This is a genomic window from Ruegeria pomeroyi DSS-3, from assembly GCF_000011965.2.
Taxonomy (GTDB): domain Bacteria; phylum Pseudomonadota; class Alphaproteobacteria; order Rhodobacterales; family Rhodobacteraceae; genus Ruegeria_B; species Ruegeria_B pomeroyi.
The window spans coordinates 1,953,872-2,067,237 of sequence record NC_003911.12; the positions used below are offsets into that span (position 1 = coordinate 1,953,872).

Annotated in this window: 105 protein-coding genes, 1 tRNA gene and 1 other RNA gene (2 of these 107 running past the window's edge); 51 read left to right on the forward strand and 56 right to left on the reverse strand. The window is 64.1% G+C overall.

The window, feature by feature from the left end:
• The 6 genes in view from SPO_RS09335 to SPO_RS09360 are tightly spaced (at most 56 nt apart) and all read right to left on the reverse strand, a layout consistent with a single transcriptional unit that may run on beyond the window.
• Positions 1-517 carry the 5' portion of an ABC transporter ATP-binding protein gene (locus SPO_RS09335; protein ID WP_011047568.1) on the reverse strand. The gene continues 485 nt to the left of window position 1, outside the view, so only the first 517 of its 1,002 coding nucleotides appear in the window; it begins with the start codon at positions 515-517; its stop codon lies off the left edge, out of view.
• 1 nt (position 518) lies between these two features.
• Complete coding sequence (locus SPO_RS09340; protein ID WP_011047569.1) at positions 519-1,547, reverse strand: Gfo/Idh/MocA family protein; 1,029 nt, start codon at positions 1,545-1,547, stop codon at positions 519-521.
• Complete coding sequence (locus SPO_RS09345) at positions 1,544-2,383, reverse strand: carbohydrate ABC transporter permease (RefSeq protein WP_011047570.1); 840 nt, start codon at positions 2,381-2,383, stop codon at positions 1,544-1,546. Before SPO_RS09345 ends, SPO_RS09340 begins: the two co-directional genes overlap by 4 nt.
• Before the next feature lie 12 nt (positions 2,384-2,395).
• Positions 2,396-3,310: a carbohydrate ABC transporter permease gene (locus tag SPO_RS09350; protein WP_011047571.1), complete on the reverse strand. Its 915-nt coding sequence runs from the start codon at positions 3,308-3,310 to the stop codon at positions 2,396-2,398.
• 56 nt (positions 3,311-3,366) lie between these two features.
• Positions 3,367-4,617, reverse strand: a complete 1,251-nt coding sequence (locus SPO_RS09355) for an ABC transporter substrate-binding protein (RefSeq protein WP_011047572.1) — start codon at positions 4,615-4,617, stop codon at positions 3,367-3,369.
• A complete protein-coding gene (locus SPO_RS09360; RefSeq protein WP_011047573.1) occupies positions 4,614-5,522 on the reverse strand; it encodes an N-acetylmuramic acid 6-phosphate etherase in 909 nt (302 codons plus the stop codon). Before SPO_RS09360 ends, SPO_RS09355 begins: the two co-directional genes overlap by 4 nt.
• Before the next feature lie 159 nt (positions 5,523-5,681).
• On the opposite strand from SPO_RS09360, the gene SPO_RS09365 reads away from it, so the two are divergent.
• Genes SPO_RS09365 through nagA form a run of 4 tightly spaced genes read left to right on the forward strand, consistent with a single transcriptional unit; the run spans position 5,682 to position 9,527 of the window.
• Positions 5,682-6,572, forward strand: coding sequence for a BadF/BadG/BcrA/BcrD ATPase family protein (locus SPO_RS09365; protein WP_011047574.1), 891 nt, complete (start codon positions 5,682-5,684; stop codon positions 6,570-6,572).
• Positions 6,569-7,345 carry a GntR family transcriptional regulator gene (locus SPO_RS09370; protein ID WP_011047575.1) on the forward strand — a complete coding sequence of 259 codons (777 nt, stop codon included), beginning with the start codon at positions 6,569-6,571 and terminating at the stop codon, positions 7,343-7,345. Before SPO_RS09365 ends, SPO_RS09370 begins: the two co-directional genes overlap by 4 nt.
• An 8-nt stretch (positions 7,346-7,353) precedes the next feature.
• Positions 7,354-8,385 carry an SIS domain-containing protein gene (locus SPO_RS09375; protein ID WP_011047576.1) on the forward strand — a complete coding sequence of 344 codons (1,032 nt, stop codon included), beginning with the start codon at positions 7,354-7,356 and terminating at the stop codon, positions 8,383-8,385.
• Positions 8,382-9,527: an N-acetylglucosamine-6-phosphate deacetylase gene (nagA, locus tag SPO_RS09380; protein WP_011047577.1), complete on the forward strand. Its 1,146-nt coding sequence runs from the start codon at positions 8,382-8,384 to the stop codon at positions 9,525-9,527. The genes SPO_RS09375 and nagA overlap by 4 nt, the downstream gene beginning before the upstream one ends.
• A gap of 174 nt (positions 9,528-9,701) precedes the next feature.
• Here nagA and SPO_RS09385 read toward each other — a convergent pair whose 3' ends face one another.
• The 9 genes from SPO_RS09385 to SPO_RS09425 form a co-directional block, all read right to left on the reverse strand.
• Positions 9,702-11,804 (reverse strand): molybdopterin oxidoreductase family protein, encoded by a 2,103-nt coding sequence (locus SPO_RS09385; protein WP_011047578.1) that lies wholly within the window; start codon positions 11,802-11,804, stop codon positions 9,702-9,704.
• Positions 11,805-11,876: 72 nt separating this feature from the next.
• Positions 11,877-13,037, reverse strand: coding sequence for an ABC transporter substrate-binding protein (locus tag SPO_RS09390; RefSeq protein ID WP_011047579.1), 1,161 nt, complete (start codon positions 13,035-13,037; stop codon positions 11,877-11,879).
• A gap of 29 nt (positions 13,038-13,066) precedes the next feature.
• Positions 13,067-14,953, reverse strand: a complete 1,887-nt coding sequence (locus tag SPO_RS09395) for an AMP-dependent synthetase/ligase (RefSeq protein ID WP_011047580.1) — start codon at positions 14,951-14,953, stop codon at positions 13,067-13,069.
• A 17-nt stretch (positions 14,954-14,970) separates the two neighbouring features.
• Positions 14,971-15,744, reverse strand: coding sequence for an ABC transporter ATP-binding protein (locus SPO_RS09400; RefSeq protein WP_011047581.1), 774 nt, complete (start codon positions 15,742-15,744; stop codon positions 14,971-14,973).
• Positions 15,741-16,505 (reverse strand): ABC transporter ATP-binding protein, encoded by a 765-nt coding sequence (locus SPO_RS09405; RefSeq protein ID WP_011047582.1) that lies wholly within the window; start codon positions 16,503-16,505, stop codon positions 15,741-15,743. Before SPO_RS09405 ends, SPO_RS09400 begins: the two co-directional genes overlap by 4 nt.
• Positions 16,502-17,599 carry a branched-chain amino acid ABC transporter permease gene (locus tag SPO_RS09410; RefSeq protein ID WP_011047583.1) on the reverse strand — a complete coding sequence of 366 codons (1,098 nt, stop codon included), beginning with the start codon at positions 17,597-17,599 and terminating at the stop codon, positions 16,502-16,504. Before SPO_RS09410 ends, SPO_RS09405 begins: the two co-directional genes overlap by 4 nt.
• A gap of 4 nt (positions 17,600-17,603) precedes the next feature.
• Complete coding sequence (locus tag SPO_RS09415; protein ID WP_011047584.1) at positions 17,604-18,479, reverse strand: branched-chain amino acid ABC transporter permease; 876 nt, start codon at positions 18,477-18,479, stop codon at positions 17,604-17,606.
• Between the two features lie 78 nt (positions 18,480-18,557).
• Positions 18,558-19,586 carry a zinc-binding dehydrogenase gene (locus SPO_RS09420; RefSeq protein WP_011047585.1) on the reverse strand — a complete coding sequence of 343 codons (1,029 nt, stop codon included), beginning with the start codon at positions 19,584-19,586 and terminating at the stop codon, positions 18,558-18,560.
• A gap of 18 nt (positions 19,587-19,604) precedes the next feature.
• Positions 19,605-20,246: a TetR/AcrR family transcriptional regulator gene (locus tag SPO_RS09425; RefSeq protein ID WP_011047586.1), complete on the reverse strand. Its 642-nt coding sequence runs from the start codon at positions 20,244-20,246 to the stop codon at positions 19,605-19,607.
• Between the two features lie 242 nt (positions 20,247-20,488).
• On the opposite strand from SPO_RS09425, the gene SPO_RS23160 reads away from it, so the two are divergent.
• The gene (locus tag SPO_RS23160; protein ID WP_202807079.1) at positions 20,489-20,920 is read left to right on the forward strand and encodes a hypothetical protein; all 432 of its coding nucleotides are present in this window, start codon (positions 20,489-20,491) and stop codon (positions 20,918-20,920) included.
• Positions 20,921-20,994: 74 nt separating this feature from the next.
• Here the strand turns inward: SPO_RS23160 and SPO_RS22195 are convergent, their stop codons facing one another.
• Positions 20,995-21,678 carry a hypothetical protein gene (locus SPO_RS22195; RefSeq protein ID WP_011047588.1) on the reverse strand — a complete coding sequence of 228 codons (684 nt, stop codon included), beginning with the start codon at positions 21,676-21,678 and terminating at the stop codon, positions 20,995-20,997.
• Between the two features lie 406 nt (positions 21,679-22,084).
• Between SPO_RS22195 and SPO_RS09440 the strand changes: the two genes are divergently transcribed.
• Positions 22,085-22,939: a YihY/virulence factor BrkB family protein gene (locus SPO_RS09440; protein ID WP_011047589.1), complete on the forward strand. Its 855-nt coding sequence runs from the start codon at positions 22,085-22,087 to the stop codon at positions 22,937-22,939.
• A 355-nt stretch (positions 22,940-23,294) separates the two neighbouring features.
• On the opposite strand, the gene SPO_RS09445 is transcribed toward SPO_RS09440, so the two are convergent.
• Together SPO_RS09445 and SPO_RS09450 are read right to left on the reverse strand one after the other, a co-directional pair.
• On the reverse strand, positions 23,295-23,996 hold the full coding sequence (locus SPO_RS09445; RefSeq protein ID WP_011047591.1) for an RlmE family RNA methyltransferase: 702 nt from the start codon (positions 23,994-23,996) through the stop codon (positions 23,295-23,297).
• Between the two features lie 120 nt (positions 23,997-24,116).
• Complete coding sequence (locus tag SPO_RS09450) at positions 24,117-25,229, reverse strand: Ppx/GppA phosphatase family protein (protein WP_011047592.1); 1,113 nt, start codon at positions 25,227-25,229, stop codon at positions 24,117-24,119.
• Positions 25,230-25,411: 182 nt separating this feature from the next.
• Here SPO_RS09450 and SPO_RS09455 point away from each other — a divergent pair, with 182 nt between their 5' ends.
• The 4 genes from SPO_RS09455 to SPO_RS09470 all read left to right on the forward strand — a co-directional run bounded on the left by SPO_RS09455 (position 25,412) and on the right by SPO_RS09470 (position 29,872).
• Positions 25,412-27,295: a PhoX family protein gene (locus SPO_RS09455; protein WP_011047593.1), complete on the forward strand. Its 1,884-nt coding sequence runs from the start codon at positions 25,412-25,414 to the stop codon at positions 27,293-27,295.
• A gap of 252 nt (positions 27,296-27,547) precedes the next feature.
• On the forward strand, positions 27,548-27,844 hold the full coding sequence (locus tag SPO_RS09460; RefSeq protein ID WP_011047594.1) for a virulence factor: 297 nt from the start codon (positions 27,548-27,550) through the stop codon (positions 27,842-27,844).
• Positions 27,845-27,870: 26 nt separating this feature from the next.
• Positions 27,871-28,800: a methylenetetrahydrofolate reductase gene (locus tag SPO_RS09465; protein WP_011047595.1), complete on the forward strand. Its 930-nt coding sequence runs from the start codon at positions 27,871-27,873 to the stop codon at positions 28,798-28,800.
• 10 nt (positions 28,801-28,810) lie between these two features.
• Positions 28,811-29,872 (forward strand): methyltetrahydrofolate cobalamin methyltransferase, encoded by a 1,062-nt coding sequence (locus SPO_RS09470; protein WP_011047596.1) that lies wholly within the window; start codon positions 28,811-28,813, stop codon positions 29,870-29,872.
• A 118-nt stretch (positions 29,873-29,990) separates the two neighbouring features.
• Here SPO_RS09470 and SPO_RS09475 read toward each other — a convergent pair whose 3' ends face one another.
• A complete protein-coding gene (locus SPO_RS09475) occupies positions 29,991-30,230 on the reverse strand; it encodes a hypothetical protein (protein ID WP_011047597.1) in 240 nt (79 codons plus the stop codon).
• Positions 30,231-30,362: 132 nt separating this feature from the next.
• Positions 30,363-32,384, reverse strand: coding sequence for a transketolase (gene tkt, locus SPO_RS09480; RefSeq protein WP_011047598.1), 2,022 nt, complete (start codon positions 32,382-32,384; stop codon positions 30,363-30,365).
• A 267-nt stretch (positions 32,385-32,651) separates the two neighbouring features.
• Between tkt and SPO_RS09485 the strand changes: the two genes are divergently transcribed.
• Entirely contained in the window at positions 32,652-33,533 is an 882-nt protein-coding gene (locus SPO_RS09485; protein ID WP_011047599.1) for a hypothetical protein, read from the forward strand.
• Entirely contained in the window at positions 33,533-33,928 is a 396-nt protein-coding gene (locus SPO_RS09490) for a cell division protein ZapA (protein WP_011047600.1), read from the forward strand. The genes SPO_RS09485 and SPO_RS09490 overlap by 1 nt, the downstream gene beginning before the upstream one ends.
• Positions 33,929-34,059: 131 nt before the next feature.
• Here SPO_RS09490 and grxD read toward each other — a convergent pair whose 3' ends face one another.
• The 5 genes from grxD to SPO_RS09515 all read right to left on the reverse strand — a co-directional run bounded on the left by grxD (position 34,060) and on the right by SPO_RS09515 (position 40,586).
• On the reverse strand, positions 34,060-34,422 hold the full coding sequence (grxD, locus tag SPO_RS09495) for a Grx4 family monothiol glutaredoxin (RefSeq protein ID WP_011047601.1): 363 nt from the start codon (positions 34,420-34,422) through the stop codon (positions 34,060-34,062).
• A gap of 66 nt (positions 34,423-34,488) precedes the next feature.
• Positions 34,489-34,725 (reverse strand): BolA/IbaG family iron-sulfur metabolism protein, encoded by a 237-nt coding sequence (locus tag SPO_RS09500; protein WP_011047602.1) that lies wholly within the window; start codon positions 34,723-34,725, stop codon positions 34,489-34,491.
• A 124-nt stretch (positions 34,726-34,849) separates the two neighbouring features.
• Entirely contained in the window at positions 34,850-37,009 is a 2,160-nt protein-coding gene (purL, locus tag SPO_RS09505; protein WP_011047603.1) for a phosphoribosylformylglycinamidine synthase subunit PurL, read from the reverse strand.
• 133 nt (positions 37,010-37,142) lie between these two features.
• A complete protein-coding gene (locus SPO_RS09510; protein ID WP_051420347.1) occupies positions 37,143-39,404 on the reverse strand; it encodes a mechanosensitive ion channel family protein in 2,262 nt (753 codons plus the stop codon).
• Positions 39,405-39,680: 276 nt separating this feature from the next.
• Positions 39,681-40,586 (reverse strand): LysR family transcriptional regulator, encoded by a 906-nt coding sequence (locus SPO_RS09515; protein WP_044028211.1) that lies wholly within the window; start codon positions 40,584-40,586, stop codon positions 39,681-39,683.
• Positions 40,587-40,757: 171 nt separating this feature from the next.
• Between SPO_RS09515 and SPO_RS09520 the strand changes: the two genes are divergently transcribed.
• The 11 genes from SPO_RS09520 (at position 40,758) to SPO_RS09570 (ending at position 53,795) form a co-directional block, all read left to right on the forward strand.
• Positions 40,758-44,177 (forward strand): indolepyruvate ferredoxin oxidoreductase family protein, encoded by a 3,420-nt coding sequence (locus tag SPO_RS09520; protein WP_011047606.1) that lies wholly within the window; start codon positions 40,758-40,760, stop codon positions 44,175-44,177.
• Positions 44,178-44,257: 80 nt separating this feature from the next.
• On the forward strand, positions 44,258-45,136 hold the full coding sequence (locus tag SPO_RS09525) for a lysophospholipid acyltransferase family protein (RefSeq protein WP_011047607.1): 879 nt from the start codon (positions 44,258-44,260) through the stop codon (positions 45,134-45,136).
• Between the two features lie 8 nt (positions 45,137-45,144).
• Complete coding sequence (murI, locus tag SPO_RS09530) at positions 45,145-45,954, forward strand: glutamate racemase (RefSeq protein WP_011047608.1); 810 nt, start codon at positions 45,145-45,147, stop codon at positions 45,952-45,954.
• Between the two features lie 90 nt (positions 45,955-46,044).
• A complete protein-coding gene (gene argC / locus SPO_RS09535; RefSeq protein ID WP_011047609.1) occupies positions 46,045-47,073 on the forward strand; it encodes an N-acetyl-gamma-glutamyl-phosphate reductase in 1,029 nt (342 codons plus the stop codon).
• A 7-nt stretch (positions 47,074-47,080) separates the two neighbouring features.
• Positions 47,081-47,524 carry a cytochrome c maturation protein CcmE gene (gene ccmE, locus SPO_RS09540; RefSeq protein ID WP_011047610.1) on the forward strand — a complete coding sequence of 148 codons (444 nt, stop codon included), beginning with the start codon at positions 47,081-47,083 and terminating at the stop codon, positions 47,522-47,524.
• A 145-nt stretch (positions 47,525-47,669) separates the two neighbouring features.
• On the forward strand, positions 47,670-48,281 hold the full coding sequence (locus SPO_RS09545; RefSeq protein ID WP_011047611.1) for a holin-associated N-acetylmuramidase: 612 nt from the start codon (positions 47,670-47,672) through the stop codon (positions 48,279-48,281).
• Positions 48,272-48,850, forward strand: coding sequence for a holin family protein (locus SPO_RS09550; RefSeq protein ID WP_193385778.1), 579 nt, complete (start codon positions 48,272-48,274; stop codon positions 48,848-48,850). Before SPO_RS09545 ends, SPO_RS09550 begins: the two co-directional genes overlap by 10 nt.
• 75 nt (positions 48,851-48,925) lie before the next feature.
• On the forward strand, positions 48,926-50,890 hold the full coding sequence (locus tag SPO_RS09555; protein WP_011047613.1) for a heme lyase CcmF/NrfE family subunit: 1,965 nt from the start codon (positions 48,926-48,928) through the stop codon (positions 50,888-50,890).
• Positions 50,887-51,339 carry a cytochrome c-type biogenesis protein gene (locus SPO_RS09560; protein ID WP_011047614.1) on the forward strand — a complete coding sequence of 151 codons (453 nt, stop codon included), beginning with the start codon at positions 50,887-50,889 and terminating at the stop codon, positions 51,337-51,339. The genes SPO_RS09555 and SPO_RS09560 overlap by 4 nt, the downstream gene beginning before the upstream one ends.
• Before the next feature lie 76 nt (positions 51,340-51,415).
• Positions 51,416-52,192 carry an enoyl-CoA hydratase-related protein gene (locus tag SPO_RS09565; protein ID WP_011047615.1) on the forward strand — a complete coding sequence of 259 codons (777 nt, stop codon included), beginning with the start codon at positions 51,416-51,418 and terminating at the stop codon, positions 52,190-52,192.
• Positions 52,193-52,241: 49 nt separating this feature from the next.
• Complete coding sequence (locus SPO_RS09570; protein WP_011047616.1) at positions 52,242-53,795, forward strand: trypsin-like peptidase domain-containing protein; 1,554 nt, start codon at positions 52,242-52,244, stop codon at positions 53,793-53,795.
• Between the two features lie 9 nt (positions 53,796-53,804).
• Here the strand turns inward: SPO_RS09570 and bmt are convergent, their stop codons facing one another.
• The 3 genes from bmt to SPO_RS09585 all read right to left on the reverse strand — a co-directional run bounded on the left by bmt (position 53,805) and on the right by SPO_RS09585 (position 57,179).
• Positions 53,805-54,824, reverse strand: coding sequence for a betaine--homocysteine S-methyltransferase (bmt, locus tag SPO_RS09575; protein WP_011047617.1), 1,020 nt, complete (start codon positions 54,822-54,824; stop codon positions 53,805-53,807).
• A gap of 60 nt (positions 54,825-54,884) precedes the next feature.
• On the reverse strand, positions 54,885-56,741 hold the full coding sequence (locus SPO_RS09580; RefSeq protein WP_044028214.1) for a phosphatidylglycerol lysyltransferase domain-containing protein: 1,857 nt from the start codon (positions 56,739-56,741) through the stop codon (positions 54,885-54,887).
• A 120-nt stretch (positions 56,742-56,861) separates the two neighbouring features.
• Positions 56,862-57,179 carry a DUF1476 domain-containing protein gene (locus SPO_RS09585; protein WP_011047619.1) on the reverse strand — a complete coding sequence of 106 codons (318 nt, stop codon included), beginning with the start codon at positions 57,177-57,179 and terminating at the stop codon, positions 56,862-56,864.
• Between the two features lie 159 nt (positions 57,180-57,338).
• Between SPO_RS09585 and purC the strand changes: the two genes are divergently transcribed.
• The 7 genes from purC to SPO_RS09620 all read left to right on the forward strand — a co-directional run bounded on the left by purC (position 57,339) and on the right by SPO_RS09620 (position 66,933).
• On the forward strand, positions 57,339-58,094 hold the full coding sequence (purC, locus tag SPO_RS09590; protein ID WP_011047620.1) for a phosphoribosylaminoimidazolesuccinocarboxamide synthase: 756 nt from the start codon (positions 57,339-57,341) through the stop codon (positions 58,092-58,094).
• Between the two features lie 186 nt (positions 58,095-58,280).
• The gene (purS, locus tag SPO_RS09595) at positions 58,281-58,511 is read left to right on the forward strand and encodes a phosphoribosylformylglycinamidine synthase subunit PurS (protein ID WP_011047621.1); all 231 of its coding nucleotides are present in this window, start codon (positions 58,281-58,283) and stop codon (positions 58,509-58,511) included.
• A gap of 3 nt (positions 58,512-58,514) precedes the next feature.
• The gene (locus tag SPO_RS09600) at positions 58,515-59,558 is read left to right on the forward strand and encodes a zinc-dependent alcohol dehydrogenase family protein (RefSeq protein WP_011047622.1); all 1,044 of its coding nucleotides are present in this window, start codon (positions 58,515-58,517) and stop codon (positions 59,556-59,558) included.
• Between the two features lie 12 nt (positions 59,559-59,570).
• Positions 59,571-60,239 carry a phosphoribosylformylglycinamidine synthase subunit PurQ gene (purQ, locus tag SPO_RS09605; protein WP_011047623.1) on the forward strand — a complete coding sequence of 223 codons (669 nt, stop codon included), beginning with the start codon at positions 59,571-59,573 and terminating at the stop codon, positions 60,237-60,239.
• Positions 60,240-60,275: 36 nt separating this feature from the next.
• On the forward strand, positions 60,276-62,045 hold the full coding sequence (locus tag SPO_RS09610; RefSeq protein ID WP_011047624.1) for a sensor histidine kinase: 1,770 nt from the start codon (positions 60,276-60,278) through the stop codon (positions 62,043-62,045).
• 14 nt (positions 62,046-62,059) lie between these two features.
• On the forward strand, positions 62,060-63,394 hold the full coding sequence (locus SPO_RS09615) for a sigma-54-dependent transcriptional regulator (protein WP_011047625.1): 1,335 nt from the start codon (positions 62,060-62,062) through the stop codon (positions 63,392-63,394).
• A gap of 557 nt (positions 63,395-63,951) precedes the next feature.
• Positions 63,952-66,933: an Rne/Rng family ribonuclease gene (locus SPO_RS09620; RefSeq protein ID WP_011047626.1), complete on the forward strand. Its 2,982-nt coding sequence runs from the start codon at positions 63,952-63,954 to the stop codon at positions 66,931-66,933.
• A gap of 32 nt (positions 66,934-66,965) precedes the next feature.
• Here SPO_RS09620 and SPO_RS09625 read toward each other — a convergent pair whose 3' ends face one another.
• Positions 66,966-67,199 carry a sulfurtransferase TusA family protein gene (locus SPO_RS09625; protein ID WP_011047627.1) on the reverse strand — a complete coding sequence of 78 codons (234 nt, stop codon included), beginning with the start codon at positions 67,197-67,199 and terminating at the stop codon, positions 66,966-66,968.
• 125 nt (positions 67,200-67,324) lie between these two features.
• Here SPO_RS09625 and SPO_RS09630 point away from each other — a divergent pair, with 125 nt between their 5' ends.
• From SPO_RS09630 to SPO_RS09645, 4 genes are all read left to right on the forward strand, one after another.
• Positions 67,325-68,077 (forward strand): cytochrome c biogenesis CcdA family protein, encoded by a 753-nt coding sequence (locus SPO_RS09630; protein ID WP_011047628.1) that lies wholly within the window; start codon positions 67,325-67,327, stop codon positions 68,075-68,077.
• A 155-nt stretch (positions 68,078-68,232) separates the two neighbouring features.
• On the forward strand, positions 68,233-69,465 hold the full coding sequence (locus SPO_RS09635) for a hypothetical protein (RefSeq protein WP_011047629.1): 1,233 nt from the start codon (positions 68,233-68,235) through the stop codon (positions 69,463-69,465).
• Positions 69,462-70,814, forward strand: a complete 1,353-nt coding sequence (locus tag SPO_RS09640; RefSeq protein WP_011047630.1) for a cytochrome P450 — start codon at positions 69,462-69,464, stop codon at positions 70,812-70,814. The genes SPO_RS09635 and SPO_RS09640 overlap by 4 nt, the downstream gene beginning before the upstream one ends.
• A gap of 68 nt (positions 70,815-70,882) precedes the next feature.
• Positions 70,883-71,764, forward strand: a complete 882-nt coding sequence (locus SPO_RS09645; RefSeq protein ID WP_011047631.1) for a fructose bisphosphate aldolase — start codon at positions 70,883-70,885, stop codon at positions 71,762-71,764.
• 45 nt (positions 71,765-71,809) lie between these two features.
• On the opposite strand, the gene SPO_RS09650 is transcribed toward SPO_RS09645, so the two are convergent.
• From SPO_RS09650 to fumC, 6 genes are all read right to left on the reverse strand, one after another.
• A complete protein-coding gene (locus SPO_RS09650; RefSeq protein ID WP_011047632.1) occupies positions 71,810-72,418 on the reverse strand; it encodes a DNA-3-methyladenine glycosylase I in 609 nt (202 codons plus the stop codon).
• Complete coding sequence (locus tag SPO_RS09655; protein WP_011047633.1) at positions 72,415-72,714, reverse strand: YciI family protein; 300 nt, start codon at positions 72,712-72,714, stop codon at positions 72,415-72,417. Before SPO_RS09655 ends, SPO_RS09650 begins: the two co-directional genes overlap by 4 nt.
• A 12-nt stretch (positions 72,715-72,726) precedes the next feature.
• On the reverse strand, positions 72,727-73,302 hold the full coding sequence (locus tag SPO_RS09660; RefSeq protein ID WP_011047634.1) for a TetR/AcrR family transcriptional regulator: 576 nt from the start codon (positions 73,300-73,302) through the stop codon (positions 72,727-72,729).
• A 65-nt stretch (positions 73,303-73,367) separates the two neighbouring features.
• A complete protein-coding gene (locus SPO_RS09665) occupies positions 73,368-73,589 on the reverse strand; it encodes a ribbon-helix-helix domain-containing protein (protein ID WP_011047635.1) in 222 nt (73 codons plus the stop codon).
• Positions 73,586-73,762 (reverse strand): DUF4169 family protein, encoded by a 177-nt coding sequence (locus SPO_RS09670; protein ID WP_011047636.1) that lies wholly within the window; start codon positions 73,760-73,762, stop codon positions 73,586-73,588. The genes SPO_RS09665 and SPO_RS09670 overlap by 4 nt, the downstream gene beginning before the upstream one ends.
• A complete protein-coding gene (gene fumC, locus SPO_RS09675) occupies positions 73,762-75,156 on the reverse strand; it encodes a class II fumarate hydratase (RefSeq protein ID WP_030003209.1) in 1,395 nt (464 codons plus the stop codon). The genes SPO_RS09670 and fumC overlap by 1 nt, the downstream gene beginning before the upstream one ends.
• A gap of 167 nt (positions 75,157-75,323) precedes the next feature.
• On the opposite strand from fumC, the gene SPO_RS09680 reads away from it, so the two are divergent.
• On the forward strand, positions 75,324-75,875 hold the full coding sequence (locus SPO_RS09680; RefSeq protein WP_011047638.1) for a hypothetical protein: 552 nt from the start codon (positions 75,324-75,326) through the stop codon (positions 75,873-75,875).
• A 69-nt stretch (positions 75,876-75,944) separates the two neighbouring features.
• Here the strand turns inward: SPO_RS09680 and SPO_RS09685 are convergent, their stop codons facing one another.
• The 6 genes from SPO_RS09685 to SPO_RS09705 form a co-directional block, all read right to left on the reverse strand.
• Positions 75,945-76,400 (reverse strand): SspB family protein, encoded by a 456-nt coding sequence (locus SPO_RS09685; protein WP_011047639.1) that lies wholly within the window; start codon positions 76,398-76,400, stop codon positions 75,945-75,947.
• A gap of 80 nt (positions 76,401-76,480) precedes the next feature.
• Positions 76,481-77,851, reverse strand: a complete 1,371-nt coding sequence (gene chrA / locus SPO_RS09690; RefSeq protein ID WP_011047640.1) for a chromate efflux transporter — start codon at positions 77,849-77,851, stop codon at positions 76,481-76,483.
• A gap of 42 nt (positions 77,852-77,893) precedes the next feature.
• Entirely contained in the window at positions 77,894-78,325 is a 432-nt protein-coding gene (locus SPO_RS09695; RefSeq protein ID WP_044029205.1) for an ester cyclase, read from the reverse strand.
• A 102-nt stretch (positions 78,326-78,427) separates the two neighbouring features.
• Positions 78,428-78,776, reverse strand: a transfer-messenger RNA (tmRNA) gene (ssrA, locus tag SPO_RS22505).
• A gap of 115 nt (positions 78,777-78,891) precedes the next feature.
• Positions 78,892-79,122: a hypothetical protein gene (locus SPO_RS09700; protein WP_044028217.1), complete on the reverse strand. Its 231-nt coding sequence runs from the start codon at positions 79,120-79,122 to the stop codon at positions 78,892-78,894.
• A 34-nt stretch (positions 79,123-79,156) separates the two neighbouring features.
• Positions 79,157-79,888, reverse strand: coding sequence for a FadR/GntR family transcriptional regulator (locus SPO_RS09705; protein WP_011047643.1), 732 nt, complete (start codon positions 79,886-79,888; stop codon positions 79,157-79,159).
• 222 nt (positions 79,889-80,110) lie between these two features.
• Here SPO_RS09705 and SPO_RS09710 point away from each other — a divergent pair, with 222 nt between their 5' ends.
• Both SPO_RS09710 and acuI read left to right on the forward strand, forming a co-directional pair.
• Positions 80,111-81,205, forward strand: a complete 1,095-nt coding sequence (locus SPO_RS09710) for a dimethylsulfoniopropionate demethylase (protein ID WP_011047644.1) — start codon at positions 80,111-80,113, stop codon at positions 81,203-81,205.
• Between the two features lie 77 nt (positions 81,206-81,282).
• On the forward strand, positions 81,283-82,275 hold the full coding sequence (gene acuI, locus SPO_RS09715) for an acryloyl-CoA reductase (protein ID WP_011047645.1): 993 nt from the start codon (positions 81,283-81,285) through the stop codon (positions 82,273-82,275).
• Positions 82,276-82,327: 52 nt separating this feature from the next.
• Here the strand turns inward: acuI and SPO_RS09720 are convergent, their stop codons facing one another.
• On the reverse strand, positions 82,328-82,711 hold the full coding sequence (locus SPO_RS09720; RefSeq protein ID WP_011047646.1) for a VOC family protein: 384 nt from the start codon (positions 82,709-82,711) through the stop codon (positions 82,328-82,330).
• A 139-nt stretch (positions 82,712-82,850) separates the two neighbouring features.
• Between SPO_RS09720 and SPO_RS09725 the strand changes: the two genes are divergently transcribed.
• The 9 genes from SPO_RS09725 to SPO_RS09765 all read left to right on the forward strand — a co-directional run bounded on the left by SPO_RS09725 (position 82,851) and on the right by SPO_RS09765 (position 92,835).
• Positions 82,851-84,074: an aminotransferase class V-fold PLP-dependent enzyme gene (locus SPO_RS09725; protein WP_011047647.1), complete on the forward strand. Its 1,224-nt coding sequence runs from the start codon at positions 82,851-82,853 to the stop codon at positions 84,072-84,074.
• 49 nt (positions 84,075-84,123) lie between these two features.
• A complete protein-coding gene (locus tag SPO_RS09730) occupies positions 84,124-85,569 on the forward strand; it encodes a cryptochrome/photolyase family protein (protein WP_011047648.1) in 1,446 nt (481 codons plus the stop codon).
• A 49-nt stretch (positions 85,570-85,618) separates the two neighbouring features.
• Positions 85,619-86,833, forward strand: a complete 1,215-nt coding sequence (locus SPO_RS09735) for an SAM-dependent methyltransferase (RefSeq protein ID WP_011047649.1) — start codon at positions 85,619-85,621, stop codon at positions 86,831-86,833.
• A gap of 11 nt (positions 86,834-86,844) precedes the next feature.
• Positions 86,845-87,285: a TrgA family protein gene (locus SPO_RS09740; RefSeq protein ID WP_011047650.1), complete on the forward strand. Its 441-nt coding sequence runs from the start codon at positions 86,845-86,847 to the stop codon at positions 87,283-87,285.
• Positions 87,286-87,315: 30 nt separating this feature from the next.
• Positions 87,316-88,431, forward strand: a complete 1,116-nt coding sequence (locus tag SPO_RS09745) for an NUDIX domain-containing protein (RefSeq protein WP_030003210.1) — start codon at positions 87,316-87,318, stop codon at positions 88,429-88,431.
• An 84-nt stretch (positions 88,432-88,515) separates the two neighbouring features.
• Entirely contained in the window at positions 88,516-89,550 is a 1,035-nt protein-coding gene (locus SPO_RS09750) for a cysteine synthase A (RefSeq protein WP_011047652.1), read from the forward strand.
• A 1-nt stretch (position 89,551) separates the two neighbouring features.
• Complete coding sequence (locus tag SPO_RS09755; RefSeq protein ID WP_044028222.1) at positions 89,552-91,963, forward strand: DUF3772 domain-containing protein; 2,412 nt, start codon at positions 89,552-89,554, stop codon at positions 91,961-91,963.
• Positions 91,953-92,675, forward strand: coding sequence for an alanyl-tRNA editing protein (locus tag SPO_RS09760; RefSeq protein WP_011047654.1), 723 nt, complete (start codon positions 91,953-91,955; stop codon positions 92,673-92,675). The genes SPO_RS09755 and SPO_RS09760 overlap by 11 nt, the downstream gene beginning before the upstream one ends.
• 70 nt (positions 92,676-92,745) lie before the next feature.
• Positions 92,746-92,835, forward strand: a tRNA-Ser gene (locus SPO_RS09765).
• A 193-nt stretch (positions 92,836-93,028) separates the two neighbouring features.
• Here SPO_RS09765 and SPO_RS23085 read toward each other — a convergent pair.
• The 9 genes from SPO_RS23085 to SPO_RS09790 all read right to left on the reverse strand — a co-directional run bounded on the left by SPO_RS23085 (position 93,029) and on the right by SPO_RS09790 (position 102,088).
• Positions 93,029-93,166, reverse strand: a complete 138-nt coding sequence (locus tag SPO_RS23085; RefSeq protein ID WP_158454168.1) for a hypothetical protein — start codon at positions 93,164-93,166, stop codon at positions 93,029-93,031.
• Positions 93,167-93,209: 43 nt separating this feature from the next.
• The gene (locus SPO_RS09770) at positions 93,210-94,085 is read right to left on the reverse strand and encodes a hypothetical protein (protein WP_011047655.1); all 876 of its coding nucleotides are present in this window, start codon (positions 94,083-94,085) and stop codon (positions 93,210-93,212) included.
• Positions 94,082-96,979, reverse strand: coding sequence for a class I SAM-dependent DNA methyltransferase (locus SPO_RS09775; protein ID WP_011047656.1), 2,898 nt, complete (start codon positions 96,977-96,979; stop codon positions 94,082-94,084). The genes SPO_RS09770 and SPO_RS09775 overlap by 4 nt, the downstream gene beginning before the upstream one ends.
• Before the next feature lie 85 nt (positions 96,980-97,064).
• Positions 97,065-97,706: a hypothetical protein gene (locus SPO_RS09780; protein ID WP_044028224.1), complete on the reverse strand. Its 642-nt coding sequence runs from the start codon at positions 97,704-97,706 to the stop codon at positions 97,065-97,067.
• Positions 97,707-98,631: 925 nt separating this feature from the next.
• Positions 98,632-98,919 (reverse strand): winged helix domain-containing protein, encoded by a 288-nt coding sequence (locus SPO_RS22870; RefSeq protein ID WP_144083990.1) that lies wholly within the window; start codon positions 98,917-98,919, stop codon positions 98,632-98,634.
• 97 nt (positions 98,920-99,016) lie between these two features.
• Positions 99,017-99,208 (reverse strand): helix-turn-helix transcriptional regulator, encoded by a 192-nt coding sequence (locus SPO_RS22515; RefSeq protein WP_011047657.1) that lies wholly within the window; start codon positions 99,206-99,208, stop codon positions 99,017-99,019.
• Positions 99,209-99,304: 96 nt separating this feature from the next.
• Entirely contained in the window at positions 99,305-99,964 is a 660-nt protein-coding gene (locus SPO_RS22875) for a hypothetical protein (protein WP_144083991.1), read from the reverse strand.
• Positions 99,964-101,184 carry a tyrosine-type recombinase/integrase gene (locus tag SPO_RS09785; protein ID WP_011047658.1) on the reverse strand — a complete coding sequence of 407 codons (1,221 nt, stop codon included), beginning with the start codon at positions 101,182-101,184 and terminating at the stop codon, positions 99,964-99,966. The genes SPO_RS22875 and SPO_RS09785 overlap by 1 nt, the downstream gene beginning before the upstream one ends.
• A gap of 334 nt (positions 101,185-101,518) precedes the next feature.
• Entirely contained in the window at positions 101,519-102,088 is a 570-nt protein-coding gene (locus tag SPO_RS09790) for a YcbK family protein (protein WP_044028226.1), read from the reverse strand.
• Between the two features lie 354 nt (positions 102,089-102,442).
• On the opposite strand from SPO_RS09790, the gene SPO_RS09795 reads away from it, so the two are divergent.
• From SPO_RS09795 to SPO_RS09810, 4 genes are read left to right on the forward strand one after another with little or no spacing between them, the layout of a single operon-like run.
• On the forward strand, positions 102,443-104,056 hold the full coding sequence (locus SPO_RS09795; RefSeq protein ID WP_011047660.1) for a L,D-transpeptidase family protein: 1,614 nt from the start codon (positions 102,443-102,445) through the stop codon (positions 104,054-104,056).
• Positions 104,057-104,090: 34 nt separating this feature from the next.
• Complete coding sequence (gene lpxD / locus SPO_RS09800) at positions 104,091-105,182, forward strand: UDP-3-O-(3-hydroxymyristoyl)glucosamine N-acyltransferase (RefSeq protein WP_011047661.1); 1,092 nt, start codon at positions 104,091-104,093, stop codon at positions 105,180-105,182.
• A 31-nt stretch (positions 105,183-105,213) separates the two neighbouring features.
• Positions 105,214-105,471 (forward strand): acyl carrier protein, encoded by a 258-nt coding sequence (locus SPO_RS09805; protein ID WP_011047662.1) that lies wholly within the window; start codon positions 105,214-105,216, stop codon positions 105,469-105,471.
• Between the two features lie 8 nt (positions 105,472-105,479).
• On the forward strand, positions 105,480-106,688 hold the full coding sequence (locus SPO_RS09810; protein ID WP_011047663.1) for a beta-ketoacyl-[acyl-carrier-protein] synthase family protein: 1,209 nt from the start codon (positions 105,480-105,482) through the stop codon (positions 106,686-106,688).
• A gap of 78 nt (positions 106,689-106,766) precedes the next feature.
• Here the strand turns inward: SPO_RS09810 and SPO_RS09815 are convergent, their stop codons facing one another.
• On the reverse strand, positions 106,767-107,396 hold the full coding sequence (locus SPO_RS09815; RefSeq protein ID WP_044028228.1) for an invasion associated locus B family protein: 630 nt from the start codon (positions 107,394-107,396) through the stop codon (positions 106,767-106,769).
• A gap of 439 nt (positions 107,397-107,835) precedes the next feature.
• Here SPO_RS09815 and SPO_RS09820 point away from each other — a divergent pair, with 439 nt between their 5' ends.
• Positions 107,836-109,389 (forward strand): helicase HerA-like domain-containing protein, encoded by a 1,554-nt coding sequence (locus SPO_RS09820; RefSeq protein ID WP_011047665.1) that lies wholly within the window; start codon positions 107,836-107,838, stop codon positions 109,387-109,389.
• A 138-nt stretch (positions 109,390-109,527) separates the two neighbouring features.
• Here SPO_RS09820 and SPO_RS09825 read toward each other — a convergent pair whose 3' ends face one another.
• The 4 genes in view from SPO_RS09825 to SPO_RS09840 are tightly spaced (at most 3 nt apart) and all read right to left on the reverse strand, a layout consistent with a single transcriptional unit that may run on beyond the window.
• The gene (locus SPO_RS09825; RefSeq protein ID WP_011047666.1) at positions 109,528-110,832 is read right to left on the reverse strand and encodes a branched-chain amino acid ABC transporter permease; all 1,305 of its coding nucleotides are present in this window, start codon (positions 110,830-110,832) and stop codon (positions 109,528-109,530) included.
• Positions 110,829-111,839: a branched-chain amino acid ABC transporter permease gene (locus SPO_RS09830; RefSeq protein WP_011047667.1), complete on the reverse strand. Its 1,011-nt coding sequence runs from the start codon at positions 111,837-111,839 to the stop codon at positions 110,829-110,831. Before SPO_RS09830 ends, SPO_RS09825 begins: the two co-directional genes overlap by 4 nt.
• A 3-nt stretch (positions 111,840-111,842) precedes the next feature.
• Positions 111,843-112,673 (reverse strand): ABC transporter ATP-binding protein, encoded by an 831-nt coding sequence (locus SPO_RS09835; protein ID WP_011047668.1) that lies wholly within the window; start codon positions 112,671-112,673, stop codon positions 111,843-111,845.
• Positions 112,670-113,366: the 3' portion of an ABC transporter ATP-binding protein gene (locus SPO_RS09840; RefSeq protein ID WP_044029208.1), read on the reverse strand. Its footprint extends 92 nt past the window's final position; 697 of the gene's 789 nt are visible here — the last part of the coding sequence; its start codon lies off the right edge, out of view — the gene reads right to left on this strand; the stop codon is at positions 112,670-112,672. Before SPO_RS09840 ends, SPO_RS09835 begins: the two co-directional genes overlap by 4 nt.

A 113,366-nucleotide genomic window follows, 5' to 3' on the forward strand; every position in this document is an offset into this window, starting at 1 on the left:
GGGTGTTCATGCGCAGGGCGGCGTCCAGGTTCGACAGCGGTTCGTCGAACAGGAACAGCTTGGGCTTGCGCACGATGGCGCGGCCGATGGCGACACGCTGGCGCTGGCCGCCCGACAGCTCGGACGGGCGGCGCGCCAGATAGGCCTCCAGCGACAGCATCCGCGCAGCCTCGGCAATCCTGCGCTCGATCTCGTCCTTTGGATGGCCCGCCTGCTTCAGGCCCAGCGCCATGTTGCCGTACACGGTCAGGTGCGGATAGAGCGCATAGGACTGGAACACCATGGCAATGCCGCGCTTGGCCGGGGGCACGGCGTTGACCACCTGGCCCCCGATGTCGATGCTGCCCGAGGTCGCCTCCTCCAGCCCCGCGATCACCCGCAGCAGGGTGGACTTGCCACAGCCCGAGGGGCCGACAAAGACGACGAACTCGCTGTCATCGACGGTCAGGTCGATATTCTTGAGAACATCGACCGGGCCAAAGGATTTGCACACATTGCTCAGGGTCAGGGCGGTCATGTCAGTCCTCTCTCAAATCCACGGGGGCGCCGGTGCGGATGCTGTGATCGGCGGCCAGGCAGATGCGCAGCGATTGCACCGCATCGCTCATATGTCGGGTCAGGTCGATATCCTCGGCGATGGCGCGCAGCATATAGGCCTGTTCGGTATCGCACAGCTCTTGGTGGCCGGGTTCGCCCACCAGCTCGATCAGGGTGTCGTTGCCGGGGCGGTGCACCAGCAACCCGCCCACGCGGGTATGGCCGTCGACATCGTCCGAGGCGCCCTTGTTGCCGTCGGTGATCGACACTGCGCCATTGGGGCTGATGATATCCTTCACGAAAAAGGCGGTTTCCGACATCATCGGGCCCCAGCCCGCCTCGTACCAGCCGACCGAGCCATCGGCGAACACCACCTGGAACTGGCCGTAGTTGTACATGTCGGGCGCGATCTCGTCGCTGAGGCGCAGGCCGATGCCGTTGACCCGCACAGGGGCTGCATCGGTGATCTGGCACATCACGTCGACGTAATGCACGCCGCAATCGACGATCGGGCTGGTGGTCTGCATCAGCGCCTTGTGGGTCTCCCACGTGGGGCCGTCGGATTGCTGGTTCAGGTTCAGGCGGAACACATACGGCCCGCCCAGCGCGCGCGCCTCGGCGATCAGACGCTGCCAGCTGGGGTGGTGGCGCAGGATATAGCCCACCACCAGTTTGCGCCCGGTCCTGGTCGCGCAGTCCACCACGCGGCGCGCATCGGCCACGGTGGTGGCCAGCGGCTTTTCGACAAAGACATGCGCGCCCGCCTCCATCGCCGCGCAGGCGAAATCGGCGTGACTGTCGGAATAGGTGGCAATCACCGCCAGATCGGGCCGGGTTTCAGCCAGTGCCGCGTGGAAATCGGCAAACACCGGATAGGCCTGCAGATCTGGATGATCGGTCATGCCCGAACGGTTCACGAGGCCCACGATCCGCGCCTGTGGGTGGTGGTGATGGGCCAGCGCGTGGCTGAGGCCCATATTGCCAAGACCGGCGATCAGGACACGGGTCATTTCACCGCTCCGCTGGTGATGCCGCGGATCAATTGCCGCGAGAAGATGACATAAAGGACCATGACCGGCAGGATCGCCATGCTGAGCGCCGACAGAACCGCATTCCAGTCGGTGACGAACTGGCCGATGAAGACCTGGCTACCCAGCGTCAGGGTCTTGGTTTCCTCGGCCGGGGCCAGGATCAGCGGGAACCACAGATCGTTCCAGATCGGGATCATGTTGAACACCGCCACCGTCGCCATGGCAGGGCGTACCAACGGCAGCACCAGGCGAAAGAAGATGGTGTATTCGCTCAGCCCGTCGATCCGGCCCGCGTTCTTGAGATCGTCGCTGACCTGACGCATGAATTCGCTGAGGATGAACACGGCCAGCGGCAGGCCCTGGGCGGTATAGACCAGGATCAGCGCCCAGAGCGTGTTGACCAGCCCGCTGGCCACCATCAGTTCCAGAATGGCAACGGTGCCGATCCGGATCGGGATCATGATCCCAAGCGCCAGATAGAGGCCCATCAGCGTATTGCCCCGGAACCGGTATTCGCTGAGCGCAAAGGCCGCCATCGCCCCGAACAGCAGCACAAAGAACAGCGAGGCCACGGTCACGATCATCGAGTTCTGGAAATAGAGGAAGAAATCCCCCTGTTTCATCACCGTCTGATAGCCGATCATCGAGAAACTGTCGGCATCGGGCAGGGCCAGCGGCTCGCGAAAGATCGCCTTGCGGGTCTTGAAGCTGTTGATCAGGATCACAAAGACCGGGAACAGCGCGATGCAGGTATAGACGATCAGCGCCCCATGCATGGCAAGGGTATTGGCGGGGTTGCGGCGGGCCTTGTTCATCTCGCTCTCCCCTCAGAACTGATAGCGGCGGATCCGCGTCTGGATCGCAAAGAGGTAGACACAGACCCCCAGCAGGATGATCGCGAACATCGCGGTGGCAATCGCCGAGCCCATATGCGGATCGCCCAGTTGCAGCTGGAAGCCGAAGAAGGTGCGATACATGAAGGTGCCCAGGATATCGGTGGCGAAATTCGGCCCCGCCAGCGCGCCCTGTGCCGCATAGATCAGGTCGAAGGCGTTGAAATTGCCCACAAATGTCAGGATCGAGATGATCCCGATCGAGGGCAGGATCAGCGGCAGCTTGATCTTCCAGAAGGCGGCCATGCCGGTCAGCCCTTCGACCTCGGCGGCCTCGAGGATCTCTTCGGGGATCGACAACAGCGCGGCATAGATCAGCATCATCGGGATGCCCACGAACTGCCAGACCGAGATCAGCGCCAGCGTGGTCAGCGCGTATTCCTCCTTGCCCAGCCAGGGAGCGAACAGCGCTTTCAGCCCCACCGCGTCCAGCAGATCGGGGGCGATGCCCCAGATCGGGCTGAGGATCAGTTTCCAGGCAAAACCCACGATGACAAAGCTGAGGATGGTCGGAATGAAGATGGCCGAACGGTAAAAGGCGGCAAAACGCAGGCGCGGATGGCTGAGGATCGCGGCCAGCGCGATGCCGATCGGGTTCTGCACCAGCATATGGACGAAGAAGAACCAGAAATTGTTGCCCAGCGCGTTCCAGAATGCGCCCGACCAGTTCGGATCGCCAAACAGGCGGCGAAAGTTGTCGAGCCCGACAAACACCCGAACCTGATCGGCCTCGCTGTAAAGGGCGAGCCGCAAGGTATTGAAAAGAGGGAAGATCATGATCGCGGTATAGACCAGCACAGCAGGTGCCAGAAAGACCACGACATGCCATTTGATGCGACCTGCGCCCATGGTGTGCCTCGTCCGGCCAGGGCCGGCTCCGACAGGCGGAGCCGGCGGATTTCAGGTTACTTCTGCGGGTCGTACCAGCTGGCCAGACCGTCCTGCAGCCGCTTGCCCGCATCCTCGGGGCTTTCGGCGCCCTTGATCACCTGAACCGAGGCGTTCCAGGTCTCGTTCTCCAGGTTCGGCGTGCCGCGCGACAGGATCTGATAGGTCGAACGGATGGTCGAGCCGCATTCGCCGCGCCAGCTGACGAATTCCTGTGCCAGCGGGTCCTGCATGGGGACATCGAAACTCGACAGCGAGAAGAAGCCGGGCAGGGCGTTGGCATAGATATTGGCGAACTCTTCCGAGCCGACCCAGTTGAGGAAGGTCCGCGCGGCCTCGGCATTGGGCGAGGCGGCGTTCAGGCCGATGGCGATATCGGTATGGTCCGAGATATAGCATTTGTCGCCCGCGTTCTGCACTGGCGGCTTGAAGGCGCCCATCTCGAAATCGGCCTGCGCGTTGAAACCGGTGATCTCCCAGCTGCCGGCGGGATAGATTGCGGCCCGGCCCAGGGTGAACAGGTTCTGGCTGTCGGGATAGGTCTGCGCCTCGTACCCGTCGCCCAGATAGCTGCCCCATCTGGCCAGCGCGCGATAGGGCGCGACCCAGGCCTCGTCGGTCAGCTTCTGCGCACCGCTCAACAGCGCCAGGCGGCCTTCCTCGCCCTTCCAGTAGTTCGGGCCGATGTTGTTATACCCCATGGTGGCGGCTTCCCACTGGTCGTTGGTGCCCATCGCCATCGGGATATAGCTGCCGTCCTCCTTGATCTTCTCCAGCACGTCAAAGAACTCGGCTTCGGTCTCGGGCACGCTCAGCCCCAGCTCGGCAAAGGCGTCCTTGTTGTAGATGAAGCCATGGATGACCGAGGCCATCGGCACGCAGAAGGTGGCGGCGCCGTCATCGGTCTGCCAGGCGGATTTCGCCACGTCCGAGAAATTGGCCATGCCGTCCAGATCGCTCAGATCGGCCAGATGGCCGTTCTGATAAAGGCCCAGCGAGGTGTCGAAGGGGCGGCAGGTGATCAGGTCTCCGGCCGATCCCGCGTCAAGCTTGGCGTTCAGCACGGCGTTGTATTCCGCCGGGGCCGAGGGGGTGAATTTGACCTTGATGCCGGGGTTGCTGGCCTCGAAGGCGGGAATGATCTGATCCTGCCACAGGGTCAGGTCGTCGTTGCGCCAGCTTTCGATGGTCAGCGTGGTTTCCGCCCAGGCCGCGCCGCCAAGCGTGGTCGTGGCCAGAAGTATTGCGCTCAATGCTTTGGTTTTCATGTGTTTTCTCTCCCTTGGTCTGTATCTTTTTGCAGGTCTGCCAGTGCCGGGCGCAAATGGCCGCCGGTCTGGTTCAGCAGTTCGGTTGCCCGCGCCAGGCTGCCGGCGCCGGCGGCGATCAGCGCCGCTTCCTTGACCCGGCCATGGGCCATGTCGAGCGCGCGCCGGGCCGAAGCGCCGGGCACGATGCGGGTGACGATCGCCTGCGCGCGCTGGCGCAGCTTTTCGTTGTCGGCGATCAGGTTGACCATCATGCCGTCATGCACATGGCCAAGCCGGATCGCCATCAGCGTCGAGATCATGTTCAGCGCTGCCTTTTGCGCCGTGGCCGCGCCCAGCCGGGTCGAGCCGGCAATCACCTCGGGCGGGGTGGGCAGGTGGATGGCGCAATCGGCCAGCCCAAACAGCGGCACTTCGGCATTGTTGGCAATCGCCACGATCCGCGCGCCGCGCGCATGGGCGGTCCGCGTGAAGGAGGTCGGATAAGGCGTTGTTCCACTGGCAGAAAGCGCGATGACGACGTCCCCCGCGTTGACCTTGAGGGCGGCCTGTTCCCCCTCTTGCGCGTCATCTTCGGTATGGCCGGGCATGGCCGTGTTGGTGGGAACGCCTCCGGCCATGTGGATATGGATGCGCTCGGGCGCGATGCCGAACGTACCGGGCAGTTCCACCCCGTCCGCCAGCGCCATCAGACCCGAAGAGCCGGCGGCCGCATAATGGAGGCTGCCGCCGCTGCGCAGGCCATGCGCCACGATCTCGGCGGCGGCCTCGATCTGGGGCAGGCAGGCGTTGAGCGCGTCCAGGGCGGCCTGTTGGCCGTGCAGCAACAGAGCGAGAATCTCGGGGCCGGGGCGGGCATCCAGGCCCCGTGCCTCGTCTCTTACTCTCTCAGTTTGCGGCAGCATCTGATTCCCCTTTGGTTGAGATATCTAATACCTATTTAATACCTTTTGTCTACCACCTTCCGTAATTCTGGTTCTAACGGGTTGGATGTGGGCAGATTTTGATGATTTTCCTGCACAAAGGTCTTTATTGGTTTGCAAAGGTATTATAAAGGTATTGGCATGCGTGAGTCTCGTGTTCCATATCTGATTGCGGTCGATGGAGGGGGAACCTCCTGCCGGTTCGCCTTGCAGGCGGGCACCACCCGGCATGAGCTGCGCCTGGGCAGTGCCAATGTCTTTTCCAATCGCGCCGGGGCCTTGAGAACCTTGACCGAGGGGTTGACGCGGCTGGTTGCACAGGCCGGGCTGCCGCCCGATGCGCTGGCCGATATTCCGGTCTTTGCCGGTCTTGCGGGCGTGATCGACGAGGTTGCGGCGAAAGAGGTCGCCGCTGCCCTGCCGCTGCGCCGGGTCGAGGTGGCCGATGACCGTCTGCCCGCCGTGGTGGGGGCGCTTGGGGCGCGGACCGGGTGCCTGATCGGGGTCGGTACCGGCTCTTTCCTGGGGCGTCAGGATGCGCAGGGTATTCGCCTGATCGGCGGCCATGGCTGGTCGCTGGGCGATGAGGCCTCGGGTTGCTGGCTGGGCATGGCGCTGTTGCGTCGCTGTCTCTGGGCACAGGACGGGCTGGAACCGGAGACACCGCTGGTTGCGACCGTAGGTGGCAGGATCGGTGTGGGCTCCAGCGCCATTGTCCGCTTTTCGGCGCAGGCGAGCCCGTCGGATTACGCCGCGCTGGCGCCACTGGTGTTTCAGGCCGCGGATGCGGGCGACCCGTTGGGCCGGGCGCTGATGCAGGCGGGGGCGGATTATCTGGCGCGTGGGTTGCGGGCGCTCGGCTGGCAGCCGGGCGAGGCGATCTGTGCCCTGGGCGGCGTGGCCGGGCGCTATGCGTCGTTTTTGCCGGCAGAAATGACCGATGCCCTTGCAAAGCCTGAGGGATCGGCATTGGAGGGCGGGCTGGTTCTGGCCCGGCGCCTGGCCGAACGCAACGCAAGGGGAGTGGTATGAGCAGCGACGCCATCGAGACCATCGAGACCTATCTGCGCCCCGGCGCCTGGGTCGAGGACGCGGCGGGCCCGCTTTACGTGCGGCTGCGCAAGCGGATCGAACAGGGTATCGACAGCGGCCTGTTGGCCAAAAGCGCGCCTTTGCCCGCCGAGCGCGAAATCGCCAGCCTGACCGGCCTGTCGCGTGTCACCGTGCGCCGGGCAATGCAGGAACTGGTCGATCGCGGCATCATCGTTCAGCGCCAGGGATCGGGCAGTTTCGTCGCCGATGCCGCCCCCCGGGTCGAACAGTCGCTGTCGCATCTGACCTCGTTCACCGAGGATATGGAGCGGCGCGGCCTCAATGTCACCAGCGAATGGCTGACGCGCGGCGTGTTCATCCCCTCGCCTGAAGAGGTGATGGCGCTGGCGCTCAGCTCGGGCGAGCAGGTGGCGCGGGTCGCGCGCCTGCGCCGCGCCGAGGGGCGACCCATGGCGATCGAACGCGCCTCGCTGCCCACCGATATCCTGCCTGACCCGGAACTGGTGTCCTCGTCGCTTTATGCAGTGCTAGAACGCGACGGCAACCGCCCGGTGCGCGCGCTGCAGCGGATCTCGGCGGTCAATCTGGGTGCCGAGGATGCGGCCTTGCTAGGGGTCGAACCGGGCACCGCCGGGCTGCGCATCATCCGCACCTCGTACCTGCCGAACCGGCGGGTCATCGAATACACCCGCTCTCTTTACCGCGCGGACGCCTACGATTTCGTGGCCGAACTGCGCCTTGGCAACAGCTAGGACTGATCATGACCCAGCATATCACGCGCATGCGGCGCGAGATCGACGAAATCCCCGAGGCGGTGCAGCGCCTGCTGGATCACGGGGCGCAGGATGTGGCCCGAGTGGCCGCCGTGCTGCGTCTGCGCGACCCATCGTTCGTCGCCACGGTGGCGCGTGGATCGTCCGATCATGTCTGCACCTATCTGTCCTATGCCGCAGAGCTGTTGCTGGGCCTGCCGGTCGCCTCGCTCGGGCCTTCGGTGGCCTCGGTCTATGATGCGCGGCTCAGGCTTGACCGGGCGCTGTGTCTGGCGGTGTCGCAATCGGGAAAGAGCCCCGATATCGTCGCCATGACCCGCAATGCCGGGCGCGATGGGGCGCTGTGCGTGGCGCTGACCAACGATGCCGCCTCGCCCCTGGCCGGGGTCAGCGCCCATACGATCGACATCCATGCCGGGCCTGAGCTGAGCGTGGCGGCAACCAAGACCTTTGTCACCTCGGCGGTCGCCGGGCTGATGCTGCTGGCCGACTGGGCCGAGGATGACGGGCTGCGCGCCGCGCTTGGCAACCTGCCCGAGACGCTGGCGGCGGCCAGCCGGATCGATTGGCCCGAAATGCGTGTCGCCATCGGGGCGCGGCCTTCGCTCTTTACGCTGGGACGGGGCACCTCGCTGGCGGTGTCCAACGAGGCGGCGCTGAAGTTCAAGGAGACCTGTCAGCTGCATGCCGAGAGCTATTCCTCGGCCGAGGTGCTGCATGGGCCGGTCTCGATTGTCGAAGAGGGCTTTCCGGTGCTGGGCTTTGCCGCGGGGGATGCCGCCGAGGCGCCGCTGGCCGAGATTGCCGATCAGATCGCGGCCAAGGGCGCCACTGTTTTTGCCACCACGGGGCGCGTGACCCGCGCCCGCGTGCTGGAGCATGTGCGCAGCGGTCATGCGCTGACCGATCCGCTGAGCCTGATCGTGTCCTTCTATTCCATGGTCGAGGCCTTTGCCTCGGAACGCGGTATCGACCCGGACGCGCCGCGCCATCTCAACAAGGTGACGGAGACGGTATGACGCTTGCCCTGTCCGGTGCCCGCATCCTGACGCCTGAAGGCGCGGTCGAGGGGCATGCGCTGCTGATCGAGGCTGGTCGTATTCAGGGGATCGCGCCCCTGGGCGAGATCCCGGCCAAGGCCCGGCATCTGCGGTTGCAGGGGGGCTGGCTGGCACCCGGTTTTGTCGATCTGCAGGTGAATGGCGGCGGCGGGGTGATGCTGAACAACGCGCCCAGACTCGACAGCCTGCGCAAGATGTCGGAGGCCCATGCAAGGATCGGAGCGACCACCATCCTGCCAACGCTGATCACCGATGCGCCCGAGGTGGTGGCTGCGGCGATTTCGGCGGTCGAGGCAGCGATTTCCTCTGGCGTGCCGGGCATTGCGGGCCTGCATCTGGAGGGGCCGCATCTGGCGCCCTCTCGCAAGGGCGCCCATGATCCGGCGCTGATCCGCCCAATGGATGACGAGGATCTGGCCACACTGCTGGAAGCGGCGCGCCGCCTGCCGCTGCTCAAGGTCACGCTGGCCACTGAAAGTGCTACGCCCGAGCAGATCCGGGCGCTGAGTGGGGCCGGGGTGCTGGTCTCGCTGGGGCACACGGATGCCAGTTTCGCGGATTGCCGTGCTGCCGCCGAGGCCGGGGCGGCCTGTGTCACCCATCTGTTCAACGCGCAAAGCCAGATGGGTAATCGCGAGCCGGGCGTGGTCGGGGCGGCGCTGGCGCTGGGGACCTTGTCGGCGGGGATCATCGCCGATGGCATCCATGTGCACCCCGTCTCGCTGCGCAATGCGATCCGTGCCAAGACCGGGCCGGGTCGGGTGTTTCTGGTCAGCGATTCGATGGCGACCGCCGGATCCGATATCGCCGCCTTTACGCTCAACGGGCGCGAAATCCGGCGCAGCGGCGACCGGCTGACATTGGCTGACGGCACGCTGGCGGGGGCACATCTGGAACTGGCGCAGGCGCTGTGCAATGTGGTGGAGATGGCCGGGCTGGATGTGGGCGAGGCGGTGAGCATGGCCACGCGCTATCCCGCCGATCTGATCGGGCGGTCCGATCTGGGCCGGATCGCCATCGGTGCGCGGGCCGATCTGGTGCATCTGGACGAGGACCTGTGTCTGCGCCGGGTGTGGCGGGACGGTCTGGACCTCGAGTGAAGCTTTCCGACGAACGGGGCGCTCCCGCCCGTCGTTGATGTTTTCTTGCGAAAACACCGCCTCCCGTTGGGCCGGGCGCCGCGCGATGCGCGGCGCGGGGGCGCTGCCCCCGGGTAACAAAATTCGTCGAATTTTGTTACCGCCCCCGGAGTATCCTGGGCGACATGAAGCGCTTCAGGCCGGGTGCAGCGAGACGGGCAGGCCGTTGAAGGCGGCATTGCCGCTGAGCGGGTCGGTGCGGCTGTCATCGGTCAGGTCGTTGATCGACACCGTCTCGGTTCGGGTTGCGGCGGTGAGCCGGCCCTGTTTCTGACCCCAGCCCTGCGGCATCGACAGGACGCCCGGCGCCATCGCATCGGTGATCTCGACCGGAAGCGTTACCGTGCCGGCGGCGCTGGTGACCCGAGCCGGATCGCCCTCGCCAAGACCGAGGCGGGCGGCGTCGGCCGGGTTCACCTCGAGCGTGCAGCGGTTGCGGCCCTTGACCAGACGCGGGCTGTTCTGGGTCCAGCTGTTATGGCTGCGCGCCTGGCGCCGGCCGATCAGGGTAAAGGGTCGCGCGGGATCATGCCTGTCGCCGCTGGCCAGAAGGCGCGGCAGGTCGTCCAGAAACGCCTGCGGCGCCAGATCGAGCCGCCCATCAGGCGTTTCCAGCCGCTCCGCCAGGTTGGGCACAAGGGCCCCGAGATCAAGCGGACGGCCCGTCTGTTGCAGCCCCGCGAGCGAGACGCTCTCGCCATGGAACCCCTGCGCCAGCAGCACCGCCAGCACCTGATCAGGCGTTGGGCCGATCTGGTTGGCGCCGGTCAGTTTTGCGGTCAACCGGGCGATTACCTCCCATTCGGGCGGGTTGTCTTGCGGCGGTGCAAAGATCGGGGGCGCATACCCCACCGTGTTGCGCACCGCGAATGTGTGGAACACCATGTCATAGACCGTCTCTTCGAGCGCCACGGTGCCGGGCAGGATCAGGTCGGCGTGCCGGGTGGTGTCGTTCACATGAATGTCGAGCGACATCATGAAATCGAGCCCCTGAAGCGCGCGTTCAATGCGCCGCCCATTCGGCGCGGTCAGCACCGGATTGCCCGCCACGGTGACCAGCGCGCGGATCTGGCCGGGGCCTGGCGTCTCGATTTCTTCGGCAAGCACCGAGACCGGAAATTCACCATTATAAAGCGGCTGGTTCGACACCCGCGAGCGCCGCTCGGGATAGCTGCGTGCCTTGCCCCTGCGCGAGGTCATGCCGACATAGTCCACCGCTGGGGTGGTGAACATGGCGCCGCCCTCGCGGTCGAAATTGCCGGTCACGATGTTGAGCGCGTTGGTGGCCCATTGGCAGAGCGTGCCAAAACTTTGCGTCGAGGCACCCATGCGGGCGTAGCAGGCGGCGCGGGGGGCGGCGGCGAAATCGCGGGCCAGCTGGCGGATGCTGTGAGCGCCGATCCCGGTGGCCTGGGCGGCGCGCTCGGGCGTAAAGGGGGCGACAGCGGCGTTCAGCCGGTCCAGCCCGTCGATCAGTGGTTCCAAGTGGCGCAGACGGGCAGGGCCGTCCGACAGGATGACATACAGCATCGCCATCAGCAGCCAGGCGTCGCTCTCGGGGCGGATGAAGTGATGCTCGCCCGCGCGTTCGGCGGTCTCGGTCCGGCGCGGATCGATCACCACCACCCGGCCGCCGCGCGCCTTGATCGCGTCGATGCGGCGGCCATAGCCCGGCGCCGTCATCATCGAGCCGTTCGAAACCACCGGATTGCCACCGATGATCAGCAGGAAATCGGTGCGGTCGATATCGGGGATCGGCATCAGCATCGGGTGGCCCAGCATGTGGATCGAGGCCACGTGATGGGGGATCTGATCGGCCGTGGCCGAGCTGTAACGATTGCTGGTGCCGATGGCCTTGACCAATGCCGGCAGGTTCAGAAGGTTGGCGAATTTATGCGCGTTGGGATTGCCCAGATAGACCCCCACCGCGTCGCGGTCATGGGCGGCCTGCACGGCGCGGATGCGCTCGGCGGCATGGTCAAACGCCGCCTCCCAGCTGATTTCCTCGAAATCGGTGCCGCGTTTCAGCAAGGGTCTGGTCACCCGGTCGGGGTCGGTGCGGAAATCCTGCAAGGCGACCGCCTTGGGGCAGATATGGCCGCGCGACAGCGGATCGTCGGGATCGGGGCGGATCGACAGCACGTCCTGGCCGTCATGGGTGATGATCAGGCCGCACATGGCCTCGCATATGTTGCAGCTGCGGTGCTGGATATGGGGCTGGGCGCTGGGGGCTGACATGGGCATCACCGATCTGGGGGCTGGACGGAAAACGGGCGCCCGAAACCTTCGGACGCCCGCGATTTTCAGGTCTTATTCCTCGTGGACCTTGGCCCAGCCGCCATTCTCGACCTTGAGAACATAGACCGAGTCCGCGCCCTGGTGATCGTCGGGACCATAGTTGATGTGGTTGCCGACCAGATCATCCTGATAATCGAGCGATTCCATCGCGGCGATGAAGCTTTCATGGGTCAGGTCGCGACCTGCGGCCTCGAGCGCCATGACCATCTGCTGGGCAGCTGCATAGCCGAGCATGGCAAAGCCCTGCGGGTCTTCACCGGTTGCGGCCTTGTACTCCTCGATGAAGGCCTTGGGGGCGGGTTCGTCAGCGCGCGCCCACAGGTCCTGCCAGCTGGCTGCCGCATAGAACCCTTCGGTCACGCCACCGGGAACCTGAGCCACCACGGTCAGGAAGCTGGCCGAGGTGCCCATGAATTGCATGTCGGTCAGGCCCATCTTCTTGGCGGTGCCGACGATGGTGATCGCCTGGCGCACACCCAGCGCGATGGTCACGATCTCGCAGCCCGATTCCTTGAGCTTGCTCAGCGAGCCCACGAAATCGGTCTCGTCCGGCTTGTGGGTGGTTTCGGCGACAAACGCGGCGCCTGCTTCTTCGGCGCCGGCCTTGGTGCCTTCGAGGATCTCCTTGCCGAAATCGGTGGGCAGATACATCGAGCAGACATTCTTGGCACCATATTCGGCCACCAGGTATTTCACACCGACGACGCTCTGGTCAAAATAGCTCGAGAACGAGGTGAACTTGTTCTGCATCGGATCCTGGATCATCTGACGCGCCGCCGACAACGGGGCGATGTTCGGTATGCCCAACGGATCGATCAGCTTGAACCCGGCCAGGTTCATCGGCGTGCCCAGGTTCTGCATCATCGCGAATACCTTGTCGCGGTTCAGCAGCTTGTTGAAGCCCTGCATCGCGCGCGGCATCTGATAGCCGTGATCCTCGACCACATAGCGGATCTTACGCCCATGCACGCCACCTGCTGCGTTGACCTTGTCGAAATAGACATTGGCGCCCTTGGTGGCGGGCACACCGACCGCGGCGAAGATGCCGCTGAGGTCGTTGACCGCGCCGATGACAACCTCGTCATCGGTCACACCCTGGGTTTCGGCGCTGGCCAGACCTGCTGCCGCGGTCAGCGCAGTGGCCGCCAGCAGACCCTTGATCATGTTCTTCATGTTATTCCTCCCTTTGGATGGCCCTGTTGTTATTTGTACATATCTTCGATGAGATGTGCGTGTTTCTTTTCGACGAAACTGCGTTTCAGTTTCATCGTCGCGGTCAACTCGTCGTCTTCGGCGGTCAGCAACACGTCGATCAGGCGGAAATCCTTGATCTGCTCGACCCGCGCGAATTCCTTGTTCACCTGGGCCACCTCGGCCGCGATCAGCTCGCGCACCTCCTTGGCGGCACAGAGCGAGGCGAAGTTCGAAAACGGCACCTTGCGGTCCTGCGCGAATTTCTCGACGTTTTCCTGATCGATCATGATCAGGCAGGTCAGGAACTTGCGCTTGTCGCCGACGATCACCGCGTCCGAGATGTAATGGCTGAACTTCAGACGGCTTTCGATCTCGGCCGGGGTGATGTTCTTGCCCCCGGCGGTGATGATGATGTCCTTGAGCCGCCCGGTGATGGTGACATAGCCATCATCGTCCATCCGCCCGATATCGCCGGTACGCAGCCAGCCGTCGTCGGTAAAGCTTTCGGCGGTCTTTTCGTTGTTGCGCCAGTAGCCCTTGAAGATGTTGAGCCCCCTGACCTGGATCTCGCCGCCCTCGGCGATGCGCACATCGATGCCGGGAACCACCCTGCCGATGGTGCCGATCCGGTTTTCCTCGGGCGTGTTGATAGTGGCGATCCCGGCGGTTTCGGTCATGCCGTAGCCTTCGACCAGCGGCACGCCGATGGCCCAGTACCATTTCAGCAGCTCGGGCGAGATCGGCGCCGCCCCGGTGCCGCCCCGGCGCATCTTGTCCATGCCCAGCATCCGGCGCAGATTGCGCAGAACCAGCCGGTCCCACAGCCAGAAATTGGCGGCCACACCGGCGGGAACCGGTTTGTTTTCAACCAGGTATTGCGCGCGCTTCATGCCCGCGCGCAGCGCCATGCCAAAGGCCGCGCGCCCGCTGGGCGTGGCCTCTTGCGCCAGGATCAACACTTGGGAATAGATCTTCTCCCACACCCGCGGCACCGCGGTAAAGGTGGCGGGCGAGACCTCTTGCAGGTTGGCGAACACCGTTTCCGGGCTTTCGGCGAAATTCACCGTGCATTTGGAGGCGAGCGGGAAATAGATCGACACGTCGCGTTCCAGGATATGGCAGAGCGGCAGAAAGCAGAGCTGCTCGTCGGTCTCCTCGGTCGGCAGGCGATGGGCGCCCGCCTCGATCCCGGCCATGATGTTCTCATGGGTCAGCATCGCGCCCTTGGGCATGCCGGTGGTGCCCGAGGTATAGATCAGCAGCGCCACATCCTCGGGCCGGATCTGGGCGATCTCGGCCTCGAACGCGCCCGGCTCTTCCTTTTCCGCCTCGCGACCGATCTCATAAAGCCTGTCGATCATCATGCAGCGGGGATGGTTCAGGTCATGCAACCCCTCGTCTTCAAGGATGATGACGTTGAGCAGGCCGGGAACCTCGCCCTCGATCTGCAGGTACTTGTCCAGCTGTTCCTCGTTCTCGGCGATCAGGAAGCGGCTGTCGCTGTCGTTGATCAGGTATTTCAGCTGGTTGGCCGAGTCGGTTGTATAGACCCCCGAGGCAATGCCGCCGACCGCCTGGATGCCCATGTCGAACCAGGCCCATTCCTTGCGGTCCTCGCTGAGGATCGAGACGACCTCGCCGCGTTTCAGCCCCAGCTTGCGCAGGGCCAGGCCGATCCATTTGGCATGCTGCCAGTAGTCGGCCCAGGAATAGGCTTTCCAGATGCCCAGGTCCTTTTCGCGATGCGCGGTGCGGGTGCCCAGCTCGGCGCAGCGTTTCTGGAACAGGGCCGAGATCGTGGTGGTGCCGTCCACCAGAACCGGGCGCTGGCCCGGCGTGGCGTTGAACGTGACCCCGTTGATCACGGTCTGGGCGGGCAGGGTGCGTGTATCCATCTTGTCCACCTCCTTCGTTAGCGCCAGGTTTTCTTGCGTTTCCAGCGGCGGTTCTCCCGCGCGCCTTCCTCTTGCACACCCAGATAGAAGTTCTGGATGTCCTCGGACGCCATCAGCGACTGGGCCGAGCCATCCATGACGATGCGCCCGACCTCCATCACGTAACCATGATCGGCCAGCGCCAGCGCCGCGCTGGCATTCTGTTCGACCAGCATCATGGTCATGTTCTGCTCTTCGTTGAGCCGTTTGAGGATGGCAAAGATCTCTTGCACCAGCAGGGGCGACAGGCCGAGGCTGGGTTCGTCCAGCAGCATGATGCGCGGATTGGCCATCAGTCCACGACCGATTGCCAGCATCTGCTGCTGCCCGCCCGAGAGCGTGCCCGCCTCCTGGTTGCGGCGCTCTTTCAGGATCGGGAAATAGGTGAACACCAGATCCCGGTCACGCTCGATCTGCGCCTTGTCGGTGGCGGTATAGGCGCCCAGGCTCAGGTTCTCGTCCACCGTCAGCAGCGGGAACACCTCGCGCCCCTCGGGCACATGCACGATGCCTTTCTGGACCACCTTGTGCGGCTCCGATCCCTGGATCTCCTCGCCGTCGAAGGTGATGGTGCCCTTTTCGGGATCCATCACGCCCGAGATGGTCTTCATCAGCGTGGTCTTGCCGGCGCCATTGGCGCCCAGGATCGAGACGATCTGGCCCGGGCGCACCTCGAGCGAGACCCCCCGGATGGCCATGATCGGGCCGTAAAAGCTTTCGATATTGCGGATTTTCAGAATGGGCTCGGTCATGCGGCCTTCCCCAGATAGGCTTCGATCACGGCGGGGTCGGATTGCACCTGCGCCGGTGTGCCCAGCGCCAGTTTCGCCCCGTCGGCCATGGCCAGCACCCGGTCGCTCACGCCCGAGACCAGCCCCATGTCATGTTCCACCATCAGCACGGTAATCCCCATCTGGCGGCGGATATCGTCGATCCACCAGCGCATGTCGTTGGTTTCCTCGACCGAGAGGCCCGAGGCCGGTTCGTCCAGCAACAACAGCTTGGGGTCGGTGGCCAGCGCGCGGGCCACCTCGACCACCTTGCGCACGCCATAGGGCAGGCCGGCGATGTACTTGTCGCGATAGGCCTGGAGATCGAGGAAGTCGATGATCTCCTCGACCTTCTCGCGGTTCTCCATCTCTTGCCGCCGCGCCGAGGGGGTAAAGAAGATCTCCGAGAACAGGTTGGTGCGGCGATGCCGGTGGCGCCCCACCAGCAGGTTCTGCAACACGGTGGCATGCTCGAACAGTTCGATGTTCTGAAAGGTGCGCGCCACCCCATAGGCGGCCACACCCGAGGGCTTGACCTCCAAGAGGTTGTGCCCGTCGAACCGGATCTGGCCCGCATAAGGGTCGTAAAAGCGCGAGATCAGGTTGAACACCGTCGACTTGCCCGCCCCGTTGGGGCCGACGATGGCAAAGACCTCGCCCTCTTCGACGGAGAAGGACAGGTTGTCCACCGCCGTCAGCCCGCCGAATTTCAGGGTGACGTTTTCCAGCTCCAGCAGGCTCATCTCAGGCGCTCCGTCTTCAGATAGGATTTCTGCCGCTTGAACATGTCCTTGCGGTAGAAGGGGAACAGCTCGAAGAAGGTGCGGATCTTCAGCCATCGGCCATAGATGCCCATCGGCTCGAGCAGAATGAAGGCGATCAGGATCATGCCGAAGATCCCGAATTCCAGCCCCGGAATGGCCACGGTGCTGCCCCCGAATACGGCGCCCACGTATTCCTTGGCGATCGACAGGAACTGCGGCAGGAACCCGATCACGATGGCGCCGAAGAAGGCGCCGTGGATCGAGCCAAGCCCGCCGATCACGATCATCATCAACAGCTCGATCGAGATCACCACGCTGAAGGTCTCGTTGTTGAAGGCGCCGGCGAACAGGCCCATGAAGGCGCCCGCCCAGCCGGTGACCATGCACGACAGGCCGAACGAGATGGTCTTGGCGCGCGCGATATCGACACCCATCGCCTGGGCCGACACCTCGCTGTCGCGCACCGCGATGAAGCTGCGCCCAAGCGGCGAGCGCAGCAGGTTGATATAGCCCAGCGCCACGATCACCGTCACCGCCAGCACCAGCCAATAGAACAGCATCGGCGTGCCCCAGCGGTCGATGGTCAAGCCGAACAGGTCGATCCCGGCCACGTATTTGCCGCTGACGCCGCCGGTCCAGGGTTCGCTGAGCACGATGATGTCATCGACCAGGATCGACAGGGCCAGGGTGAAGATGGCCAGATAGATGCCATGCAGGCGCAGGGCGGGGATCGCCACCGTTGCGCCGATCAGCCCGGTGATCACACCGGCCAGCGGAAAGGCGATGATAAAGGGCACCCCTGCTTCCAGCAGGATGACATTGGCATAACAGCCAAAGGCCAGAAAGGCCGCGTGACCCAGGCTGGCCTGACCGGTATGGCCGGTCAGCACCATCAGGCCCATGCCCGCGATGGCCCAGATCAGTACATTGGTCAGCTCGCCCAGATAGAACGCGTCCAGCAGCCAGGGCGCGGCCACCACGATGGCCAGCAGGATCATGTAGAGGCCCAACTGATAGCCGTCCTTCCAGGGGCGGATATCCTGCATGTAGTCGGTTTTGAAAACGATGCGCATGACCTCAGACCTTCTTCACGCGGACCTGACTGAACAGGCCGTGGGGACGGAAGACCAGCACCGCCACAAGCAGCGCATAAGGCGCGATCTGGCTGTAACCGGCGGCGATATAGCGGCTGGCAAAGGGTTCGATGACCCCCACGATCAGGCCGCCCGCAAGCGCACCGGGCAGGCTGCCGAACCCGCCGATCACGGCGGCGGCAAAGGCCTTGATGCCCAAGAGGCCGGTCGAGGGATCGACCGAGCCCTTGGCGGCAAACAGGATGCCCGCGACCGCGGCCACCGCACCGGCCAGCGCCCAGATGAAGCCCTGCACCCGCTTGACCGGGATGCCCATGTAATAAGCGGCCAGCTGGTTCTGCGAGGCGCCCTGCATCGCCAGCCCCAGCTTGGTGCGGCTGAAGAAAAGGTAGAGCGACCCGGTCAGCGCCAGGGTGACGATGATCACCGCCACATCCTCGAGCCCCAGGACCAGACCGCCGAACGACAGCTCCTTGCCCGCCAGCGGGTTTTGCAGCGTCTGCGGCTCGTGGCCCCAGATAAGACCGGCGGCAAAGCGGATCACGAAACCCAGCGCGATGGTCAGGATCACAACCGCCGTCTGGCTTTCGCCGAACATGCGCCGGATCACCAGCCGGTCGAGCAGATAGCCCAGCCCCGCCATGATTCCGATCGAGATCGGCAACGCCAGCCAGAACGGCAAGCCCATGTATTCGGTATTGGTCAGCCCGATGGTGACAAACGCGCCCAGCATCATGAAATCGCCCTGCGCGAAGTTCACGGACTCGGTCGCCTTGTAGATCAGCACGAAGCCAAGCGCGATCAGGCCATAGACGCAGCCGTTCGCCAGCCCGCTGATCAGCAGCTGTACGTTATCCAAGTTTTCCTCCCTGCACCGGTTTTCCGGCGTCCTTTACGGCGCCCCGGCCCGCGCATCGGGCCGGGGGCTTGGCCCTCACTATGGCGTGATCATCACCTTTCCGTCAGTCTTTTTCAGAGCTTCGGCCAATCCTGACACAACGTCACGAAGTGGAAGGTGGCCGGAAACATCTGTTTTCCAGCGCCCGTCGGCAAAGCGCGCCTGCACCTCGGCCACTACGCGGCCCTGATCGGCGGGCGGCGTGGTCATCATCCATTGGGTGAGCCAGAAGCCCTCGATTCGCTTGCCCATGAAAATCAGCTGCCCCATCTGGGTCAGCACCGGCAATTCGGCGTCGAGCTTGCCATAAGACACCCAGCGCGCGCCGTTGGGCATGGCGGTAAAGATACGCTCGGAGGTCTGGTCAGACACCGCATCCAGGAACACGCGCGGTTTCAGCGCCCGGCTGATGGTGGCGAATTTCTGCCCCATCTCGGGGTCCGAGGTTACCAGAACCTCGGCCGCGCCCAATGCCTTGAGCGGTTCGACCGCCTCGGCCCGGCGCACCAGCGCGATGGGTTTCAGGCCCAGATCGCGCCCCAGCGACACCATCAGCTTGCCCAGCTGGCTGGTGGCGGCGGACACCACGAACGCCTCACCTTCGGAGCGCGCGATATCGACCATGGCCATCGCCGTCAGCGGGTTGACGATCTGCGCCGAGCCATCCTCGTCGCTGATATCGGGGCGCAGTGGAATGCACATCTGCGCCTTGGTCAGCACATATTCGGCCCAGGCGCCGGAACTGGCGGCGACAAAGGCGACGCGCTGGCCCACCAGCCCCTCGGCCCCGGCACCCGCCGCGACCACGTCGCCGCAGCCCTCGAACCCGGCAGGCGCGCCCTTGACGCGCGGCTGGCCGTACTCACCCTTGATGAAATGCAGGTCCGAAGGGTTGACCGAGGCCATGCGCAGCCGGATCAGCGCCTCGCCGGGGCCGGGTTGGGGCACCGCGATCTCGCCCGGTTCCAGCCAGTCGGCGGCGTCCGCGATGGCCGGGCCGGTGGCCTTGCCGGAATACCCGTCGCCGGTCTGCAAGACGGCGAACATGGTGGAGGGGATATCTGTCATTTTCGTCCTCGATTGGGATCAGGAGGGATGGGCCCGCAGGCCCTGCATGGCGAAGCGCACGATCTCTTCGACGATGGCTTCGTATTTCTGTGGCGTGTCGCAGGCGCGCGGGCGGAACCAGGCCACCGGCCCGTTCAGCGCGCTCATGAAGGTCTGCACCGTGATCGCCGGGTCGGGACCGGCGCGCAGGCTGCCCTCGGCCAGGCCCATGGCCAGCAACTCGCGGAACCGCGCCTCATAGGCATCGCGGCGCGCGATATGCTGGGCCAGCGATTCCTTCTGGAACTCGGTCGTGGTGGTATAGCGGCGCATCAGCAGCCCGTCCTTCAGCACCAGCATGAAGGAATGGTGGAGCAGCATCGCCCGCACATGGCCGCGCGCCATCACCTCGATCCGGTCGAGCACCGGCAGATCGGCGTGATAACCGGGGTCGGTGGCCTGAAAGACCAGGTCCATGCCCCGGTCGCGCACCGCGTTGAACAGGTCCATCTTCGACGGGAAATAGTGATAGACCCGTCCCTTGGTCGCGCCCAGATGGCGCGCCACCGTATCGATCGAGGTGGCATCGAATCCCCGGCTCTGGAAACATTCGGCGGCGGCGTCGAGCAATTCCTCGTAACGTTCGCTGCGGCTGGGGCTGTTGGTGATGGTATCGCTCACGGGGCTTAGGCCTTTGGCTGTCTGCGGCGGGAAACATACTCTTGGGTATGCAAGATACATACTCGCGGGTATGGATCAATCCGACACTTGCGTGACGTGGCGGCAGAGGTGCGAATGTGGGGCAGGGCGCAGGCGGGTTGTCCAGAGCGCGCGCCGCGCTATCGTGATCGAGGTGACCGGTTGGCACTCATGGGAGAGAGCGCATGCAAACAGGAACGGGGCCCCGATACCAGCCCCGGCAAGTGAGCGATCTTGGCATCCGTTCGGTCGGACCGGTCCGGTTCAAGATTTGGGGCCTGTGCGCGGCAGGGCGCGACGTGGCGGAGGAGGACCTCGCCTGTGCTCAACACTTTCTGTCCGATGCGGTTCTGCCGGCGGTCGCGGCACAGGGCGACAGCGACGATCTGGGCTTTGTCATCGTGCACCCGGGATCGGCGGGCCTGTCGATTGCCGCGCAATGGTGGGTGCAGGGGTCCGTCCTGTGTCAGCGCCTGTTCCGCAGGGAATACGGTGCCGCGCAGCCGGTCGATACCACCGCACGCCCGGTCGTGGCCTGCGTGTGGGAGCTGTCGATCATCAATGCCGAGCAGGAGGCCTGGCGCCACACGATGATGGTGCCGCAACCGGATCCAGAGGCTTATCTGGCTGCACGCGGCGGGCTGACAGCGGTCTGAGCCGGGAGGATGGAAGAACGTGACGCAAGGATCCCTTGCGTCACGCAGGGTTATGGTCTGGCCGGGTGATCGGCTCAGTTCGCCATCAGCGCGCGCAGGGCCTGGGCCTGAACCGAGATGGTCTCGGGCGCGGCCTTGATCCCGGACAGCACCTTGAGCACACCGGTCTTGAGCGTCTCGTTCAGCGCGCTGGCCTCGACGCCGGCAACCATCTTGTCATAGTCAAAGCCCGACTGGGTCAGCAGGCCGTTGTCCTGCCAGTTCTTGTAGAGCTCGGCGGCGCCGGTTTGCGCGGCGGCCACCTGATCACCAACAGCGGTGGCAGCATCGTTTGCGGCTTCGGTGGTCGCGTCGACCGCGTTGCTTGCCACCTCGGCGGCCTGAGTCGCGGTCTCGCTTGCGGCCTGGGTCGCCTGATCAACCACTTGCGCGGCGGTATCGGTTGCACCCTGGGCAGCTTGGCTTGCGGCTTCACCCACCTGATTGAGGGTTTCGGTCACGGCGCTGGTGGCCTGGTCCACTGCCTCGGCGGCGGCTTCGCTGGCCTGTTCGGCTGCGCTCTGTGCCTGTTCGAGCGCGGTCTGGGCTGCACCCTGGTCCGCTTCGGTCGTCGTCTGCGCGGGCGCTTCGGTGATCGGTTCGGCCGGGGTCACCGCGCTGCTTTGCGGTGCTTCGGTCTGCTGTTCGCCTTGCGTGAAAAAGACATAGGCCCCGGCGGCAATGGCGCCCAGGGCGATGAGAATGAGAATGCGGTTCATAGCGGTCTCCCGTGACTGGTATGGGCTCTAGATGGGATGACGCGATGACGGGCACTAGGGGGAAAATTGTCTGATTTCGGACAGTTCGCGCCGACCGGCGCTTTTACGCGGATCGCCGGGTCCGCCATCGGCGAGCCGCCGCCCCGAAACGAGGGTCTTCGGTTCTGTTTCGGACGGCAGCCCGACGCGCTCCGGCGGGCAAACGGTTGCGGCAAGGGTCTGAGCCGGTATCGGGGATCAGGACGGCAGAGCTCCGCTTGCCCCGAGGGGTGATTCCTGGCCGGCCGCGGCGAATCGCGATGGCCCCGGGGGCGGTTGTCCTGCACCGGTTCGAAGAGGTCACACCCGAGCCACACTGAACGCGCCCCAACTGGCACCCGCTGCGGCCAGCCGCTAGATTGCGGGCATGACGCGTTCGGCGAATCCCTCTCTCTTCCTGCCGCTGCGCGCGGCCTGGCTGGCGCTGATGCGGTTTCAGGCCAAGAGCGGTTTCGTCATGAGCAGCCACGTGGCGATGTCGATGATGATGGCGCTGTTTCCCTTCATCCTGTTCACGGTGGCGCTGGCGGGCAGTCTCAGTCAGGACCTGGTGACCGACGATCTGATCCAGCTGATTTTCGGCACCTGGCCCGAACAGGTGGCCACGCCCATCGTGGCCGAGCTGAAGGCGGTGCTGGCCGGAGCCAATTCGCGGGTGATGACGGTGGGGGGCGTGCTGGCGGTCTATTTCGCCTCAAACGGCGTGGATGCGGTGCGCGAGGCGATGTCGCGCGCCTATCACGACGCGGAAACGCGCCCGTTCTGGAAGACCCGGCTGCTGTGCATCGCGATCGTGGTCGGGGGCGGGGCCATCGTTCTGGCGGTTGCCGCGTTCGAGGTTGTGATGCCGATCTATACCCGGCTGGTGACCGATGCCCTGCCGGGCGCGGCGCCCGACTGGCTGTCGGTCGAGCGGCTGAGCTGGATCTTTGTGGTTGCGATGCCGGCGGGTGCGGTGCTGGCCTGCCATGCGCTGTTGCCCGCTGGCCGGCACCCGCTCAGGCGGATCCTGCCGGGGGTGGTACTGACGCTGGTGCTCTGGGCCGGATGCGGTTGGGGCTTCTCGCTCTATATCGCGAATTTCGCCAGCTATTCGACCACCTATGCCGGGCTGGCCGGCGCGATGGCGGCGCTGATCTTTCTTTACCTGAATGCGGCGATCCTGATCCTGGGGGCCGAGTTCAACGGTGCATTGATGGACCTGTCGGGCGGGCCGGATTGAGGGGCCACTGCCCCGAAGCGGCCCCGATTGCGCCATCGGATCGGCAAATCGGCGTGCCAGGCTGACGGTCTCGGGGCCAGGAGGTCCCGGCTGCCGGAGAGGTCGGATGACAGTTCTTTCCAACGGGGGCAGACATGCCCGCCTGTTCGCGCTTGTGTATCAGCAGGCGCGGGCCGAGGCGGTCGATGCGCGGCTGCATGTGCAGCCGCTGAACGCGGGAGATGCGCTGAGCCTGCTGTCGCGGGCCAGGGCCTCGTTTCGGCCACAGCGGCTGGACGCGGGTGATGCGCGTTTGGCAAGGGCCGGAAAACAGATGTTTTCCGGGCCGTTTTCCGAAACGGAAAACGGCGCCCGCCTAGCCGCGAAAGCCGGTGGCCACCACAAACTTTTCGGAACTGTCCGACCGTGAGGCGGGTGGCTTCACATTGGCGACCTTGGTGAATTTCTGCTTGAGCAGCTTTTGCAGGTCGCCCTCGGCACCGCCGGCCAGCACCTTGGCGACAAATGTGCCGCCCTCTTCGAGCACGTCAAAGGCCAGATAGGCCGCCGCCTCGCACAGCGCGATGATGCGCATGTGATCGGTCTGCTTGTGGCCCGATGACGAGGCCGCCATGTCCGACATCACCACATCGGCCTTGCCGCCCAGCCACTCCTTGATCCGGTCATCGGCGCCGTCGTCAAGGAAATCGAGCTGATGGATCTCGGCCCCCGCGATCGGTTCGACCTCTTGCAGGTCGATCCCCAGCACCCGGCCCACGCGCTTGTCGCTGCGCTCACCCAGCGCGTTGACGCGCTTGACTGCAACCTGGCACCAGCCGCCGGGGGCACAGCCCAGATCGACCACCCGCGCGCCGGGCACCAGAAAGCGATACTTTTCGTCCAGTTCGAGGATCTTGAAAGCCGCGCGCCCACGATAGCCTTCGGCCTGGGCCCGTTTGACATAAGGGTCGTTCAACTGCCGTTGCAGCCAGCGGGTCGAGCTGAGCTTGCGCCCTCGGGCGGTCTTGACCTTGACTTTCAGGTCACGCTGCCCGCGTCCGGATGTGTTCTTTGCCATGTCCTGTGGCCTCTCTTTCGCATTGGGCGATACGGCGATTGGCCGCCGGATTCAAGCCGGACGCTCCTCTGCCCTGCGGGCCTCGTCGCGAAGAGGCCCCGCCCAGGGGCCGAGGAGCGGCTAGAACGGCCCGTCTTCCAGCACCCCGTCAGCGCTCATCTGCGCATAAAGCAGCCCCTCGCGCAGCCCCCGGTCGGCCACCGACAGCCGGTCGGTGGGCCAGCATCTGAGCAGCGCCTGAAGAATGGCCGAGCCCGACATGATCAGCGCATGGCGATCCTCGCCGATGCGCGGATCGCGGCGACGGCCCTGCGGGCCCAGGTCCAGATAGCCCCGGATCACCTTGTCGATCTGCTCGCTGGTCATGCGCAGCCCATCGACCTTGGTGCGGTCATAGCGTTTCAGCCCCAGATGGCTGGCCGCCACCGTGGTCACGGTACCGCTGGTGCCGACGATCTGGAACCGGTCGCGGCCCAGCGGGCTGCTATAGGGGGCGAAATCGGCCAGTTGCTCCTCGAAGAACCAGCTCATCAGCGCAAAGCGCGCGGAATCATCCTCGACATCGTTGAACTGGTCGCGCAGGGTCGCGACCCCCAGCGGAACGCTGATCCAGTCCACCACCTTGGCGGCGGGAAAGGGGCTTTCGGGCGGGTGGAACCCCGCATGCAGTCGCATGATGGCCGAGGGCCGGTCGCGGCGCGGCACCGAGGTCAGGTCGATCCACACCAGCTCGGTCGAGCCGCCGCCGATATCCACCACCAGCAACTGTTCCGAGCGGGTCGAGACCAGCGGCGCACAGGAGATAACTGCCAGCCGGGCCTCTTCCTCGGGCTGGATGATTTCAAGTGTCAGGCCGGTCTCGCGCCGCACGTCGCGGATGAACTCGCGCGCGTTCTTGGCGCGGCGGCAGGCTTCGGTCGCGACCAGCCGCATCCGGTGCACCTTGTTGCGCTTGATCTTCTGCTGGCAGATGCGCAGCGCCTGTATAGTGCGCGCCATCGACGAGCGCGACAAACGCCCCGTGCGTTCCAGCCCGGCCCCGAGCTGGACGGATTTCGAGAAGCTGTCGACCACATGGAAACCGCTGCCCTTGGGCTGGGCGATCAGCATGCGGCAACTGTTTGTACCAAGATCGAGCGCCGCATAAAGGGCGTCCGGATCCGGCCGGTTCGGCGCGGGGCTTTCGACCGCTTTCGGGAACGCGCCCGCACCTTTGGGACGCTTGGGCGCCATGTTTCACGCCCTCCGATTTCGTGTTAGTTTGAACCTAGGATCCGATCCCGCGCGGCGCAAGCGATTTCCCTGGGGTCGGAGGCAGAACCGTCACACAGGTTTAACAAAACCATGCGACTGCAATTCCCGATTGCCGGCCCCCGTGCCGGCAGAGATTCTGCTAGCAAGCCATGGAGCACGCTATGAAAAACGACCGCACCCTGACATTCGACGAATTTGACGAGGCGGTGAACCCGCGCCCTGAGGACTGCGATTTCGACCAGGTGGTCGAAGAGGCGCTGTCGCGTCGTGGCTTCCTGGGCGGGGTGCTGGCAATGGGCGGGTTTGCAGCCCTTGGCGGTGCGGTTCTGCCGCGTGGCGCCGAGGCCGCGAGCAACCGCTTCGCCTTCGAGGCGGTAGCGGCCTCTACCGCTGACGAGATCGTCGTGCCCAAGGGGTTCAAGGCCGATGTTCTGGTGCGCTGGGCCGACCCGCTGTGGTCGGATGGGGTGGCTTTCGATCAGGTCACGCGCGGCACCGCCGCCAGCCAGGCCCGTGCCTTTGGCGACAATACCGACGGGATGGAAGTGTTCCATCACGAGGGCCGCACCCTGCTGGTGGTGAACAACGAATACACCAACCGCGAGATCATCTGGGGCAACCGCGCCGAGGGCAAGGCCGAGACCGATGACGACGTGGAAAAGGGCCTGCTGGCCCATGGCGTCACCGTGGTCGAACTGGCCCATGACGGCGCCCATTGGCAGGTGGTCACCGACAGCCCCTATAACCGCCGCATCACGCCGCGCACCGAGATGGCCCTGACCGGCCCCGCCGCAGGCCACGACCTGATGAAAACCGCCGCCGATCCGACCGGTACGGTGACCTTCGGCACCTGGAACAACTGCGGTTCGGGCACCACGCCCTGGGGCACCTATCTGGCCTGCGAAGAGAATTTCAACGGCTATTTCTCGGCCGCTGACGAGGCGCATGAGGTTTCGGCCGAGCTGAACCGCTATGGCGTCTCCGCCAAGGACTGGGGCTATGGCTGGGCGCGGGTGGACGACCGTTTTGACGTCGCCAAGAACCCCAACGAGCCCAACCGTGCCGGTTACGTGGTCGAGATCGACCCGCGCGATCCGAACTCGACCCCCAAGAAGCGCACCGCGCTGGGCCGGTTCAAGCACGAGAATGCGGAATGCGTCGTCAATCGCGACGGGCGTCTGGTGATCTATATGGGCGATGACGAGCGGGGCGAGTTCCTGTACCGCTATGTCTCGAACGGGGTCTATGCCGCCGGTGTCGATACCGACGAGCTGATGGAAAACGGCACGCTTTATGCGGCCAAGTTCGACGCATCGGGCAAGGGCATCTGGCTGGCGCTGACGCCCGAGGCCACCGGCATGAGCCAGGCCGAGATCTGTATCCATACCCGGATCGCGGCCTCGAAACTGGGCGCCACCACCATGGACCGCCCCGAATGGGTCACCGCCAACCCGAACGCGGACGAGGTCTATTGCGCGCTGACCAACAACAAAAACCGCGGCGTCAAGCCGAACCGGGGCGGCGACGACACCCCGGCGGAGGGGCCCAATCCGCGCGAAAAGAACAACTATGGCCAGATCGTGCGCTGGCGTCCCGAAGGCGGCGACCATAGTGCCGAAGGCTTCGACTGGGATCTGTTCGTGCTGGCGGGTAACCCGACGGTGCATTCCGATGCCAATGCGGGGTCTGAAAACGTCAATGCGGGCAACATGTTCAACTCGCCCGACGGGCTGGCATTCGACAGCAACGGGCTGCTCTGGATCCAGACCGACGGCAAATACTCCAACGAGGGTGATTTCGCCGGTCAGGGCAACAACCAGATGCTGGCGGGCGACCCGGTGACGGGCGAGATCCGCCGCTTTCTGGTCGGCCCGCGCGAGGCCGAGATCACCGGCCTGTGCTGGTCGGGTGACCGCCGCACCATGTTCGTGGGCGTGCAGCACCCGGGCGAGGAGGGCGACAGCCACTGGCCCGATGGCGGCGACAGCGTACCGCGCTCGGCCATCATCGCGGTCACGCGCGAGGATGGCGGCGTGATCGGCTGACACGCGCCCCGCACCGCAAAAAAGAACCCCGGGTGCCGCATGGCCCCGGGGTTTTTCGTGACATGATCATGGCTCATCATCTTGCTGAAGAATTCGGGCGGGCGCGGGCGCACGATCCGGGTTAAGCCCTGTTGCGCGGAAGGTCCGAAAACGACAAAGGTCGCTGCACATCGCGTACGTGTCGAAATCGGACCGACCCCGCCCCATATTGCCCGCTAGAACCGGCTCACCGGATCAGGAGGAATCGACTGCATGCCCGAGGTTACCATCGTCTACTGGCGGGACATCCCGGCTCAGGTCATTGTCGGCAAAGGCCGCCGCGGCGCCAAGCGCCAGCTGGAAGAACGGTTCGAGCAGGCCATCGACCGCGCCGCCATGAAGGTGGGCGCGCAGGACACCGATGCCTATCTGGCCGAGTGGCGCAAGGCCGAGCCTTACGAGGTCGCCGGCGACCCGGCGGATATCGTCGAGGCCGAGGCCCAGCGTCTGGAACGTGAATACGATCGCGACCGGATCAAGGCCCTGATCGCTAACGACGGTTGGGCATGAGCCCGCAGAGAATATGGGAGGCCGTGATGGCTTTGCTGAACTTCAAGAAACGCGAGACGGTCGAAAACGGCCCCGTGAACCCCACCGTCGAGGCCTTTCTCAAGGATTACTCGATCGAGGTGATGCCGCGCACCGCTGAAAAGGTCGAGGATTTCCGCGCCCTGCTGCCCGAAGGCACCCGGGTGTACATTGCCCATATCGAGGGCACCCCGATCGAGGACATGGTGGCAACCGCCAAGCGGCTGGCCGCCGAGGGTTATCCGGTGATGCCGCATTTCCCGGCGCGCATCATCAAGGATGCCAAGACGCTGGAAAACTGGATCGCCATGTACCAGGGCGAGGCCGGTGTAGACCAGGCGCTGCTGCTGGCCGGTGGCGTTGCGGCGCCCCATGGCGATTTCCACTGCTCGATGCAGCTGATGGAAACCGGCCTCTTTGACAAGGCCGGGTTCAAGCGCCTGCACGTCGCGGGCCACCCCGAGGGCAACAAGGATATCGACCCCAAGGGCGGCGATGCCAATGTGATGGACGCGCTGCGCTGGAAGCAGAAGTTCAGCGAGACCACCGACGCCCAGATGGCGCTGGCCACCCAGTTCTGCTTCGAGGCCAAGCCGATCATCGCCTGGGCCGACGGGCTCAAGGCCGCTGGTATCGACCTGCCGATCCATATCGGCATCGCCGGTCCCGCCAAGCTGCAGACCCTGATCAAATTCGCCATCGCCTGCGGCGTCGGCCCCTCGCTGAAGGTCCTGCAGAAACGCGCGATGGACGTGTCCAAGCTGCTGTTGCCCTATGAGCCCAATGATGTTGTAACCGAACTGGCCGCCCACAAGGCCGCCAACCCCGATTTCAACATCACCAATGTCCATTTCTTCCCGCTGGGCGGCATCAAGACCAATGCCACCTGGGCCATCAATAACGGCGGTGCCAGCACCCGCCCCGTAAACCCGACCTGAAAGGCCAGACATGACCCGCACCATCGTTGAAAGCAAAACAAAAACCGCGATCATCGGCTTTGACCAGCCGTTCTGCGTGATCGGCGAGCGGATCAACCCCACGGGCCGCAAGAAACTGGCCGCCGAGCTGGAAGCGGGCGATTTCTCGACCGTGGAAAAGGACGCCATCGCCCAGGTTGCCGCCGGTGCCACCGTCCTCGATATCAATGCGGGTGTTGTCTATAACTCCAACCCCAACCCCAACGAGACCGAACCGCCGCTGATGCGCAAGATCGTCGAGCTGGTGCAGGGGCTGGTCGACGTGCCGCTGTGCATCGACAGCTCGGTGCCCGGCGCGCTCGAGGCCGGGCTGGCGGCGGCCGAGGGCCGTCCGCTGCTGAACTCGGTCACCGGTGAAGAGGAACGGCTGGAGCAGATCCTGCCGCTGGTCAAGAAATACAACGTGCCGGTGGTGGCGATCTCGAACGACGATACCGGCATCTCCGAAGACCCGGACGTGCGCTTTGCCGTCGCCAAGAAGATCGTGGAACGCGCCGCCGATTTCGGCATCCCGGCCCATGACATCGTGGTCGACCCGCTGGTGATGCCGATCGGGGCCATGGCCACCGCCGGTCAGCAGGTGTTTGCCCTGGTGCGCCGCCTGCGCGAGGAGCTGGGCGTGAACACCACCTGTGGCGCCTCCAACATCTCGTTCGGCCTGCCCAACCGGCACGGCATCAACAACGCCTTCCTGCCTATGGCGATGGGCGCGGGCATGACCAGCGCGATCATGAACCCGGTGGCGCTGCCGGTGACGCAAAAGGCCATCGCCGAAAAGCGCGCCGCCGTGACCGCCGCCGGCATCATCCTGCCCGAGGGCATGGATGACGAGACCTTTGTGCAGATGTTCGGCCTGGGGTCGACCCTGTCGCGCGCGGGCAAGGAGATGGAGGCCATCCGCGCCGCCAACCTCTTGACCAACAACGACGCCCATGGCGCCGAGTGGATCCGGTTCAACAAGCCGCCCGCAGCCGAGGGCGAGGAAAGCCGGGGCCGGGGAGGCCGCGCCGGCAGCCGCCGCCGCCGCGCCTGATCCCTCGCAGAGACCAGGAACAAGGCCGGGCCCAGTGCCCGGCCTTTTGCTGTTGGTGGGGAGGCAGAGCCCGTACCCGTCCAAGAACGCTGTCAGGGCAGCGAGGCAGGCAATTCATTCATTCGCAAAGGGCGTCTTGCAGCCACGATACGTTTGCCTTCGCCTCCGCGAGGGCGTGTTCGAATGTCTCGAAGGACGCGGCGCCATGGTGTCCGATGCTGTACCAGCCGCGACCGTCTTCGGGATCGCGCCGAAACTCGTCAAAGCCATAGGTGCCGTCAGGGCGCTGGAACAGATCGACGCAGATGGTCTCGCCATCCAGATTTATCGAACGAATGACCTTGTTGGTATGGGCCATGAGCAGCTTTCACACGATGAGCAATGAAACATACCCATCCATAACCGCCAGCTACGCGCTTGGCGACTGCCTTTCCCGGCTGTCCGAGGGGCGCAGGTGCCCGCGCCCCCGGTTTTCAGTCATGCGCGGGTCTCAGCCCAGCAGGTCCTTGACCTTGGCCACGGTCGCGGCCGCGGTGATGCCGAACTTTTCATAAAGCTCTTCGGCCGGGGCCGAGGCGCCGAAGCCGGTCATGCCGACAAAGCCTGCCTTGGCCTCGCGCCCGCGCTCGCCCAGCAGCCAGCGATCCCAGCCACCAGCGCGCATCGCGGCCTCGATGCCGACACGCACCGGGCCTGCGGGCAGCACGCGCTTGCGATAGGCTTCGTCCTGCTCGGCAAACAGCTCCATGCAGGGCATCGACACCACGCGGGTGCCGATCCCCTCGGCCTCGAGCGTTGCGCGCGCCTGCATGGCGATCTCGACCTCGGAGCCGGTGGCGATCAGGATCACCTGACGCTTGCCGGTGGCCTCGGCCAGCACATAGCCGCCCTGGGCGGTCAGGTTCTTGACCTTGTGCTCGGTGCGCAGGGTGGGCAGGTTCTGGCGCGTCAGCGACAGCACCGAGGGGCTGTTCTGGAAGGTCAGTGCCAGTTCCCAGGCCTCGGCGGTTTCTACCGTGTCGGCGGGGCGGAACACATAGGTGTTGGGCGTGGCGCGGCTGATTGCCAGATGTTCGACCGGCTGGTGGGTCGGACCGTCCTCGCCCAGGCCGATCGAGTCATGGGTCATCACGAAGACCGACGGGATCTTCATCAGCGCGGCCAGGCGCATCGCCGGGCGGGCATAGTCGGTGAAGCACATGAAGGTGCCGCCATAGGGGCGGATACCGCCATGCAGCGCCATGCCGTTCATCGCCGCCGCCATGCCATGTTCGCGGATACCCCAGTGGATATAGCGGCCCTTGCGGTTTTCCGGCAGGAAGATGCCCAGATCGGCGGTCTTGGTGTTGTTCGACCCGGTCAGGTCGGCCGAGCCGCCGACGGTCTCGGTCATGATCGGGTTGACGACCTTCAGCACCTCTTCCGAGCTTTTGCGGGTGGCCCATTTGGGCTGATCTTCCGAGACCTGCTTTTTCAGCGCGCGGATGGCGCCGGCCAGTTTCTTGGGCGCCTCGAACGCATAGGCACGGGTGAATTCGGCCTGCTTGCGCTCGCTCAGCTCGGCAAAGCGGGCCTCCCAGGCGGCGCGCTCGGCGGCACCCCGGCTGCCGATGGCCTCCCATGCGGATTTCACGTCCGAGGGCACCTCGAAGGGGCCATGTGCCCATCCATAACCCTCTTTCGCGGCCAGAAGCTGGCCCTGATCGGTGAGCGCGCCATGGCCCTTGGAGGTGTCCTGTGCCGCGTGGCCCAGAGCGATATGGGTCTTGCAGGCGATCATCGTGGGCTTTTTCGAGCCCTTGGCCTGGGTCAGGGCGGCGTCGATGGCGGCCGGGTCATGGCCGTCGATCTCGATCACATGCCAGCCCGAGGCGGCAAAGCGGCGCACCTGGTCGGTGCGGTCGGCAATATCGACGGTGCCGTCGATGGTGATGTTGTTGTTGTCCCACAACACGACCAGCTTGCTCAGCTCCAGCCGGCCGGCAAGGCCGATCGCCTCCTGGCTGACGCCCTCCATCAGGCAGCCGTCACCGGCGATCACATAGGTGTAATGATCGACGACCTTCTTGCCGTATTGCGCGCGCTGGATTTCCTCGGCGATGGCAAAGCCCACGGCGTTCGAGATGCCCTGACCCAACGGGCCGGTGGTGGTCTCGATCCCCTTGGCAAGGAAGTTTTCCGGGTGGCCGGCGGTCTTGGCGCCCATCTGGCGGAAGTTCTTCACCTCATCCAGCGTGATCTCGGGGTTGCCGGTGAGATAGAGCAGCGAATAGAGCAGCATCGAGCCATGGCCAGCCGACAGGATGAACCGGTCGCGGTCGGGCCAGGTGGGGTTGGCGGCGTCGAATTTCAGGTGCTTTTCGAACAGCACGGTGGCGACATCGGCCATGCCCATCGGCATGCCGGAATGGCCGGAATTTGCCGCCGCGATAGCATCCAGCGTCAGGGCGCGGATGGCGGTGGCCTTGGTCCAGTGGTCGGGGTTCGCAGTGCGCAGCGCAGTCAGGTCCACGAGGCTTTATCCTTTGGGTTTCGGGCGGATTGCGCGCTCAATACCACTCACCCCTCAAAGTTCAAGCCAAACAGGGTTTTCGTTAGGACAGCTACATCAGAAGCCGCCGACAAGTCGTTGAAAGCAATGATGGGGGGTATTTTCCCCGTCATTTGGTTAGACTACTGCTATCCCTCCCGGCATCCGATTCGGTCGGCACCGTTTCGGCACCGGCCCGGGCCGGGCAGAGAGAAGCAATAATAACACGCGCATCACAAAGGTGAGGGCATGAGCCAGATCGAGGAACTGCACAGTCGCATTTCGGCCGCGATGGAGCGGATCGGCGCCGGGGTCGAGGCCCTGGCCATGCCGCAGGAGGCAGCCCCGCCATCGGAACCTACGGGGGCCGACAGCGACCTGGCCGCCGCGCTGGAAGACGAGCGGCTGGCCAATGCGCAGCTGCAGGAGCGGTTGAAATCGATCAAGGCCAAACATGCCGCCGAGATCGAGGCGCTGAAGGCCGAGAGCGCAGAGGCGCCGGTGACGGCGGCAGAGGATGGCGAGCTGGAGCAGCTGAAGGCGGATCTGGCCGAGGCCACCGCCAAGCTGATGGCGGCCGAGGCGGCCCGGGCGGAACTGGCCGAGGCCAAGGCGACACTGGAGGCCGAGGATCAAAGCACGCTGCTGCGCGCCGAGATCGATGCGCTCAAGGCCGAACTGGACGCGGTCGAGGATGTCGATGCGCTCAAGGCCGAGATCGAGGAGCTGCGCGCCCAGGCCAGCGACAGCGCCATCGAGGACGAGCTGCGCACCGAGATCGCGGCGCTGAAGGCCGAGCTGGGCCAGAGCGAGCGGGTCTCGGAACTGAGCGCCGAGTTGGAGATGCTGCGCGCCGAGCGCGTCAGCCATGGCGCGGCGATGTCGCAGCTGGATGGTGATCTGCAACGGCTGCGCAAGGCCAATGACCAGCTGCGCAAGGCGCTGGCGGATCTGCGCGCGGCGAACGAGGCCGGGGTGGGCGAGCCGCATCTGATCAATGCCGCGATGCTGGCCGAACTGGAGGCGCTGCGCGCCCAACGGGCCACCGATGCGGCCGAGGTTCAGGCGGTGCTGAGCAAACTGGGGCCGCTGCTGACATCGGCGAACCTGACGGAAGGAGAGGATGAGTAATGCCCGAAGTGACCATTCATATCGGCGGCCGCGCCTTCGAGGTTTCCTGTCAGGAAGGGGAAGAGAGCTTTCTGCAATCGGCGGCCAAGATGCTGGATGACGAGGCGCAGGTGCTGTCGGATCAGATCGGGCGGATGCCCGAGGCGCGGATGCTGTTGATGGCCGGGCTGATGCTGGCCGACAAGACCGCCGCCGTCGAGGACAAGATCGGCGTGGTCGAGGCGCGGCTGGCCGAGCGTGAGGCCGAACTGGAAGCGCTGAAGGCGGCGCCAGCGCCGGAACCCGAGCGGGTCGAGGTGGCGGTGATCCCGCCCTCGGTCACCGATACGCTGGCGGAACTGGCGGCCCGGGCCGAGGCGCTGGCCGACCGGGTCGAGGAAAAGGCGGCAGGCTGAGGCCGGGGCAAGATATCGGGGATATCTTGCAAAAAAGCGCCCCTTGGGGCGCTTTTCAAACAGGATTTCAAGTGAAATCCTGTTAGCAAAGTCTTTTCAAGACTTTGCCAGCGGTTGCCGCAAGAGCGCGCTCAGGCGTTTGCGGCGCGAATCTTGTCGGCAGCGTCCTTGTCATAGGCGACGCCGTTCTCTTCGAACAGCGTATCCAGCTCGCCCGACAGGGTCATCTCGGTGATGATGTCGCAGCCACCCACGAATTCGCCCTTCACATAGAGCTGTGGGATGGTCGGCCAGTCGGAATAGTCCTTGATACCCTGGCGGATCTCGTCATCGGCCAGCACGTTCACATCCGCATAGGCCACGCCCATGTAGTTGAGCACGCCAGCGACACGGCTGGAAAATCCGCATTGCGGCATTTCCTTGGTGCCCTTCATGTAGAGCACCACATCATTGGCTTTCACTGTTTCGTCGATACGGGTCTTTGCGTCGGTCATTGATGCGTTTCCTTTGTTGCCCTGCCGGGTGGCGGAACTGGTCTTGCGCGAAGCGCGCGGCCTGCCTTAGGCGGGTGCCTTGGTGGTCAGTGCCAGTGCGTGCAGCTTGCCGCTGTCGATTTCGGGCTTCACTGCCGCGTTGACAGCGCGTTGCTGCTGGATCCGGCTTTGGCCGCGAAAGCTTTCGTCCACCACTTCGGCGGCCCAGTGATTGCCGTCGCCGGCCAGGTCGGTGATGGTGATCTTTGCCTTGGGAAAACTCGCGCGGATCAGCGCCTCGATTTCATGGGCTTCCATGGCCATGTGACTTACTCCAGATGTCTTGACCCCAGATGTAGAGCGCCGGGCCGGGGCGCGCAAGCCACCCCGCGGCCGCTGCGGTAAAAGCGCGCCCCCGGAGGCGCGCTTTGGGGCCGGAAGCGATGCCTCAGGCCACCGCGGCGGCAAAGCTGGCGCGGAAGGTGGCAGCCAGATCCGCCAGCAGCGCCTCAGAGCCGCCGATGCGTACCGTATCGCCGGTGAAGCGGCCCACCGAGGTGACGGTGACGCCGGTCTGGCCCGCCGCCGACATCAGCGCCTCGGCCTGGTCGAAGTTGCAGGCGACCAGATAGCGGGCCTGATCCTCGCCGAACAGGATTTCGGTCGGGGCGTCGTCCAGATGCAGGCCCACACCGGCGCCCTCGGCCAGTTCAAACGCCGCCAGCGCCAGACCGCCATCGCCCAGATCGGTACAGGCCTTGATCAGCGCGCGGTTGGCACGGATGAAGTCGCCGTTGCGGCGCTCGGCCTCGAGATCCACGTGGGGGGCGTCGCCATCCTCGCGGTTGAACACCTCGGCCAGCAGCGCCGATTGACCCAGATGGCCGGTGGTCTCGCCGACCACCAGAGCCACATGGCCCTCTCGGACCTCCTTGCCGATGATCTCGTCGGTCGAGGCCAGCAGGCCCACAGCGCCGATGGTGGGGGTGGGCAGGATCGCGGTGCCATCGGTCTCGTTATAAAGCGAGACGTTGCCCGAGACGATGGGCATGTCCAGCGCGGCACAGGCGGCGCCGATGCCTTTGATCGCACCGACGAACTGGCCCATGATCTCGGGCTTTTCGGGATTGCCGAAATTCAGGTTGTCGGTGGTGGCCAGCGGCCGGGCGCCGACGGCGGTCAGGTTGCGATAAGCTTCGGCCACCGCCTGCTTGCCGCCTTCCTCGGGGTTGGCGCGCACGTAGCGGGGCGTCACATCGCTGGTAAAGGCGAGTGCCTTGTCGGTGCCGTGCACGCGCACGATCCCGGCGCCCAGGCCCGGTGTGCGGGCGCTGTCGGCCATGACCATGGTGTCATACTGTTCATAGACCCACTGCTTGCCGCCATAGTTGGGCGAGGCCAGCAGCGCGCGCAGACCGTCGATCGGGTCGATCTGGGGCACTTCGGCCAGCGGTTCGGCGGCCGGGGTCGGCACCCAGGGGCGGTCGTATTCCGGTGCGGTTGACGAGAGTTTCGACAGGACCAGATCGGCCTTCACCTCGCCATGATGCATAATCAGAAAGCGGTCTTCGGCGATGGTTTCGCCCACGATGGCGAAATCCAGATCCCATTTCTCGAACACGGCGCGGGCCTCGGCCTCGAGCTCGGGCTTCAATACCATCAGCATCCGTTCCTGGGATTCCGACAGCATCATCTCGTAAGCGGTCATGTTCTCTTCGCGCTGGGGCACGTTTTCCAGGTCCAGACGCACACCCAGACCGCCCTTGTCGCCCATTTCGACGGCCGAACAGGTCAGGCCCGCAGCGCCCATGTCCTGGATCGAGATCACGGCGCCGGTCTGCATCAGCTCCAGCGTCGCCTCCATCAGGCGCTTTTCGGTGAACGGGTCGCCCACCTGCACGGTGGGGCGCTTTTCCTCGATGGTGTCGTCGAACTCGGCGCTGGCCATGGTGGCGCCGCCGACGCCGTCGCGCCCGGTCTTCGCACCGAGGTAAACCACCGGCATGCCGACGCCCGAGGCGGCGGAGTAGAAGATCTTGTCGCTGTCGGCCAGACCGGCGGCAAAGGCGTTCACAAGGCAGTTGCCGTTATAGGCGGGGTGAAAGCGCACCTCGCCACCGACACAGGGAACCCCGAAACAGTTGCCATAGCCGCCGATGCCCTCGACCACGCCATTGACCAGCTGGCGGGTCTTGGGATGGGAAGGCTCGCCAAAGGACAGCGCGTTCATCGAGGCGATGGGGCGCGCGCCCATGGTAAACACATCGCGCAGGATGCCGCCCACGCCGGTGGCCGCGCCCTGATAGGGTTCGATATAGGAGGGGTGGTTGTGGCTCTCCATCTTGAAGACCACCGCCTGACCGTCACCGATATCGACGACGCCCGCGTTTTCGCCCGGGCCGCAGATCACCTGCGGGCCGCTGGTCGGCAGGGTGCGCAGCCATTTCTTGGAGGATTTGTACGAGCAGTGCTCGTTCCACATGGCCGAGAAGATGCCCAGCTCGGTAAAGGTCGGTTCGCGCCCGATGATCTCGAGGATCATGTCGTATTCCTCGGGCTTCAGCCCGTGCGCGGCGATCAGGTCCGGAGTGATTGCGGGCTCTTGCATCTGTGGTGTTCCCAAGCTGGCCGATGTTGCGCGCCTTTTAGGGCATGGCCGCGGCGGGGGGAAGGGGCAAGAGGGGACTAATGCGCCGCAGGGGCAGGGCAGGCCGCCCCGAGGGGCGGCCCCATGGCCCGGGTCAGCTGCCCGGGGCCTGTTCGTTGGCCGTCTGGCTGGCAGCGGCAGCGGCAACGGCCGATTTCTGTTCCGGCGTCATATGCTCGGCCTCGTCCAGGCCGGGAATGGCCACGCGCACCTCGCGGCGGGCAAAGTCGATGCCGTTGGCCTTGAACTCGGCCTTGACCTTGTTGAAGATCTCCTTGCGCAGGGTGAACTGCTTGCCGGGCTTGGCCATGAACTTGCCCCGGATGATCATGCCGACATCGTCGAAGTCGAACACGCCCTGCGATTTGAACGGTTGCAGGAAGCCTTCGGCATGGGTCGGGTCGGCCATCATCTCGGCGCCGATCTTCTTGAAGATCTTCTTGACCTTGTTGGGATCGGTGTCGAAGGGCACGGTGAACTTCAGCTTCATGATCACCCAGTCGCGGCTGAAGTTGGTCAGCTTGGCGATCTCGCCATAGGGGATCGTGTGCACCGGGCCGCGATGATGGCGCAGCTGCATCGAGCGGATCGAGATCTTCTCGACCGTGCCGGTGGTGCCGCCCACATCGACATATTCGCCCACGCGGAACGCATCGTCGATCAGGAAGAACACGCCGCCCACGATATCGGCGACCAGCTTCTGGGCACCGAAACCGATGGCCAGACCCAGGATGCCGGCGCCCGCCAGCAGCGGGGTGATGTCCAGCCCCAGCGCGCCCAGCGCCAACAGCGCGAAGATCACCGCGATCGCGGCCTGCGCGGTCATCCGCAACAACGGCAGCACCGTGGCCAGGCGCGAGCCGCCCGCGCCGCCGCCTTCTCCGGCTTCTTCGTCGGGGCTCTGGTTTGCGGCGGTCTGTTCGCGCGCCAACTGACGGTTGATCCACAGCGAGACCATCTCGTTGAGGATATAGCCGACGGCGGCGATCATCAGGAACTGGATCACCGCGCCGCCCAGATCGGTGCCCGCACCGGCCACCTGACGCAGGTCGATCTGCCAGGCATTGGCGATCATCAGGATGACGAAGATGCCCGCCAACACCCGGCCGATCCGGATATAGCTGCGCTTGGTGGCGCGATAGGCTTGTTCGGCAATGGCACCGGTGCCGATGATGGGCGGTTGCAGATGCCGCACCAGCCCCCGGATCAGCGTGTCGATGGCCGGCGCCATCAGCAGCCAGAACATGGTGGTGTAATGCGCGCCCGCGCCGATATTGCGCAGGACCGGGATCTCCTGGATTGCCACGAAATACTCGACGATCAGCCAGACCACCGCCGAGACGGCGATGGCGAAATAGGGGTAATAGGTGGCGATCTTGTCGTCAAAGCGGGTGCGGTCGGGATCGTCGCCGCGCATCATCTCGGTCAGGCCGCTGCGCGCGGTCCAGGCGATCAGCGCGATATAGACATGGATCGAGGTGTTCAGCCAGAAGCCCAGCCGCATTTCACCCATCGCCACGCCGTTCAGATTGTTGAAGGTGACGATGAAGAGGGTAAAGCCGATCAGCAGGAACAGGCCGATCTGGTTACGGTGCAGAAAGCGCGCCCAGTGGTCGCTGGCATTGACCAGCCGCAAATCGGCCCGGTTCGGCGCCAGGATGAAGCGCGAAATCGCGGCCCCCAGTCGCGGCAGCCAGATCAGGTAGAGCACGAAAGGCGCCGCATAGGCGATCTGCTCGGGTTCCAGCAGGCGGCGGCCGACAAAGACCAGAACATAGTAGAACACGACCAGGCCCAGCACCTCGCGGCAGAAGCGGCGGAAGAGGAAACTCACCGCGCCGCGCAGATTATCCGCCGCGCTGCCGGGATCGGCCTTGATCCACGAGCGGGTCACATAGACCGCCAGTTTCTCGGCGGCAAAACCTATGGCGAGGGCCAGCAGCGTATAGCCAAACAGGGTTGCGATCCCCGAGCCGCCCAGTTTGGCCGAGAAATTCGACAGCGCCTCGGCCTGTTTGCTGACCAGCAGCGGCACCTTGCGCACGGCGTCCAGCCACGAGGCGATCATCGCCTTGGCGGCATCGCCGACGCGGGCGATGGGCCCCTTGCGCGGCTCGGGCTGTACTTGCGCCGCCTGGGCCACGGCGTCCAGCCGTTCAAGCAGCAGGGCGCGGACCTGATCATCGGACAGGCGGGCAACCAGGCCGTCGACCTGATCGGGGGTCAGGTCATCGGGAACAGTCGGCGCGGCTGCGGCGCCGCCGCCACTCGAAGGAAGTGGAACCTGCGCGGACAATGGCGCAGAGATGGAAATCAGGGCGGCGAGCAGCGCCAGCACCTTCAATAGCGGTTTCATGAATTGCCTCACTCTATTCCGTGCATCATTTCTACCCTGAGGTTACAGCAAAACAAACAATTTCACGAAAAAGAGAGCACCACCCCGGCGCTGCGCCAAAAAAAAGGCCGAGCACTAAGCTCGGCCATAGTCCAACAGGGAGGTATGAAGGTGACAAGCGCTTAAGCATCATCGCCTTCGAGTGCTGATTTAGGAGGCACGGGTCGTTTCTTCAAGAACTTTGACGCCGCAGGTGCAGCATTCCCGCTATGCACTGTTTGCATAGCTGGTCGAAACCTAGAGAATCCCCAGTTCTCGCAACTGCTTGCGATGCGCGATGATCTCTTCCTGGACGAAATCGCGGAAGGCGGCGACCCGCTGGGAATGGCGCAGCTCCTCGGGGTAGGCCAGATAGACCGGCACCAGCGCCGATTTGATGTCGGGCAGCACGTGGATCAGATCGGGGAAATCCTGGGTCACGTAATCGGGCAGCACGCCGATGCCCAGATTGTGCAGTACGCCCTGCAGCACACCGAAGTAGTTGTTTACCGTCAGCAGGGACGAGGGGTTATAGGCCAGCAGGTGCTGAACCAGCACGGCGCTGGCACCGACCTGGGCGGCGCTGATGTTCTGACAGATCAGGCGATGGGCGCTGATATCGCTGATATCCTGCGGGGTGCCGGCAGAATCGAGATAGGCGCGGGTGGCATAGAGCTTCATCTCGACGGTCATCAGCCGTTTGCGGATCAGGTCGGCCTGACTGGGCTCTTTCATGCGGATGGCAACGTCGGCCTCGCGCATGGGCAGGTCGAGCACGCGCTCCTCGAGCATCAGATCGACCTTGAGGTCGGGGTATTTCTGGTAGAGCGCGGCCAGGCGCGGCGCCAGCCACAAGGTGCCAAAGCCGAAGGTGGTGGTGACGCGCAACTCGCCGAACACCTCTTCCTCGCTGTCACGGATGCGGGCGGCGGCGGCATCCAGACGTTTGGCCATGGATTTGGTGGCATCGAACAGAAGCTCGCCCTGTTCGGTCAGAATCAGGCCGCGGGCGTGGCGGTGGAACAGGGTCGCGTTCAGCGATTCCTCAAGCGCGCGGATCTGCCGGCTGACCGCCGATTGCGACAGGTTCAGCCGGTCGCCCGCATGGGTCAGGCTGCCCGCATCGGCAACCGCGTGAAATATTCGAAGCTTGTCCCAGTCCATATCCGCAACTTTCTTTACGCGCCCGATCACCTATATGAAACACATGACAAATTCCACAAGGAACGGTGTATAACCGCGCGTAGAGGCGAAAAAACCACCTATGCAGGTCAGTAGTTATGACCTATGTTCAGGCATCATTTACAAGCCGATCCGGCGCAGGGGAGACGTCTGATGAGCCAACCCAAACTCACGCTAAACGACAAGTTCGATCTGGAGAAGAGCCCGGTTCTGCTGAATGGCACCCAGGCCCTGGTTCGCCTGATGTTGATGCAGAAAGCGCGCGATGCCGCCGCCGGATTGAACACTGCCGGTCTGGTCACCGGCTATCGCGGCTCGCCGCTGGGCGCGGTCGACCTGCAGATGAGCCGGGCGAAGAAGCAGCTGAACGCGTCCGACGTCACTTTTCAGTTCGGTCTGAACGAGGATCTGGCGGCCACCGCGCTGTGGGGCAGCCAGCAGGCGGGGCTGCGCGGCGATGGTAAGTACGATGGCGTCTTTGGCCTGTGGTACGGCAAGGGCCCGGGGGTGGACCGTTCGGGCGACGTGATGCGCCATGCGAACATGGCGGGCACCGCCACGCATGGCGGTGTGCTGATGGCGATGGGCGACGATCACACCGGCGAAAGTTCGACCGTGCTGCACCAGTCGGAATGGGCGCTGGTCGATGCCTATATGCCGGTGGTCAGCCCCGCGGGCGTACAGGAGATCCTCGATTACGGCATCTACGGCTATGCGCTCAGCCGGTTTTCCGGCCTTTGGGTGGGACTCAAGACCATGAAGGACACGATCGAGGTGACCTCGGTCGTGGATGGCCGGCCCGACCGGATGCAGGTGGTGATCCCAGAATTCGACATGCCCGAGGGCGGGCTGAACATCCGTCTGGGCGACACCCCGCATCTGCAAGAAGGGCGGATCATCGACTACAAACGATTTGCCGCCGAGGCGTTCAGCCGCGCCAACCGGATGGACAAGCGCGTCTGGGGCAAGCCGGGCGCCAAGATCGGCATCGTCGCGGCGGGCAAGAACTGGCTCGACCTGGTGCATGCGATGTCGCTGTTGAACATCGACGAGAATGAGGCGGAGCGGCTGGGCATCACCACCTACAAGGTCGGCCAGACCTTTCCGCTGGATATGCAGAGCTTTCACGACTGGGCCGAGGATCTGGACCTGGTGGTGATCGTCGAGGAAAAGCGCAAGCTGATCGAGGTGCAGGTCAAGGAGGCGATCTTTGACGACCGTCAGGGCCGCCGCGTCTATGGCTGGTACAAGGGCGGCGCCGGGGCGCTGCATCGCGACGAGCTGTTCCCGACCCGGGGGGCGCTGGACCCGATCCTGATCGCCGAGAAGCTGGGCGGCATCCTGATCGAAGAGGGGCGCGAGACCGATGGTATCCGTGCCGGCCTGAATGCGCTGGCCGATGCCCGGCGTAATGACAACGCGCAGGAGATCGCCTCGCGCCTGCCGTATTTCTGCTCGGGCTGCCCGCATAACAGCTCGACCAAGGTGCCTGATGGCAGCCGTGCCTATGCCGGGATCGGCTGTCACTATATGGTGCAGTGGATGGACCGGAACACCCAGGGGTTCACCCATATGGGCGGCGAGGGGGCCAACTGGATCGGCGAGGCGCCGTTTTCCAAGACCAAGCACGTGTTCCAGAACCTGGGAGACGGTACCTATAACCACTCGGGCGTACAGGCGATCCGCGCCGCCTTGGCGGCTGGCACCAACATCACCTACAAGATCCTGTTCAACGACGCGGTCGCAATGACCGGCGGGCAAGAGAACGAGGGCGATCTCAGCGCGCCGCGCATCGTGGCGGAGCTAAAGGCGATGGGCGTCAAGGAGCTGGCCGTCGTCTATGACGACAAGGAGGATGTGGACCGGTCGCAGTTCCCGTCGGGCATCCCGTTCCACGAGCGCGCCGAGCTGATGCAGGTGCAAAAGCGGTTCCGCGAGATCGCGGGCGTCAGTGCCATCGTCTATATCCAGACCTGCGCCGCCGAAAAGCGCCGCCGCCGCAAGCGTGGCACCTTCCCCGATCCCGACAAGCGCGCCTTTATCAACACCGATATCTGCGAGGGGTGCGGCGATTGCGGGGTGCAGTCGAACTGTGTCTCGATCGTGCCCAAGGAAACCGAACTGGGCCGCAAACGCGCGATCGATCAATCCTCGTGCAACAAGGATTTCTCTTGCGTCAAAGGGTTCTGCCCGTCCTTCGTGACCGTGCAGGGCGCCAAGATCCGCAAGGAGGCCACCGCCGAGATCGACCTGCCGGACCTGCCGATGCCGGACCTTCCCGCCATCACCGGCACCCATAACGTGGTGATCACCGGTGTCGGTGGCACCGGGGTGGTGACCATTGGTGCTGTGCTGGCGCAGGCCGCCCAGATCGACGGCAAGGGCGCGGGCATGATGGAAATGGCGGGTCTGGCGCAAAAGGGCGGTGCCGTACATATCCATTGCCGCATTGCCAACCGGCCCGAGGATATCAGCGCCATCCGCGTCGCCACCGGCGAGGCGCATGCGCTGATCGGCGGTGACCTTGTGGTCAGTGCCGGTGCCAAGACACTGGGCCTGACCCGCACCGGCACCACCGGCGCTGTGGTCAACAGCCACGAGATCATCACCGGCGATTTCACCCGCAACACCGAATTCACCATCCCCGCCGACCGGCTGAGCCTGGCGCTGGAGGCGCGGCTGAAAGAGCGGCTCGACCTGTTCGATGCGTCCGAACTGGCGCGCGCGGTGATGGGCGATTCGATCTATTCCAACATGATGGTGTTCGGCGCCGCCTGGCAGCGCGGGCTGCTGCCGGTCAGCCACGAGGCCATCATGCAGGCGATCGAGCTGAACGGTGCCGCGGTTGAACGCAACAAGCGCGCGTTCGACATCGGCCGCTGGGCGGTGCTGCACCCGGACGAGGCCACGCGCCTGATCCGGCCCGGCGTGGTCGAACTGTCGAAATCGCCCGAGGACAAGATCGCCTATCGCGCCGAACATCTGACCGCCTATCAGGGCGCGCGTCTGGCCAAGCGCTATCGCAAGCTGGTGGACGGGATCGAGGACGGCGATCTGCGGATGGCGGTGGCCGAAGGCTATCACAAGCTGTTGTCCTACAAGGATGAATACGAGGTGGCGCGCCTGTTGCTCGACAGCCGCGACAAGGCCGCGGCCGAATTCGATGGCGATCTGAAGCTGACCCTGCATCTGGCACCGCCGATCCTGGGCGGAAAGGATGCCGATGGTCGCCCGAAAAAGCGCGAGTTTTCCGAGCGCTGGCTGGGTCTCTTCAAGTTGCTGGCGCGGATGAAGGGGCTGCGCGGCACGCCGCTGGACCTGTTCGGCTATACCGCCGAGCGCAAGATGGAGCGGGCCCTGATCCGGCAGTATGAAAAGGACCTGCGCGAGGTGCTGCCCAGACTCGACACCCGCACCCGTGAGGCCATCGTGGCGCTGGCGCGTCTGCCGCTGGATATTCGCGGCTTTGGTCCGGTGAAAATGGCGAACGAGGCCAAGGCCGCCAAACGGCGCGAGGAGCTTTTGGCGGTAATTCGCCAAGGCGGGCCGGCCCTGGCGAAGGCGGCGGAATAACGCGTCATTTGTCTGTTACAGGCTCTATGCAAAATCCAGGACTGCCCCTATTTCAGGGGCAGTTTTTTTCGGAGCCGTTCATGACCGCACAGCGCCATATCGCCCGCGATATCAGCTATGCCCATTCCGCCGCCACCAAGGGGGGGCGGGTGGTGATCCGCCTGATGGAGAACACCACCGGCCGACTGAACCTCATCCGGCGCGCGCAAGGATACGAGCAGGAAGTCGCCCGGGGCCGCGATTTCTGGGCGGTGATGGTGGAACGATACGGCCTGACGTTGGATGTGGTGGGTGGCGCGCTGAGCAACATCCCGCAGGACGGCCCGCTGATCCTGATCGCCAATCATCCTTACGGCATCCTCGACGGGCTGATGATGGGCCATATCCTGGCGCAGACGCGGGGCGATTTCCGCATCATGGCGCATCGGGTGTTCCGCAAGGCCGAGGATATCAACCGGATCATCCTGCCGATCTCGTTCGACGAGACCCGCGAGGCGGTGCAGCTGAACCTGGACACCCGTCGTCAGGCGCTGAGCTATCTGGGGCAGGGTGGTGCGATCGGCATCTTTCCTGGCGGCACCGTCTCGACCGCGCTGCACCCGTTCTCGCATCCGATGGATCCGGGCTGGCGCGGGTTCACGGCCCGGATGGTGGCGAAATCCAATGCGGTGGTGGTGCCGGTGTTCTTTGACGGTCATACCAGCCGCCTGTTCCAGATCGCCAGCCACCTGCATTCGACCCTGCGCATGGGCCTGTTGCTCAAGGAATTCCGCAAGCGGATGGATACGCCGGTGCGGGTGGTGGTGGGCCAGCCGATCGGGCGCGACATTCTGGACCCCTTGGCCCGGGACACGCGCAAGATGATGGATTTTCTGCGCAAGGCGACGTATGAGCTGTCTCCGACGCCGCTCAAGTCCTATGACTACGGCTATGAATTCGAGGAACGGCATCGCGCCTGAAGGGACAGATGGCAGTAGGGATATTCGATTCGGGCCTGGGTGGCCTCACCGTGCTGGAAGCCGCACAGAAACGGTTGCCGGAGGTAGAGTTCCTCTACTATGCCGACAGCGCCCATGCACCTTATGGGGTGCGCACGCCCGATGATATCTTTCAACTGACCCGGGCGGCGGTGCATGACCTGTGGAACCGGGGCTGCGACCTGGTGATCCTGGCCTGCAACACCGCCAGCGCCGCCGCGCTGCGCCGGATGCAGGAAGAAGGCGTGCCGCCGGGCAAGCGGGTGCTGGGCGTCTTCGTGCCGCTGATCGAGGCGCTGACCGAGCGGCAATGGGGCGACAACAGCCCCCCGCGCGAGGTGGAGGTCAAGAACGTCGCCCTGTTCGCAACGCCCGCAACCGTGGCCAGCCGCGCGTTTCAGCGCGAACTGGCCTTTCGTGCCATCGGTGTGGATGTCGAGGCACAGGCCTGCGGCGGGGTGGTCGATGCCATCGAAGAGGGCGACCTGATTCTGGCCGAGGCGCTGGTGCGCAGCCATGTGGACGCGCTGAAACGCAAGATGCCCTATCCGCAGGCGGCCATCCTGGGCTGCACCCATTATCCGCTGATGGAACCGATCTTTCAGGACGCGCTGGGCCCCGATGTGCGGGTGTTCAGCCAGGGCAATCTGGTGGCCGACAGCCTGGCCGACTACCTGGAGCGTCATCCGAATATGCGCGGAAGCGGCGCGGCGGGGTATCTGACCACCGGCAAGCCCGCCACCGTCAGCAATCGCGCGACCCAGTTCCTGCGACGACAGATCACCTTTGCCGCCGCCTGACTTCGGTCAAGGCGCGCGCGGCCTCACCGTTCTATGCCCCATGCGGGGCAGTCGCGATGCGACGAAACCACAGTTGAGAAGAGGTCTGACATGACCCACAAGATCGCAATTCTGGGTGCCAGCGGTTACACCGGTGCCGAACTGGTGCGGCTGATCGCCGAACATCCGAACATGGAAATTGTCGCCCTGTCGGGCGAGCGCAAGGCCGGGCAGAGCATGGCCGAGGTGTTCCCGCATTTGCGTCACCTGGACCTGCCCGTGCTGTGCAAGATCGACGAGATCGACTTTGCCGGGGTTGACCTGTGCTTTTGCGCCCTGCCGCACAAGACCAGCCAGGAGGTGATCCGCGCGCTGCCCGCAACGCTCAAGATCGTCGATCTGAGCGCCGATTTCCGGCTGCGCGACCCCGAGGCCTATCGCACATGGTATGGCAACGAACATGTGGCGCTGGAGCAGCAGGCAGAGGCGGTTTATGGCCTGACCGAGTTTTACCGTGACCAGATCCGCACCGCGCGGCTGGTGGCAGGAACCGGCTGCAACGCGGCCACCGGGCAATATGTGCTGCGGCCGCTGATCGCCGCCGGTGTCATCGACCTGGACGAGATCATCCTCGATCTGAAATGCGCGGTGTCCGGCGCGGGGCGCAGCCTGAAAGAGAACCTGCTGCACGCCGAGTTGAGCGAGGGCGCCAATGCCTATGCGGTGGGCGGCACCCACCGGCATCTGGGTGAGTTCGACCAGGAATTCTCGGCGCTGGCCGGGCGCCCGGTGCAGGTGCAGTTCACCCCGCATCTGATCCCCGCGAACAGGGGCATCCTGGCCACCACCTATGTGCGCGGCGATGCGCAAACCGTGTTTCAGACGCTGGCGGCTGCCTATGCGGACGAGCCCTTTGTGCATGTGCTGCCCTTTGGCGAGACACCCTCGACCCATCATGTGCGCGGCTCGAACCATTGCCATATCGGGGTGACGGGTGATCGTATCGCGGGGCGGGCCATCGTGATCGCGGCGCTGGATAACCTGACAAAAGGTAGCAGTGGTCAGGCCTTGCAGAACGCAAACCTGATGTTAGGTGAAACAGAGACCACCGGGCTGACCATGGCCCCGCTATTCCCGTGAGGACAAGATGAAATCGCTTAAGAAACAACGACGTATCCAGGTGATCATACTGGCCACTGTCGCTCTGGTTCTGGCGACGGGTCTGATCGGATACGCGATGCGCGACGGCATCAACTTTTTCCGGGCGCCCAGCGATATCATCGCCGAACCGCCGCAGCCCAGCGAGACCTTTCGCATCGGCGGGCTGGTCGAGGACGGCACCCTGGTGCGGGGTCAGGGCGAGACCGTGCGCTTTTCGGTGACCGATGGCGGCGCCAGCGTGCCGGTGGTCTTTACCGGCGTGCTGCCCGATCTCTTTGCCGAGAACCAGGGCATGATCGGCACCGGGCGCTACGTGAACGGTGTCTTCGAAGCCTCGGAAATCCTTGCCAAACATGACGAGACCTATATGCCGAAAGAGGTCATGGACGCGCTCAAGGAGCAGGGTGTCTATCAGGCGCCCGAGAGCTGACGCCAAAAGCTGAAAAGGCGCCTCCGGCGGGAGCATTCAAAGCGGAATGAAGACGGGGGCGTTGCGCAAGCGGCGCCCTTTGCACTTGCGTGGGTTTAACCCTTTTGCGGCCTCATCAGGGCGGTTCTGATGGAGGTCGAGACCAATGCAGACGGTACGACAGATCGCCCAGGAGATCGTGGCGCGAGAGGGCGGGTTCGTGAACGATCCCGACGATCCGGGCGGGGCGACCAATTTCGGGGTGACGATCCACACGATGCGGCGGCTGGGCATGGATATAACCGGCGACGGCGCGGTGGATGTGGCCGATGTGCGGGCGCTGAGCCGGGAGCAGGCGGTCGAGATATTCCTGACCCACTACTATGCCCGCCCACGGATCGGCGAAATGCCCGAGGCGGTGCAGGCCTCGCTCTTCGACATGTATGTCAACGCGGGCGGCAATGCGGTCAAGATCCTGCAACGGCTGCTTCGCGACATGGGCTATGAGGTGTCGGTGGATGGGGCAATCGGGCCGCAGACCCTGCGCGCGGCGCAGGATGCGGCAACGCCCCGACCCGAGGCGCTGCGCGATGCCTATGGGGTGGCGCGGCGCAACTATTACTTTCGACTCGCCGACCGGCGCCCGGCCAGCCGCAAATACGCCCGCACGCGAGCGGGCGGCAAGGGCGGCTGGATCAAGCGGGCCGAGGAATTCATGGCGCCTGAGTACCGCCTGAGCGATGCAGAGTTTCAGCGGAGGGTTTCGGGATGGGACTGATCGGCGATTTGCTGGGAATGCTGTTTGGCGGTGGCCGCAACGCGGTGCGCGAAACGGTCGAGGTGTTCCGCGAGAATGCCGAGGCCGGGGCGGCGCGCGCGACCCAGGTACAGATGGGCGCGCTGGACCAGTTCGCGGCGGAATTCGCGCAGCGCCGGCGTGGCTGGTTCGACCGGTTCATGGACGGGCTGAACCGGCTGCCGCGCCCGGCACTGGCGCTGGGGACGCTGGGCCTCTTTATCGCGGCGATGGCCGATCCGATCTGGTTTGGGGAACGGATGCAGGGCCTGGCGCTGGTGCCCGAACCGCTGTGGTGGCTGCTGGGCGTCATCGTGTCCTTCTATTTCGGCGCCCGCCACCAGGCCAAGACTCAGGATTTCCAGCGCGATCTGGCCGCCACCATGGCCCGCGTGCCACAGGCGGTCGAGAACATCCGCGCCCTGCGCGCCCTGCGCCATGACAGCCCCGGCGTTGCCGATGCCGGACCCGATGCGCGCCTGGCGCTGGCAGCGGCGGCCCCCGAGGAAAACCCCGCGCTGGAGGACTGGCGCCGCCTGAAACGGGCCTGATGGCGCGACACTATGCGCCGCCGATCCCGGCGAAAGGGATTGGCGGTGCGTGGGCCGGGGTCTATATCTCGGGTCATGATTACGGAACTCGGTCACTTCGCCCTCATCCTCGCCTTCATGGTCGCCATCGTGCAAATGGTCGTGCCCTTGATCGGAGCCCATAAACGCTGGCCCGGCTGGATGGCCCTGGCCGAACCGGCGGCAGGGGCGCAATTCCTGCTCACCGCCTTTGCCTTTGCCGCGCTGGTCTGGGCCTTTGTGACCTCGGATTTCTCGCTGCGGCTGGTGGTGTTGAACAGCCATTCGGCCAAGCCGATGCTGTACAAGATCAGCGGCACATGGGGCAATCACGAGGGGTCCATGCTGCTCTGGGTGCTGATCGTCACCCTGTTTGGCGCCATGGCGGCCTGGTTTGGCGGCGGTCTGCCGCCGACGCTCAAGGCCCGCGTGCTGGCGGTGCAATCGGCGATTGCGGTGGCGTTCTTCGCCTTCATCCTGTTTACCTCGAACCCGTTCCTGCGGCTGGCGGTGCCGCCCTTTGACGGGCAGGACCTGAACCCGCTGTTGCAGGATCCGGGCCTCGCGTTCCATCCGCCGTTCCTCTATCTCGGCTATGTGGGCCTGAGCATGGCGTTTTCCTTTGCCGTGGCTGCCCTGATCGAGGGGCGCGTCGATGCCGCCTGGGGCCGCTGGGTGCGGCCCTGGACGCTTGCGGCCTGGATTTTCCTGACCATCGGGATCGCGCTGGGCTCGTGGTGGGCCTATTACGAGCTGGGTTGGGGCGGGTTCTGGTTCTGGGATCCGGTGGAAAATGCCAGTTTCATGCCCTGGCTGCTGGCCGCCGCCTTGCTGCATTCGGCCATCGTGGTGGAAAAGCGCGAGGCGTTGAAAAGCTGGACCATCCTGCTGGCGATCCTTGCCTTCGGCTTCTCGCTTATCGGGACGTTCATCGTGCGCTCGGGCTTGCTGACCAGCGTGCATGCCTTTGCCAATGACCCTGAGCGCGGCGTGTTCATCCTGATTATCCTCGGCCTTTTTACCGGCGGCGCGCTGACACTGTTCGCCGCGCGCGCGCAGGCGATGGAGGCCAAGGGCGTCTTTTCCATGGTCAGCCGGGAAAGCGCGCTGGTGCTCAACAATATCCTGCTGGCGGTGTCGGCCTTTGTGGTGTTCTTCGGAACGCTCTGGCCGATCCTGGCCGAGATGTTCTTTGACCGCAAACTCTCGGTCGGGGCGCCGTTCTTCAACGCGGCCTTCACACCGTTCATGGTGGCGCTGGGGGTGGTGTTGCCGCTGGGCGCCATGCTGCCGTGGAAACGCGGCAAGCTGGGCCGGGTGGCGCACAGCCTGCGCTATGCCTTTGTGCTGGCGCTGGCGCTGGCGATCCTGGTCTGGGTCATGCAGACCGGGCGCAGCGCGCTGGGTCCGGTGGGTCTGTTCCTGGGGGCCTGGATCACCTTTGGCGCTATTGTCGATCTGTGGTCGCGCACCGGGCGCAGTGGCAGCGTGGCGCGGCTGTTCCGTCTGCCGCGCGCCGACTGGGGCAAGGCGGTGGCCCATTCCGGTCTGGGTGTCACCATGTTCGCGATTGCCGGGCTGATGGCCTGGGAGGTCGAGGATATCCGCGTCGCCCGTCTCGGCGAACCTTTCGAGGTGGGCGGGTTCACCCTGACGCTCGACGGGGTCGAGCGCGTGCAGGGGCCCAACTATATCTCGACCATGGGCAGTGTCCGCCTGGAACAGGCGGGTCGGGCCATCGACACGCTGCACCCCGAAAAGCGCGACTATCCGGTTGCGCGCATGCCCACCACAGAGGCGGCGATCGACTATCGCATTCTGCGCGATGTCTATGTTGTGATCGGCGACCAGCAGGACGACGGCGGCTGGACCATACGGACCTATATCAAGCCCTTTGCCAACTGGATCTGGGGCGGCTGTATCCTGATGGCGCTTGGCGGCGCGCTCAGCCTCAGCGACCGGCGCTTCCGGGTGGCGGCGGGTGCGCGCAAGGCACCGGCCGGCGGGGTGCCCGCGGAATGAAACGCCTGATCCTGATCCTGTCGCTGATCGCGTCCCCGCTCTGGGCGGTGCAGCCTGACGAGGTGCTGGACGATCCCGCGCTCGAATCCCGCGCCCGCAGTCTGAGCGAGGGGCTGCGCTGTCTGGTCTGCCGCAACGAGAGCATCGACGAATCCAATGCCGAGCTGGCGCGTGACCTGCGTCTGCTGTTGCGCGAACGGCTGGTGGCGGGGGACAGCGACGAACAGGCTGTAGCCTATATCGTCGACCGCTACGGCGAATATGTGCTGCTGAAACCCACTGCCACCGGGGCCAACTGGCTGTTGTGGCTGGCCGGTCCCCTGATGCTGCTGGCGGCGGCGGGCATGGGCTGGGGGTTTGTGCGTGGGCGCGCCACGGCGGCGCCCGCGACCGAGACCGCGCTCAACCCCGAAGAGCAGGAGCGCCTGCGCCGAATTCTGGAAGAGTGACGCGCGGTTTCCCTTTCCCCGCGCGTCAACTTGCGCCAGTTTGCGGCGCAACAGCATCCAACCGGGGGTCTCTCGCATGCAATATGACACCATCTCTCTGGACATCGCCGACGGTCTGGCGGTTCTGACGCTGAACCGACCCGACAAGATGAACGCGCTGACCAGCCGGATGCGGGCCGAGATCACCCATGCGATGAAGGCCGCCGCCCGCGAGGCGCGCGCCATCGTGCTGACCGGGGCGGGGCGGGCCTTCTGCACCGGCCAGGATCTGGGCGATGCGGGCAGCTCGGGCAAGATCGACCTGGAGCGCACCCTGCGCGACGAATACAATCCCATGCTCGAGGCGATCTATGATTGCCCGGTGCCCACCATTGCGGCGGTGAACGGGCCTGCGGCAGGGGCGGGGGCCAATCTGGCGCTGTGTGCCGATGTGGTGATCGCAACCGAAAGCGCCTATTTCCTGCAGGCCTTTGCCCGCATCGGCCTGATGCCCGATGCCGGCGGCACCTGGTTCCTGCCACGCCAGATGGGTCTGGCCAAGGCGATGGGCGCAGCACTGTTCGCCGACAAGATCGACGCCCGTCAGGCCGAGGCCTGGGGCATGATCTGGGAGGCGGTGCCCGACGCCGAATTCGACGCCCAATGGCGCAAGCGCGCCGCCTATCTGGCCAATGGCCCCACCGCCGCCTTTGCCAATATCAAGAAGGCGATCCGGGGCAGCTATGGCACCGCGCTGCCCGACCAGCTGGCGGCCGAGGCGCATCTGCAGGGTGAATGCGGCCGCAGCCGCGATTTTCAGGAAGGCGTCGTTGCCTTCATGGAAAAACGCGCCGCCAAGTTTGAAGGCCGGTGAGCGCAAGCCCGATTGACAACTACGCCCCGGGGCTGGGCATCATGGTGACATGAGCGTGCCCAGCCATAGCCCCGACGCGGCCGTCCTGGAACACCTGACCGGGCGGAGCAGGGGGCTGTACTCCTGGATCACCTCGGATCAGGTGGCGCTGCTGCTGGATCGCGACGGTTTGTTGCGGGTGCAGGCGCCGGGCGATCTGGATGTCGAGGGCGAGCTGATCGCGCGGGTGCGCCGGCAAGAGGGTGTCTTTCACCTGATCACCGCGCCGGGCGCCCGGGTCTGGGTCAACCGCCAGCCGGTCGAGGCTGCCGATCTGACCCATGGCGACGTGATCGAGTTCGGCGAACAGGGCCCGCTGTCGCGCCTGCGCATCTATGACGAGCGCCGCCGCCCGCATCCCACCCTGGTCGAGATGCTGAGCGATGCGCTCAGCTATCTGCGCACCAGCCGCCGCCCCCTGCTGGCCCGTCTGCCACGCGCGGCGGGGCTGTTCCTGGGTCGGTTCCTGGGCAACGGCGCGCTGATGTTTCGCGGGCTGGTCCTGCTTGGCCTCGTGGCGCTGGCGGCTCTGGCGATCTGGCAGATCCGCGCCGACCGCGCCCTGCGCGCGCAATATGAAAGCGGCCGCTTTCAGGTCGAGGCGTTGGCCTCGGCCCTGGCCGAGGCGCGGCGCGAGGCGATCCGGCCCGGCGATCTGGACGCGCTGCAGGACGAGATCGGCATCCGCCTGCAACTGAATGCCGAGCGGCTCGACACGCTCGAGGAACGCTCGAGCGCCGCGACACGGGTGATCTCGACCGCCGCCGGATCGGTGGCCTTCATCCAGGGGGGCTATGGGTTGCGCCATCGAGACAGCGGTCAGATGCTGCGCCATGTGCTGGGCGCGGGCGGCAACCGCCTGATGCTGCCGAACGGTCAACCTATGCTCTCGCTCGAGGGCGACGGGCCGGTGGCCGAGGTGCAATATACCGGCACCGGATTTGTGCTGGCCGAGACCGGGCTGATCGCCACCAACCGCCATGTTGCCGTCCCGTGGGAGAAATCCGCCGCCATGGGATTTGGCGGAGACACGATGGAGCCGGTCTTTACGCGCTTCATCGCCTATTTCCCCGGCCGTGCCGACCCGATCGATCTGGTGGTGCGGGGCCTCAGTGACAGCGCCGATCTGGCACTGGTGGCGCCCGCTGCGCCAGTCGAGTTGCCACCGGGACTGCCGCTGGCCGAGGCCGCGCCGCCGCCGGGGCTCGAAGTGCTGGTGATGGGCTATCCGACCGGGCTGATGTCGATGCTGGCGCGCTCGGGCACCGGTTTCGTCGAGGAGCTGCGCGGTGCTGGCATCACCGGGTTCTGGGAGGTGGCGGCGCGGCTTGCGGGCGAGGGGCTGATCTGGCCGTTGGCCAGCCGGGGCATCGTGGGGCAGGTGACCCCTGCGCTGGTGACCTATGACGCCGAGACCACCCATGGCGGCAGCGGCGGGCCGGTGCTGACCCTGCGCGGTCAGGTTGTGGCGGTCAATACAGCCATCCTGCCGGATTTCGGCGGGTCCAACCTGGGCGTGCCGGTGGCGCGGCTGCGGGCGCTGCTGAACGCGCCCACAGACTAAGCGTCAGGCTCAGGCGCGGCGGCGGCGGCCACCGCGCGCGCGCCGTTCGGGGCCCGCATCGTCACCGGTGCCGTCCGAGGCAGAGGTGAAGGGGCCGATCTTGTCCACGATCTCCTCCAGCGTCGGGCGCTCGCCGCGCGGGGTGCTGTCCAGCGCCGCGCGCATCGCGGTCAGATGCGCGGGCATGGTGCCGCAGCAGCCGCCGATGATCTTTGCACCGGCATCGCGGGCCATGGTGGCATAGACGCCCATCAGCTCGGGCGTGCCATCGTAATGGATGTGACCATCGACATATTTCGGGATGCCGGCATTGCCCTTGGAAATGATCGCCCGTTCGGTGCCCTGCGCGACAAAGCCCAGCACCGTGCGCAGGATGTCCGAGGCGCCGGTGCCGCAATTGGCGCCAAAGGCCAACGGCGGGTTGGGCAGGGTCTCGACCAGCTGCGCCATATCGGCCGAGGTGACGCCCATCATGGTGCGCCCGGCAGTGTCGAAACTCATGGTGCCGCACCAGGGCATGCCGGCCAGCGCAAAGGCCTCGGCGGCGGCGCGGAACTCCTCGGGGGCGCTGATCGTTTCCAGCCACAGCACATCGACGCCACCCTCTTTCAGGCCCTCGGCCTGTTCGTGGAACATCTCGACCGCGGCGGCATGGCTGAGGCTGCCCACCGGTTCCATGATCTCGCCGGTGGGGCCGACCGATCCGGCCACGATCACCTTGCGTCCGGCGCGGTCGGCGACCTCGCGGCCCAGCTCGGCGCCGACTCTGTTCAGCTCGCGCACGCGGCCCTGGGCTTCATGCAGTTTCAGCCGCGCGGCGGTGCCGCCAAAGGTGTTGGTCAGGAACAGATCGCTGCCCGCCTGGACCGAACCCTGATACAGCGCGCGGATCTTGTCGGGCTCATCGGTGTTCCACAGCTCGGGCGCATCGCCCGATTGCAGACCCATGGCGAACAGGTTGGTGCCGGTGGCGCCATCGGCCAGCAGCACGTCATGGCTTGCCAGCATCTCGGCAAAAACGTTGGTCATGGTCTTGCGACTCCCCGATTGCGCGGCGCCCGCGCGGGCCCGCCTTGGCGCGCAGATGTGTCACGTTCCCGTGAGAGAGGCAAATTCAATCTCTTCATCAAGATCATGAGCCGGCTGTGCATCGGGGGCCGCCAGGGGCGGCGGGGCCTGCACGTGGCGGGCCAGATCGGCGGCGGCCAGCGCAATCGCGGTCCAGCCCGGAGCGGCCATATAGAGCGGCTGCCAGCGCGGTGCGAAACTGTCCTTGAACTGGCGCAGGCCGTCGAAGCGATGCCCCAACCGGCCGGCGGGCACTGCCGCCAGCGACAGCCGGGGCACCCGGGCGGCAGCAGTGGCGGCCAGCGCCGTGGCGACCAGGGCGTGCATGGTGCCCTCGGGCGCGTCGGGATGGGTGCGCATCAGGTCAAGGCACCATTCATCGCGGCTGCGGTGAAAGCTGACGAAGCCTTCGAGCCGGGCGCCGCGCCAGGCCAGGAACACCGCCTGCCGCGCCAGGTAATCGGGGGCGAAGCGGCCCATGGTCAGCCCCCAGGCGCGCCCGTTTGCCTCTTGCCAGAGACGGTCCACCGCCGCCATCTGCGTCAGCGGCAGGGTGCTGGCGCGGCGCACCGTCAGGCCCGCGCGCTCTGCCTGGCGCAGCTTGCGCCGCAACTGGCGGCGATGCGATCCCGCGATGGTGAAATCCGCCGGCACCAGCGTCGCCTCGTCCGAGACATGGCGCACCCGCCAGCCGGCGCGGCGGGCCGATACCGCGACCCGGGCCGAGCATTTATAGACCAGCGCGAACAGATTGCGCTGCGCCGCGCGGCGGGCCAGAAGGTAGAGATCGGGATGACGGCCGCCGCAGACCGGATCGAACAGCATGATCAGGCTCTGATCGGTCTCGACCACTGCCATGTCGGCAAATCCGCCACTCAGCACATAGCCGCGCGATTGCGTCACCACGGCGGTTTCCGCGCGCGGGCGCGCCGGTGGGTGATGATGGATGCGGCGCGGCAGGCGGTGTTGCCGCCCCAGGCGCAGATCGGGCGGCGACAGCAGCAGCGGCACCGCCGCCAGTGCCGGCAACGCCACATAGATCAGCCGATAGGCCAGCACCGCCGCCATCAGCTCAGCCCCCGGGATCGCGGGCAACAGAGCCAGCAACGTCAGTTCGAACGCGCCCAACCCGCCGGGCGCCCCCGACAGTAGCCCCGCTGCCAGGGCCAGCACATAGGCAGACATCAGCAGCGGCAGATCGGTCCAGGACAGCGCGGGCAGCAGCACCCACAGCACCGCCGCCGCAGCGGCCAGATCAAGCGCGGCCCAGCCCAGGATCGCCCCCAGCGCCCGCAGGCTGGGCAGGCGCAGCGTGAAGCGCCCCAGCCGCAGCCGTGGCAACAGGAACAGGACCAGGGTGATCGGCAGCAGCAGGGCCAGCCCGGCCACCCCGGTCTGCCGCAGCCCCGGCAACGGGGGCGCGATCAGGCACAGGGCCGAGGCCCAGAAAGCCAGCGCCAGCAGGAAGGTGATTGCGACAAATGTCGTCAGCCTGAGGGCCAGCGCCGGGGTCAGGTCGCCGATCATCCGCCAGCGCGCGAAACTGCCGCTGAGCACGCCGCACCCGACGAATTGCGAAAACCCGATGGCCGCCATGCCGCACAGGCGCGCCTGCCGCGCGGCCAGACCGGTGCGGAAGTGGCGGTGTGCCACCCCGTCATAGCGCCCCAGCGCCCAAAAGCTGACCGCCGTGGCCAGCAGTGCCGCCGCCAGCCGCCAGACCGGCAGGCCGGACAGGGCGGCGATCACCTCGCCGGGGGCGAGCAGCGCCAGACGGTCGGCCAGCAGCCAGACCAGCCAGAGGGTGAGGACAAGACTGCCAACGAGGCGCAGCATCAGGCCAGCCGGGCGGGGCAGCAGAGAAAGGGGTCGGGGCATGCGCGGTCCTATGGCAGTTGGCCAAAGACTAGCCGCGCATCCCTTTCCCAACAGTAAACCCGCAAGCAGAGGCTTGCGGGTTTGCTATCGGTTTGAAACAGTTGGAAAAACCTGCCGGGCTCAGCCCGCTTCGCCCATGATCTGGGCCTTGGCCTCGGGCAGCAGCTCGGCCATCTTGGCACGGATCGTGTCAGCATCGGCCAGCCCGTCCAGATCGGCCTCGACCTTGCGCACCACGTCCTCGTGGCCGGCCTCTTCGAAATCGGCGATCACGACGGTCTTGGCATAGGCGTCGGCCTCGTCGCCGGTCTTGCCCATCAGGCCGGCAGCCCACAGGCCCAGCATCTTGTTGCAGCGGGCCTGCGCCTTGAACTGCATTTCCTCGTCATGGGCGAACTTGGCTTCAAATGCGTGTTCGCGATCGTCGAAGGTGGTCATGGGTTGCGTCCCCTCAGTGAATTGTGCTCAGCTTCTGATATGCCGTTCGCGGGGGCGGACCGCAAGAGGCAGCGGTAACCTTGCGACACTGCGGCGCTTGCCGTATGAGAGCGCCATGACGGGGGACTCATTTCCCCGCCCCAGTCGGAAAGGTCGCAGATGGCGCGTCGCACCAAGATTTACGAAGGCAAGGCCAAGATCCTGTACGAAGGCCCGGAACCGGGCACCATCGTGCAGTATTTCAAGGATGACGCCACCGCCTTTAATGCCCAGAAAAAGGACGTGATCGAAGGCAAGGGCGTTCTGAACAACCGCCTCAGCGAGTATTTCATGACCGGTCTGGCCCAGATCGGCGTGCCGACCCATTTCATCCGCCGTCTCAACATGCGCGAACAGCTGGTGCGCGCCTGCGAGATCGTGCCGCTGGAAGTGATCGTACGCAACTTTGCCGCTGGCACCATGTCGAAACGGCTGGGCATCGAAGAGGGCACGCAACTGCCGCGCCCGATCGTGGAATACTGCCTCAAGAATGACGAGCTGGGCGACCCGCTGGTGACCGAGGAACATATCGCCGCCTTCGGCTGGGCCAGCCAGCAGGACATGGACGATATCCTGAGCCTGGCGCTGCGCGTCAACGATTACCTTTCGGGGCTGATGTACGGCGTCGGCATCAAGCTGGTCGACTTCAAGATCGAGATCGGCCGGGTCTACGAGAATGACTATCCGCGCCTGATCATCGCCGACGAGATCAGCCCCGACAGCTGCCGTCTGTGGGACATCGCCACCGGGCAGAAGCTGGACAAGGACGTGTTCCGCCGCGATCTGGGCAGCCTGACGGATGCCTATTCCGAGGTGGCCCGCCGCCTGGGCGTGATCCCCAAGACCCAGATTGCAAAGCCGACGCTGATTAACTGAGGCCGGGGTGGCGGCCTGCGGGCCGGGCTCACCAGGCCTGAGCCCGGCGCGGCGAACAGGGACAATGCGCCAGCGGCGATCTTCCGCCGCGCGCAACAGATCGAAACAGCGATGCGGGCGCGCGACTGGCCCTGTGACGGGTGGGATCGCGCGGTCCGGCAGAACCAGGATGAAGGACAAGGAAAGATGAAGGCACGCGTGCATGTGATGCTCAAGAACGGGGTACTCGATCCGCAGGGCGAAGCGGTGCGCCACGCGCTTGGCGCCATGGGCTTTGACAAGGTCACCGGTGTCCGCCAAGGCAAGGTGATCGACCTCGATCTGGTCGAGGGCGCGACCGAGGCCGATGTGGCCGAGATGTGCGAGAAGCTGCTCGCCAATACGGTCATCGAACGCTACGAGATCGAGTTGGTCTGAGCCATGCGCGCCGCGCAGCTGACCGCCTGGCGCCAGCCGCTGACGCTGGCGACCTTGCCGGACCCGACACCGGGACCGGGAGAGGTGGTGCTGCGCGTGCTGGCCTGCGGGGTATGCCGGTCTGACTGGCACGCCTGGACCGGGGCTGATCCGGATGTGGAGCTGCCGCTGGTGCCGGGCCACGAATTCTGCGGCGAGGTGGTGGCCCTGGGGACCGGTGTCAGCCGCTGGCGGCTGGGCGACCGGGTGATCGCCCCCTTTATCCTGGCTTGTGGGCGCTGCGGCGATTGCGCCGCCGGGCATCAGACCATCTGCGCCAACCAGCAGGTGCCGGGCTTTACCCGCAACGGCGCCTTTGCCGAGCTGATCGCGGTGCCCTTTGCCGACACCAACCTTACCGCGCTGCCCGACAGCCTGCCGCCGCATGTGGCCGCCGGGCTTGGCTGCCGGGTCACCACCGCCTGGCAGGCGCTGGTGGGCCGGGCCGAGCTGCGTCCGGGCGAATGGCTGGCGGTGTTTGGCGGCGGTGGCGTCGGCCTTTCGGCGCTGCTTCTGGGCCGCGCGCTTGGTGCCCGCGTCGTCGTGGTCGATGTGGTCGAAGACAAACTGACCCATGCCAAAAGCCTTGGCGCCGATGCGGTGGTGAACGCCGCCGACACCGACGCCGCCGAGGCGGTGCGCGAGCTGACCGGCGGCGGCGCCCATGTCGCCGTCGAGGCGCTGGGGATCGCCGCCACCATGACCGGTGCCATGCGGTCACTGCGCAAGCTGGGCCGCCTGGTGATGATCGGCATGCCGGCGGGCGAGCATACGGCCATGACCCTGCCGATGGATGTGCTTTACTCCGGGCAACTGACCCTGCAGGGCACGCGCGGCATGCCTGCCTGGCGCTATCCCTCGCTTCTCTCTCTCATCGACGGCGGACATGTGGATCTGTCGCCGCTGGTGACCCGCACCATCGCCCTGTCCCAGGCAAGCGACGAGCTTGCCGCCTTTGACCGTCCCGCCCCGCCGGGCGTGGCGGTGATCACCGATTTTGCTACCTAGGAGGTCTCGCCCATGCGTGCAGCCGTTGTCGTCTTCCCCGGATCGAATTGCGACCGGGATCTGGCCGTGGCCTTTGAACAGGCCGGTTTCGATGTCTCGATGGTCTGGCACAAGGATGCCGACCTGCCGCAGGGGATCGACATTGTCGGCATTCCCGGCGGCTTCAGTTACGGCGACTATCTGCGCTGCGGCGCCATTGCCGCGCAGTCGCCGATCTGCAAGGCGGTGGTCGCGCATACCGCGCGGGGCGGCTATGCCCTGGGTGTGTGCAACGGGTTCCAGGTGCTGACCGAGACCGGCATCCTGCCCGGCGCCCTGCTGCGCAATGCCGGGCTGAAATACATCTGCAAGACCGTGGGCCTGAAGGTCGAGACATCGAACAGCGTCTTTACCGAGGGCTACAATGCCGGCGACGTGATCGGCATTCCGATCGCCCATCACGACGGCAATTATTATGCCGATGACGAGACGCTGGCCGCGCTCAAGGCCGAGGACCGGATCGCCTTTACCTATACCGACAACCCCAATGGCGCGCGCGACGATATCGCCGGCATTCTCAGCGCCAACCGCCGGGTGCTGGGGATGATGCCGCACCCCGAACGGGCCGCCGATGCGGGCCATGGCGGCACCGATGGGGTGGCACTCTTCCGCGCATTGGCGGGTGCGCTGACCCCGGCGTGACTTGAGCAACGCGCCCCGCGCGCGTAGCTTGGAGACATGAGCACTCCGCGCACAGACCCCAAGGGACAAAGCTGGATCCGCTCCGGCCAGCTCAGCTGGCGGGTGCGGGCGGCGCTGGTGCTGGTGCTGGTCTCGGCCACCGCGACGGTCTGGATCACCAACCGGCTACTGACCGACCGGTTCACCGAAAGCACTCGCAACCGGGCCGAGCTGCGGCTGGCGCTTTACTCGGGCAACCTGCTGAGCGAGCTCAGGCGCAACGCTATCGTGCCGCAACTACTGGCGCGCGACCCGACGCTGATCGCGGCGCTGCAATCGAGCGATTTCTCGCAATCGACCCAGCGGCTGATTTCCTTTGTCGAAGAGATCGGCGCCGCCTCGCTGATGCTGCTCGACCGGGACGGGCGCACCGTGGCCGCGACAGACCGCAACCGTCTGGGCGAACAGCACCGCTCGGCGGCCTATTTCGTCGATCCGGTACGCTCGAACGCCACCGTGTTTTCCACCATCCAGCGCGAGGCGGGCGGCTACAGCTTTACCTATTCGCGCCGGCTCGAGGACAGTTCGGGCGTGCTGGGCGTGATAGTGGTCGAGGTCGATCTGCAAAAGTTCGAGCGGGCCTGGTCGGGGATTTCGGATGCGGTGTTCGTGACCAACTCGGCGGGCACCATCATCCTGGCCACCGAACCGCGCTGGCGCGGGCTGAACCAGGCCGAGGCGCTGCGTCGCCAGACGCCTGAGAACGCCATCGAGCGGGCGATCCGTGCCACCGCCGACTGGACCGCGCTGCCAGCGGACGCCTATCTGCGCGGCGAGGCGGTGATGCGGATGGACAGCCGCATCCCGTTCCGGGGCTGGCAGATGACCTCGTTCACCACCTATGCCTCGATCCGCGAGCGGGTGAACGGTGTGCTGGCGCTGGAGATCATGGGATTCGCGATTCTGCTGGCGCTCAGCTTCTATGCGCTCAGCCGCCGCACCGCGTTCCGCGCCGCGCTGTTCCAGCGCGAGTCGGCGGAGCTTCGCGCGCTGAACGCGCGGCTACAGCGGGAAATCGCCGAACGCGAACGGGTACAAAAGACGCTGGAAGTGGCCGAACAGACGCTGGCGCAGAGCTCGAAACTGGCCGCGCTTGGCGAGATGTCGGCCGCCGTCAGCCACGAGCTGAACCAGCCGCTGGCAGCGATGAAGACCTATCTGGCCGGCGCCCGCCTGCTGCTGCGCCGCAACCGCCCCGAAGAGGCGCTGTCGAGCTTTGGCCGCATCGACGACCTGATCGAGCGGATGGGCGCGATCACCCGGCAGCTGAAATCCTATGCCCGCAAGGGGCAAGAGGCGCTTTCGCCAATAAACATGGGCGATGCGCTGGGGGCCTCGCTGGCGATGATGGAACCGCAGCTGCGTCAGCGGCAGGTGCAGATCACCCAGATCCTGCCCGATCGCCCGGTGCTGGTGATGGGGGACCGGATGCGGATCGAACAGGTCATGGTCAACCTCTTGCGCAATGCGCTGGACGCCACCAAATCGGTACGTGACCCCGAGGTCGAGATCATCCTGGCCGCGGGCGAGACCGCCACATTGACGGTGCGCGACAATGGCCATGGAATCAGGAATTTCGAGAATATCTTTGAGCCGTTTTACACCACCAAACAGCCCGGCGACGGGGTGGGTCTGGGGCTTGCAATCTCTTCGGGGATCGTCAACGACCTTGGTGGGCGCCTGACGGCGCGTAACGGGCAACATGGCGGTGCCGTTTTCGAGATGCAGTTACCCATCCTCGAAGACGGGCTGGAAGCCGCAGAGTAAAGAGGGAATACCCTATGGCACAGGCGATGAAGATTGCGATTGTCGATGACGAACAGGACATGCGCCAGTCGATCAGCCAGTGGCTGGCCCTGTCGGGCTATGACACCGAGACCTTTGCCAGCGCCGAGGAGGCGCTGAAGGTTCTGGGGTCGGAATATCCCGGCATCGTCATCTCGGATATCAAGATGCCGGGCATGGACGGCATGCAGTTTCTGAAAAAGCTGATGGGCGCGGACAGCTCTTTGCCGGTGATCATGATCACCGGTCACGGCGATGTGCCGATGGCGGTCGAGGCGATGCGGGTCGGGGCCTTTGATTTTCTGGAAAAGCCGTTCAACCCCGACCGGATGTCCGACCTTGCCAAGCGCGCCAGCAATGCGCGCCGGCTGACACTGGACAACCGGGCGCTCAGGCGCGAGCTGAGCGATGGCGGCCAGATCATGAAGAAGCTGATCGGCACCAGCCCGGTGATGGAGCGTCTGCGCGAGGATATCCTGGATCTGGGTCAGGCCGACGGTCACGTTCTGATCGACGGCGAAACCGGCACCGGCAAGACGCTGGTGGCCCATGCGCTGCACGCGGTGGGCAGCCGGGCGGGCAAGAAATTCGTGCTGGTTTCGTGTTCGGCGCTGGAGGAAGAGGCGCTGGCCAAGCGGCTGTTCGGCCCGATGATCCCGGAGGACGCGCAACTGCCCGCCATCGAAGAGGCGCGCGGCGGCACGCTGGTGCTTGAGGATGTGGAATCGCTCAGCGATGCGCTTCAGGCCAAGCTGTTGTCGGTGATGAACCAGCAGGGCACGCCGGCGGAAACCCGGATCGTGGCGATCTCGAACCTGCAAGAGGCGGGCAAGACCAGCGAGGACGTGCTGCGCCCGGACCTGTTCTATCGTCTGGCCGCGTTGCGCCTGACCATGCCGCCGCTGCGCCAGCGGGGCGAGGATATCCTGACGCTGTTCACCCGGCTCAGCGAGCAGTTCGCCGAGGAATACGGCTGTGACGCGCCGCAGGTCAGCGCGCAAGAGGCCGCGCAGCTGTTGCAGGCGCCCTGGCCGGGCAACGTGCGCCAGCTGATCAACATCGCTGAACGCGCGGTGCTGCAGGCGCGGCGCGGTTCGGGCACCATCGCCTCTCTGCTGATGTCCGATCACGAGGACATGCAGCCGGTAATGACCACCGAGGGCAAGCCGCTCAAGGAATATGTCGAGGCGTTCGAGCGGATGCTGATCGACAACACCATGCGGCGCCACAAGGGCTCGATCGCGGCGGTGATGGACGAGCTGTGCCTGCCGCGCCGGACCCTGAACGAGAAGATGGCCAAATACGGGTTGCAGCGCTCGGACTATCTCTGAGCCGGGCAGGCCGCGCGCCCGAATGCAGAATTGCCCGCGCCCCGGTGGCGCGGGCGCACTGCCGTGGCAGCCTCGGCATTCGCAGGGTGCCAAAGGCGGGCAGGGGTGTCATAGACCCCTCGTTGGCGCACCGTCTGGCGTGAACATGCACTTTGCCCATTGTCTTTTCCACAGCACTGCTTTTATGGTGACAGGACGGGACGGGCCCAAGGGCTCCTTGCTCCCGCACCCTTTAGAGTTTCGCTGCTCTGCCCCCGCTGGCACAGATCCCGGAGACAAAGCAGACCGATTGGCCCCCTGACCGGGGCAATGTAATGCCTTCGCCCGCTTGCCGGGGGACAGGAATAAATGGGCAGGCCCGGGACACGCCCGGCCTGTCGGAGAAGAACCGCGATGACGCGCGCGCAACTTTCGAGTGGACGAGCAGAGGGGCAAAACGCCGATCTCTGCCGCGCGGCGTCTCCAATCGCCCTGACAAGACACCCGCCAAATCGTGACCCCCTTAGGACGGTTCTGCCGCCCGGGAGGTTGCGCATTGCGCGGTGCACCAAGGAAACATGGCAAAGAAGATGCTCATTGATGCCACCCACGCGGAGGAAACCCGCGTCGTGGTGGTCGACGGCAACAAGGTCGAGGAATTCGATTTTGAGTCCGAAAACAAACGCCAGCTAGCTGGCAATATCTATCTGGCAAAGGTCACCCGGGTCGAACCCTCGCTCCAGGCGGCATTTGTCGATTACGGCGGCAACCGTCACGGGTTCCTCGCCTTCTCGGAAATTCATCCCGACTACTACCAGATCCCCGTCGCCGACCGTCAGGCGCTGATGGAGGAAGAGCGCGCCTATGCCGAGGCGCAGAAGGCGCGCGACGAGGATGAGGAAGGCGGTAAATCCCGCTCCAAACCCAAGCGCAGCCGCAGCCGCTCGCGCAGCAAGGCCGAAAGCCTGCGCTCCTCCGATCCGGTCGAGACCATGGATGTGAGCGAGACCGAGATCAGCGGCATGGAGACGATCGACCTCGACGAGGGCGATGATCGCGACGATATCGACCTGATCGAAGGCAGCTCGCCGATGGAGCGCGTCGCCGAGACGCCAGTGGAAGAGCCCGAGGACGGCGCCGATGAGACGGTGGATCAGACGGCGGATCAGGCGGCGGATGAGGCTGCTGATGCGGCCGAGGACACCGACACGACCGAAACTGACGGTGAAACCGCGCAGGACAACACCGAGGATCGCGCCGACGAGGCCGATGACGAGGATGAGGATGACGGCGAAGACGCCCCGCGCCCCCGGCGCGGCAAGGCCGATGCCGCCTCCAAGGATGACAGCATCGAATCCATCGCCGAAGAGGACGATGCCGAGGATCTGCGCCCGGCCCGCAAGCCGCGTGCGCGCAAGTACAAGATCCAGGAAGTGGTCAAGGTGCGCCAGGTGATGCTGGTGCAGGTCGTGAAGGAAGAGCGCGGCAACAAGGGCGCGGCGCTGACCACCTATCTCAGCCTCGCGGGCCGCTATTGCGTCCTGATGCCCAACACCGCGCGCGGTGGCGGCATCAGCCGCAAGATCACCAATGCGGTCGACCGCAAGAAACTCAAAGAGATCGCCGCCGAGATGGACGTGCCCCAGGGCGCGGGCCTGATCGTGCGCACGGCGGGCGCCAAGCGCACCAAGGCCGAGATCAAGCGCGACTATGAATACCTCCAGCGCATGTGGGAGCAGATCCGCGAACTGACGCTGAAATCCATCGCGCCGGCCAAGATCTATGAGGAAGGCGACCTGATCAAACGCTCGATCCGCGACCTCTATAATCGCGACATCGACGAGGTTCTGGTCGAGGGCGAAGGCGGTTACCGCATCGCCAAGGACTTCATGAAGATGATCATGCCGAGCCACGCCAAGAACGTGCAGCGGTATGAGGATCAGCTGCCGCTGTTCGCGCGCTTCCAGGTGGAAAGCTATCTGAACTCGATGTTCAACCCGACGGTGCAGTTGAAATCCGGTGGTTACATCGTGATCGGCGTGACCGAGGCACTGGTGGCCATCGACGTGAACTCAGGCCGGGCCACCAAGGAAGGCTCGATCGAGGAAACCGCGCTCAAGACCAATCTCGAGGCCGCCGAAGAGGTGGCCCGCCAGCTGCGCCTGCGCGACCTGGCCGGTCTGATCGTGATCGACTTCATCGACATGGACGAGCGCAAGAACAATGCCGCCGTCGAGAAACGGATGAAGGACAAGCTGAAGACCGACCGTGCCCGCATCCAGGTGGGCCGGATCTCGGGCTTTGGCCTGATGGAAATGTCGCGTCAGCGCCTGCGCCCCGGCATGATCGAGGCCACCACCCAGCCGTGCCCCTCGTGCCACGGCACCGGCCTTATCCGCTCGGACGACAACATGGCGCTGAGCATCCTGCGCCAGATCGAGGAGGAAGGCACCCGCCGCCGCTCGCGCGAGGTGCTGGTGCGCTGCCCGGTGGGCATCGCCAACTACCTGATGAACCAGAAACGCGAACATATCGCGCAGATCGAGGCGCGCTATGGTCTGAGCGTGCGCATCGAGGGCGATGCGCATCTGGTCAGCCCCGATTTCAGCCTTGAGAAGTTCAAGACCGCCACCCGCTCGGTGCCTCAGGTGCAGGCGCCGGTGGTTTCGGTGGACTCGCGGCTGATGGACCAGATCGACGCCGACGAGGCCTTCGAGGAAGAGGACGAGGCCGAAGAGGTCCGGACCGAACCCCGCGGCGAGACCGCTGGCGAAGGGGACGGCGACGGCAAGCCCAAGCGGAAACGGCGTCGGCGGCGTCGGCGCAAGAACGGCGGCAATGGTGGCGAGGACAGCACGGCCGACGGCGACAGTGGCGAGATCGGTGACGAGGCGGCCGAGGATGCGGCGGATGCCGCGCCCGAGGCAGCCGAAGACGCAGCCGTGACCGAGGCCGAGGCGGAACCCGCAGCGGCCGAGGGCGGCGAAGCCGAGGTTGAAGCCGTGGCTGAGGCTGAGGCTGAAGCTGAAGCTCCGGCCAAGACCCCGAGAAAGCGCACCCGCACGCGCAAGAAACCGGTCAAGGCCGAAGCGGCTGCCGAGGCGCCTGCCGACGCGATGGCAAGCGCGGATGTCCCTGCCGTTGAGGGCGACGCTGGCGAAACCCCGGCCGAGGCGGATGCCGAGGCTGAGGCCGCGCCGGTCAAGAAAACGCCCAAGCCGCGCAAACCGCGCAGCCGCAGCAAAAAGGCCGAGGCGCCCGCCGAGGCTGCCGAGGCAAGCGTAGCGGCCGAGGCCCCGGCAGCGGAAAGCGTCGAAGCCGAGCCTGCAACCGCCGTCGAGGCAACAGCGCCCGAGGCAGTGGCCGAGACGGTTGTGGACGAGGCGGCGCAGCCCGCCGAGGATGCCATAGCGGCCCCGGCAGAGCCGGAAGCGGCGCCTGAACCGGAAGTGGCTCAGGCAGAGCCGGCAGCGCCCGAGATGGCGGTTGCCGAGGCCGAGGCGGAACCCGATGGCCCGCCGAAGCCGAAACGGCGCGGCTGGTGGTCGCTGGGTCAATAAACAAAAAAGGCGGGTCCCAGGACCCGCCTTTTTCAATCCGCCTTGCGGATCAGGTATATCTGGTGGTCCGGCGCCTCGTCCTGGCCAATCAGCGCATGGCCGGCCTCGGCGCAGAAATGGGGCACGTCCACCACTGCTGCCGGATCGTCGGCCAATAGCCGCAGCACCGCGCCGGGCGCCATGGATTTCAGCCTTTTGCGGGCCTTGAGCACGGGCAGGGGACACAGCAGCCCCAGCGCGTCGAGGGTCTCGAAATCGTCGGTCATGCCCCGCAGATACGCCCGGGCCGCGCGCCTGTCCAGCGCCGGGCGCGACATTGCTACAACACGGCCACGAGGATGTGACCGCATGGCCTCGTGACCTTGCCCGCGCGATCACCTATGTGCAGGTCATGTTCGAATTAGAAATCATCGACGCGGGGCTTTTGCCCGCCATGTTCGTGGCGCTCCTTGGTGGGATCGTCAGCTTTCTCAGCCCCTGTGTGCTGCCCATCGTGCCGCCCTATCTGGCCTATATGAGCGGGGTCACCCTGGGCGAGATCCAGGATCAGGCCGCCGCCCGGCGCAAGGCGACGCTGGCGGCACTGTTCTTTGTGCTGGGTCTGTCGACCGTCTTTCTGCTCCTGGGCTTTACCGCCTCGGCCTTTGGCGCCTTTGTGCTGTCCAATCAGGAACTGTTTGCCAAGGTGTCGGGCGTGGTGGTCATCGTATTCGGCCTGCACTTTCTGAGCGTCTTTCGCATTCCGCTGCTGGATCGCGAGGCCCGGATGCAGACCGGCGATGCCGGGGGATCGGTGTTTGGCGCCTATGTGCTGGGGCTGGCCTTTGCCTTTGGCTGGACGCCCTGTATCGGGCCGCAGCTGGGTGCGATCCTGTCGCTGGCGGCGTCCGAGGCCTCGGTGGCGCGCGGCACGCTTTTGTTGGGTGTCTATGCGGCGGGTCTGGGGGTTCCCTTCCTGCTTGCGGCCATGTTCCTCAGCCGCTCGATGGCGCTGATGAACCGGATCAAGCCGCATATGGGCCTGATCGAAAAGGTGATGGGCGGGCTGTTGCTGTTTGTCGGCATCATGCTGGTCACTGGCCTGTTCACCCAGTTCAGCTGGTGGCTGCTCGAGGCCTTCCCGGCGCTGGCGGAACTGGGCTGAGCGGGGCCGGGGGGCTGTCTGCCCCCCCGCCGTCGGGCCGTTGGCCCGCCGCCCCCCGAGAGTATCTGCAACCAGAAAGAAGCAGCAGGATTGTCACCGCTTGGGCTTAATCTTGCCCCAGTGATGCGCTAGGCTGCGACCAAAGAGGTCGAGCCATGAGCAGTGTCCCATCCGCAGGTCAGGTCCGCCGGCGCCGGGTGTTCTATATCCCCGGCTATGACCCGATTCATCCCCGCCGCTACCGCGAGCTTTATCGCAAGGAAAGCGCCGAGCAGGCGCGGATCTCGGGCTATTCGGTTACGCTGAAACCCAAGACCACCAAGGGCCCCTATGGTTGGCATGTCAGGTCTGAGCAGGACGGTGCCGAGGTTGCGGCGGATGTAGAAGTGCTGGTCTGGTCCGATATCGTGCGCGGCAGCATGTCGAACACGATCCCGGCCACCTATGCGCAACTTGCGCGTACCGCCTGGACCTATATTGCCTCGGGCGTTCTGTGGCGGCTGATGCGATTGAGGAAAGGTCCGGTGATCGCCGCGCTTTACCCGGTGGGGATGCTGCTGGCGCAGCTGTTCGCCGCGCTCTTTCTGGTCTGGTTGGGTTGGCGGCTGGGCGGGCTGACCGGATGGCCGCTTGCCGCACTGGCCGGGATGGGCGTGGGCGCGGGCGCGGGGGTCTATCTGCTGCGCTGGTTCCGTTCCAAGGACGGCACGTTCTTTGCCTATTACCTGATGCATGACTATGCCTATTCGGCGCGCTGGCGCGGTGCCAACCCGCCCGAGCTGGAGGCGCGGATCGGCGATTTTGCCGAGCGGATCGCCGGGGCACTGGCCAGCGATGCGGACGAGGTGCTGGTGGTGGGCCATTCCTCGGGCGCGCATGTGGGCGTGTCGGTGCTGGCCGATCTGATCCGGGCAGGCCGGGTGCCGGCCGATGGTCCGGCGCTGGGGTTTCTGACGCTGGGGCAGGTGGTGCCGATGGTGTCCTTCCTGCCCGAGGCGCAGCGGCTGCGCGCCGATCTGCATTACCTGTGCACCCGCGACGAGCTGGCCTGGGTCGATGTCTCGGCGCCGGGCGATGGCTGCGCCTTCGCGCTGTGTGATCCGGTTTCGGTCAGCGGCGTTGCCCCGGCGACGGGCAAGCGCTGGCCGCTGGTGCTGTCGGCGGCCTTTACCAAGACGCTGAGCCCGGCCCGCTGGGCCGAGCTGCGCTGGCGTTTCTTCCGGCTGCATTTCCAGTACCTCTGCGCCTTCGATCAGGTGGGGGATTACGACTATTTCCGCATCACTGCCGGGCCGCAGACGCTGGCCGCGCGCTATCGCGACCGGGCGCCGTCGAAATCGCGGATCGAGCGGGCGGTGAGCAAATATACCGATATGGGCGCATCATGATCCCGCCCAAACCCCCCGCGCGCCCGGACAAGGTCTCGCTCTGGCGCTATCTCAGACTGTTCCGCCAGGACCTGCTGTCGGCGCAGCCAGCACGGCTGTACCGGGCCTGGATGGCCGAGTTCCGCACGCCCTTCTTCCGGTCCTACCTGGTGAACCAGCCCGATCTGGTGGACACGGTGCTGAAAGGGCGGCCCGACGATTTTCCCAAATCCAACCGCATCAGCGAGGGGTTGCGGCCGCTGCTGGGCAATTCTGTCTTTCTGACCAATGGCGAGACCTGGAAACGCCAGCGACGCATCATCGACCCAGCATTCGAGGGCGGGCGCCTGCGCGATACCTTTCCCGCCATGTGGGCGGCGTCCGAGGCGGCGGTGAACCGGCTGGCGGCACAGGCCGGGCAGGAGACCGAGATCGAAGAGGTCACCAGCCACGCGGCGGCGGATGTGATTTTCCGCACCCTGTTCTCGATCCCGATCGAACATGAGGTGGCAGCGCAGGTCTTTACTCGGTTCCGGGCCTATCAGCGGGCGCAACCGCTGTTGAACCTTGCGGCATTCGTGCCGGTGCCGCAATGGGTGCCCCGGTTCCATTCGCGCGAGACCCGCCGGAACGCGGCGGTGATCCGGGGGCTGATCCGGCAGCTGACAGATACCCGGATGGGCGAAATCCGCGCCGGCACCGCGCCCGACGATCTGGCCACCAAGATCATGACCACAACCGACCCGCAGACCGGCGACCGGTTCGACACGGACGAGATGGTCGATCAGGTGGCGATCTTTTTCCTGGCCGGGCACGAAACCAGCGCCTCGGCGCTGGCCTGGACGCTGTACCTGATGGCGCTTTACCCCGACTGGCAGGAGAAACTTGCCGAGGAGGCGCGGACGCTGGACAGCGGCACAGATTTCAGCGTGATGTCGAAGCTGCGCCTCAGCCGCGATGTGTTCCGCGAGGCGCTGCGCCTGTACCCGCCTGTGCCGATGATGGTGCGCGAAACGACCTGCCCCGAACGGTTCCGTGACCGCGATGTACCGAAGGGCGCGCAGATCGTGCTCAGCCCCTGGCACCTGCACCGGCATGAGCGCCTGTGGGAGCGGCCCGACGACTTCGATCCGGCCCGCTGGCAGACCGAGAATGGCAAGACCTGCCAGCGCAACGCTTATATGCCGTTTTCGGCCGGGTCGCGCGTCTGCACCGGGGCGGGGTTTGCCATGGTCGAGGGGCCGCTGATCCTGTCTATGCTGCTGCTGCGGTTCCGGTTCGAGCGGATCGCGGGGCGCGAGCCGGTCCCGGTGGCGCACCTGACCGTGCGGGCCGCAGATGGCATCTGGCTGCGCGTAGTTGAGCGCTAACATCCTACCATCCGCGCTTGCCATACTGTATGCGGTGCCAAGCGGAATCATTAAGACGGGAAAGACATATGTCCAAGGCACAAATGCGCGAACAGATGGCAAATGGCGCGGGCTTCATTGCGGCCCTGGATCAGAGCGGTGGCTCGACCCCCAAGGCGCTGGCGCTTTATGGTGTGGACGCGGCGCAATACGGATCCGAAGAAGAGATGTTTGCCGAGATCCAGCGCATGCGCGCCCGGATCATCCTGGCCGACGATTTCACCAGCAAGAAGGTGATCGGCGCGATCCTGTTCGAACGCACCCTGGGCGAGAGCATCGAGGGCCGCGGCGTGGCCGATTACCTGTGGAACGTCAAAGGCGTGGTGCCCTTCCTCAAGATCGACAAGGGGCTTGAGGACGAGGCCAACGGCGTGCAGATGATGAAGCCGATCCCGGGCCTTGCCGCGACCCTGGCCAAGGCCGAAGGCGTGTTCGGGACCAAGGAACGTTCGGTCATCCACGAGGCCAATGCCGAAGGTATCGCCGCCGTGGTGGCGCAGCAGTTCGACGTTGCGCGCGAAGTCATCGCCGCCGGTATGGTGCCGATCGTAGAGCCCGAGGTGAACATCCATTCGACCACCAAGGCGCAGGCCGAAGAGATGCTGAAGGATGAAATCCTGAAGAACCTCGACACCCTGGGTGAGGGGCAGGATGTGATGCTGAAACTGACCATCCCCAGCACCGCCAATCTGTATGACGTGTTGGCCGATCATCCCCGCGTGGTGCGGGTGGTGGCGCTGTCGGGTGGCTATTCCACCGATCAGGCCTGCGATCTGCTCAGCCGGAACGGGAAGATGATCGCCTCGTTCTCGCGCGCGCTGACCGAGGGCCTGTCGAAACAGCAGTCGGATGCCGAGTTCAACACGGCCCTGGGCGGCAATATCGACAAGATCTATCGCGCCTCGCTGTAAGCGCGACGCTGTTTAGAGACCGGGCCGCGATATCGCGGCCCGTTTTCATTTGGGCGGCGTGAAGCCTGCCCGCAGGTCCGCCGCCTTGTCGCGCATGACGCAGCCGCGCGCGTGATCATTGACCAGCCCCATCGCCTGCATGAAGGCAAACACCGTGGTGGGGCCGACGAATTTCCAGCCGCGTTTCTTCAAATCCTTCGACATCGCGGTCGAGGCGGGGATGATGCTGGCCGTCTGCGGCTCGGGCAGGTCCTCGGGCTTGGGTTCGTAGGACCAGACATAGGCCGCCAGGCTGCCGTGTTCGGCCAGCAGGTCGCCCATCCGGCGGGCATTGTTGATCACCGCCTCGATCTTGCCGCGATGGCGGATGATGCCGGCATCATCCAGCAGCCGCGCCACATCGGCCGCGTCATAGGCGGCGATGCGGGTCCAGTCGAATCCGTCGAACGCGGCGCGGAAATTCTCGCGCTTGGCCAGGATGGTGCGCCAGCTGAGGCCGGACTGAAAGCTTTCAAGGCAGAGCTTTTCGAACAGGCGCCGGTCGTCACCCACCGGATAGCCCCATTCGCGGTCGTGATAGTCGAAGAATTCCGGCGCCGAATTGCACCAGCGACAGCGCGGCTGGCCGTCGGGGCCGGGGATCGTGCTGCTCATGCCGCAACCTCGGGCAGCAGAAAGGTGAAATCGGCGCTGGCGCGCGATGGCGTGAGTTCGAGGATCTCGGCGGTTACCACGTCCTCGATCACAAAGGGGTCGGCGGCGACGCGGGCCTCGACCTCGGCGCGAGTGGCGGCGCGGGCCAGGATGCCACCGCCCAGTTGCGGCTGAAGGCTGCCCGCCAGGTCAAAGACACCATCGTCAAACCCCTGTTTCAGCCAGGCGACATGGTCGGCCATGACCTCGGGCGCGCGGGCCTTGTTGGTCGAGAATTTCAGCAAGATCAGAAACATGTGTCGATACCTTCAGGTTGTCATGGGAAGCGTATTGTCGAGCCAGCGGTGCATGTCGGCCACTTCGGAGCGCAAAAACCCCTCGTCGTGAAAGCTCTGCGCCAGCGTGGCAGCACCCTGACTGCGGGCCAGCAGATGCATCGCCAGCGCGGGTGCTTCGGTGGTGCAACCGGCCTCGGCGAACTGGCGCTGCAACCAGTCGCGAAACAGGGTGAACAGCCCGTTGGCCTGCCCCTGCGCGGCGTGATCCAGCTTGCTGAGTTCGGTACAGAGCGAGCCGACTGGGCAACCGTATCGGGTGATCTTGGCCCGGTTCATGATCATCAGGTCGATGAAACTGGCGATGCGGGCGCGGGGGCTGTCGCCGGTGCCCTGCCAATCCGCCAGCATCTGCGCGGTGCGGGCCAGTCGCAGCCGGATCACCTCGGCCAGGATCTCGTCTTTGGTCTTGAAATGATAATAGAAATTGCCGCGTGAGATACCCACCGCCGCAGAGATATCGACAAACGAGGTCTGCGCGAATCCCTGCCGGTAAAACAGCTCATCAGCGGCAGCGACAATCTGATCGCGGGTCTGTGCCTGTACCATATCCAACCTCTAGGATGAATGTCCTAGGGGTTGTAGGTCAAACGTCCTAATTATGTCAACCGGGTTCAGCGCCTGCTTTGATACCAGCCCAGAACATAGACGCGAATGGCCGAGGCAAGGCCGGTCTCGGGGTCGCGTGCGGCATCAATATCACCCGCCAGAACATTGATCGGCATATCTTTTTCTTTTGCGATCTCGCGAAAGGCCCGCCAGAACGCATCCTCGAGCGAGACCGAGGTGCGGTGCCCCCGCAGCGTCAGCGAGCGTTTGACGGGTCGGCCGCTCATTCCTCGACCTCGTGGCCATCATGATCGCGCCGGGCCTTGTCGGCGCGGGCGCGCTCCAGCTGTTTGTCGGCCTTGCTGCGGCCGAACTTCACCGCGTTCTCATCGGCGCGCGCCTTTTTCTCGGCGCGCTCCTTCTGTTTGCGGAACTGGTTGAGGTTGACCGGCTTTCCCATCAGTCGCGGGGCCCGATCATCTGTTCGGGGCGTACCACCCTGTCAAAGGTCTCAGCGTCGACAAAGCCCAGCCGCACCGCTTCTTCGCGCAGGGTGGTGCCGTTCTTGTGCGCGGTCTTGGCGACCGTGGTGGCGTTGTCATAACCAATGGTGGGGGCCAATGCGGTGACCAGCATCAGGCTTTCGCGCATCAACTGGTCGATCCGAGCGGTGTTGGCGCGGATGCCCAACAGCATCCGCTGGGTGAAACTGTCCGCCGCATCGCCCAGAAGCTGCATGGATTGCAACAGGTTATAGGCCATCATCGGATTATAGACATTCAGTTCGAAATGGCCTTGCGAGCCTGCGAACTTGATCGCCGCGTCATTGCCCATCACATGGGCGGCGACCTGGGTCAGCGCCTCGGCCTGGGTCGGGTTAACCTTGCCCGGCATGATCGAGCTGCCCGGTTCGTTTTCGGGCAGGATCAACTCTCCCAGCCCCGAGCGGGGGCCGGAGCCCAGAAAGCGGATGTCATTGGCGATCTTGTAGCAGCTGCCCGCCACCGTCGCGATCGCACCTGACAGGAACACCATCGCGTCATGGGCGGCCAGCGCCTCGAACTTGTTGGGTGCGCTGACCAGCGGCAGGCCGGTGATCTCGGCCATGTTGGCGGCCACCGCCTCGGCCCAGCCCGCGCGTGTGTTCAGCCCGGTGCCCACGGCGGTGCCGCCCTGGGCCAGCTCATGAATGCCGGGCAGGGCGGCCTCGATCCGGGTCAGCCCCATGCGGATCTGATGGGCATAGCCCGAGAACTCCTGTCCTAGGGTCAGCGGCGTCGCGTCCTGGGTATGGGTGCGGCCGATCTTGATGATGTCGCGGAACTCTTCCGCCTTCTGCTCCAGCCCGGCCAGCAGGGCGTACAGCCCCGGCAGCAGAACATCGCGCGCCATCATCGCCGCAGCCACATGCATCGCGGTGGGAAAGGTGTCGTTCGAGGATTGCCCCATGTTCACATGGTCGTTCGGGTGCACCGGGTCCTTACTGCCCAGCTGTCCGCCCAAAAGCTCGATTGCACGGTTGGCGATCACCTCGTTGGCGTTCATGTTCGACTGGGTGCCCGAACCGGTCTGCCAGACCACCAGCGGGAAATGATCATCCAGCCGGCCCGCGATCACCTCGTCGGCGGCGGCGACAATCGCATCCGCCAGATCCTGGGCCAGCGCGCCGGTTTCGCGGTTGCGCAGGGCGCAGGCCTTTTTCACCACACCCAGCGCGCGGATGATGGCGACGGGCTGACGTTCCCACCCGATCGGGAAGTTCTGGATCGAGCGTTGGGTCTGCGCGCCCCAGTACCTGTCGGCGGGCACCTCCAGCGGGCCAAAACTGTCGGTCTCGATGCGGGTTGGGGTCATCTGCCTCTCCGTCTGCTGGTGGCGGGGTTTGACCAAAGATAGGGGCTGGCACCGGCAAGGTATAGCGGGCGGGCGATCAAATCGCTGGTTTTGGGTGAACTCGTTCATTGTTCAACCGCTCGCGCCCTGTAATATGATCGTGAGAGCGCAACGCCAAGGAGCATCCGATGCCTGCCATCCCCCTGTCCGCCCTGACACGCCCGGTTCTGGCGCTGCTGGTGTCGCTGCTTCTGGTCCCGGCTGCCTTTGCGGGCGAGGCGGCGCGGTTTGTCGGCACCTATATGGGCAGCGCCGAGGTGCAGCGTGCCGATGGCAGCACCGAGATGCGCGACATGGACGTCACGATCGAAGAGACCAAGGACGGGTTTACGGTCAGCTGGTCGACCACCATCCAGAAACCGGACGGGCGCATCAAGGAGAGCGATTATTCGGTCGATTTCCTGCCCAGCACCCGCGATGGCGTCTTTGCCGCGGCGATGCGGCGCAACGTGTTCGGCCATACCGTGCAGCTCGACCCGATGAAGGGAGAGCCCTATGTCTGGGGCCGTATCAGTGGCGATACGCTGACCGTGTTCTCGTTGTTCGTGGCCGATGATGGCGGCTATGAGATGCAGCAATTCGACCGCACCCTGGCCGAGGGTGGGCTGGTGCTGAATTTCTCCCGCGTCAAGAACGGCCTGCCGGCCAAGTCGGTCGAGACATTTCTGCAAAAACAGTAGCCGGGTTCGCCAAGGCCCGCCGCAACCCTGCAAGATTGTGGCGCGCCCGGACGAAAGGAACTGCGTGGTTCAGGGTTTGCGGAAACTGTCCAGCGACACCACTTCGGCATCGGGTTTGGGCGCGTCGGGCTCTTCCTCGACCTCGATATCGTCCTCGTCATCCTCGTCGAAATCGGGGCTTTCAAAGCGCAGGCCGAATTCAACCGACGGATCGACAAAGGTGCGGATCGCGTCATAGGGGATATAGAGCGGCTCGGGCGAGTCGCCGAAATTCAGGGTGATCGCAAACCCGTCCTCGCCCACGTCGAGATTCTCGTACCAGTGCTGCATCACGATGGTCATCTCGCCCGGATAGCGGTCGGCCAGCCAGTCGGCCAGCTGCACCCCTTCATAGCGCGTGTCGAAAGTGATGAAGAAGTGATGCGCGCCCGGCAGCCCGTGCTGCGCCACATCTGCCAGAACCGTCTTGATCAGGCCGCGCATGGCGGTGTGCATCAGGTTGCCGTAGTCGATGTCTCTCGACATGTAGTGCCCTCATTCCGTCTTGAAACCCAGCATAGGGGATTCGGCTGGAAACAAAAGAGATCCAGCGCCGCATTTCGCAGTTAGAGAAAATGACTGCCTGCTCCGGCCAGCGCCAGCAGCAATACCGTTTCCCCCATGCCCCGGCGCAGCAGGATCAGCCACACCGCCGCCAGCGCCGCAAGGGCCAGCGCCAGCGGATCGAAGCTGCTCAATTGCGGGGCGGGCAGCGACACCGGACCGGCGCGCAGGACCGAGACATCGCTGAACAGCACATGCAGCGCGAACCACAGCGACAGGTTCAGGATGACACCGACAACGGCGGCGGTGATCGCCGCCAGGGCCGCCGCCGGGCGCGGGCGGCCGGCGATGTGGTCGAGATAGGGTGCGGCGGTGAAAATCCACAGGAAGCAGGGCACGAAAGTGGCCCAGAGCGCCACCAGACCGGCCAGCGCCGCCAGGCTGGCGCCACCGTCCAGATAGGCGCTCAGCATGGCGACGAACTGGGTGACCAGGATCAGCGGGCCGGGCGTGGTTTCGGCCAGGCCAAGCGCGTCGATCATCTGGGCGGTGGTGATCCAGTGATACTGATCGACCACGGTCTGGGTCATATAGGCCAGCACCGCATAGGCGCCGCCAAAGGTGACGACTGCCAGTTTGGCCATGAACCAGCCAATATCGGCCAGCAAGGGGGCGCCGAACCGTTCCAGCAGCAACAGCGGACCAAGCCAGAGTGTCAGCCAGAGCGCGGCGCTGCGATAGGGTGGGCGGGGCAGGGCCGTTTGGGCGCGCGCGCCCGGCGCGGTACGGGCAAAGCCCCAGAGCGCCGCCGCCAGCACGATCAGCGGAAAGGGCAGCGACAGCGCGAAAATGGCGACAAAGGCCAGCCCGGCAAGGATCCAGGCGGCAGGGGTCTTCAAGGTCCGCGCGGCCAGTTTGCGCAGCGCCTCAATGACGATGACGATCACCGCCGCCTTGATACCCAGAAATCCCGCCTGCACCAGGGGCACGCTGCCGACCTGCACATAGACCGCCACCAGCGCGGCGATGACCAGCGCGCCGGGCAGCACGAACAGCGCCCCTGCCAGCAAGCCGCCGGTTACCCCGCGCAGGCGCCAGCCCGCATAAGTGGCCAGTTGCATCGCCTCGGGCCCCGGCAGCAACATGCACAGCGACAGGGCGCGCAGATAGGTCTGCTCGTCCAGCCAGGGGCGGGTCTCGACCAGTTCGCGATGCATCAGCGCGATCTGCGCCGCCGGCCCGCCAAAGGAGAGAAGCCCGATGCGGCCAAAGACACGCGCCATCTCGGCCAATGCGGGCGGCGCTGTGGTCGCACTGTCAGACAGCGGCCCGCTTGCGGAGTTCTTCACCGTCATGCCCGCACCCTTTTGCCGTCTCAATGCGCGCAGAGTGCGGAACCGCCCGATCCCGGCCCCGGCAATGCTGCAGCCCATCGCTAGCGCGTCGGGGCCTTGGGCGTCAATGCCGGGGCGGGCTCAGCGCCATTCCAGCCGTTGGCCGGTCATGCAGATGGGCAGTGTGTCAGCGGGCATCTGACCCAGTTGTTCGAACAGCGAAATCAGGTCGAACTGGTTATAGGCCTCGACGATCTTGCCATCCTTGTAGCGTGCCATGACCTGTCCGGTCACCTCGATCGGGGCGCCATTGTCGGCGCGCGAGGTATGGACATGCAGAATGGCCGACAGCCAATCGCCATTTTCGATCGTCTTGGGGATATCCACCCGGATATCGCCCAGATGATAGCGAAAGGCCGAGACGAAATCGCGGAAATCATCCGCCCCCACCTGCATTTCGGGGATCAGCCCCTCGGCCATCGTGTCCTGGGCGAAGAATTGATCGATCGCCTCGACATCACCTTGTTCCCAAACTCGGGCATACCATTCCTTCAACAACTCGGACTTGTTCATCAGAGCCTCCATCGTCGCTGCCATCAGAATGGGACCGATTGGTGAACGAATGCTGAATATCGGCGGTGATAAAGCCGATAAATACGTACGTATTGGAGGAAAAATGCAGGTTTCTGTTGCCAGGTACCTGCGAACCCCGCCTTACGCTGCTAGGCGCAAGGGCTTAAGTTTCGGTGTTTCGGACTGCTTACGCAGCCAGAGCAACCGGAGCACGATTGTCGTTGGCAATTATGCTTTGCGGACCGATAACGGTGGTACCCCGCCGAGACAAAGCTAACCCCTTTAGACGTCCGTCGATCCTGTTTCGGCCCCATGATCCCCCAACGAGGGTGTCTGGTGGAGCCGCCGGGTACCGCCCCCGGGTCCGAACCGCTTATTACGAGCGCGTTTATGTCCATAGTTCCCGAGGGAACAGGTTGAATATAGTCGCTCTGCGGGCAAGCGCAATGGCAACCGACATCCTGCGAGGATGTCGGCCTGTTTTCCGGCACGGAAAACAGGCGGGCAGGGCCGGAGTGCAAATCCTTGTTGGATTTGCGGCCGTTTTCCGTGCCGGAAAACGGCTCTCAGACCAGGCGTCGGATCGGGGCGCTGTTGCAGAAGACGATGACCTGCTCGCGATTCTGCACCGCCTGAAAGCCGCGCTGGCGGACCTCGTCCAGGAAGCGCTGCATACCGACATAGCGCTCGATATCGCGGGTCTTGCGGCGGATCACCTGGCCATGCGTGACCGCCTTGCTATCGAACACGTCCCTGAGCCAGATCTCGGGAGAAAAGGGGCTGGTCGCGGCAAACATGGTCCAAATCTGCCCCGACAAAGTAAAGGCAGCGTTAAGACCGCGCCGCCCGCGCCGCCATCACGTCGTCCTTGAGCGTCATCGTATAGCGCATCAGTTCGACCAGGGCGGTGTCGGCCAGCGCCGGATCCCGCGCCTCGATCGCCTCGGCGATCCGTGCATGCAATGCCACGATTGTCCCCCGCGAGCGGGCGGTAAAGGTGATCATGTTCATCAGCGGCTGCATCGCCTCGACCGCGCCCGCCAGGTGATAGGACAGGACCGGATTGCAGGCCGCATCGACCAGTGCCCGGTGAAAGGCCACGTCCGAGGCGCAAAACGCTTCGTCGCTGAGGTCGGGCGCGCCTTGCCGCCCGATCTCGGCCTGCATTGCGGCCAGATGCGCGTCGCCGCGCCGTTCTGCCGCCAAGGGAGCACAGGCGCGTTCCAGCGCGAAACGCGCCTCGCAGGCGGTGTCGAAGCTGACCGCGTTCATCGACAGGAGCAGGGTCGAGGTGGTGATCTGCTGGGCCTGCGCATCCTCGAAACTCAGCCGGTTCACGAAAGCGCCGCCAAAGGCGCCGCGCTGGGTGCGGATCAGCGATTGCGCCGCCAGCCGCTTGAGCGCCTCGCGCACCGTGGGGCGCGAGACCTTGAACTGGTCGGCCAGTTCAGCCTCGGACGGCAGGCGTTCATCCACGATCAACGCGCCCGAAACGATCGCGTCCTTGATCGCCTGGGCGATCTGCACCGGAAGATCGGTGGCGCTGTTGGGGTCGATCTGCATGGCTGTGGTCCTGACGCCGGGTCGCACCGGCGCGGCGCCGGCAAGAATTCATTTGTCTGACATTTAAAAGTCTGACATTTAAGACCCTATGACGTGAGTCGTCCGAGGGCAAGAGCCGCAATGACGGTCGCAGCGAATGCCGGAAGGGCGATTGCACCGCCGCATCACCGCCGGGCCTCTCGTTCGGCCCGCATACCATAACGCTCGTCTGGAGATCCGATCATGGCCAGCATCTTCCCGTCCCGCCGGGTCCGGCGCACACCTTTTTCCGCCGGTGTCGAGGCGGCCGGGGTCAAGGGCTATACCGTCTACAATCACATGTTGCTGCCCACGGTGTTCGACAGCCTGCAGGCCGATTGCGCCCATCTGAAGGAACATGTGCAGGTCTGGGACGTGGCCTGCGAGCGGCAGGTCAGCATCCAGGGGCCCGACGCGCTGCGGCTGATGAAGCTGATCAGCCCGCGCGACATGGACCGGATGGCCGATGACCAGTGTTACTACGTGCCCACGGTCGATCATCGTGGCGGCATGCTGAACGATCCGGTGGCGGTGAAACTGGCCGCCGATCATTACTGGCTGTCGCTGGCCGATGGCGACCTGCTGCAATTCGGGCTGGGGATTGCGATCGCCCGGGGCTTCGATGTCGAGATCGTCGAACCCGATGTCTCGCCGCTGGCCGTGCAGGGACCCAGGGCCGACGATCTGATGGCGCGGGTCTTTGGCGAGGCGGTGCGCGATATCCGCTTTTTCCGCTACAAGCGGCTGGCCTTTCAGGGAGTCGAGCTTGTGGTGGCGCGCTCAGGCTGGTCGAAACAGGGCGGCTTCGAGATCTATGTCGAGGGTTCGGAACTGGGCATGCCGCTGTGGAACGCGCTGTTTGCCGCCGGTGCGGACCTGAACGTGCGCGCGGGTTGCCCCAACAATATCGAGCGCGTCGAGAGCGGGTTGTTGAGCTATGGCAACGACATGACCCGCGAGAACACGCCGTATGAATGCGGCCTGGGTAAGTTCTGCAATTCGCCCGAGGACTATATCGGCAAGGCAGCACTGGCCGAACAGGCCAAGAACGGACCGGCGCGCCAGATCCGGGCACTGGTGATCGGTGGCGAGATTCCGCCCTGTCAGGATGCCTGGCCGCTGCTGGCCGACGGTCGCCAGGTGGGGCAGGTGGGGTCAGCGATCCATTCCCCTGAATTCGGCGTGAATGTCGCGATCGGCATGGTGGATCGCAGCCATTGGGCGCCGGGCACCGGGATGGAAGTGGAAACGCCCGACGGCATGCGGCCGGTTACGGTGCGCGAGGGGTTCTGGCGTTAACAGGGGCAACGCCCCGCGCACAACCCTGTGGGAAATTTTTGGCAAGAGGCACGCACCTCTGGGAAGGAAGCAATCAGATGTTCAATGCATTGGTGGTCGACAAGGACGAAGAGAGCGGCAAGACGCAGGCTGCGGTCAAGCAACTGTCGCTGACGGATCTGCCCGTGGGCGAGGTGACGGTGGCGGTGGAGTATTCCACGGTCAACTACAAGGACGGTCTGTGCATCGGGCCGGGGGGCGGTCTGGTGCGCAAGTATCCGCATGTGCCGGGGATCGACTTTGCAGGTACGGTCGAGAACTCGTCCGATGAGCGCTACAAGCCCGGTGACAAGGTGGTGCTGACCGGCTGGCGTGTCGGCGAGGCGCATTGGGGCGGTTACAGCCAGAAGGCCAATGTGCGCGCTGACTGGCTGGTACCGTTGCCCGAGGGGCTGGATACCCGTCAGGCGATGGCTGTGGGCACCGCCGGTTTTACCGCCATGCTGGCTGTGATGGCGCTGGAGGATCACGGCCTGACCCCGGGCCACGGGCCGGTTCTGGTGACCGGGGCCGCGGGCGGCGTCGGTTCGGTCGCAACCGCGATCCTGGCGCATCTGGGGTACGAGGTGGCCGCGGTCACCGGGCGCCCCGAGACCGCCGATTACCTGACCTCGTTGGGCGCAACCCAGATCGTGGCGCGCGACGAGATCAACGAGACCGTCAAACGCCCGCTGGAATCCGAGATCTGGGCGGGCTGTGTCGATGCGGTGGGTGGCGCCATGCTGGCGCGGGTGCTGGGCCAGATGAAATACGGCGCCTCGGTCGCGGCGGTTGGTCTGGCCGGGGGCGCGGGCCTGCCTGCCACGGTGATCCCGTTCCTGCTGCGCGGCGTCAACCTCTTGGGCATCGACTCGGTCATGCAGCCCTATGCCAACCGTCTCCGCGCCTGGGAGCGGATCGCCCGCGACCTGCCGATGGACAAGCTTGAGGCGATGATCCGGCCCGCCACCCTGTCCGATCTGCCGGGCCTGGGGGCCGATATCCTGAAAGGTCAGGTTCAGGGCCGCGTCGTCGTCGACGTCAACGCCTGATCCGAAGTGAGCGGCAAGAGGCCCCCGGACATAGCGCCGGGGGCCTTTTTTCTCAGGCCGGGCTGGTTTCGAAGAAACCCACCGAATTGCCGTCGGGATCCTTGGCATAGAAGAACCTGCCCGCGGGGATGGTGATGGCGGGCGAGATCACCTCGCCACCGGCCTCGCCGACGCGGGTCATGATCTGCTCCAGCGCCCCTTCGGCCGCCAGATGCAGCGTCGGGCCGCGCCCGTCGCCTGCGGGCGTGCCGGGATAGAGATGCAGGGCAACGCCGGTCCTGGCATCGGCGGGTTTGAGAATCGCCATCGGGTTGGGGCCGCTGCTGTCGATCGTCAGGTCGGCTCCGGTAACCTTGGCATAGAAATCGACGCTGCGGGTCATGTCACTCACCGGCAGCTCTCCCCAGACCAGGAAATGTTCGGGTTGATAGCTCATCTTGTTACCTCATCATTTGCGATGGGATCTGTATCACCGAGGCTGATGACAGGTATCGTCATCAGCCCGTGACGCGATGGAGGCCTTGACCCCGGCCGGGTCAGCGGGCATCCATTTGCCAACAGAAACGAGGGTCAAGATGGCGTTGGATATAGACTTTGTGCGCAAGCAGTTTCCCGCATTTGCCGAACCGTCGCTGCACGGTCAGGCGTTTTTCGAGAATGCGGGCGGGTCTTATACCTGCCAGCCGGTGATCGACCGGCTGACGCGGTTCTATACCCAGCGCAAGGTACAGCCCTATGCTCCCTACGAGGCAAGCCGGCTGGGCGGCGCCGAGATGGACGAGGCGCGCGCGCGCATGGCCGCGATCCTGGGGGTCGAGACCGACGAGCTGAGCTTTGGCCCCTCGACCACGCAGAACACCTATGTCCTGGCCCAGGCGTTCCGCCAATGGATGCAGCCGGGCGAGGCGATCATCGTCACCAATCAGGATCACGAGGCCAATTCCGGCCCCTGGCGGCGACTCGCCGAGGCAGGGATCGAGGTGCGTGAATGGCAGATCGACCCCGAGACCGGGCATCTGAACCCCGAGGATCTGGAGGACCTGCTGGACGAGACCGTGCGTCTGGTCTGTTTTCCCCATTGTTCGAACGTGGTGGGCGAGATCAACCCGGTGACCGAGATCACCGCCATCGCCCATGCCGCCGGCGCGTTTGTCTGTGTCGACGGGGTGTCCTATGTGCCGCATGGCTTTCCCAATGTCGGCGAACTGGGGCCGGATATCTACCTGTTCTCGGCCTACAAGACCTATGGCCCGCATCAGGGGCTGATGGTGATCCGCCGCACCCTGGGCGAGCTGCTGCCCAATCAGGGGCATTATTTCAACGCCGACTCACTTTACAAACGGTTTACCCCCGCAGGGCCGGATCATGCTCAGGTGGCGGCCTGTGCGGGCATGGCCGATTATGTCGATCAACTGGCGGCCCATCACGGGATCACCGCCACCGACGCGGCCGGGCGCGGGGCGGCGGTGCATGACCTGATGCGCGCACATGAGGTCACGTTGCTGCAACCGCTGCTCGATGCGGTGCGCGATCGCAACTCGGTCCGCCTGATCGGGCCGGACCGGGCCGAGCAACGGGCGCCGACGGTGGCACTGGCGATGAACCGCCCGGGTGAACCGGTGGCGGCAGAGCTGGCGCAACACGGTATCATGGCGGGGGGCGGCGATTTCTACGCGGTGCGCGCGCTGGCGGCGATGGGAGTCGATCCGGTGCAGGGCGTGCTGCGGCTGAGCTTTACCCATTACACCAGCAAGGACGAGATCGCGCAGCTGATCGAGGCGCTCGACCGGGTGTTGTGATCCGCCGCCGCTGTCATCTCGTACCACCAGTAACGAGATGGAGAGTGGCGTGAGCGAGACCCGAGCGATCATCTACTGGCTGCGGCGCGACCTGCGTCTTGCCGATCATCCCGGCCTTGCCGCCGCCGCGGCCAGCGGGCGGCCTGTCGTTCCGGTCTTCATCCATGATGAGAGCGTCGCGGCGCTGGGGGCGGCGCCCGCGTTCCGGCTGGGACTGGGGCTCGAGCGGTTCGGCGCCACGCTTGGCGATATGGGCAGCCGGTTGATCCTGCGGCGCGGGTCCGCGCCTGCGGTCTTGCAGGCGCTGATTGCCGAGACCGGTGCCGGGGCCGTCTGGTGGACCCGCGAATATACACCGCAGGCGATCACCCGCGACAGCGCGCTGAAGACGGCGCTGCAACAGGCTGGGATCGAGGCGCGCTCGTTCGGCGGGGCGCTGTTGTTCGAACCCTGGACGGTCGAAACCGGGGCAGGTGGCTTTTACAAGGTCTATACCCCCTTTTGGCGGGCGGTCAGCCAGCGCGAGGTGAGCGCGCCCGATCCGGCCCCCGCGCGGGTACGACCGCCCGAGGCCTGGCCGGGATCCGAGGCGCTGTCCGACTGGGGTCTGGGGGCGCCGATGCGCCGGGGCGCAGCCGTGGTCGCCACCCATCAGGCACCCGGTGAGGCGGCGGCGCTGGAGCGGCTGGACCGGTTCATCGCCACCGGGATCGGGCAGTATGACGCCTGTCGCGACCTGCCGGCCGGCGATGGCACCTCGACCCTCTCGGATGCGCTCAGCCTGGGCGAGATCGGGCCGCGCACCCTCTGGCATCGCGCCGGCGAGGCGGCACACAAGGGCGCGCAGGGCGCCGAGACATTCCTGAAACAACTGGTCTGGCGCGACTTTGCCTATCACCTGATGTATCATACCCCACATCTGCTGAGCGAGAACTGGCGTCCGGGCTGGGAGGTGTTTCCATGGGCGACGGACCCCGCTGATCCCGGCTTTGTCGCCTGGACGCGCGGGCGTACCGGTGTACCGCTGGTCGATGCCGCCATGCGCGAGATGTACGTGACCGGCCGCATGCATAATCGCGCCCGGATGATCGCCGCAAGTTATCTGACCAAGCATCTGATGGTGCACTGGAAACTGGGGATGGACTGGTTTGCCGATTGCCTGACCGACTGGGACCCGGCGGCCAATGCGATGGGCTGGCAATGGGTGGCGGGATGTGGCCCCGATGCGGCGCCCTATTTCCGCATCTTCAACCCCGAGACGCAGGCGAAGAAATTCGACCCGAAGGGCCGCTATCGCAATCACTGGATCGCCGAGGGGCAGGCCGAACCGCCCCGGGCCGCGCTATCCTATTTCGACGCGGTGCCGCGCAGCTGGAACCTGCGGCCCGACGCGAGCTATCCACCGCCCATCATGGCGCTGGATCAGGGCCGTAGACGGGCTCTGAGCGCCTATGCAAGCGCGTTTTCGCAAGGGTCTGACGGAAAACTTGCCTGAGTCGCCAACGCGTCCTAACCTGTCGTTTGAACCGCAACGGGAGGGGCGGATGATCCTGACGTCAACAGAGGGGCAGGAGGGCCTGCCCAGATATTTTCCTCAGGTGATGAAGATGCTTGCCAGGATGCAGGCCGGGCGGCTCGACATCGCCTTGCCTGACGGGCGGGTGTTTCGCTCGGAAGGACCCGAGCCGGGGCCGGTGGCCCGGGTCGATATCCACGATACCGACGTGTTTGCCCGGCTGATCCGCGAGGGCGAGCTGGGATTCTCGGACGCCTATCTGGAGCAGGATTGGAGCACACCCGACCTGCGCGCCTTCATGGATCTGGTGCATCAGGGCGAGGAGACGGTTTATGACGGGTTCACCGGCCAGTTCCTGGCCCGTGCCTATGAGCGGCTGCGGTTCTGGCTGCAACGCAATCACCGCAAGCAGGCGAAGAAGAACATCTCGTACCATTACGACCTGGGCAATGATTTCTACGCGCTCTGGCTGGACGAGACGATGACCTATTCCAGCGCTCTGTTCGAGACCGGGCAGGAAAGCCTGGAAAAGGCGCAAGAGGCGAAATATGCCAGCCTGCTGGACGAGATGGGCGCGCAACCGGGCGATCACATCCTGGAAATCGGATGCGGTTGGGGCGGTTTTGCGGAATACGCCGCACGTCAGCGCGGGATGCGGGTCACCGGGTTGACCATCAGTCAGGAGCAGTTCAAGTTCGCCAGGGAGCGTATTGAAAAAGCGGGGCTTTCCGATCAAGTCCATTTCAAGCTTCAGGACTATCGCGACGAGACCGGCAGTTATGATGGCATCGCCTCGATCGAAATGTTCGAAGCGGTGGGGGAGAAATACTGGCCGGTCTATTTCGATACCGTGCGCGCACGTCTGAAACCGGGCAAACGGGCGACGCTCCAAATCATCACGGTGGCGGACCGCCGCTGGGAGATATATCGCAACGGCGTCGATTTCATCCAGAAATACATCTTTCCCGGCGGCATGCTGCCGGCGCCGGGCATCCTGCGCGAGCAGGTGGCGCGGGCGGGGCTGGAGTTTGTGCAATCCAGGGAATTCGGCAAGAGCTATGATCTGACGCTCAGGCGCTGGTACGAGACCTTCAACGACAAATGGGACCAGGTGGCCGAGCTGGGTTTCGACGACCGGTTCCGGCGGATGTGGAATTTCTATCTGACCTCCTGCGGTGCGGCCTTTGACACCGGTACCTGCGATGTGACACAGATGACAGTGGCCCGCCCGAACCACAGCTGAGACCATCGCCCATGCCCACAGCCGCCCGTCTTGTCGCCGCCTTTTGCCTTGCGCTGCTGGCGTTTATCGTATCCGAACAGGTCAAGCCGCAGCTGCCCGAAGGCACCGATTTCGGCTATTTCAACTGGGTCAACACGGGGCTGGGCATTCTTTGCGGCTGGGTCATCATGGGGCCGCGTGCCGGGCGTGGGGCCGTCAGCGGCATCAACAACGGGCTGACCGGGGTTGGCGCGCTCGTGTTCTGGGGGCTGTTCGTGCATGGCACCTACGAGATGTTCCGCCTTGCCATGCGCAACCGCTATGACGGCCCGTTCGATGCGCTGCTGGCGATCTTCGAGGAAGCGGTCGAATTCGGCAGCGCCCTGCTGGTTTCCCATATTCTGGTGACGCTGGTGATCGGGGCGGTTATATCTGGGCTGGCCACCGATTTTGCCTGGAGACGGTGGCGCTGATTGCGTTTCCATCAAAGGATTGAGATTTTCGTGACTGATTTATTCTTCTACGGCACGCTGCGCCATGCGCCGCTGCTGGAGGTTGTTCTGGGCACGACCGACCCCCGGCCAGAGATTACCGCCGCCAGCCTGCCCGATCACGCCGTTTTCAGTATTCAGGGCCAGCCATTTCCAATGATTCAGACGGCCCCGGGTGCCCGGGCCGAGGGGCTGCTGGTGCGTGGTTTGACCCCGCTGCAGCTTGACCGGCTGAATTTCTACGAGGGCGGGTTCGCCTATGACCTGCAAGCGGTCGAGGTGACGCTGCCCACGGGCGGTTCCGCCAAGGCCCAGGTCTTCTTCCCGCAAGAGGGGCTTTGGAGCCCCGAGGCGCCCTGGCATCTGGCGGACTGGGTCGCTGAATGGGCGCCGCTCAGCCTGCATGCGGCGGCCGAAGTGATGGATTTCCACGGACGCCTGACCCCGGAGCAAGTCGGCCGCAGCTTTCCGGCGATCCGGCTGCGCGCTGCGGCCCGGCTGGCGGCAGCGGCTCGCCCGGCCGACCCCGCCCGCGATCTGTCCCGCGATGTGGTGGTGGAACGCTACAGCCGGGCCTATGTCAACTACTTCGGCCTCGACGAGATCGATATTCGCTTTCGCCGCAATGACGGCACCATGAGCGATTGTCTGAACCGGGGCGCCTTGGTGACGGGGCAAGTGACGATCGTCTTGCCCTATGATCCGGTTCGCGATCAGGTCCTGCTGGTCGAACAGTTCCGCGTACCCGTCTATATGATCGGTGATCCCGCGCCCTGGATGCTGGAGGCGGTGGCCGGCATGATCGACCCGGGCGAAACCCCGGAACAGGCGGCCGAGCGCGAGCTGCTGGAAGAGGCCCATCTGACTGCCTATCGGCTGGAACCCGCGGGCAAGGCCTATTCTTCCTGCGGGTCGTCGACGCAGTTTTCCCATCTGTTCCTGGCCCTGGCCGATATCCGCACCGAGACCGACAGCGGAGGGCTGGCCAGCGAGGGTGAGGATATCCGGACCGTCATCCTGTCCTTTGACGCGCTGATGGAGCTGATCGACACCCAGCAGATCAAGGATCTTGGTCTGGTTGCGGTTGCGAACTGGCTGGCGCGGCATCGCGATCGTCTGCGCGGCTGATCGCGCCGACGCGCGGTTCCTTGCTTGAGGTCGGGGGCGTGCAGGGCTACATCGGTTGCAACAGGACAAGTTTGTGAGGGCGACATGCGCATTGCACGCGATCTGGCCGAGGCCGTTGGACATACCCCGCTGATCCGGCTGCGCCGGGTCAGCGAAGAGACCGGATGCGAGATCTATGGCAAGGCCGAGTTCATGAACCCGGGCCAGTCGGTCAAGGACCGTGCCGCGCTGTACATCATCCGCGACGCCATTGCGCGCGGCGAGTTGCAGCCGGGTGGCACCATCGTCGAGGGCACCGCCGGCAATACCGGTATCGGCCTGGCGCTGGTTGGCGCCTCGATGGGGTTCAAGACGGTGATCGTGATCCCCGAGACCCAATCCGAGGAAAAGAAGGACATGCTGCGCCTGGCGGGGGCCGAACTGGTGCAGGTGCCCGCCGCGCCCTATCGCAACCCCAACAACTTTGTGCGCTATTCCGAGCGTCTGGCGCGGGAACTGGCCAAGACCGAGCCCAATGGCGCGATCTGGGCCAATCAGTTCGACAATACCGCCAACCGGCAGGCCCATGTGGAAACCACTGGCCCCGAGATCTGGGAGCAGACCGGTGGCAAGGTCGACGGGTTCGTCGCGGCGGTCGGCTCGGGCGGAACGCTGGCGGGCGTGGCCGAGGCATTGCAGCCCAAGGGCGTCAAGATCGGTCTGGCCGACCCGATGGGCGCGGCCCTGTTCAGCTATTACACCACCGGCGAACTGGCGATGGAGGGCGGCTCGATCGCCGAGGGGATCGGCCAGGTGCGCATCACCCGGAACCTCGAAGGGTTCAAACCCGATTTCGCCTATCAGGTGCCCGATGCCGAGGCGCTGCCCTATATCTTTGACCTGCTGCGGCAGGAGGGGCTGGTGATGGGCGGCTCGACCGCGATCAACATCGCCGGCGCGGTGCGCATGGCGCGCGAGATGGGGCCGGGCCATACCATCGTCACCGTGCTGTGCGATTACGGCACCCGCTATCAGTCGAAACTGTTCAATCCCGATTTCCTGCGCGAAAAGGACTTGCCCGTGCCCGAGTGGATGAGCCGCGCGCCCAGCTCGATCCCGGGTGTGTTCGAGGACGTCTGACATGGCTCTGGGCCGCATGTTGCGGGTGGTCCTGAGCGCGGTGCTGCTGCTGGCGGCCACCGCGCTTTCGGCCCAGCTTAGCGACGAAAGCCGCGCCTATTACGAACGCTGGGTGCGCACCGCTGAGCGCGCCGAAGATGTTATCAAAGCCAATCGCGCCTCGCAGGCAGCATTCGAACAATTGCGTTTTGAAATAAGGGGGTATCGCGACACCTTCAACCGCGTCCGGGGCGAGAATTCGGATCGGATCAAGACGCTTGAGGCGCAGATTTCCGCGCTGGGGCCAAAGCCGGGCGATGGCGAGGCCGAGGCCGAGGATATTTCCAGGCTGCGCACCCATCTGAACGACCAGCTGGCCCGGTTGACGGTACCGCGCATCATTTCGGAAGAGGCCTATAGCCGGGCCAACGGGCTGATCAACGAGATCGACCGGATCGTGCGCGCCCGCGACACCAAGGAACTGCTGCGGCGCGGACCCTCGCCGCTCAACCCCGAATACTGGACCGACGCCTGGAAGGATATCGAACAGGCGATGCGGGCGCTGGCCAACGAGGTCGCGTTCAACATCCGCTCGGACGTGGTGCGCGAGCGGCTCAGGATCAATGGCCCCGGCATCCTGCTGCTCAGCGTGGTGGGGCTGGTGTTCCTGGCGCGCGGGCGCAAATGGTCCGAGCGGGCGGGCGATTTCCTGCGTTCGCTGGGCGGGGTCGGCACCGGGGTCTGGTCGTTCGTGGTGTCGCTGCTCAGGATCCTGATCCCCTGGATCGGGGTCATGTTCCTGGTCTCGGCGCTTGAGATGATGGATATCACCGGGCTGCGCGGCGCCATCCTGCTGGAGCAGGTGCCCTATTGGGCGGCGGCGATCCTCTATTTCAACTGGATCGGCCGTCAGGTCTATCTGTTCAACGCCAGCACCGGGTTCCGCCATCTGAGCGAGGCCCAGGTGCGGGTGGCACGTATATGTGTCGATCTGCTGGCGGTGATGCTGGTTCTGCATGACATGGTGGTGCTGTTCGAACGGATCGAGAACATCCCCGAGGCAACCCGCGCCGTCGCCGGTTTCCCGGTGATCGTGATGACCGCGCTGCTGTTGCTGCGGCTGCAGCGGGTGCGGGTACAGGGGCAGGCCCGAAACGCCGCCCTGGACGGAAGCGAGACCACCCGCAGCGGGGCCGGGTTCAGCCGCATGGTCGGTTTCCTCAGGCGCGCGCTTTATCTGCTGGGCATCGCCTCGCCGTTGCTGGCAGCGGTCGGCTATAACAACGCGGCCGAGGCGCTGGTCTATCCGGCGGTAAAGACACTGGCGCTGATCGCGGTGATGGTGATCCTTCAGCGGTTCCTGACCAATGTCTATGGCTGGCTGACCCGCAAGGGGGACGACGCGCGCGATTCGCTGTTCTCGGTCATCCTCGGCTTTGCCCTGGCGCTGGTGGCGCTGCCGTTGCTGGCCCTTTATTGGGGCGCGCGCGAGGCAGAGCTGACCGAGATCTGGGCGCGCATCATGATGGGCTTCGATATCGGTGGGGTCACCATCTCGCCCTCGAACTTCATGACCTTCGCGCTGGTCTTTGCCGTCGGCTATACCATAACCCGGCTGTTGCAGGGGGGCTTGCGCAATTCGCTGCTGCCCAAGACGCGGATCGACCCGGGCGGCCAGAACGCCATCGTGGCCGGCACCGGCTATTTGGGCATCTTTCTGGCGGCGCTGCTGGCAATCACCATGGCCGGGTTCGACCTGTCCTCGCTGGCCATTGTCGCCGGTGCACTGTCGGTCGGGATCGGTTTCGGCCTGCAGACCATCGTGTCCAACTTCGTCTCGGGCATCATCCTGCTGATCGAGCGGCCGATCTCCAAGGGCGACTGGATCGATGTCAACGGGCAGATGGGTTATGTGCGCGACATCTCGGTGCGCTCGACCCGGATCGAGACCTTTGACCGGACCGATGTGATCATCCCCAACTCGGATCTGATCAGCGGCAGCGTCACCAACTATACTCGTGGCAATACCGTGGGGCGGGTGATCGTGCCGGTGGGCGTGGCCTATGGCACCGATACCCGCAAGGTCGAGGCGATCCTGCGCGAGATCGCCGAGGCGCATCCGATGGTGCTGGCCAATCCTGCGCCCAACGTGGTGTTCCAGCGCTTCGGCGCGGATTCGCTCGATTTCGAGATCCGGGCCATCCTGCGAGATGTGAACTGGGTGCTGTCAGTGAAATCCGACATGAACCACGAGATCAACCGCCGCTTCGCGGAAGAGGGGATCGAGATACCCTTTGCCCAGCGTGATGTGTGGCTGCGCAACCCCGAGGCGCTGAGCGGCAAGACCCCGCCCCCCGCCGCGCCCGCCGCGGCGAGCAAGGCCGCCACGCTGACAGAGGGCGATATGGATGGTGGAGCCGCAGATGACTACTGAACCGCTTTTTCTGCAGGATGCCTATCTGCGGCAGGCCCCGGCCCGGGTGATCGGCCATACCGACGAGGGGGGCGTTATCCTGGACCGCTCGCTGTTCTATGCGACCGGCGGTGGCCAACCGGGCGACAGCGGCCTGCTCCGCTGGGACGGTGGAGAGATGACGGTCGCCACCACGATCAAGGCGGGCGAGGGCGCCATTGCGGTGCTCCCGGCCGAGGGCGCCACCCCGCCACCCATCGGCACCGAGGTGATACAAGAACTCGACTGGGAGCGGCGCCATGCCCATATGCGGGTTCATACCGCGCTGCATCTTCTGTCGGTGGTGATCCCGCTCGAGGTGTCGGGCGGCGCCATCGCGGCGGACAAGGGGCGGCTCGACTTCAACATGCCAGAGGCCCCCGAGGACAAGGCAGCGCTGGAACAGGCCTTGCAGGCGCTGATCGAGCGCGACCTGGCGGTCAGCGAGGATTGGATCACCGATGCGGAGCTGGATGCCAATCCGGCGCTGGTCAAGACCATGTCGGTCTCACCCCCGCGCGGCAGCGGCCGGGTGCGGCTGGTGCGGATCGGGCAGGGCGCCGATCAGGTCGATCTGCAACCCTGCGGCGGCACCCATGTGGCCCGGACCGGCGAAATCGGCCCTGTAAGGCTGGGCAAGATCGAAAAGAAGGGCCGCCAGAACCGCCGCGTCTATCTGCACCTGGACGGGTAGCAACAGGGGTGTAGATAACGGGAAAAACCCCCTTGCAAATCCGGGCGTGATAGTCGAAACACCCCGTCACGGACAGTTGGCCGAGTGGTCGAAGGCGCACGCCTGGAAAGTGTGTAGGCGGGGAACCGTCTCGAGGGTTCGAATCCCTCACTGTCCGCCATAAACATGAAAATAATTATTACTTTTCAATTCACTAGGTGATATTCTTCTGTATCTGCCCCCCAATTTGACCGCCATTTGCTTTTGAGTTGATCAGCTTGCTTACCGGCAACAAAGATCAAAATGGTTGCAGCTAATACGGCGATAGCTGCTCCGAAAATCTTGAAAACTTCCCAGATACGACGCGCGCCGCCTCATTCCAGCCAATCAATAGCGTCTTCGGCAGATTCTTCGAGCACGGCGTCTGAGGTCGCCTTCCTGCCAAGCCCCACATCCACTATCCTTTTGTCGCGGCGTCGCTCTCGGGCGGTGTTTTTCCGTTTGGTCTTCATCGCAGGCTCCGCCTAGTCAAAAGCTTTCCCCGTGTAAGCTCAATCACCCTTCACGGTAGGAGCGGGCTTTCTCAATCAAGTCTTGGAACAACCCTTTATGCACTTTGAAGTCTGCATCGGTCACCCTGATACGGTAGTTGCCCCACCGGGTGGCGTATTCCAGCGTTTCGATGCCAACGTCTTCGAGCAACGCGTCAACTTCATCTGAGCGGGGCAGCTTGGGTTCGAACAGCACAAAGGCTTTCTTCGGGCGGAACGCGACGTAGTTGTTCGCACGGCCTTCCTTGATCAGCCCAACGTAGAACTTGTTGTATTTCAACTCGCTCTCGGGGTCGCCTTCCTTCACCAATTCGAACATCCGGTCCATCAACGCCACCGTCTTCGGTGTGCCTTTATCCTTTTCCCAATAAGCGCGGTCTGTGGGGGCACTAATGGCGTCTTCGTCTTCGTCCACCAAGCCGCGTTGCAATTCGTCCAGCACCTTGGTGAACACCAACGTGACATGGTCGCCCACCTCGAAGACTTGCATCTGGATGGCGATGATGGGTATCGCGCCGTTGAACAGGGATACGACGTTCAGGAAACGGCTGGTGATGTTCTCGGCCACCAGCACGGCGCAATGTTCGTATTGCGGATAGCGTTTGCGTTCGATGTCCCAATATTCGATTGACCGAATGATGTGGGTTTCATCTGTTGCGCCTAGTTGCAGTTCGACCTCATAGCGTTTGTAGGTTTCGGGGTCTTGCAGCAGCAAATCCAAGCGCCCAGCGCGGCTCTGGATGCGTTCGCGGTCGCGCAGCACGAGGTCACCCAACCCAAGGATGGACGGGTCGTCAGCGATTATGTCCTGTACCCAGTTTTCCGAATACACCGGATGGTTCTTGAGCGAGATGCGTTTGGGGCGGGTGTAGGCGGTCATGCTTTCTCCTTCGCTGCGCGCTCTTGGTTGAGCTTGAACAGGCGGGCCAGGATTTCGTCTTCGGTCAGCACGCCCGCGCGCCAGTCGTCGCCCCAGCCGTAGGCTTCGGCCACCGCTTCGTCTAACGCCTTGTGGGCGTGGTCGAGCCATGCGGGGCGGGCGTTGTAGAGGTTCGTCAGGGTGCGTTTCTTGAGTTCCTTGGCGGCGGCGTCGTTCTTGGGAAGGATGCGGTCGGGGTAGCCGGAAACGACCTCTGGCACGCGGTCCACCAGATCGGCGGGGTTGAGCCAGTTTTCCCGAAACTCGTTTAGGCGCTTGGCGGCGGCGGCGATTTTGATGGCGCGGGGGGCATCGGCATACTCGTCGGCGGGGATGTTGGGGGTGAGGCCTTCGGGGAAGGGAAAGGTTTCGAAGGTGGTAGAGGGGGTGTAGCGGGGGTCGTTACCCACCCCAAGGAAAGTGCCCATACGCAGTGACCAGAGTTCATGAAAACTGGAATGCAGAATGCCGAAGGTGGTTTCATCGTCGCGGGCCACTATGAACGTGGCGCTATCTGCAAGTGCATTTGAGTCAAGCCATACGAATATTCTGTGTTTTCCAACACGCGGTGTAACAATAAATCGGGAAAGTCTACTTACCGCATTTTTGAGCGCTGCTCCTGATCTTCGATGCAGCCACCAGTCCTGACGTCTTACAATCCGGCGCTTCGATTTCCGCTCATAGCTTTCGTAGGCTTGTTCAAGCCATGAATAGACCGCTTCGAACAATGCGGCCTCTTCCTTCGTGCGGAAGTCAGAGAAGTCTATCGCATAACGTTCTGGTTGCCGCTTCAGAATATTGTTCCCATTTAGAATTCTCCGGATAACTCGTGTGTTGGGTAGCCCGTTGGGATTCAGAGGCTTTGTAGCAAGTGCTTCGAAATCCGCCTGCGAAAATTCAAATGGACCGCCGGTTTCAATGCCCCGGATGCAAACACCTTTATTTTCTGAAATTCGAGATGATTTTGTAAGATCAAACCCGGCAGCGTTTGCAGTTAAATCAGAAAGAATTTTATCCACAACTTTGCCATTTAACTTGGGGTGAGACGGCAGTTTGCTTCCAAAGCAAATCATAGATACACGCACTGCTGCGCCCTCTACTGTCCATGCTTCGTCCGACCATGCATCAAAAATTCCGCCATGTTCGGCAATCGGTTTTAGGACAGTCCTATTTGCACCACCGCGAATAGAGTTCGTTGCCACAAGTCCAGCACGACTTAGGTCTCCGCATTGCATCTGTGACCAAGCTTTGGCGAACCAATAGGTAACAAGGTCTGCGGCTCCCGGCATTTCCGGCCAAGCATCGCGCAATGCAATTGTGTAATCTTCCCCTAGTTCTTCTCCCATTTTGTAGACGCCCAAAAACGGGGGGTTCCCGACAACCACATCCGCCTTCGGCCAGTCCGCCCGCGTCCCGTCCGGGTTCAACACCGCGTCCCGGTTCTCAATCGTCTTAAGGGACCGCAAGATCGGGTTCTTCGCCGCCTCGAATCCGTTGCGGCGCATCCATTGGATTTCGCCAATCCAGACTGACACGCGGGCCAGTTCCGCCGCATAGGCGCTGAGTTCGATGCCCAGCACAACCTCGGGGCCGATTTGCGGGAACCCTCGGGGCAGGCCCAGCGCCTCGGCCTCTAGGTTCACCCGATGTTCGATGTTCTTGAGTTCCAGAAGCGCGATGTAGAGGAAGTTGCCAGACCCACAGGCCGGGTCCAGCACACGGAACGCCTTGAGCCGGTCCAGAAACGCTTGGTGCAGCGCCTCGGCCTTGTCCAGCGCGCGGGTGCGGGCGGCCTTCTGCGACGTGCTGAGAAGCTTGTCCTTCGTCGCCTTGGGGGCTTTGTCGATCAGGTCTTCGATCTGGGCTTTCACCTCGGCCCATTCGGCCAAGAGCGGTTCGACAATGACCGGGTTCACGATCTGCATGATCTTGTCGCGGTCGGTGTAATGCGCGCCCAACTGGCTGCGCTTGGCCGGGTCCAACCCGCGTTCGAACAAGGTGCCAAGGATGGACGGGTCAATGTCGGACCAGTCCAGATGTGCCGCGCGAATGAGGTCGTCTAAGTCTTCCCATTCCAGCGGCAGCACGTCGTCATTGTCGAACAGGCCGCCGTTGAACCAGTCCACCTTTTCGAAGCCCACAAGCCCGCCGTCTTTCATAGCTGCAAAGAGCGCCTTGGCGTGGATGGCAAAGCTGGCGGGGTCAGGGCGCGCGGCCTTGATCATCCGCTCGAACATCTTGTTCGGCAAAAGCTCCACATCCTCGGCAAACATGCAGAACACCAGACGGTTGACGAAATGCGCCACCTGTTGCGCGTCGTGGCCACGTTCCCGGAGACGCTGGGCAAGGTTGGCAAAGTTCTGTGCCGCCTGTTCGGTAACAAGTTGCCGGGTCTTGGAGGGCTTGAAGACGTCGGGGTTGAGAAAAGCGTTGCGTAGCTTGTCACGGTTGGCGGCGTCCTTGAGGTCGTCCAGTGTAAGGGTGTGCACCTGCTGCACCGTGTTGGTCCAGTTGGTGTGGATGCGTATCACATCCATGTCCGACACGATCAGAAGCGGCGGGTTCTCCAGCGCGATGGCGTATTGCAAGAGCTGGTCAAACGCCTTGTCCAGATTGGCGCGCTTGCCCTTGTATTCCCACGCAAAGCAATCCTTGCGCCAGACGTCCGCCCAGCCTTCGCCGCCACTTGTCTTGGACGCTCCTTTTTCGAAGGTGAACCACTCGCCCTTGGGGTCTGCGGTTGTCGGGTCTTCGATGTCCAGAAGGCGGCACAGGTCAATGAAATGCGACTGGGATGCGGACCGTTCCTTGAGTTCGGTGTTGCGCCATTTGGTGATGAAATCTTGGGGCGTCATGGATGGTCCTAGCAGTTCCGCGCCCGCCCAATAGACGCATGGTTGTTGCTGGCGTCAACTGTAGCGTGAGTGGATTGCCATGCGGTCAGGTGTCGAAATACATCCTGAGTTCGGCGTCGCTGAGAAGGTGGCGATATTTGCTGAGAAAAGCTTGGTTCGCTTGATCCTCGCACCACTGAATCTCCCAACGTTTCCGCTGATACGTCCGTTGCCACATGCCCTTCGGTTTCGGCGCTATCCAATGCGCTGTTCCCGGTTCTCCGCCCAGCGCGATGCGCAGTTTGTTTGCGCGGCGCAACATGCGGTCATAGCGCGGTTCTGACTGGCTGCTATAAGCGACATTGTAGCAATGACGACAGAGAAAGTAGCGCCCGCCTGAAAATAGCTTCCCAACGCGGCGTCCGCAAGCGCGACCGTTCACGACGCCGGGGCAAATGAAATAGGGCCGCTTATTCCCGTAGTTGCAGGGCGTGTAGGTGAGCCGGGTCGGTTGTTCGATGCTCTCCCATTCGCCGCCATAGAGGCGAACGCGGTAATCTAAGACAAAACGCCCTTCCTCGGCACGGTAGCCAATGCGAGAGATTTCTTCGCCATTTCGTGACCAAACCCAGTTGCCCATTCTGCCGGGTTCAAGACATCCTTCCCGGTGAAGGCGGTTCACGTCCAGCGAACGGCAATCCTCCGCCTTTTGCTTGTGACCGGGTCGTCCTGAGCCGTATCCACCCATGATTTAGCCTCCGATTTTTCCGAAATTATTAGTGAAATTTAGCCTTATCGGTGTGCTTCGAGTGTCAGTTTGTCTGCATTTTCTGAATTGAGGAGGTGCGCGCGTTCCGATTGGTCGGGTTGGTGCGTTGTGTCGCTTGACGAAGGGGATACCCCCCTTTCCCGCGCAGATATTGCAAACGCAGGGGACCAACAGGTTTTCACCGGAACGCTTCAAGGAATGACATACCCCCCTCCGTGCGTTTCAATCTGCCTATGGCTAGATGTATAAATGTCCTGTTTTTTGTGACGCCTATCCCGCGAAATCGGCCTTCGGCGTCACAGTATTTGTGACGGTTCTTCACTTCACCACCCTAAGTTTGCCCTTGGTGTCACAGTCAGTGTGACGGGCTGGCACAGACTTTGTGCGGGGCTTTTGGATTTGCCGCCATGACGCGAAGTCTTTGGACGGGGTTTTCATGTCGTCGGTTGGCAACTCTGTCAGCCTCCAATGCGATGTCTGGCCAACACCAGATGGGCCAAGATGTGGTGCTTGCGTCATCGCGATAAAACCCCGCGCTTCCAATACTTTGAACCACGCGCCGACTGTGTTGCGATGTACGTTCAACAACTTGGATGCTTCCCGGTGGCTCAGGGTGATGCGCCCGTTGTTTGATCCGGTGTAGCGGCGCTTCAATTCGATGTAGAGCGCCCTTGGTCCGGGGGCCAGGGTTGCCCATGCTTCTGTCTTTTGGAACCACTCATGGAGTTGGACGAAATGCCCAACTCCCTTCTTGTGGTGCTTGTATGATTTGCGCGCCACTAGTGTTTGCCTTCGAACAATTCACCAAGTGTCCGCGCCCAATGGTTTGGCAAGTTGTGTTTGTAGATCAGGTGACGCTCAAATTCGCTGGGCGTGTCGTGGCGGGTTGTACGGCGTGCTGAGGTCATTGTGCCACCTCTGCGCCCAGAGCTTTGATCTGGACGTCACAGGCGAGCCTATAACGCGCATGTTGGCCGGGATAGGGACCGTGGTGTGGTTCCATCTCTGTGTCGATCTGGATGCCCCGTTCGCGCAATCGGTGAACGTAAGCAGACCATCGCGGTGCAGGGCGGTCGATGGTGGCGACACCTTGCACACCTGCCATCGAAAGTTGGGTCATTGCCCAGCCCATACGGCCATCAAGTTCAAACGTGCGGGGTGGTTCGCTCAAGAGCGTTACTTCAATTCTCATCTTACTGAATCCTGTACTTTGGGAGTTCAGCGCGGTATCTGGAAGGTGTTCAAGCTACCCAGCGCCCGCGCCAGTTTCGAAACTGCGTGGGCGTTGTTTATTCTGCGCCCTTGGATGTCGGACGGTTTGCCAGCCACGCCTCGATTGCACTTTGAGGCCAAGCGACCGCGCGCTTTCCGATGCGAACGGGGCGTGGAAAATCCCCTGCGTCCATCATTGCATAGATGCTGCTTCGACTGAGACCTGTTACCGCTTCGACGGCGTGGCGGCGGAGATGATTTTCTGCCATCTTCGTTCCTCTTAGAATTGTTCACACCACCGTAGACTTGCTTAGAATGTCAGTCAGAAATAGTAGTCAAGATTTACTTTTCGTTTCGATACAGTGTCAGGATTTGTTGGCTGCTGGCTTGCGGCCCGGCCTTGAGATAGCTGGCCTTAACTCGCGCGCCAAATTCCAAGCAAACCGGAATTGGCGTACGCTATGTGTCGGTGCTAAGGACCTTTTTACGTCGTCAAATTTTGTTAACGCGTTACTATCGAACAGAGCCACAATTTCACCTGCTAGTCTCCTTGGCGATAGGTCTTTAACGCTATCCGAATATTCTGTAGTCGGTCGAGAACTATCCAAAAAGTGCTCTGGGGCTTTATCTAGCTCATCAAAAAATTCATCGAAGTCTTTCTTCTGAAATATGATCGGTAGGTGCAAGAACGGGCCATACCTCAAGCGTAATTCTTCTTTAGAAATAGAGACTTCTTGGTGTCTTGGTGAATGAGCCGAACCCACTGTGCCTATCATTAGGTCGATGTGTTCATTGAGATTGTCGAAGTGATCTTCGGGTAAAACCAAAGTTCTCGATGCGGGAAGTACTGTCCCGTTTGGCAAGCAAACTGCCACCTCAGGTGTCTCTTGAATAAAGAGCCATGTCACCTCGAAATTTTCATCGCCTGTGAAATTATATTGCCCAATGCGACCTCTCTCCCGAAAAGCCGCGCTGATTAAATAAAAGACCTCGTACAGGCTGATCCAACCGCTAGGTGCAAACATCAAGCTATCCGTGCCATGCTTCCAAGGTTCGAGCTTATATATGATGCCCAACGCTCCATGAGCTTCCGTCGCTTCTCAAAAAAGTCCGACCGTGCATAGGCCGCCTCAGCCTTGTCCTTCAAAACATGCGCCAACGCGGCCTCTGATACATCGCGCGGCGTGTTGGTCCGTTCTTGCGCCCATGTCTTGAACGAGGTGCGGAACCCGTGGACGTCCACATCATAGCCCAGCGCCTTGGTCAGTTTGAGCAAGGTCATGTCAGACAACGGTTTTCCGATTTTAGTCCCCGGAAAAACCAGACCTTCACCCGTGCAGAGTTCGCGCGCTTCTATCAGGATTTCCAACGCGCGTGGCGAAAGTGGAACCCTATGCTCTTTCTTCGATTTCATGCGTTCGGCGGGGCGCGTCCAGATGCCTTGTTCAAGGTCGAACTCTGACCACTCCGCTTTGCGCACCTCACTTGAGCGGGATGCGGTCAACACGACCAGTTCCAGCGCCAGCTTGGTAAAGTCGCCCGCATCCGAGGCTTTCAAGGTCTCAAGGAACTCTGGCACTTTGTCATAGGGCAGGGCCTTGCGGTGTTGCTGCGTGTCGATCTGCTTTGGCAGGGCTTGCGAAATCGCCTCTGCCGGATTGTCCGTCCGCCATCCGTTTGCGATGGCCCATTTCATCACAGTGCCGATGCGCTGGCGGACGCGTCGCGCGGTTTCAGGCTTTTCGAGCCAGATGGGTTGCAGGACTGCCAGCACATCAGCAGTGGCGACTTCGGACACCTTGAGTTTCCCGATGCGCGGGAAGGTGTAGGTTTCTAAAGTAGAGATGAATTGAGCGGCGTGTTTCTTGTTGCGCCATGTCGGTTCGTGGATCTTGTGAACCTTGCGGGCCGCTTCCTCGAATGTCAGAAGCGCCTGAGCGGTGCGTTTGGCTTGAAGTGGGTCTCCACCCGCCCGCGCCAGCTTGCGGTTCTGTAAGGCAGTCTCACTCGCCTCGGCCAAGCTGACTAATGACGCGCTGCCCATACCAATCTCGGTGCGCTTGCCACGAATGACGATGCGCTGAACCCAACGCTTTGCGCCTGTGTCGTCCACCTTGAGAAAGAGGCCGTGACCGTCCGTGTATTTTCCAGGTTTGGTGACTGTGCGGACAAATGCGGCTGACAAGGCTTTTTCAGCCCGCTTGCTTTGTGCCTTGCGTTGGATTTTCTGATTTCCGTCCGCCATAGCGTCCCCCATTATTGACAGGAATATGGGGGACGGCTTTGGAGCATACAAGACGCATTTGCAACTTAAGTACCTGTAACATAGTCATTTATAGACTTCACTGGAACTTAGGTGGGCGGACTCACTGTCCGCCATCACCTCTTCAAAAAACAGGCTTTGTAAGGGTGTTTTGCGCCTTGCGACGTTGCTTGGGCTGGTTGCCGATATCGGGTCCTCTTTGCCTCGATCACGGCGCGGCGACGGACAGGCATCGTGACGGTGCCGCGCGGCAAAAGAAAACCCCCGGACCGGCGGCACGGGGGGCTGCATTCAGATGCACGAGGGGGGGGGGCGGTCAGCCGCCCCAGGAGCGGACCTCGCCGCAATCCATATGCACGAAATTCGAGCGGTAGTATTTGCCAACGCCACCGGCGCGACAGGCGATCGCGGCATTGGCCATTTGGCTGACCGAACGCGACGCCAAACGCAGATCGGCCGCCTGGCCCTGCATGTGCAGCGAGTTGCGGGCCACCCCGCGCGAGCGGCTGCGCAGCATGGCGTTCGTCTGCGGGCTGCGATAGCCCGACAGCAGCATATAAGGCTCGTTCACATCCATCAGGTTATGAGCGGCGGCCATGATGTCGACGGTGCGCAGATCCATGGATTTGACCTGATCCACACGCCAGTCGCGCATGAAGTAATTGATCTCTTTCACCGCGTCCTTGATGTAGTCGCCGTCGATCCAGTACACCATGTCGATGCGCTCGCCGGTGCGGCCCGAATACATGCGGATGCGGCGGATATCGCCACCACCACGCAGGAACCCCGCTGCCATCGAGTAGGTAGGGGCAGCGGCCACTGCTGTTGCGGTGAAGGCTCGTAGAAGTGCGCGCCGAGTAAGGCCCGTCGAGTTGCTCTGAGTCATGTGACTGTTTCGTCCCGTACGTCGTCCTGCCTGCACACGATGTTACGTGTACATTGTTAATAACCATCCCCCGGTTGCGCATTTGTATGGCACAGGGGGATTCGTTCGCCAAGTTTTCTTTCAGAATGTGTCATCCAAGGGGGAATTTTCGGCAGTTTTTCGCCCAAACAGGTGATGCGCATGCAGCAATTCGCTGGCAGGGCGCGGCCTCAGGCGATGCATCCGCGCATCAGCCCAGCGGATTTGTCATCCGTTGATGCGATTGTGAATGGACATTTTCCCCTGTTTTTCTTGAAGATCTGTACAGATTAACGTCATTGAACGTTGTTAACCGCATTTGCTCAGGACCTCATCATGCCGCATCTCAAACGCCCTGCCATTCGTCTCACGCTGACAGCCCTGCTGCTTGCAGGTGTGGCGGTGTTGGCGTCACCCGGTACGGCAGATGCGCAGGTTACCGCCTATAAACAGGCGGTTGCCGAGGCGAGTTATGGTGAAGACGGGGTCGCCGCCTTTTACCGCAAGAACGGCTATCAGCCGGTCTGGACGGGCGAAGGGGCCGAATTCACCGCCCGCCGCATTGCCCTGATCGAGGCACTGAGCATGGCCGATGTGCACGGCCTGCCCGCGGGGCGTTATGACATCAACGGGCTGAAGGCGCAGATGGCCGCCGCCCGCACCACCCGCGACATGGGTCTGGTCGAGGTGGCGCTGAGCCGCGAATTCGCCCGGTTCGCCCGCGACTTGCAAACCGGGCTGCTGACCCCCTCGCAGATCGACGACGGTATGGTCCGGGTTGTCGAGCGCCGCGGCGCCGAGGCCTATCTGAGCGAGTTGCAGGCTGCCGAGCCCGGCCGCTATATGCGCATGCTGGCCCCGAATACGAGCCAGTACCGTGCCCTGCTGAAGCTGAAACTGGACCTGGAACAGGCGCTGGCCACCGGTGGCTGGGGCCCGACCGTTGCTGGCGGCAAGCTGGCGCCGGGTGACGGCGGTCCTCGGGTCGTGGCCCTGCGCAACCGGCTGATCGCCATGGGATTCATGGATCGCAGCGCGGTGGCCAGTTATGACGGAACGCTGCAAAAGGCCGTGCAGGCGTTTCAGCTGGCGCATGGGCTCGAAGCCGATGGGGTGGCAGGCGACGGAACGCTCGACGAGATCAACAAATCGGTCGCCGACCGGCTGAAATCGGTGATCGTGGCGCTGGAGCGCGAGCGCTGGCTGCCGCGCGATCGTGGCGAGCGCCATATCCTGGTCAACCAGACCGATTTCACCGCCAAGATCGTCGATCATGGCCGCGTCACCTTTGAAACCCGCTCGGTCATCGGCAAGAATGTGAGCGATCGGCGCAGCCCTGAATTCTCGGATGAGATGGAGCATATGGTGATCAACCCGAGCTGGTATGTGCCGCGCTCGATCATCACCAAGGAATATCTGCCGAAGCTGCGGGCAAACCCGAATGCGGTGCGGCATCTTGAAATCACGGACAGCCGTGGCCGTCAGGTCAATCGCGGAGCTGTGGATTTCAGCCAGTTTTCCAGCCGCAGCTTTCCCTTTGCCATGCGCCAGCCGCCGGGCAAGAGCAACGCGCTGGGGCTGGTGAAGTTCATGTTCCCCAACAAATACAACATTTACCTGCATGACACGCCGCAAAAGGATCTGTTCGCGCGCGAGGTGCGGGCCTATTCGCATGGCTGTATTCGCCTGGCGCAACCCTTTGAATTTGCCTATGCGCTGCTGGCACTGCAAGAGGCCGATCCGAAATCCTTCTTTCATAACGTGCTGAACACCGGTCGCGAGACCAAGGTCGATCTGGAACGCCATGTTCCGGTGCACATCATCTATCGCACGGCGGTGGTCGATGACCGGGGGCAGGCGGGCTATCGCCGTGACGTTTACGGGCGTGACGCAAAGATTTGGGAGGCGCTCAGCCGGGCAGGGGTGGTTCTGACCGCGGTTCAGGGTTAAATCCACGGGGCCAACCACAAGAAGCAGGCCCCAGATGAGCTATTCCATTTCGCAGATCGCCAAGGCCCTCGGAGCCGAGGCCGCAGGCAACCTTGACCTGACCGTCACGGGCGCGGCCGAACCGGGCGATGCCGGGCACGACCAGCTGGCGCTGGCCATGTCGCCGAAATATGCCGAGGCACTGGCCAAGGGCGGTGCACGCGCCGCGATCCTTTGGCCCGGTGCCGCCTGGCAGGCGATGGGGCTTGAGGCGGCGATCTTTGCCGCGCGCCCGCGTCTGGCCATGGCCGGGCTGACTGCCATGCTCGACCCCGGTCAGGGCGTGGCATCGGGGATCCACCCCTCGGCGGTGATCGACCCCAGTGCGGAAATTGGCGCCGATGTCAGCATTGGTCCGCTCACCGTGGTGGGCGCGCGGGCCAGGATCGGCGCCGGCTCGGTGATTGGGCCGCATTGCGTGATCGGCATGGATGCTGTGCTGGGTGAGGGCGCCTGGCTGCGCGAGATGGTCAGCATTGGCGCCCGCGCCACCATCGGTGCACGTTTCATCGCCCAGCCCGGTGCGCGGATCGGTGGCGACGGATTCTCCTTTGTCACCCCCGAGGTCTCGGGCGCCGAGAATGCCCGCAAGACGATGGGCGATCAGGGCGAAGCCAAGGCCCAGGCCTGGACCCGCATCCACTCGCTGGGCGCGGTCGAGATCGGCGATGATGTCGAGGTCGGTGCAAATTGTACCGTCGATAACGGAACCATTCGCAACACCTGCATCGGCGATGGCAGCAAGCTCGACAACCTCGTGCATGTGGGCCACAACACCCGCATCGGGCGCGACTGTCTGCTGTGTGGCCAGACCGGCGTGTCGGGCTCGGTCGAGATCGGCAACAATGTGGTTCTGGGCGGTCAGACCGGGGTGGTCGACAATATCTATATCGGTGACGGGGTGATTGCGGGCGGCGGCTCCAAGATCCTTTCGAACGTGCCGGCGGGGCGGGTGATCATGGGATATCCCGCGGTGAAGATGGATCTGCATACCGAGATCTACAAGGCGCAGCGCCGGCTGCCCCGTCTGCTGCGCGACATTTCTGCGCTGAAAAAGGCGGTTTCCAAACCGGGACCGAGCGAGTAAATCAGCGCCAGACAGAACCCAGAGGATCGACATGAGCATCAGCGACCGTGTTATCGCCATCATCGCCGAGCAGGCCGTGCTGGAGCCATCTGACGTCAGCCCCGAAAGCACGCTTGAGGATCTGGGCATCGACAGCCTGGGCCTTGTGGAAAGCATCTTTGCCATCGAAGAGGAATTCGACATCTCGATCCCCTTCAATGCCAACGAACCCAGCCAGAGCGATTTCGACATCTCGAACGTGGCCGCGATTATCGCGGGCATCGAGAAACTGGTGTCGGAAAAGGTCTGACCGCGCCCATGAAACGGGTCGTTATCACCGGGGCCGGCACCATCAACGCGCTGGGGCACTCGGTACCCGAGACGCTGACCGCGATGCGCGAGGGGAAATGCGGCATCGGCGAACTGGAGTTTCGCGATGTCGATCGGCTGGCCATCCGCATCGGTGGCCAGGTCCGCGGATTCGAGGCCGAAGGCCGGTTCAACCGCCAGCAGATGTCTCTCTATGACCGGTTCACCCAATTCACCCTGACCGCCGCCAAAGAGGCGATCGACCAGGCCGGGTTGGCCTTCCACGGTGAACTGGCGGCGAAATCGGGGGTGGTGCTGGGCACGGCCGGCGGCGGCGTCAGCACCTGGGACGAGAATTACCGCTCCGTCTATGAAGAGGGCAAGAACCGGGTCCATCCCTTTGTCGTGCCCAAGCTGATGAACAACGCGGCCGCCAGCCATGTGTCGATGGAACATAACCTCAAGGGGCCGTCCTTTACCGTCTCGACCGCCTGCGCCTCGTCGAATCACGCGATGGCACAGGCCTTTTCCATGGTGCGCAGCGGCATGGCGCCGGTGATGATCACCGGCGGCTCGGAATCGATGCTGTGTTTTGGCGGGGTCAAGGCCTGGGAAGGGCTGCGGGTGATGTCCAAGGACGCTTGCCGCCCGTTCAGCGCCAACCGCAACGGCATGGTCCAGGGCGAGGGCGCCGGTATCTTCGTGTTCGAAGAATACGAACATGCCAAGGCGCGCGGCGCCGAGATCCTGTGCGAAGTGGCGGGTTTTGCCATGTCCTCGGATGCGGCCGATATCGTGATGCCCTCGAAACAGGGGGCGGCGCGGGCGATGGCGGGGGCATTGGCCGATGCGCGCATCAACCCGGGCGAGGTCGGCTATATCAACGCCCATGGCACCGGAACGGCGGCCAATGACAAGACCGAATGCGCCGCGGTGGCCGATGTGTTCGGCCGTCATGCCGACAGCCTGATGATTTCCTCGACCAAATCGATGCATGGCCACCTGATCGGCGGTACCGGCGCGGTGGAGTTGCTGGCCTGTATCATGGCGCTGCGCGACTGGGTGATCGCGCCCACGATCGGTTATGAAGAGCCTGACCCCGAATGCGCACTGGACGTGGTCCCCAACGAGGCGCGCGAGGCCAAGGTGGATGTGGCGCTCAGCAACGCCTTTGCCTTTGGCGGGTTGAACGCGGTTCTGGCCCTGCGCAAGGTTTGATCCTCAAGCCACTGTTTAAAAAGGAAAAGGCCGCCGGGTTCGATTGAACCGGCGGCCTTTGTCTGTCTTTGGCAGGGATCAGTTGTTGCTGACCACATCCACCTTGTCATAACTGGCGGTGAAGCCTTTCAGCGACAGATCCAGCGACACGGTCTGATCGGGCGCAGGTGCGGGAACCAGCGACACGGTGGCCTTGGCGCCCTTCTTCATCGCGTCGATATCGGTCTGGGTCAGGCCGATCTGGGCAACGCAGCCGATCGGGTTGCAGAACGAGTAGTTGTAGCGCTTACCCGGCGCCCCGTCGATCGAGATGGTCAACTGAGCGGGCAGCAGGGTTTCCAGCGGCACGATCACGGTTGCCCCGGCCACGGCGACCCCGCCATCCTCGAGTCGGAACATCGAGAATTCGGCCATCGGGTTCCCCTTGGCATCGGTCAGGATCTGCAGCATCGAACAGGGGTCGGTCTCGGCCTCGGTCTTGATACAGGCCATATCCCAATCGCCGATCTTCTCTTTCGAGTAGCGCTGGCCCAACTGGGGCGCGCCATCGGCGGGGGTGCCCAGATCAAGAAGCTGATCCGCGGTTTTCGGTTCTTCCTGCGCGGGGGCAGGCGCGGTTTCGGTCTGGGTGGTGGTATCCTGCGCCATCGCGGCGCCAGTCAGCGCCAGCAGGGCGGCGGCGGACAGGGAAATGAGGGTCTTGGTCATGAATGCCTCGTCAAAAAGATGAGCTGCTCGGCCCTCGTCTATCACGACTGTCTGACGCTGTCAGGGTCAAAGCAGCGCATCGGCGGCGATTTGATGAGGCCGGATCGAAACGTGAAAAGGGAACCCGTGTTACCCGGATTCCCTCTTATCTGTCTCCCCGTCGGACCGGCCGACTTAGTATTGTGTGCAGACGTTACGAGAGGTGTGGCAACGGGTCAACAGCTATCAGAGGTTTTTTCGCTTCAAGGCGTCAATTGATTGGAGATGCTCGATTTTTGACCGTTGAGTCAGAAAAAAGCCGTGCCCGAAGGCACGGCCAGTCTGACAGGGAGGAAGTGCCCCCAGACACCAGTCGCCTGAGGGACAATAAGGACTATCGCAGGCAAAGGTTAACTTTGTATGGTTGCGGTGAGACGATGAATATCGAGGCATAAACCAAATGGATGGAAAGATTTTCCTGGGCGGCGGCGGCCCGGATTACGGCGTGGCGCAGGGGCTGGACCTGAAATATGCCAACCGACACGGGCTGATTGCGGGCGCCACCGGTACCGGCAAGACGGTGACGCTGCAAATCCTCGCCCAGGGCTTTGCCGAGGCCGGGGTGCCGGTGTTTCTGGCCGATGTCAAAGGCGACCTGTCGGGCATGGCCAAGCCCGGTTCGCCCGATCACAAGCTGCACGCGGCCTTTACCTCGCGCGCGGAAAAGATCGGCCTGAGCGATTACGCCTATCGCGCCTGTCCGGTGACCTTCTGGGATCTGTTTGGCGAACAGGGCCATCCGGTGCGCACCACCGTGGCCGAGATGGGGCCGTTGTTGCTGTCGCAGTTGCTGGAGCTGACAGAGGCGCAGGAGGGTATCCTGAACATCGCCTTCCGCCTTTCGGACGAAGAGGGGCTGCCGCTGCTCGATCTCAAGGATCTTCAGGCATTGCTGGTCTGGATCGGCGAGAATGGTAAATCGCTGTCGCTGCGCTATGGCAATATCTCGACCGCCTCGGTGGGCGCGATTCAGCGCCGGCTGCTGGTGATCGAGAACCAGGGCGGCGCGCGCCTGTTCGGCGAACCGGCGCTGGATCTGGCCGACATGATGCGGGTCGATGACCAGGGGCGCGGCATGGTCAACATCCTGGCCGCCGATACGCTGATGGCCTCGCCGCGGCTCTACTCGACCTTCCTGCTCTGGCTGCTCAGCGAGCTGTTCGAGGAACTGCCCGAGGTGGGCGACCCCGAAAAGCCGAAACTGGTGTTCTTCTTTGACGAGGCGCATCTGCTGTTTGATGACGCGCCCAAGGCGCTGGTGGACAAGGTCGAACAGGTGGCCCGCCTGATCCGGTCCAAGGGGGTGGGGGTCTATTTCATCACCCAGAACCCGGCGGATGTGCCCGAGGATGTGCTGGGTCAGCTGGGCAACCGCATCCAGCACGCGCTGCGCGCCTTTACCGCACGCGACCGCAAGAACCTGCGGCTGGCCGCCGAGACCTATCGCGAGAACCCCGCGTTCGACACCGAAGAGGCGATCCGCGAGGTGGGCGTGGGCGAGGCGGTGACTTCGATGCTGATGAAAAAGGGCGTGCCGGGGGTGGTGGAACGCACCCTGATCCGCCCGCCCTCGTCGCAACTGGGTCCGATCACTCCGGCCGAGCGCAAGGCGATCCTGAACACCTCGGACATGGCGGGGAAATACGACACGCCGCTGGACCGCAAATCGGCCTTCGAGATTCTGGCGAAACGGGCCGAGGAGGCCGCGAAAGAGGCCGAACAGGCCGAGGAGCGCGCCGAGGAGGCCAGCCCCTGGGAGCGCGAGTACAACTCGGCGCGGCGCTATTCCGGCAGCCGGGTGGGCCGGTCGAGCGCGCGTCAGACCAGCAGCCGGCGCCGCAGCGAGGACACGCTGACCAGCGCCATGGGCGAGGCGGTGATCAAGGAGCTGAAAGGCACTACCGGCCGGCGCATCGTGCGCGGCATTCTGGGCAGCCTGTTCAAGGGGCGCTGACGGAGCGGGGGCGCTGCCCCCGTCGCGCGCTGCGCGACTCCCCCGGAGTATTTCGAACCAGAAAGAAGCAGATCGGCGCTTGGGCGTGGTTTGCTGCAAAAAAGGCCGCGTCCGGGTGGGGCGCGGCCTTTCTTGGATTTACTTTTCCGGGATCAACCCGCGTGGGCTGAACCTGAGCACCAGGAGCAGGATGATCCCCATGGTCAACAGACGCATATGGGCGGCGCTGTCGATCAGGTGCGATTTCAGCGCACTGCCTTCGGCCATGCCGCTGGTGATCACCTGCATCAGGAAGAGGCCCAGAGGTTCGACCTGAACCCAGAGAAACCAGATCAGCATCGCGCCCAGCACCGCGCCGAAATTGTTGCCCGATCCACCGACGATCACCATCACCCAGACCAGGAAGGTGAAGCGCAGCGGCTGATAGGTGCCCGGTGTCAGCTGTCCGTCGAGCGTGGTCATCATCGCCCCGGCGATACCGCAGACGGCCGATCCCAGCACGAAGATTTGCAGATGCCGGCGGGTAACGTCCTTGCCCATCGCCTCGGCCGCGACCTCGTTGTCGCGGATGGCGCGCATCATCCGGCCCCAGGGGCTTTTCAGGGCCATCTGCGCCATCCAGAGAAGGATCAGCAGCACCACCATGAACAGGACCGAATAGCCCAGTTTCACATAGAGGGTAGAGGCGGTCACCGGGTCGATGCCCAGCGAGGCCGCGCTTTCGACAAAGCCGGCATCGTTTTGCAGGTCGATCTCGTAAGGAACCGGGCGGGGCAGGCCGATCACGTTCTTGACGCCGCGCGCCAGCCAGTCCTCGTTCTTCATCACCGCGATGATGATCTCGGCGATGCCCAGCGTGGCAATCGCCAGGTAATCCGAACGCAGGCCCAGCGCCGTCTTGCCGATCAGCCAGGCGGCACCCGCGGCCAGAAGGCCACCGGCGGGCCAGGCCAGCAGCACCGGCAGGCCCAGGCCGCCGATATTGCCCGCCGCTGCCGGGTTGATCGCCTCGACCGCCATAACGTTGGGGTCAAACACCGCGCGATAGATGATGAAACCCAGCACCAGCACCGCCAGCATGGCCAGGTTGCGACTGCGTCCCTTGGGCATGTGGCGGGCCACCAGCACGGCGGCCACCACGGTGGCGGCGCCAAGCAGCAGCGCCAGCACGATGCCGAAGCCGCCCGCGCTCCACGCCTCGGGCGAGAGCGGCTCGGACACCAGCACCACGGCCAGACCGCCCAGCGCGACAAAGCCCATGATGCCCACGTTGAAGAGCCCGGCAAAGCCCCATTGCAGGTTCACCCCGATGGCCATGATGGCCGAGATCAGCCCCATGTTGACGATCAGGATGGCCGAGTTCCAGCTTTGCATGAAACCGGTGATCGCAACCAGGACGGCGATGCCCAGGAACAGGGCGGTATTCTTCACTGTCTCGGTCATACCGCTTTCCCCTTGAAGAGGCCCGTAGGCTTGAACAGCAGCACGATCAGCAGGATGACGAAGCTGACCGCGAATTTGTAGTCGGTGCTCAGAAGCTGCACCAACCCGTCAGGCGACATTCCTTCGGGAGCGAGATAACCCAGCACCTTTTTCCAGGCATAGGTCACCGTCACCTCGGAAAAGGCGATGACGAAGCCACCGGCGATGGCGCCCAGCGGGCTGCCCAGACCGCCGACGATGGCCGAGGCGAAGATCGGCAGCAGCAGCTGGAAATAGACGAAGGGCTTGAAGCTCTTGTCGAGCCCGTAAAGCACCCCTGCCGTGGTGGCCAGCGCCGCGACGATCAGCCAGGTGTACATCACCACCCTTTCGGGGTTGATTCCCGAGAGCAGCGCCAGATCCTCGTTATCGGAATAGGCGCGCATGGATTTGCCGGTGCGGGTCCGGTTCAGGAACCAGAACAGCAGCGCCACGCAGATCACCGCGACAACCACGGTCAGCGCCTGGGTGGTCTTGATCGCCAACCCCTCGTCCAGCCCGGTCATCTTCTTGAAGTCGCGGGCCGAGATCAGGAACCGGGTGCCATCGGCGAAGTTCTGGTCATTGGGGCCGATGACGAAACGCACCAGCCCGTTCATGATGAACATCACCCCCATCGAGACGATGACCAGGATCACCGGTTTCGCCTTTTGCTCGCGGTAAAAGCGATAGACCGCGCGGTCGGTGACCAGCACCAGCGCCATACAGCCCAGGATGCCGAAGGGCAGGGCCAAAAGCGCGGTGGGCAGTGGCCCGAGGCTGATGCCATGCGACTGCATCCACCAGGTCACCAGCACGGTGATCATGGCGCCAAAGGCCATGGTGTCACCATGCGCAAAGTTCGAGAACCGCAGGATGCCATAGATCAGCGTGACGCCCAGCGCGCCCAGCGCCAGCTGGCTGCCATAGGCGATCGCGGGGATCAGGACAAAGTTCGAAAGCGCCACAAGGGCGTTGAGGATTTCCATGTCTCAGCCCCCCAGGAAGGATTTGCGGACTTCGGGATCTTCGAGCAGTTCCTTGCCGGTGCCGGTAAAGGCGTTGCGGCCCTGAACCAGCACATATCCCTTGTCGGCGATGGCCAGCGCCTGCTTGGCGTTCTGCTCGACCATCAGGATCGGCAGGCCGGTACGGCTGACCTCGATGATGCGGTCAAACAACTCGTCCATCACGATGGGGCTGACGCCCGCGGTGGGTTCGTCCAGCATCAGCACCTTGGGCTTGGTCATCAGAGCCCGGCCCACGGCGACCTGCTGGCGCTGGCCGCCCGACAGCTCTCCGGCGGCCTGATACCGTTTCTCGCGCAGGATCGGGAACAGGTCATAGACCTGCTCCATGGTCTCGCGGATGTCATCGCGGCGGATGAAGGCGCCCATTTCCAGGTTCTCCTCGACCGTCATCGAGGTGAAGATGTTGTTGGTCTGGGGCACAAAGCCCATGCCCTTGACCACCCGGTCCTGCGGGGTGAGCCTGGTGATGTCCTCACCATCCAGCCGGACCGAGCCCGAGCGCACGTCGAGCATGCCGAACACCGCCTTCATCGCGGTCGACTTGCCGGCGCCGTTGGGGCCAACGATCACGGCGATCTCGCCCGGGTTCACCGCGATGGTGCAGTCATGCAGGATATCGGGGCCCTTGCCATAACCGCCGGTCATGGTGTCGCCGATCAGAAAGGGGCCGCCATCGACCTTGGTCGTCGGGCCGCTCTTGCGATGGGCGGGGGTCATGGTGCCCATACCCTTGGTATTGGTGATCGAGGCGTCCTTGTTGCCGCGACCGTCCTGATAGGGATTGTCGCTCATGCGCCTGCCTCCAGCTGTGCCTTGTTCTTCAGGCCGGTGCCCAGATAGGCCTCGATCACATGCTCGTTGGCCTTGATCTCGTCCAGCGTGCCCTGGGCCAGGACCCGGCCCTCGGCCATGCAGATGACGGGATCACAGATCTTGCCGATGAAATCCATGTCATGCTCGATCACGACAAAGGTGTAGCCGCGTTCCTTGTTGAGCCGCAGGATGGTATCGGCGATGGTCATCAGCAGGGTCCGGTTCACGCCCGCGCCGACCTCGTCCAGGAACACGATCTTGGCGTCCACCATCATGGTGCGGCCCAGTTCCAGCAGCTTCTTCTGCCCACCCGAGACCTGGCCCGCCTTGTGATCGGCCAGATGTTCGATGGTCAGGAATTCCAGCACCTCGTCGGCCTTGGCGCGCAGCGCGCGTTCCTCGTCCGCGATCCGCTTGCGTCCGAACCAGGTGTTCCACAGGGCCTCGCCCGACTGGCCGCCCGGCACCATCATCAGGTTCTCGCGACAGGTCATCGAGCTGAATTCATGCGCGATCTGAAAGGTCCTGAGCAGCCCCTTGTGGAACAGCTCGTGCGGCGGCAGGCCGGTGATATCCTCGCCATCCATGGTGACCTTGCCGCTGGTGGGCGGCAGGACGCCGGCGATCACGTTGAAAAGGGTGGTTTTGCCGGCTCCGTTCGGTCCGATCAGA

Bases quoted from the DNA above. Each gene is read 5' to 3' on its own strand.
- SPO_RS09340 (WP_011047569.1), bottom strand. From the start codon at position 1,547: ATGACCCGTGTCCTGATCGCCGGTCTTGGCAATATGGGCCTCAGCCAC.
- SPO_RS09345 (WP_011047570.1), bottom strand. From the start codon at position 2,383: ATGAACAAGGCCCGCCGCAACCCCGCCAATACCCTTGCCATGCATGGG.
- SPO_RS09350 (WP_011047571.1), bottom strand. From the start codon at position 3,310: ATGGGCGCAGGTCGCATCAAATGGCATGTCGTGGTCTTTCTGGCACCT.
- SPO_RS09355 (WP_011047572.1), bottom strand. From the start codon at position 4,617: ATGAAAACCAAAGCATTGAGCGCAATACTTCTGGCCACGACCACGCTT.
- SPO_RS09360 (WP_011047573.1), bottom strand. From the start codon at position 5,522: ATGCTGCCGCAAACTGAGAGAGTAAGAGACGAGGCACGGGGCCTGGAT.
- SPO_RS09365 (WP_011047574.1), top strand. From the start codon at position 5,682: ATGCGTGAGTCTCGTGTTCCATATCTGATTGCGGTCGATGGAGGGGGA.
- SPO_RS09370 (WP_011047575.1), top strand. From the start codon at position 6,569: ATGAGCAGCGACGCCATCGAGACCATCGAGACCTATCTGCGCCCCGGC.
- SPO_RS09375 (WP_011047576.1), top strand. From the start codon at position 7,354: ATGACCCAGCATATCACGCGCATGCGGCGCGAGATCGACGAAATCCCC.
- nagA (WP_011047577.1), top strand. From the start codon at position 8,382: ATGACGCTTGCCCTGTCCGGTGCCCGCATCCTGACGCCTGAAGGCGCG.
- SPO_RS09385 (WP_011047578.1), bottom strand. From the start codon at position 11,804: ATGTCAGCCCCCAGCGCCCAGCCCCATATCCAGCACCGCAGCTGCAAC.
- SPO_RS09390 (WP_011047579.1), bottom strand. From the start codon at position 13,037: ATGAAGAACATGATCAAGGGTCTGCTGGCGGCCACTGCGCTGACCGCG.
- SPO_RS09395 (WP_011047580.1), bottom strand. From the start codon at position 14,953: ATGGATACACGCACCCTGCCCGCCCAGACCGTGATCAACGGGGTCACG.
- SPO_RS09400 (WP_011047581.1), bottom strand. From the start codon at position 15,744: ATGACCGAGCCCATTCTGAAAATCCGCAATATCGAAAGCTTTTACGGC.
- SPO_RS09405 (WP_011047582.1), bottom strand. From the start codon at position 16,505: ATGAGCCTGCTGGAGCTGGAAAACGTCACCCTGAAATTCGGCGGGCTG.
- SPO_RS09410 (WP_011047583.1), bottom strand. From the start codon at position 17,599: ATGCGCATCGTTTTCAAAACCGACTACATGCAGGATATCCGCCCCTGG.
- SPO_RS09420 (WP_011047585.1), bottom strand. From the start codon at position 19,586: ATGACAGATATCCCCTCCACCATGTTCGCCGTCTTGCAGACCGGCGAC.
- SPO_RS22195 (WP_011047588.1), bottom strand. From the start codon at position 21,678: ATGAACCGCATTCTCATTCTCATCGCCCTGGGCGCCATTGCCGCCGGG.
- SPO_RS09440 (WP_011047589.1), top strand. From the start codon at position 22,085: ATGACGCGTTCGGCGAATCCCTCTCTCTTCCTGCCGCTGCGCGCGGCC.
- SPO_RS09445 (WP_011047591.1), bottom strand. From the start codon at position 23,996: ATGGCAAAGAACACATCCGGACGCGGGCAGCGTGACCTGAAAGTCAAG.
- SPO_RS09450 (WP_011047592.1), bottom strand. From the start codon at position 25,229: ATGGCGCCCAAGCGTCCCAAAGGTGCGGGCGCGTTCCCGAAAGCGGTC.
- SPO_RS09455 (WP_011047593.1), top strand. From the start codon at position 25,412: ATGAAAAACGACCGCACCCTGACATTCGACGAATTTGACGAGGCGGTG.
- SPO_RS09460 (WP_011047594.1), top strand. From the start codon at position 27,548: ATGCCCGAGGTTACCATCGTCTACTGGCGGGACATCCCGGCTCAGGTC.
- SPO_RS09465 (WP_011047595.1), top strand. From the start codon at position 27,871: ATGGCTTTGCTGAACTTCAAGAAACGCGAGACGGTCGAAAACGGCCCC.
- SPO_RS09470 (WP_011047596.1), top strand. From the start codon at position 28,811: ATGACCCGCACCATCGTTGAAAGCAAAACAAAAACCGCGATCATCGGC.
- SPO_RS09475 (WP_011047597.1), bottom strand. From the start codon at position 30,230: ATGGCCCATACCAACAAGGTCATTCGTTCGATAAATCTGGATGGCGAG.
- SPO_RS09485 (WP_011047599.1), top strand. From the start codon at position 32,652: ATGAGCCAGATCGAGGAACTGCACAGTCGCATTTCGGCCGCGATGGAG.
- SPO_RS09490 (WP_011047600.1), top strand. From the start codon at position 33,533: ATGCCCGAAGTGACCATTCATATCGGCGGCCGCGCCTTCGAGGTTTCC.
- grxD (WP_011047601.1), bottom strand. From the start codon at position 34,422: ATGACCGACGCAAAGACCCGTATCGACGAAACAGTGAAAGCCAATGAT.
- SPO_RS09500 (WP_011047602.1), bottom strand. From the start codon at position 34,725: ATGGCCATGGAAGCCCATGAAATCGAGGCGCTGATCCGCGCGAGTTTT.
- purL (WP_011047603.1), bottom strand. From the start codon at position 37,009: ATGCAAGAGCCCGCAATCACTCCGGACCTGATCGCCGCGCACGGGCTG.
- SPO_RS09510 (WP_051420347.1), bottom strand. From the start codon at position 39,404: ATGAAACCGCTATTGAAGGTGCTGGCGCTGCTCGCCGCCCTGATTTCC.
- SPO_RS09515 (WP_044028211.1), bottom strand. From the start codon at position 40,586: ATGGACTGGGACAAGCTTCGAATATTTCACGCGGTTGCCGATGCGGGC.
- SPO_RS09520 (WP_011047606.1), top strand. From the start codon at position 40,758: ATGAGCCAACCCAAACTCACGCTAAACGACAAGTTCGATCTGGAGAAG.
- SPO_RS09525 (WP_011047607.1), top strand. From the start codon at position 44,258: ATGACCGCACAGCGCCATATCGCCCGCGATATCAGCTATGCCCATTCC.
- murI (WP_011047608.1), top strand. From the start codon at position 45,145: ATGGCAGTAGGGATATTCGATTCGGGCCTGGGTGGCCTCACCGTGCTG.
- argC (WP_011047609.1), top strand. From the start codon at position 46,045: ATGACCCACAAGATCGCAATTCTGGGTGCCAGCGGTTACACCGGTGCC.
- ccmE (WP_011047610.1), top strand. From the start codon at position 47,081: ATGAAATCGCTTAAGAAACAACGACGTATCCAGGTGATCATACTGGCC.
- SPO_RS09545 (WP_011047611.1), top strand. From the start codon at position 47,670: ATGCAGACGGTACGACAGATCGCCCAGGAGATCGTGGCGCGAGAGGGC.
- SPO_RS09550 (WP_193385778.1), top strand. From the start codon at position 48,272: ATGGGACTGATCGGCGATTTGCTGGGAATGCTGTTTGGCGGTGGCCGC.
- SPO_RS09555 (WP_011047613.1), top strand. From the start codon at position 48,926: ATGATTACGGAACTCGGTCACTTCGCCCTCATCCTCGCCTTCATGGTC.
- SPO_RS09560 (WP_011047614.1), top strand. From the start codon at position 50,887: ATGAAACGCCTGATCCTGATCCTGTCGCTGATCGCGTCCCCGCTCTGG.
- SPO_RS09565 (WP_011047615.1), top strand. From the start codon at position 51,416: ATGCAATATGACACCATCTCTCTGGACATCGCCGACGGTCTGGCGGTT.
- SPO_RS09570 (WP_011047616.1), top strand. From the start codon at position 52,242: ATGAGCGTGCCCAGCCATAGCCCCGACGCGGCCGTCCTGGAACACCTG.
- bmt (WP_011047617.1), bottom strand. From the start codon at position 54,824: ATGACCAACGTTTTTGCCGAGATGCTGGCAAGCCATGACGTGCTGCTG.
- SPO_RS09580 (WP_044028214.1), bottom strand. From the start codon at position 56,741: ATGCCCCGACCCCTTTCTCTGCTGCCCCGCCCGGCTGGCCTGATGCTG.
- SPO_RS09585 (WP_011047619.1), bottom strand. From the start codon at position 57,179: ATGACCACCTTCGACGATCGCGAACACGCATTTGAAGCCAAGTTCGCC.
- purC (WP_011047620.1), top strand. From the start codon at position 57,339: ATGGCGCGTCGCACCAAGATTTACGAAGGCAAGGCCAAGATCCTGTAC.
- purS (WP_011047621.1), top strand. From the start codon at position 58,281: ATGAAGGCACGCGTGCATGTGATGCTCAAGAACGGGGTACTCGATCCG.
- SPO_RS09600 (WP_011047622.1), top strand. From the start codon at position 58,515: ATGCGCGCCGCGCAGCTGACCGCCTGGCGCCAGCCGCTGACGCTGGCG.
- purQ (WP_011047623.1), top strand. From the start codon at position 59,571: ATGCGTGCAGCCGTTGTCGTCTTCCCCGGATCGAATTGCGACCGGGAT.
- SPO_RS09610 (WP_011047624.1), top strand. From the start codon at position 60,276: ATGAGCACTCCGCGCACAGACCCCAAGGGACAAAGCTGGATCCGCTCC.
- SPO_RS09615 (WP_011047625.1), top strand. From the start codon at position 62,060: ATGGCACAGGCGATGAAGATTGCGATTGTCGATGACGAACAGGACATG.
- SPO_RS09620 (WP_011047626.1), top strand. From the start codon at position 63,952: ATGGCAAAGAAGATGCTCATTGATGCCACCCACGCGGAGGAAACCCGC.
- SPO_RS09625 (WP_011047627.1), bottom strand. From the start codon at position 67,199: ATGACCGACGATTTCGAGACCCTCGACGCGCTGGGGCTGCTGTGTCCC.
- SPO_RS09630 (WP_011047628.1), top strand. From the start codon at position 67,325: ATGTTCGAATTAGAAATCATCGACGCGGGGCTTTTGCCCGCCATGTTC.
- SPO_RS09635 (WP_011047629.1), top strand. From the start codon at position 68,233: ATGAGCAGTGTCCCATCCGCAGGTCAGGTCCGCCGGCGCCGGGTGTTC.
- SPO_RS09640 (WP_011047630.1), top strand. From the start codon at position 69,462: ATGATCCCGCCCAAACCCCCCGCGCGCCCGGACAAGGTCTCGCTCTGG.
- SPO_RS09645 (WP_011047631.1), top strand. From the start codon at position 70,883: ATGTCCAAGGCACAAATGCGCGAACAGATGGCAAATGGCGCGGGCTTC.
- SPO_RS09650 (WP_011047632.1), bottom strand. From the start codon at position 72,418: ATGAGCAGCACGATCCCCGGCCCCGACGGCCAGCCGCGCTGTCGCTGG.
- SPO_RS09655 (WP_011047633.1), bottom strand. From the start codon at position 72,714: ATGTTTCTGATCTTGCTGAAATTCTCGACCAACAAGGCCCGCGCGCCC.
- SPO_RS09660 (WP_011047634.1), bottom strand. From the start codon at position 73,302: ATGGTACAGGCACAGACCCGCGATCAGATTGTCGCTGCCGCTGATGAG.
- SPO_RS09665 (WP_011047635.1), bottom strand. From the start codon at position 73,589: ATGAGCGGCCGACCCGTCAAACGCTCGCTGACGCTGCGGGGGCACCGC.
- SPO_RS09670 (WP_011047636.1), bottom strand. From the start codon at position 73,762: ATGGGAAAGCCGGTCAACCTCAACCAGTTCCGCAAACAGAAGGAGCGC.
- fumC (WP_030003209.1), bottom strand. From the start codon at position 75,156: ATGACCCCAACCCGCATCGAGACCGACAGTTTTGGCCCGCTGGAGGTG.
- SPO_RS09680 (WP_011047638.1), top strand. From the start codon at position 75,324: ATGCCTGCCATCCCCCTGTCCGCCCTGACACGCCCGGTTCTGGCGCTG.
- SPO_RS09685 (WP_011047639.1), bottom strand. From the start codon at position 76,400: ATGTCGAGAGACATCGACTACGGCAACCTGATGCACACCGCCATGCGC.
- chrA (WP_011047640.1), bottom strand. From the start codon at position 77,851: ATGGGCTGCAGCATTGCCGGGGCCGGGATCGGGCGGTTCCGCACTCTG.
- SPO_RS09695 (WP_044029205.1), bottom strand. From the start codon at position 78,325: ATGAACAAGTCCGAGTTGTTGAAGGAATGGTATGCCCGAGTTTGGGAA.
- SPO_RS09700 (WP_044028217.1), bottom strand. From the start codon at position 79,122: ATGTTTGCCGCGACCAGCCCCTTTTCTCCCGAGATCTGGCTCAGGGAC.
- SPO_RS09705 (WP_011047643.1), bottom strand. From the start codon at position 79,888: ATGCAGATCGACCCCAACAGCGCCACCGATCTTCCGGTGCAGATCGCC.
- SPO_RS09710 (WP_011047644.1), top strand. From the start codon at position 80,111: ATGGCCAGCATCTTCCCGTCCCGCCGGGTCCGGCGCACACCTTTTTCC.
- acuI (WP_011047645.1), top strand. From the start codon at position 81,283: ATGTTCAATGCATTGGTGGTCGACAAGGACGAAGAGAGCGGCAAGACG.
- SPO_RS09720 (WP_011047646.1), bottom strand. From the start codon at position 82,711: ATGAGCTATCAACCCGAACATTTCCTGGTCTGGGGAGAGCTGCCGGTG.
- SPO_RS09725 (WP_011047647.1), top strand. From the start codon at position 82,851: ATGGCGTTGGATATAGACTTTGTGCGCAAGCAGTTTCCCGCATTTGCC.
- SPO_RS09735 (WP_011047649.1), top strand. From the start codon at position 85,619: ATGATCCTGACGTCAACAGAGGGGCAGGAGGGCCTGCCCAGATATTTT.
- SPO_RS09740 (WP_011047650.1), top strand. From the start codon at position 86,845: ATGCCCACAGCCGCCCGTCTTGTCGCCGCCTTTTGCCTTGCGCTGCTG.
- SPO_RS09750 (WP_011047652.1), top strand. From the start codon at position 88,516: ATGCGCATTGCACGCGATCTGGCCGAGGCCGTTGGACATACCCCGCTG.
- SPO_RS09755 (WP_044028222.1), top strand. From the start codon at position 89,552: ATGGCTCTGGGCCGCATGTTGCGGGTGGTCCTGAGCGCGGTGCTGCTG.
- SPO_RS09760 (WP_011047654.1), top strand. From the start codon at position 91,953: ATGACTACTGAACCGCTTTTTCTGCAGGATGCCTATCTGCGGCAGGCC.
- SPO_RS23085 (WP_158454168.1), bottom strand. From the start codon at position 93,166: ATGAAGACCAAACGGAAAAACACCGCCCGAGAGCGACGCCGCGACAAA.
- SPO_RS09770 (WP_011047655.1), bottom strand. From the start codon at position 94,085: ATGACCGCCTACACCCGCCCCAAACGCATCTCGCTCAAGAACCATCCG.
- SPO_RS09775 (WP_011047656.1), bottom strand. From the start codon at position 96,979: ATGACGCCCCAAGATTTCATCACCAAATGGCGCAACACCGAACTCAAG.
- SPO_RS09780 (WP_044028224.1), bottom strand. From the start codon at position 97,706: ATGGGTGGATACGGCTCAGGACGACCCGGTCACAAGCAAAAGGCGGAG.
- SPO_RS22870 (WP_144083990.1), bottom strand. From the start codon at position 98,919: ATGAGAATTGAAGTAACGCTCTTGAGCGAACCACCCCGCACGTTTGAA.
- SPO_RS22515 (WP_011047657.1), bottom strand. From the start codon at position 99,208: ATGGCAGAAAATCATCTCCGCCGCCACGCCGTCGAAGCGGTAACAGGT.
- SPO_RS22875 (WP_144083991.1), bottom strand. From the start codon at position 99,964: ATGTTTGCACCTAGCGGTTGGATCAGCCTGTACGAGGTCTTTTATTTA.
- SPO_RS09785 (WP_011047658.1), bottom strand. From the start codon at position 101,184: ATGGCGGACGGAAATCAGAAAATCCAACGCAAGGCACAAAGCAAGCGG.
- SPO_RS09790 (WP_044028226.1), bottom strand. From the start codon at position 102,088: ATGACTCAGAGCAACTCGACGGGCCTTACTCGGCGCGCACTTCTACGA.
- SPO_RS09795 (WP_011047660.1), top strand. From the start codon at position 102,443: ATGCCGCATCTCAAACGCCCTGCCATTCGTCTCACGCTGACAGCCCTG.
- lpxD (WP_011047661.1), top strand. From the start codon at position 104,091: ATGAGCTATTCCATTTCGCAGATCGCCAAGGCCCTCGGAGCCGAGGCC.
- SPO_RS09805 (WP_011047662.1), top strand. From the start codon at position 105,214: ATGAGCATCAGCGACCGTGTTATCGCCATCATCGCCGAGCAGGCCGTG.
- SPO_RS09810 (WP_011047663.1), top strand. From the start codon at position 105,480: ATGAAACGGGTCGTTATCACCGGGGCCGGCACCATCAACGCGCTGGGG.
- SPO_RS09815 (WP_044028228.1), bottom strand. From the start codon at position 107,396: ATGACCAAGACCCTCATTTCCCTGTCCGCCGCCGCCCTGCTGGCGCTG.
- SPO_RS09820 (WP_011047665.1), top strand. From the start codon at position 107,836: ATGGATGGAAAGATTTTCCTGGGCGGCGGCGGCCCGGATTACGGCGTG.
- SPO_RS09825 (WP_011047666.1), bottom strand. From the start codon at position 110,832: ATGACCGAGACAGTGAAGAATACCGCCCTGTTCCTGGGCATCGCCGTC.
- SPO_RS09830 (WP_011047667.1), bottom strand. From the start codon at position 111,839: ATGGAAATCCTCAACGCCCTTGTGGCGCTTTCGAACTTTGTCCTGATC.
- SPO_RS09835 (WP_011047668.1), bottom strand. From the start codon at position 112,673: ATGAGCGACAATCCCTATCAGGACGGTCGCGGCAACAAGGACGCCTCG.